The sequence below is a fragment of the Comamonas koreensis genome, from assembly GCF_014076495.1.
In the GTDB taxonomy this organism is placed as follows: Bacteria; Pseudomonadota; Gammaproteobacteria; order Burkholderiales; family Burkholderiaceae_C; genus Comamonas; species Comamonas squillarum.
Map to the genome: position 1 here is coordinate 3,056,581 of NZ_CP043575.1, position 113,162 is coordinate 3,169,742.

Sequence of the window (113,162 nt, forward strand, 5' to 3'; positions counted from 1 at the left end):
CGTCATTGCGCACAACCTGATCGGCTACCTGGGTGGCTACTGGGGCGGTCGCCTGCTGGGCTTTGACAAATCGGTCTGCCGTACCCTGGCCATTGAGGTGGGCATGCAGAACTCGGGCCTGGCAGCCAGCCTGGGCGCCAAGTTCTTCAGCCCCATGGCCGCGCTGCCGGGCGCCATTTTCTCGGTCTGGCACAACATCTCTGGCTCGCTGCTGGCCGGTTACTGGTCCAGCCGCCCCACGGGCACGGCCAATGACCATGTGCGCCGCGAAGACGTTTCGCTGCACTGATCTTGCAGATCCGCAGGGCTGATCAGGCGCGCTCCGCTGCTGGTTGCGCCGCCAGCATCAGCCCGGTGCGGCTGCGTGCGCCTGCGACCAGGCCGCTGATCAGCTGCGTCTCGGGCAGGTTCTTCCAGTAGCGGCGCGGCATTTCGCGCAGCATGGCCTGCTCCTTGAGCCGCGCCGGGTTGAAGGTCGATTGGTAATAGGCCAACCACAGCGCCTCGCCCGCATCGGGGCCCGGTGCCTGGGCTTGCGTGGCGCCAGGCCCCCATTGCAGGCATTCCTGGTCCCAGAGCACGCTGCAGCCTGGCGTCAGAATCGCCCAGCGCATATTGCTAAAGCGCTCCCTAAAAAAGCCCGAGGCCGCGCGCACGATGTGGTGCTCGGGCTCGAACCAGGCCACATGCAACGGTGCGCCCTTCTCGTCCTGCGCGGGCCGAAAGCGCACAAAGGCATGCATCTTGTGGATCTCTCGCCCCACCGCACGGGCCAGGCGTTCGATCTCGCGCCAATCGGCATCGAGCGCATCGCCTGCCAGGCTGGGCATGCACTGCAGCCGCCACAACCAGCGGTAGCACAGCATAAAGCGGCCCGGGTTGCGGTGGCAGCAGGCATGGCGCAGCACAGCCAGCTGGGGTTTGCGGATATGCACCGGCTGGCCGGGTGCAATGGTCAAACGGTCCAACGCATCGGGGGTAATAACGCGGGCCGGCGCATCGGCAACCCAAGCACCGGCAGCCGCAGCATGGGCTGCCCCAGCGTCGGCTGCCCCAGCATCCGCAAACAAATCACCATCCTCGGCCTGGGTGGACAGTTCATCCGTCCAGCGCCAATGCACCACCTCGGGCGCTGCGCCCAGGGCCAGCAATACCCGCGCCGCTTGGCGAAAGCCGGCAAAGTCGTCCGGTGCTTCCAACATTACGGTCAAGCTGTCGTTCTCTGCCTGCATGCCGGGCCTCCTCAAAACAGCGCCATCTGCGCGGCAGCCGCCAACTGCATACCGCTGTGCCGGCGCTGCACCGCGCCCTGCCCCATCTGGGCCAGCAGCTGTTGGCGCAAGCTGAGACTGTCGAGCATGGCCAGCGGCGGGTGGTAGTCATCCAACTCGACAAAAGGCAGCACCTTGCTGGTGGCAACGCGCAGCTGCTGCAGATCGGCCAGCCGCAGCCGGCGCACCCGGCGGGCAGCGAGCAGGCGCTCGACACTGCCTACGCCCAAGCCCGGCACCCGCAGCAGCCATGCCTTGGCCGCACGGTTCAGGTCCACCGGGAAATGCTGGCGCTGCGACAGCGCCCAGGCGAGCTTGGGGTCCAGCTCCAGATCGAGCATGCCGCCGGCGGCTGGCGCAGTGATCTCGGCAGGGCTGAAACCGTAGAAGCGCATCAGCCAATCGGCCTGGTAGAGCCGGTGCTCGCGGATCAGCGGCGGCGCCTGCAGCGGCAGATCGGACGATGCATCGGGGATGGGGCTGAAGGCCGAGTAGTAGACGCGGCGCAGGCGCTGGCCGGTGTAGAGCGCGCTGCTGGTGCGCAAGATGGTGGCGTCATTGGCACTGTCGGCGCCCACTATCATCTGTGTGCTTTGGCCAGCGGGCGCATAGCTGGGCGCTGCGGCCCGGGCTGCCTGGCGCTGGCGGGGCAGCGATACCAGCTTGCTGCCCTGCTGGTCTTGCGTCTGCTGCCGGGCCAGCTCGATATGTTCGGCCACCTGGTGCATGGCCGCGGCAATACCTACGGCATCCTTCTCGGGCGCCAACTGCTGCAGGCCCTGCTGGGTGGGCAGCTCGATATTGATGCTGAGCCGGTCGGCATAGCGGCCTGCCATGGCGAGCAACTCAGGGGCAGCATCCGGAATCGTCTTCAGGTGGATATAGCCGCGAAAATCATGGTCCTCGCGCAGGCTGCGCGCCACCTCCACCAATTGCTCCATCGTGTAGTCCGACGACTGGATGATGCCGCTGGACAAAAACAGGCCCTCTATGCAGTTACGGCGGTAAAAGTCCAAGGTCAGGCCCACCACCTCTGCCGCGCTAAAGCGGGCACGCTGCACATTGGAGCTTTTGCGGTTGATGCAGTAGCGGCAGTCGTAGATGCAGAAATTGGTCAGCAGAATCTTGAGCAGTGACACGCAGCGGCCATCGGGCGTATAGCTGTGGCAGATGCCCATGCCCTCGGTCGAGCCCATCCCCTTGCGGCCCAGGGAGTTGCGGGGCTTGCTGCCGCTCGACGCGCAGCTGGCATCGTATTTGGCGGCATCGGCCAGGATCTGGAGTTTGGTGAGGGTTTGCATAAATACTGTGTATATGTACAGTATTCTAGCAAAATCTCCTCGCGTTCACCAAGATGGGAGTGATCCTCCTTGGGAGCGCGCCCCTCCGGGACGCATGGCGGCGCTATTCAGACCGGAGTAGTTTTCTGCAAATACTGTATATAAATACAGCTTTCAGGAAAACTGCCCCCAGACAGCCATCACAGCCCCATCAAGCCTGCGGCCCCAGCTTGGCCAGAACGGCCTTTTCCTTGACGGTGGACTCGGCGGCAAACTTTTTGTAGTCGGCGCTGTTCATGTAGATGGGCAGCATCTCAAAGCGCTGCAGCATGGCCTGGTAGCTTTCCATCTCCATCGCTTCCTTGAAGGCCTTGTGCAAGGCCGCTTGCACATCGGCGGGCATGCCCTTGGGGCCCACCAGGCCAAAGGGCGAGTACTGCGTGGTCGGCAGGCCCAGCTCGATCAAGGTGGGGGTGTTGGGCAAGGTCGGCAGGCGCTTTTCGGTCCAGACGTTCAAGGCGACCATGCGGCCCTGGTCCACATAGGGGATCACGGCGCTGGTGTCGGCCGCGACCATCACCTCACCCGCCATCGTGGCGCGCATCAGCTCCGACGAGCCCTTGTACGGTACATGCACGACATCCAGGCCCAGCTGCTGCGCAATGATGGCCGAGGTGACATGGGGCGAGGTGTAGGTGCCGGTATTGCCCAGCGTGAGCTTGCCAGGATTGGCCTTGGCCCAGGCCACCACGTCCTGCCAGCTCTTGAGCCCGGACTGGGTGCTGGCCACCATGCAGAACGCATAGCCGGTGACATTGATGATGTAGCTCAGGTCCTCCACCGGGTTCCATTTGAGGCCGGTGGTAAAGGGCAGGCGCATCACGCTCATCGGCAGCTGGGCGATGGTGTAGCCGTCCGCTGCGGTGTTCTGCAACTGGGTAGCGGGCAGAGATCCTGCCGCACCCGGGCGGTTTTCCACGACAATCGGCTGGCCCAGCACCTTGGCGGCGTTCTCAGCGAGCTGGCGCATCGTCAGATCCGTGGGGCCGCCGGCCGGAAAAGCCACCACCAGCTTGATCGCCCGGGTGGGAAAGGTCTTGCTGGCATGGGCCAGCGATGCGCCCGCCCCCATCCATGCACCAGCTGCCGTGGCAGCCCCCGCTTGCAGCATGCTTCTGCGCGTCAACACCATCTCTTTGTCTCCATTTCAGTCTATAGGCGACAAAGAGTGTAGAAAAGCGCTCCCAGGCACGGGGACGCATGGGTGACATGGTCGGCAGCCCGTAAGGATTCTGACTGCGAACCGGCCTGCACTGGCCGGCGAGGCCGATGGCGACGCCCTACTCTACGGTCGCGCCCGACTGCTTGACCGCTTTGCCCCATTCGGCAATTTCGCTGGCGACAAAGCGGTCCATCTCCGGGCCACTGGTCGGCGCGGGCTCGGAGCCCCGGTCGAGAATGAACTTCTGCATCTCGGGGCTGTTGAGGATGGCCACCGTCTCTTGGTTCAGCTTGTCGACGATGGCTTTGGGCGTGTCCTTGGGGGCCATCAGGCCCAGCCAACCGACCGCCTCAAAGCCCTTGAACTCCGGCAGGCCGGATTCAGCAATCGTTGGCACCTGGGGCAACTGGCTGGAGCGTGTGGCTGACGTCATCCCCAGCGGCACGGCCTTGCCAGCCTGGATATTGGCCAGCGCGGCTGTGACTGAGTCGACCATCAACGGCACCTGGTTGCCCAGAAAATCCGCCTGGGCCGGGCCGCTGCCCTTGTAGGGAATATGTTCGATCTGCAGCGAAGCACGGGCCTTGACCATCTCCGCGCTCAAGTGCTGGGTGCCGCCAATACCGGCGCTGGCATAGCTCAGCTTGCCCGGCTCGGCCCGCGCCCTGGCCACCAGGTCGTTCATGCTCTTGATGCCGCTGGCCGGGTTGGCCAGAAAGACAAGCGGCACCTTGGCGATCAAGCTGATGCCGACCAGGTCCACTCGGGGGTCAAAGTTCACCTTTTTGTAGAGCGTCTGGTTGACTGCCATTGCACTGCCCGCGACCAACAAGGTATAGCCGTCGGCGGCGCTGCGGACGACCTGCTCGGAGCCAATATTGCTGCCCGCGCCGGCCTTGTTCTCTACCACCAGCGGCTGGCCCAGCTTTTGGCCCAGTTTCTCGGCGAGCGCGCGGGCAAAGATATCGGTGGCCTGACCCGGTGGGAACGGAACGATCAGTTTGATGGGCTTGTCCGGGTAGGCAGCGGCTGCTGGCATGGCAGCGGCGGCCAAGCTGGCGGCAATGGCCAATGCGGCGGTAGTGGCAAACGCATGGGGGGTCATGGGGTGGGTCTCCTCAAGAGCAGCAGGCGCTGTGGCAGAAAGTGCCGATGCGCTGCGCAGGCTTTTTCTAGCCGGGAATCTTCGCCCATCCTGACTCGCCTTGGCCGCCTCGCCTGTCACCAAGACAACTGCGAGTGGGTGGCGCCTCGCATGTACGCATCGATCAGTTCTGATCGATACGGCACGCAGGCCGCTATCATCGGCGCTCTTATTGTTCACAGCGTATGCCATGTTTTTTGGAATCAGCCACCTTGTCCTTCCCTGCAGCGATCTGGAAAAGGCCACGCATCTCTGGCGCGATGTGATCGGCTTTGCCGCTGCGCGCAGCGGCGAGGGCTATGTCGATATCGACACCGGCAGCGCTCTGCTGCGGTTGCTGCAGGTGCCCAAGGTGGAGTCGCAGACGAGCCTGCGCCTGCAGGTGGCCGATGTGGCCCAGGCCTACCAAAGCCTGCTGGCGGCAGGCAGCACCTCACGCTATGCGCCGATGCGCACCCCTGAACTCGAAGAAATGGCCTGCGTGAGCGATGCCGATGGCCATGCCATCGTGCTGTGGCGCGCCTTGACAGAAGACGAATGGGGCTTTGTGCCCGAGCTGCCCAAGCAAGGCGAATGGACCGCCGATGCCGAGGACCTGCTCCAGCGCCTGCTCGCCCATGTACCGGCGTTCTTTCGCATGCTGGCCCGGCGCAAGACCACGCGCATCATCGAACAGCTGGCCCAGGAGGCGCGCAGCCCTGTCACCCGCGAGTGGGTCATCAAAGGCTATATCACCGCATCGGCCAAGGTCACGCGCTTTCGCCTGGTGGAGCCGCTGCGCGCCGAAGGCATCAACCCGGATGAGTACCGGGCGGAGTTTGACTATGAGTAAACCCATGCCGTGGTCTGCACGGCATTGAACACTGGGCGCACAGGCAAAAAAAGACAGCCCGTAGGCTGTCTTTTGCGGATTAGATCAAGACCGGCTGGTCTTACTTGCGCGCTGGCGGCACATCGGTGCAGGTGCCATGGGCCACTTCGGCCGCCATCCCAATGCTCTCGCCCAAGGTCGGGTGCGGGTGGATGGTCTTGCCGATGTCCACAGTGTCTGCACCCATCTCGATGGCCAGTGCTATCTCGCCGATCATGTCGCCGGCGTGCGTGCCAACCATGCCGCCGCCCAGGATCTTGCCGTGACCATGGGCTTCGGGCGAGTCGTCGAACAGCAGCTTGGTAAAGCCTTCGTCGCGGCCATTGGCAATGGCGCGGCCCGAGGCAGCCCAGGGGAACAGGCCCTTCTTGACCTTGATGCCTTGGGCCTTGGCCTGGTCTTCGGTCAGACCCACCCATGCCACTTCAGGATCGGTATAGGCCACCGATGGAATCACGCGGGCATTGAAAGCGGCAGCGGCCAGCTCCTTGTTGCCTTGCAGCTCACCGGCGATGACTTCGGCGGCCACATGCGCTTCGTGCACAGCCTTGTGTGCCAGCATTGGCTGGCCCACGATGTCGCCGATCGCGAAGATGTTGGGCACATTGGTGCGCATCTGGATGTCGACATTGATAAAGCCACGGTCCGTCACGGACACGCCTGCAGCCTCTGCGCCGATCTTCTTGCCATTGGGCGTGCGGCCCACGGCTTGCAGCACCAGGTCGTACACCTGGGGTTCGGGCACGGTGATGCCCTCCTTGGCTGGCTCGAACGAGACCTTGATGCCTTCGGGCGTTGCTTCGGCGGCCACGGTCTTGGTGTTGACCATGATGTTGTCAAAGCGCGGCGCGTTCATCTTCTGCCAGACCTTGACCAGGTCGCGGTCAGCGCCTTGCATCAGGCCATCCATCATCTCGACCACATCCAGGCGTGCGCCCAGCGTGCTGTAGACGGTGCCCATTTCCAGGCCGATGATGCCGCCGCCCAGGATCAGCATGCGCTTGGGCACGGCCTTCAGGTCCAGCGCACCCGTGGAATCGACCACGCGCTCGTCCTTGGGCATGAAGGGCAGATGCACGGCTTGCGAGCCTGCAGCAATGATGGCCTTCTTGAACTGCACCACCTTCTTGGCGCCGGTCTGCTCCTGGCCATCGCCCGAGGTTTCCTGCACTTCGATGTGGTTGGCGCTGACGAAATTGCCATAGCCGCGCACGATCGTGACCTTGCGCATCTTGGCCATTTGGCCCAGACCGCCGGTCAGCTTGCCGATGACCTTATCCTTGTGGGCGCGCAGCTGGTCGATATTGACCTCGGGCGCGGCGAACTTGATACCGGCCACGTCCAGGTGCTTGACCTCGTCCATCACGGCAGCCACATGCAACAAAGCCTTTGAGGGGATGCAACCCACGTTCAGGCAGACACCGCCCAGCGTCTTGTAGCGCTCGACCAGCACCACTTTGAGGCCCAGGTCAGCGGCGCGGAAGGCGGCCGAGTAGCCGCCTGGGCCGCCACCGAGCACGACCACGTCACAGTCTTCATCGACCTGGCCGCTGTAGTTGCTGGCCACCGGGGACGGCGCTGCAGCTGGTGCGGACTGCGCTGCGGGAGCAGGCGCCGCTGCTGCAGGGGCCGGAGCGGGCGACGAGGCTGCAGGTGCAGCAGCAGGTGCGGGGGCAGCAGCTGCGCCTTCTGCGGCTTCCAGCGATAGGATCACTGAGCCTTCAGCGACCTTGTCACCGATCTTGATCTTGAGCTCCTTGACCACGCCGGCATGGCTCGACGGGATCTCCATCGAGGCCTTGTCCGACTCGACGGTGATCAGCGACTGGTCCTTGGCGACGGTGTCGCCAGGCTGCACCAGCAGCTCGATCACGCCCACTTCAGCGAAATCACCAATGTCGGGGACTTTGATATCTACGATTGCCATAGTGTGCGTCTCCGATTACAGGATGATGCGGCGGTAGTCCGCCAGCACCTGGCCCAGGTAGGCATTGAAGCGTGCGGCCGAGGCGCCATCGATGACGCGGTGGTCGTACGACAGGCTCAGTGGCAGCATCAGGCGTGGCACAAACTGCTTGCCGTCCCACACCGGCTTGATCGCCGACTTGGACAGGCCCAGGATGGCAACTTCAGGGGCATTCACGATAGGCGTGAAGTGCGTGCCACCAATGCCGCCCAGCGACGAGATGGAGATGCAGCCGCCTTGCATGTCGGCCGCGCCCAGCTTGCCATCGCGTGCCTTCTTGGCCAGCTCACCCATTTCTGCGCTGATCTGGATGATGCCCTTCTTGTCGGCATCCTTGAGCACCGGCACCACCAGGCCATTGGGCGTGTCAGCGGCAAAGCCGATGTTGAAATACTGCTTGTAGACCAGGGTGTCGCCATCGAGGCTGGTGTTGAACTCAGGGAACTTCTTGAGTGCAGAGACCAGGGCCTTGATCACAAAGGCCAGCATGGTGACCTTGACGCCGCTCTTCTCGTTTTCCTTGTTCGTGGAGACGCGGAAGGCTTCGAGCTCGGTGATGTCGGCTTCGTCATTGTTGGTGACGTGGGGGATCATCACCCAATTGCGGTGCAGGTTGGCGCCCGAGATCTTCTTGATGCGCGACAGGTCCTTGCGCTCGACAGCGCCGAACTTGCTGAAATCGACCTTGGGCCATGGCAGCAGATCCAGACCTGCGCCAGAGCCGCCACCGGCAGGCGCCTTGGCAGCCTGTGCCTTCGTCTGCACGGCACCAGCCATCACCTGCTTGGTGAAGGCTTGCACGTCATCGGCGGTGATACGGCCCTTGTTGCCCGAGCCCTTGACCTCGTCCAGCGGCACACCCAGCTCACGCGCAAACTTGCGCACCGATGGCGATGCATAGGGCATCGCGCCCGAGGGCGGCACGGTGGGGTTGTGGGCGGGAACAGCTGCAGCCGGTGCGGTGACAGGTGCTGCAGCAGGGACAGGTGCGCTGGCAGCGGGAGCCGGCGCAGCTGCCGCCGGTGCTTGCGTAGCCGGTGCGGACGCTGGAGCAGCAGCGGCGCTGCCTTCCAGAATGGCGACCAGATCACCAACATTGATGGTGTCGCCAATCTTGACCTTGAGCTCCTTGACCACACCAGCGGCGGGCGATGGGATCTCCATCGAGGCCTTGTCGGACTCGACGGTGAACAGCGACTGCTCTTCGGTGACGGTATCGCCCACCTTGACCAGCAGCTCGATCACGGCCACATCCTTGAAGTCACCGATATCGGGGACCTTCACTTCGACCGGGCCCGAGGCCGCAGGCGCAGCAGCAGCCTGGGGTGCTGGCGTAGGTGCAGCTGCAGGAGCGGTTGCCGCAGCGGCGGGGGCTGGTGCCGGCGCAGCGGGTGCGGCAGCAGCGGCATCGGCCGCATCGGCCGCATCGGCCGCTTCGAGCTTGATGATGACCGAGCCTTCGGCCACCTTGTCGCCAATCTTGACGACGATTTCCTTGACCACGCCAGCGTGGCTGGACGGGATCTCCATCGAGGCCTTGTCGGACTCGACAGTGATCAGCGACTGGTCCTTGGCGACGGTGTCACCGGGCTTGACGAGCAACTCGATCACGCCCACTTCTGCGAAGTCGCCAATATCGGGGACTTGAATGTCAATCAATGCCATTGTGGTGTCTCCTGGTGCAATTTAGGCGTACAGCGGGTTGATCTTGTCGGCGTTGATGCCGTACTTGGCAATCGCATCGGCGACCTTTTGCGCGGGCAGCTTGCCGTCTTCGGCCAGCGCCTTCAAGGCGGCTACCACGATGTAGTGGCGGTCGATCTCGAAGTGCTCGCGCAGCTTGCGGCGGAAGTCCGAGCGGCCAAAGCCGTCCGTGCCCAGCACCTTGTAGGTGCGGCCCGCGGGGATGAAGGGGCGAATCTGCTCGGCGTAGGACTTCATGTAATCGGTCGAGGCGATCACCGGGCCGGTGCTGTTGCCCAGCTCGGCGGTCACAAACGGCACCTTGGCGGTTTCCAGCGGGTGCAGCAGGTTCCAGCGGTCTGCATCCTGGCCGTCGCGGGTCAGTTCGTTGAACGATGGGCAGCTCCAGACGTCGGCAGCCACGCCCCAGTCGGCAGCCAGCAGCTCTTGCGCAAAGAAGGATTCGCGCAGGATGGTGCCCGAGCCCAGCAGTTGCACGCGCAGGTCGCCGGCGCCACCGGCCTTGCACAGGTACATGCCCTTGAGGATCTTCTCCTCGGTGCCGGGCGTGAGGCCTGGCATCGCATAGTTTTCGTTGAGCAGCGTCAGGTAGTAGAAGATGTTTTCCTGGTTCTGCACCATGCGGCGCAGGCCTTCGTGCATGATCACGGCCACTTCGTGCGAGAAGGTCGGGTCGTAGCTGATGCAGTTGGGGATGGTGCCCGCCAGGATGTGGCTGTGGCCGTCTTCGTGCTGCAGACCTTCGCCATTCAAGGTGGTACGGCCCGAGGTGCCGCCCAGCAAGAAGCCGCGTGCCTGCAGGTCGCCAGCGGCCCAGGCCAGATCGCCAATGCGCTGGAATCCGAACATCGAGTAGTAGATGTAGAACGGAATCATGATGCGGTTGCTGTGGCTGTAGCTGGTTGCCGCAGCAATCCAGCTGGACATGCCGCCCGCTTCGTTGATGCCTTCCTGCAGGATCTGGCCCTTGGTGTCTTCCTTGTAGTACATCACCTGGTCTTTGTCGACCGGGGTGTACTGCTGGCCATGCGGGTTGTAGATACCGATCTGGCGGAACAGGCCTTCCATACCGAAGGTACGGGCCTCGTCCACCAGGATGGGCACCACGCGGGGGCCGATTTCCTTGTCGCGCAGCAGCTGGGTCAAGAAACGCACATAGGCTTGCGTGGTCGAGATCTCACGGCCTTCGGGCGTGGCTTCGAGCACGGCCTTGAAGGTGTCCAGCGGAGGCACGGTGAACTGCTCGTCGGCCTTTTCGCGGCGCTTGGGCAGGTAACCGCCCAAGGCCTTGCGGCGCTCGTGCAGGTACTTCATCTCCGGGGTGTCGTCGGCTGGCTTGTAGAAAGGCAGCTCGGCAATCTGGCTGTCCGGGATCGGGATGTTGAAACGGTCGCGGAAGGCCTTGATGTCCTCATCGGCCAGCTTCTTGGTCTGGTGGACATTGTTCTTGCCCTCACCGACCTTGCCCATGCCAAAGCCCTTGACGGTCTTGACCAGCAAGACGGTGGGCTGGCCCTGGTGGTTTTGCGCTGCGTGGAAGGCAGCGTAGACCTTTTGCGAGTCGTGGCCGCCGCGCTGCAGGTTCCAGATCTCGTCGTCGCTCAGGTGCTCGACCATCTTCAGGGTGCGTGGATCGCGGCCAAAGAAGTTCTTGCGCACATAGGCGCCGTCATTGGCCTTGAACGCCTGGTAGTCGCCGTCGTTGCACTCCATCATGATCTTGCGCAGCGCGCCGTCATGGTCCTTGGCCAGCAAGGCATCCCAGCCCTTGCCCCAAATCAGCTTGATCACGTTCCAGCCGGAACCGCGGAACTCGCCTTCGAGCTCCTGGATGATCTTGCCGTTGCCACGCACCGGGCCATCGAGGCGCTGGAGGTTGCAGTTGATCACGAAGATCAGGTTGTCGAGGTTTTCACGCGCGGCCAGGCCGATCGCGCCCAAGGATTCGACCTCGTCCATTTCACCGTCGCCACAGAACACCCAGACCTTGCGGTTTTCGGTGTTGGCAATGCCGCGGGCGTGCAGGTACTTCAAAAAGCGCGCCTGGTAGATCGCCATGATGGGGCCCAGGCCCATCGAGACGGTGGGGAACTGCCAGAAATCGGGCATCAGCTTGGGGTGCGGGTAGCTCGACAGACCTTTGCCGTCCACTTCCTGGCGGAAGTTGAGCAGCTGCTCTTCGCTGATGCGGCCTTCGAGATAGGCGCGGGCATAGATGCCGGGCGATACGTGGCCTTGGATGTAGAGGCAGTCGCCGCCGTGGTTGTCGCTCTCGGCATGCCAGAAATGGTTGAAGCCGGCGCCAAACATGCTGGCCAGCGAGGCAAAGGAGCCGATGTGGCCGCCCAGGTCACCGCCTTCTGGTGGGTGCAGGCGGTTGGCCTTGACCACCATGGCCATGGCGTTCCAGCGCATGTAGGCGCGCAGGCGTTGTTCGATCTCGAGGTTGCCGGGGCTGCGCGCTTCCTGCTCGGTCTCGATGGTGTTGACGTAGCCGGTCTTGGCGGAGAAAGGCAGATCGACGCTGTTCTGGCGCGCGTGCTCGAGCAATTGCTCGATCAGCGAGTGGGCGTAATCTGCGCCCTCACGGTCGATCACAGCGGACAGCGCGTCCATCCATTCTCGGGTTTCTTGGTCGTCGGTGCGGGTGGGGCCGTTGACGGCTTTTTGTTCGGATGGTTCGGACATGCTCGCGTCTCCTTCAAGTGATCTGCTATGAATGACTGTGCCAGAGTTTCTCACATTTTTTGAAGATTTCAAATAGCGGTCTTCATTTTCATATTATGGGAAATTGCTGCAAACGCACAATCCATGGGCGCTGCAGCAGGATGCATCGGGGACCAGATCAACGATTTGCCCGGCATCAGGGCATGGCCGCCCTGCCCTGGACTACACTCACCCTCCATGAATTCGACCGAGCGCCCCGCCACCCCATCCCCAAACAGCCGTCCTCGTTTGGTGCAGATGTGGCAGACCTGGTGGCGAGGATTGTCACCTTCGAGACAAGATCGCTATGCGGCCATTGCGCCCTTGGTGGCCGTGGTGATGTTTTTCATCGCCATCGTGGCCGCTTTTTGGTACCTGCGCAGCGAAGAGCTCGAGCGTGAGCGTGAGGCCATGCGCCGCGATGTGGAATATGCCCAGCAGCGCATTCGGCTGCGCCTGTCCGAGCGCCAGGAGCAACTGATGCGCCTGGCCCGCGACGTGGGCAACCAGGACGTGGACAAGAATGGCTTCAACGACCGGGCTGACACGCTGATCAGCCAGTACGCCGAGCTGCAGGCCCTGACCTGGATTGATACCGGCCGCCAGGTGCGCGCCACCCAGTTTGGCCCCAGCGTGGCCGCAGAGAACCTGCTCACCGTGGACGAGGTGATCCAGAAAAAGGAGCTGCTCGAGCTCTTTGAGATGGCGCGCGATCTGCAGCAGCCTGTGTTCTCGCAGCCACTGGCCACCAGCGAGACAGCGCCCATGCTGCTGCTGGAGGTCCCCATCAGCCAGAAGGGCCGCTTTGGCGGCGTGCTGCTGGCCGAGTTCTCGATCGACAACCTGCTGCGTTACGGCACGCCCACCGAGATCCTGGCCCGCTACGCGGTGACCCTGCAGGACGGCAAGGGAACCACGCTGGCCGGCACTCCGCTCACCCCACGTGTCGCCGCCCAGCGGCTGCTGCCCTGGCGCGCGGCGCCCAATGAATTCGAGATGCCAGTCGCTCCCGTGGGTAACAGTTTGAAGCTGCGCGCCCAGGGCTACCACACCTCGCTCGGCCTGGTCAGCAACGGCCTGTTCTGGCTGGTCTGTGTGCTGAGCTTTATGACCGCCTGGCTGCTGGTGGCGACCTGGCGCCACACCCGCAAGCGCATACGCGCGCAAGAAGCCCTGCAGGGTGAGACCAATTTCCGCCGAGCGATGGAAAACAGCGTGCTCACGGGCATGCGCGCATTGGATCTGCAAGGCCGCATCTCTTATGTGAATGCCGCCTTTTGCCAGATGACCGGCTGGAGCGAGGAAGAGCTGGTGGGCAAGCTGCCGCCCTACCCGTACTGGCCCGAGGGCGACCAGAGCACCTACCACGACATGCTGATCGACGAGATGAGCGGCAAGGTGTTTCCCGGTGGTTTCCAGATGCGGGTCAAGCGCAAGAACGGCACGATGTTCGAGGCCCGGCTCTATGTCTCGCCGCTGATTGACGGCCACGGCCGCCAGACCGGCTGGATGACCTCGATGACCGATATCACCGAGCCCAACCGCATCCGCGAGCAGCTCTCGGCGTCGTATGAGCGCTTCACCATCGTGCTCGAGGCACTGGACGCCTCGGTGTCGGTCGCGCCGCTGGGCAGTGCCGAGTTGCTGTTCGCCAACAAGCTCTACCGGCAGTGGTTTGGCTCGCAAACCGTGGGCCATTTGCAATTGGTGGCCCAGGCCGGCGTGTTGCCCAGCAACAGCAATGCCAACACCAGCATGGACGATGAAGATGGGCTCATGGGCCTGCCCAGTGACGAGATCACCACTGCTGTCAGCGGCAATGCCGAGATCTATATCGCCGAGCTGGGCAAATGGCTGGAAGTGCGCTCGCGCTACCTCAACTGGGTGGACGGGCGCCTGGCGCAGATGGTGATCGCCACTGACATCACGCCACGACGCCAGGCCGAGGAGCAGTCCGCGCGCCAGGCCGAGAAGGCCGCCACCGTGAGCCGCCTGGTGACCATGGGCGAGATGGCGTCGAGCGTGGCCCATGAGCTGAACCAGCCACTGTCGGCGATCAGCAACTACTGCTCGGGCATGATCACCCGCGTCAAGAACGGGAGCCTGAGCGAAGAAGCGCTGCTAGGGGCCTTGGAGAAAACCGCCCACCAGGCCCAGCGCGCCGGCCAGGTGATCCACCGCATCCGCTCCTTTGTCAAACGCAGCGAGCCCAACCGGGCACTGGCCGATGTCAGCGACATCGTCAGCGAAGCGGTGGAGCTGGGCTCGATCGAGCTCAAGCGCCACAATGTGCGGCTTTCGCACCACGTTGCCGCACGTCTGCCCAAGGTCAAGGTCGACAGCATCCTGATCGAGCAGGTGCTCATCAACCTGATGAAGAACGGCGCCGAATCCATTGCCAATGCCGAGCGCCCGGCCCACCAGCGCATGGTGGAACTGCGCGTCGTGCCTCGCAAGATCGACGCCACGGATGTGATAGAGTTTTCCGTTCAAGATACGGGGCGCGGTCTGTCACCCGAGGCTTTGGAGCGCCTGTTCCAGGCCTTCTTCTCTACCAAGAGTGAAGGCATGGGAATCGGGCTCAATCTCTGCCGCAGCATTGTCGAATCTCACCATGGCCGGATGCAGGCAGAGAACCTCTACAATGGGCCGGAGGTGACAGGTTGTAATTTCAGCTTTTGGATTCCGGTGGCCAGCCCCGCGGAGTCGGCTGAATAGCCAGCGCTATACCAATACTGATAGAAGGAATTGTGCATGAGCTTGATCCCCAAAAAGGGCACGGTCTACGTAGTCGATGACGATGAGGCGGTGCGTGACTCGCTTCAATGGTTGCTGGAGGGCAAGGATTACCGGGTGCGCTGCTTTGACTCAGCCGAGTCCTTCTTGGCACGCTACGATGCCCGCGAGGTCGCCTGTCTGATTGTCGATATCCGCATGGGTGGCATGAGCGGCCTGGAACTGCAGGACCGCCTGATCGAGAACAAGTCGCCGCTGCCCATCGTCTTCATCACCGGCCACGGCGACGTGCCCATGGCGGTGGACACGATGAAAAAAGGCGCCATGGATTTCATCCAGAAGCCTTTTGACGAAGCCCAGCTCGATGCCTTGGTCGAGCGCATGCTGGACCAGGCACGCGATGCCTTCGCAGGCCACCAGCAAGCGGCTAGCCGCGATGCGCTGCTGGCCAAGCTGACGGGCCGCGAGTCGCAGGTGCTCGAACGCATTGTGGCCGGTCGCCTGAACAAGCAGATCGCCGATGACCTGGGCATCAGCATCAAGACCGTCGAAGCGCACCGCGCCAACATCATGGAAAAGCTCGGCGCCAATACCGTCGCTGATCTGCTCAAGATTGCGCTGGGCTCCAATGCAGCGGCCAAGGCAACGTGATAAATTAGCGGCCTTCGCGCCCTAAGGACAACGTTCCAACAACGCTTCTCAAAGCGCAATGCGCCGGTACCGGCTTCGGTACGGCGCATTTTTCAATTCCGCGCGCCATGCTGGGGGCTCGCCCGGCTGCTGGACCACGCGCAACCCTTTTTGGATGACCACATGACTGCTCAATTGATCGATGGCAAGGCCCTCTCCCAGCAACTGCGCTCCGATGTCAAGGCGCGTGCCGACCAGCTCAAGGCCAAGGGCATCGTTCCGGGTCTGGCCGTCATCCTGGTCGGTGACAACCAGGCCAGCCAGGTCTATGTGCGCAACAAGGTCAAGTCCTGCGAGGAGTGCGGCTTCCATTCGGTGCTGGAGAAGTACGACGCGAGCATGACCGAGGCGGAGTTGCTGGCCCGGGTCGAGGCGCTCAACAACGACCCGAGCATCCACGGCATCCTGGTGCAGCTGCCGCTGCCCAAGCACATCGACGACCACAAGGTCATCGAAGCCATCTCGCCCAAGAAGGACGTGGACGGCTTCCATGTGGCCAGCGCCGGCGCGCTGATGGTGGGAGAAGTGGGCTTCAAGGCCTGCACGCCCTACGGCTGCATGAAGATGCTCGAATCGATCGGCATGAAGGACCTGCGCGGCAAGCATGCGGTGGTGATCGGCCGCTCCAACATCGTGGGCAAGCCCATGGCGATGATGCTGCTGGCGGCCAACGCCACCGTCACCATCACCCACAGCGGCACAGCCGACCTGGCTGCGATGACCCGCCAGGCCGACATCATTGTGGCGGCCGTGGGTAAGGTCAATGTGCTGACCGCCGACATGGTCAAGCCCGGCGCCGTGGTGATCGATGTGGGCATGAACCGCAATGCCGAAGGCAAGCTCTGCGGCGATGTGGATTTTGACGGCGTCAAGGAAGTGGCCGGCTACATCACCCCCGTGCCCGGCGGCGTAGGCCCGATGACCATCACGATGCTGATGGTCAACACGCTGGAGTCGGCCGAGCGCGCCTGATCTGCCCAAAACCGCCTCGATTCCGCCGCGATTTATCGCGGCGGTAAAACTATGAAAACGATAGCTGTTGGCATCCGCCTTGCCGGTGCCAGCAGCTTTTTTTTGTGCTTAAATGACAGGCAATGATCTCCGGATCGCGATTACGTTCCAAGTGCCAACATGGCATTGATTGCAGGGCGCCAGGCCCCATATACAGCACCATGACCAATCCATTGCTCGATTTCAGCGGCCTGCCCCGCTTTGACCAGGTCCAACCTGAACACATCGCCCCCGCCATCGACCAGCTTCTGGCCGAGAGTGAAGCGGCCCTCAAGACGGTCACAGCGCCCGAGTTCCCGGCGCAATGGAACGAGATCGCCAAGGTGCTCGATGTCAGCACCGAAAAGCTGGGCCGCGCCTGGGGCATGGTCGGTCACCTCAACTCCGTGGCCGATACGCCTGCGCTACGCGCAGCCTACAACGCCGAGATGCCCAAGGTCACCGCCTTTTGGACGCAACTGGGCGCGGACGAGGCGCTGTATGCCAAATACAAGGCCATTGACCCGGCTACGCTGAACAGCGAGCAAAAGCAGGCCTGGGACAACGCGATGCGCAACTTTGTGCTCGGTGGTGCCGAGCTGCAGGGCCAGGCGCGCGAGACCTATGCGCAGCTGCAAGAAAAAAGCGCCATCGCCTGCCAGAAGTACAGCGAAAACGCGATGGATGCGACCGACCAGTTTGCCTACTATGCGGAGCTGGACGAGCTGGCTGGCGTGCCGCAAGACGTGATCCAGGCTGCCCGCGCTGCAGCCGAAGCCGAAGGCAAGCCCGGCTACAAGCTGACCCTGAAGATCCCCAGCTACCTGCCGGTGATGCAGTTTGCCAAGAGCAGCGCCTTGCGCGAGAAGCTCTACCGCGCCTACACCACGCGGGCCAGCGAGTTTGGCGATACCAAGCTCGACAACACGCCGTTGATGGTCGAGATTTTGAAGATGCGCGAGCAAGAAGCGAATCTGCTGGGCTACCCCAGCTTTGGCGAGTTGTCGGTCGCGCCCAAGATGGCCCAGTCCTCCGCCCAGGTGCTGGAATTTTTGCAGGAGCTAGCCAGCAAGGCCAAGCCCTATGGCCAAAAGGATGTGCAAGACCTGCGCGACTATGCCCGCACCGAGCTGGGCCTGGACAACCCGCAGGCCTGGGACTGGGGCTACATTGGCGAGCACCTTAAAGAAGCGCGCTACGCGTTCAGCGAGCAGGAGCTCAAGCAGTACTTTCCGGCGCCCAAGGTGCTGGCCGGGCTCTTTCGCATTGTCGAGACCTTGTTCGGCGTGCAGATCAAGGGCGACCTGGCTCCCGTGTGGAACCAGGACGTGGCCTTCTACCGCATCGAGCGCGATGGCGTGCTGGTCGGCCAGTTCTACCTGGACCCCCCAGCGCGCAATGGCAAGCGCGGCGGCGCCTGGATGGACGATGTGCGCACCCGCTGGCTGCGCCCGGACAACGGCGAGCTGCAAACCCCGATCGCACACCTGGTCTGCAACTTTGCCGCTGGCGTCGATGGCAAGCCGCCGCTGCTGACCCATGACGACGTGATCACCCTCTTCCACGAAACCGGCCACGGCCTGCACCATATGCTCACGCAGGTCAACGAGCGCGATGTCTCCGGCATCGGTGGTGTGGAATGGGATGCGGTCGAGCTGCCCAGCCAGTTCATGGAAAACTTCTGCTGGGAGTGGGAGGTGCTGCGCCATATGACGGCCCATGTCGACACCGGCGAGCCGCTGCCCCGCGCGCTCTACGACAAGATGATTGCGGCCAAGAACTTCCAATCGGGCATGCAGACCTTGCGCCAGATCGAGTTCTCGCTGTTTGACATGCGCATCCACACCGAGCTGTCGGGTGAAGGCATCAATGCGGACGCCATCTATGGCGTGATGCGCGATGTGCGCCGCCAGGTGGCGGTGCTCGATCAGCCAGACTTCAACCGCATGCCCAACACCTTCACCCACATCTTTGCCGGTGGTTATGCCGCTGGTTACTACAGCTACAAGTGGGCTGAGGTGCTGTCGGCCGACGCCTTTGCCAGCTTTGAAGAAGCAGCGCAAAAGCGCGGCAGCAGCGATGTGGTGGACCGCGAGGTGGGCCAGCGCTACCTGCATGCGATTTTGGAAGCCGGTGGCAGCCGCCCGGCCATGGAATCGTTCAAGGCCTTCCGGGGCCGTGAGCCGCAGCTCGACGCACTGCTGCGCCACCAGGGCATGGCCGAGCCGCTGGCGGCCTGACCGGCTCCGGCTGCCGGTCACCCCTTCAGTGCCCGGCAGCCCACAGCCAGCTGCAGTGCTGCGCAGGCATAATGGCGCTACAACAGCTATAGAGAGGGATAGGCATGAAGAAAAAGGCTTTGGGCAGCATGCTCGTTGGCACCGCCATCGCTTGCGCTGCAGGCTTGGCAGGCGCGCAAACGGTGTACCGCATTGTGGGCCCCGATGGCCGGGTCACTTTCTCGGACCGTGCACCCACGTCCGACACCCCGAGTCAATCGGTCACCACCGGCGCCGTCACCGAGCCTGCGGGCACCCGCACCAGTGACCTGCCGCTGGAAGTCAAGCAAGCAGCCACCAAGTACCCGCTGACCTTCTACACCAGCAAGGACTGCGGTGCCTGTGATGTGGCTCGCCGCTATCTGCTGACCCGGGGTGTGCCTTTTGCAGAAAAGACGGTAACCTCCAACGCCGAAATCCAGGCGCTGCGCAAGCTCAACCCCGATGGCACCATCCCCTTTGCCACGCTGGGAAGCCAGCATTTGAGTGGCTTTAATGAAAACGACTGGAGCGCATACCTGGACGCAGCCGGCTACCCAGCCCAGTCCAAGTTGCCCTCCAGCTACCGCCCCGCACCTGCACAGCCTTTGATTCCCAAGGTGATTGCCCCGGCCGCTCCTGCCGCCGCGCAGCCGGCAGACGGCAGTGCCGAGCCAGCGTCGGGTAACCAGAGCGTCGAGCCCGATCGCGTTACGCCCAGCAATCCCACCGGGATTGTGTTCTAAGCAAACGCCATCCGTTTACAAAAAAATGGCCCGACCCGGCATTAGCTGGATCGGGCCATTGCTTTAAGGCGTGGAGGGCTTGGCGGTTTTAGAACTCCAGCGTTTCCACGCCTTGCTCGGTGCCCAGCAGGCAGACAGCCGCTTTTTGGTGCGCAAACACGCCGACGGTGATCACGCCTGGCCACTGGTTCACTTCGGATTCAAAAGCGGCAGGGTCGGCAATCGCCAAACCGGTGACATCGAGGATGTGCTGGCCGTTGTCGGTGACCAGCGGCTGGCCATCCTTGAGGCGGACGGTCGCATGGCCACCCTTGGCAGCAAAGCGGCGGGCGATCTGGGCCGCAGCCATGGGGATGACTTCCACCGGCAGCGGGAAAGCGCCCAAGGTCTGCACCTGCTTGGAGGCGTCCGCAATGCAGATAAAGCGGTCGGCAAGCGCCGCCACAATCTTCTCGCGCGTCAAGGCCGCGCCGCCGCCCTTGACCATGAAACCCTGGTGGTCGATTTCATCGGCGCCATCGATATAGACCGCGAGGCGCTCGACGTCGTTGGCATCCAGCACCGGGATGCCCAGCGCGCGCAGACGCTCGGTGCTGGCCACGGAGCTGGAGACAGCGCCCGGGATCTGGTCCTTGATGGATGCCAGCGCATCAATGAACTTGTTCACGGTGGAGCCCGTGCCCACGCCTACGATTTCTCCGGCAACCACATATTGCAGTGCTGCGCGGCCAACCTCGGCCTTTAATTCGTCTTGTGTCATGGTAGTGCGATCAGATCAGCGAAAATACAGATAACGCCTTGATTATCCCATCCCATGTCCCTGATCCCCTATTCCCTCTCCCGCGCCGTTCTGTTTGGCATGCAGCCCGAAGCTGCCCACGACTTCACGATGGACATGCTGGCCAAGGGCCAGAACACGCCGCTGGCCTGCGCCTGGCGCCAAAGCCGGGTGAGCGACCCCATCACGTTGGCGGGGATGCAGTTTCCCAACCGGGTGGGCATGGCAGCGGGCCTGGACAAGAACGCCCGCGCCATCGATGGCCTGGGCGCCATGGGCTTTGGCTTTGTCGAGGTGGGCACGGTCACGCCGCTGGCGCAGCCGGGCAACCCCAAGCCGCGCATGTTCCGCATCCCCGAGCGCGACGCGCTGATCAACCGCCTGGGCTTCAACAATGAAGGCCTGGCCGCTTTTGTCGCGAATGTGAAGAAGGCACAGTTCCGCAAGCAGGCATCACCGCTGCTGCTGGGCCTCAACATTGGCAAGAATGCGGCCACGCCGATCGAAAACGCCACCAGCGACTACCTGCAGTGCCTCGATGGAGTCTACCCCCATGCCGACTACATCACGGTCAACATCAGCTCGCCCAACACCAAGAACCTGCGCGCACTGCAAAGCGATGAGGCGCTCGATGCACTGCTGAGCGCGCTCGTGCAGCGCCGCGAGCAGCTGGCACGCGAGCATGGCAAGCACAAGCCGGTGTTCTTGAAGATTGCCCCCGATCTGAGCGAAGAGCAGGTCATCGTGATTGCCAACAGCCTCAAGGCCCATGGTATGGATGGCGTGATTGCCACCAACACCACCATCAGCCGCGATGCGGTGCAAGGCCTGCAGCATGCAGAAGAAACCGGTGGCCTATCGGGCCGCCCGGTGTTCGAGGCCAGCAATGCCGTGGTGCGCCAGTTGCGCGCAGCGCTGGGTCCGCAGTTCCCGATCATTGGCGTGGGCGGCATCTTGAGCGGAGCCGACGCGGTCGAGAAGATCAAGGCCGGCGCCGATGTGGTACAGATCTACACGGGCCTGATCTACCGCGGCCCAGGCCTGGTCACCGAGATTGCGCAGGCGCTGAAAGCGCAAGGCGGCCGGCGCTGATTCAGCCATCGGAACCCGCAACAGGCCAGCGCATGCGCTGGCCTTTTTTGCGCTCACCTGCTGCGCCGATGCGTCCAAGCGCCTCGCTCAGGCCGCAGTTTTCAAGCTCGCCAAGCCCAGCTTGGCCAGCAGCTTGGCGTCGCTGTCCGCCTCCGGGTTGCCAGTGACCAGCAGCTTGTCACCATAGAAAATCGAATTGGCGCCCGCCATAAAGCACAGCGTCTGCACCGCCTCGCCCAGTTGCTGGCGGCCGGCGGACAGGCGGATGCGGGCCTGGGGCATCACAATGCGCGCCACGGCAATCACGCGTACAAAATCCAGCGGGTCCAACGGCTCGCTGTCAGCCAGTGGCGTGCCGGGCACGCGCACCAGGCTGTTGATGGGCACGGACTCGGGGTAAGGCTGCATATTGGCCAGTTGGGCCAGCAGCGCGGCACGGTCCACCGGCGTCTCGCCCATGCCGACAATACCGCCGCAGCACACGCGTATGCCTGCGGCACGGACATGGCTCAGCGTATCGAGCCGCTCCTCGTATTGGCGGGTACTGACGACATCGCGGTAGTAGTCCGGTCCTGTGTCCAGGTTGTGGTTGTAGTAGTCCAGTCCGGCATCGCTCAGCGCCTGCGCCTGGTGGGGTGCCAACATGCCCAAGGTGGCGCAGCTCTCCAGGCCCAGCGCCTTCACCGCCGCAATCATCGCGCTGACCTGGGCAATATCCCGGTCCTTGGGCGCACGCCAGGCCGCGCCCATGCAAAAGCGGCTGGCACCTGCCTCCTTGGCTGCTTGCGCCGCGCGGGTGACCTCGGCAAGGTCCATCAGCTTGCCCGCCTGGACGCCAGTGTCGTATGCCGCAGATTGTGGGCAGTAGCCGCAGTTTTCGGGACAACCGCCCGTCTTGACCGAGAGCAAGGTGGCCAGTTCGATATCGCCGGCCGGCCAGTGCGCGTGGTGCACCGTTTGTGCATGAAGCATCAGCGCCATAAACGGCATCTCAAACAGGGCCTGTACCTGCGCTACGGGCCAGGGATCTGCTGCTGTCGCTTGTGGGATCGCAGCCGCCTGGGGGTGCCAATGCAAAGCCGACGTGGTATCGGATGTGTAGGGTGTGTAGGGTCCGGACATGGGAAAGCTCCTCAATCACTACCCGGTGCGGTATGCCTGGGTATGGCACTTATTGTGTCCAATGCCAGGCCGCATCGGCCCCATGCATAACCGCCTGTTCCGGCCCTGCGTGGCAGATTTGCTGCGCCGTTAACTTAAGGCGCTGTTGCAGGTGCATTGCCAGCATGAAGCACACAGATTACCGCAATGTCTGCCAATATGCAGTCAACTGCTCGTATTGTACGTTGACCAGAAGGCTACGCCGCCGCAACAAGGCATGCAGATAGCTGCAGATAAGGTGCCAGGAAGGCTGGCAGATGCCCCTCTGGGCCCTAGCCGTCCTCCCTTGGCCCCATTCGCCAAATACCACTGGCAGAATTTGGGAGCTTATTGACGCGGGAGCCGTGTTTGCATCCCAGCGCCTTTGAGGGTCTTTGCAAAAATCGCGCATAAAAAAAGCCGCAACGCAGTGCGGCAGTTGTGGGGGTCAGCTAGGTCTCTCAGGCAGCGGTGCCTTCTGGCGCCGCTGGCAGCTCCTCAAAGAACACCAGGTGATTGCCAAACGGATCTGCAATGCGCATCTCGAGCATGCCCCAGGGCATGCGCTCCAGCCCCGGTTTGGCATGGCGGTAATTTTTGGCTAGCAGGCTTTGCTGGAAGGCCTCGAGTTGCGGCCAGGCAATGCGTACCGTACTGCCGGGGCAGGCATCGCCATGGTGTTCACTCAGATGCAGCAGGCAGGCCAGGCCCGCAGCGCTGTGCAGGCTCAGCTGCTGGTAGAGCGGAAAGTCGTCGCCAAAGCGGTGTGTCCAGTCCTGCACAAAGCCCAGAAACTCCTGGTAGAACTGCGCCGCCCTTTGGGCATCGAAGCTGCGCAGCACGGGAATCACGCAGGGTTGAAAACGCGGGGTGTCGGTCATGGCAGCCAGCCTCCTCAACCCAGCGCCGCAATGACATCGGCGGGCGCCTGCACCAGCTCGATCAACACGCCCTCGCCAGCGATGGGGAATTCGTCATTGCTCTTGGGGTGCAGAAAACAGATGTCATGGCCCGCAGCGCCAGGGCGGATGCCGCCAGGCGCAAAACGCACGCCCTGGGCAGTCAGCCATGCCACGGCCTTGGGCAGGTCGTCAATCCACAGACCGATGTGGTTGAGCGGCGTGGCGTGTACGGCAGGCTTCTTGTCGATGTCCAGCGGCTGCATGATGTCGACCTCGACTGCAAAGGCCCCTTTGCCTATCGCCAGGATATCCTCGTCGACATTCTCACGCTCGCTGCGGAAGCTGCCCGTTTGCGACAGGCCCAGCATGTTCACCCAGAGTTTTTTCATGCGCTCTTTATCGGTGCCGCCTATCGCTACTTGCTGGATTCCCAAAACCTTGAACGGACGCTGTGCTGACATGCTGTATGGCTCCTTGTGTAGATGTGTGGCGCTTGTGCCGCAGTTGCCATTGTGCCAAGGCTTGGCAGCAATGGCGGTAGTGCGTGCGACGCAAACAATGCCATGATCGCTCTTGCGCATCTTTGCGAAATGGTCAACATTGCTTACATATTGCCGCCAACACCATCGGAGAAAAACTCCCCGTATTTACCCCAAATAACTACAATTTAAAGAACTCAATCACCAAATAGCATATTACTATGCTTGAATGATTTTTTAGAGATCCATTTGTCTCGCCGTCCCCGCATTGCGTCCACCATGTTTGCCGACCTGTCCTGCCCCCTACCCAGATCGCCTCTTCAGCCTGAAGTGGGGTTGGCATACCTCAGATCCCTACCGGGACAACCATGCCCCGTCTAAGCCCGCCGATACCCACAGCGACGCATAGCGACGCAACGCCTGTGCAACGCTATGCCCTGCCCAAGCGCAAGCGCAGCTTGCTGTTGAGCATCTGGCCCTTTGTGGCTTTGGCGATCGTACAGACGGTCTTGGCCATCTCCAGTTTGCACATACTGGGGGCCATGCGGGCTTTCAGCTCCGGCGAGAGCCAGTGGAGCAAGGGCCAGAAAGACGCGACCTATGCGTTGGCACGCTATGCGGTGAGCGGCGACCCTGCCGCCTATGATCAGTTCCACCAAGGCCTGCATATCCCCATGAGCGACATGCGGGCGCGCCTGATGCTGGAAGACCAGGGCTATGCTGCCAGGCCCCAGGCAGCCCTGCTGCTGCTGCAAGGCCACAACGAGCCCGAAGAGATCAATGCGCTGATCTGGTTGACCGTCTATTTCAAAAACACCGAGTCGATTGGTCAGTTGCTGGCCCGCTGGCAAGACGCCGATGAGCCCTTGCAGGAACTCCAGACGCTGGCGGGCGATATCTATGCCAGCATGCAGCTGGCTCCCCCGACCCCGGTACAAAAGCAAAGCTGGCTGGCCCAGATCAATGCGCTGCAGATACAGCTGTCCGAGGCCGAGCGCGCCTTCAACAAGGTGCTGGGCGATACATCACGGGCGATGAACAAATGGCTGTGGTCGATCAACATCGGCATCGCGCTGGCCATGCTGAGCCTGCTGATGGGCCATACCTGGCGACTGCAGCGCAAGACGGCCCGCGCCGAGGATGCACTGGATCTGGTCAGCGAGCGCGCCTCCACCACGCTGGCTGCCATTGGCGAAGCGGTCATCACCACCGATGCCGCCGGACATGTGATGTACATGAACCGCGCGGCCGAGGAGCTGCTGGGCGTGAGCCTGGAGCAGCTGGTGACCAGTGAACTGGTGCAGCACATGCATGCGTCGCCCTCCTCTGCCGGCAGCGACAAAGACGGCGCCTCTGCATGGGTACAAACGGCCATCGCCGATGCCCTGCAAGGGCGCGAGCACCCGCGTGAGACGATTTTCCGCCTTTGCGATGCGCAGCACCATGTGCGCGAGGTCAAACTCGCTTTTACCCCGATCGGGGACGACATCGGCACGACCGAAGCGGTGTTTGTGTTGCACGATGTGAGCCAGGAGCAACGCTATATCCGCGAGCTGGCCTGGCAGGCCACCCATGACCAGTTGACCGGCCTGGTCAACCGCTATGAGTTTGAGCGCCTGCTCGGTGTGCTCCTGGAGCAGACCAAGCAGGAGGACACAGCGCCCGGCGACCATGCCATCATGTACCTGGACCTGGACCAGTTCAAGGTCATCAACGACACGGCAGGCCACATTGCCGGGGACGCCATGCTGCGCGCGATGAGCGCCATGCTGCAGCGCTGCCTGCGGGCCGGGGACACGCTGGCCCGTGTCGGCGGCGACGAATTTGCCATTTTGCTCAAGCACTGCACCTTTGAAGATGCCAAGCGCATTGCCGAGCAGATCCGCGATGCCGCACAGAATGTGCGCATTCAATGGGGTGAGCGCAGTCTGAGTGCAGGCATCAGCATCGGCCTGGTCAAGCTCGCCGCGCCCCTCACCTCGGTGGAAGAAGTGCTGCGTGTCGCCGACATGGCCAGCTACGGCGCCAAGCAGCGCGGCCGCAACAATGTGTATGCCTACGACCCGGGTGTGGACCAGGAGATCGCCCGTTATGTGGGAGAGATGGAATGGGTCGAGCGCATCAAGGCAGCGCTGGAAGGTGGGCATTTCTGCCTGTATGCCCAAGCCATTGAAGCACTCAGCACAGACGCCGACGAGATCGCCGGGGGCGGCCTGCACATTGAGGTGCAAATACGCATGCGCCTGCCCGATGGCAACATCATCAGCCCCGTGCTGTTCATTCCTGCAGCTGAGCGCTACGGGCTGATGCCGATGGTCGACCGCTGGGTGGTCAAGCAAACCTTGCAGACCCTGGCCCACCTGCAAAAAACCGCGCAAAGCCCTGCCATCTCCTGCTGCGCCATCAACCTGTCAGGCACCTCTCTGGGTGACGAGCGTCTGCTGGATTTTTTGCAAGATCAGATCGCACGCCATGGCGTGGACCCGCGCACGCTGTGTTTCGAGATCACCGAGACCGCTGCCATCACACATCTGCCCAACGCCATCCGCCTGGTCAAGGCCTTGAAGGCACTGGGGTGTCGCTTCTCAATGGACGACTTTGGCGCGGGCGTCTCGTCCTTTGGCTCGCTCAAAAATCTGCCTGTGGACTTTCTCAAGATCGATGGCACCATCGTCGCCGATATGCTCAATGAGCCTGCCCACCGCGCCATGGTGGATGCCATCAACCACCTGGGCCACGCGCTGGACATGAAGACCATTGCCGAGTTCGCATCTACGCCTGAGATTGTGGAGTCCTTGCGCGGCATGGGTATCGACTATGCGCAGGGCTATGCGGTGGGCCGCCCTCAGCCTTTCTCCAACACGATCGCGGCACCATCTTCCAACTGCGTGCATTAGCCGCTGCAGTCCTGGCTGCCTCCTAGCTTCAACTGCTGGCACCGCATCGCCTGGCCTCGGGCGGCTTGCTTGTCACCGTGTTTGAGGCAGTCAGGAAATCAGACCATTGCAGCTATCGCTCTGGCACGGGCTTGGACCTGCGCGTTTGTGGGCAAGAGACTTGCCGTCTCCCCCGCTGCGTTGGGCCAGCAGTGTCTAATTGCCAACAATCTTAATCCCCTGAATCAGCAAGCATTTTTCTCGAACTTATGATTTACATTAATATAATTAATTAATTTCATAATTTCAATCGTGTTAGTCAATTTGAAAGGATGTCTGCGCTGGGCCAGTGCCCTTGCGCTGTGCTGCGCTTGGTGCGCGGCCCAGGCTACACCGCTGGCCTATGTGGTCAACCGGGATGACAGCAACGTGTCCGTGGTCGATGTGGTCAACAAGCGCACCGTCACCACCATTCCTGCCGGTATGGCCATGCCCCAAGAGATTGCCATCAGCCCGGACGGATGCCTTGCCTATCTCTCCAGCGTCTGGTCCGCCACCATTGCGGTCCTCGATCTGGGCAAGCACCAGCTGCTCGCTGGCATCCCTTTGAACCAGGTCAGCAACGGTGTTGTTTTCAGCCCTTCCGGAGCGCTGGCCTATATCGATACCAACACCCCTGGCGGCGGCGCGATTGCTGTCATTGACACGGCCACCCACCAACTCGTGCGCACCTTTCCCGTCAGCCCCCACAACACCCGTGGCATGGCCATCCACCCCGATGGTTCACGCCTGTATGCGCTCGAACAACACCGCGACCCCGATGTCGGGCAAGTCGCGGTGATCGACCCCAGCAGTGGCACGGTGCTCGAACGCATCGGCGTTGGCACGGATGCCAGCGATATCCAGGTTCACCCGGCTGGCACCCTGGCCTATGTGGTCAACCGCGAGTCTCGCCAGGCCCATGGCACTGTCACCGTGATCAATACGCGAACCCACACCGTCGCCGCCACGGTCGCTGTCGGCAAGCACCCCAGTCGCGTCGCCTTTCACCCCGCAGGCAACCAGGCATATGTCACCAACAGCGGCGACGGCACGGTCTCAGTCATCGACACCGCCAGCCACGCGGTGGTCGGTGTGATCGAGGTGGACCAGACACCGCAGCATGTCGTCTTCCATCCTGCAGGAACGCATGCCTATGTGAGCAATCCGCAGCGCAATAGCCTGTCTATTATTGATACCGCTACCCAGGAAATGCATGGCGCCGTGACGGTGGGCAGTGCTCCTTGGGGGGTTGCGTTGGCCAGCAATGGGCGCGAGACCGCCACCCCACAGGGTACCAATGGCCTGGAAGCGGGCAGCGTCGTGGCAGGCAAACCCATTCCAATCAGCGGCGTATGGGCCGGCTTGTTGCTGCTGGTCGTGAGCATGACGGCACTGCACCGCCATGGGCAGAAGCTGATGGGCTAAGCACCCGCTGCAAAAACCCCTGCTTTGGCCGTCCCATGGAGCAAGGGTTGTGCAGACCATCGCTCCAGCAGGCTGGCTGGTGGCGGCCTCCGCCCCAGCCGGCCAAAAACAAAGGCGCCAAGCCTTCGCTTGGCGCCTTTGCGGCGATCTGAGTGCAACAACGCCGCAGTCTTAGCGGCTGCCCTTGCGCGCGGGGCCTGACTTCTTGGCCTGCCCAGGCTTGCCTGCGCCGGCGCGCACGCCAGCCCTTGGCGGCAAGCCGCTGTGCTGGGTCAACAGTTGGCCGGGCTTGGGCTGCGCAGTGCGAAAGCGCACATCGCCCTTGGGCTCCTGCTGCTCTTGCGGGCGGCGCGGCGCCATCGCTACGGCCTTGCCGTCTTTGTTGGTGGTGTAGCCCAGGCCGGTGCCACCCTTGGAGGCAGTGCTGTTCTTTTTGCGCGCGCTCTGGTAGCTGCCATCGACGAGCGGCTGGAAGGTCGGGATCAGGTGCTGCTTGCCATTGCCGATCAGGTCCGAGCGCCCCATGGTCTTGAGTGCTTCGCGCAGCAGCGGCCAGTTGTTGGGATCGTGGTAGCGCAAGAACGCCTTGTGCAGACGGCGGCGCTTTTCACCGCGCACGATATCGACGCGCTCTTCGGCCTCGTCCCGCATCTGGCGGCGCACCTTGGTGAGCGTATTGCGGCCGCTATGGTACATCGCGGTGGCGGTAGCCATCGGGCTGGGGTAGAAGGTCTGCACCTGGTCGGCGCGGAAGCCATTCTTCTTGAGCCAGATCGCCAGGTTCATCATGTCCTCATCGCTAGTGCCCGGGTGGGCCGCAATGAAGTAGGGAATCAGAAACTGCTTCTTGCCCGCCTCTTCGCTGAACTTTTCAAACAGCTGCTTGAAGCGGTCATAGCTGCCAATGCCGGGCTTCATCATCTTGCCCAGCGGTCCTGCCTCGGTGTGCTCGGGGGCGATCTTCAGGTAGCCGCCCACATGGTGCTGCACCAGCTCCTTGATGTACTCGGGCGACTTGACCGCCAGGTCATAGCGCAGGCCCGAGCCGATCAGGATCTTCTTGATGCCAGGGAGCTTGCGCGCGCGGCGGTAGATCTTGATCAGTGGACCGTGGTCGGTGTGCAGGTTCGGGCAGATGCCAGGGAACACGCAGCTGGGCTTGCGGCAGGCCGCCTCGATCTGCGGGCTCTTGCAGCCCAGGCGGTACATGTTGGCCGTGGGACCGCCCAGATCCGAGATGGTGCCGGTGAAACCCTTGACCTTGTCGCGGATGTCTTCGAGCTCCTGGATGATGGAGTCTTCCGAGCGGCTCTGGATGATGCGGCCTTCGTGCTCGGTGATCGAGCAGAAGGTGCAGCCGCCAAAGCAGCCGCGCATGATGTTGACCGAGGTGCGGATCATCTCCCAGGCGGGGATCTTGGTCGCGCCTTCGTGGCTGCCGTTCTCGTCGGCATAGGCCGGGTGCGGGCTGCGGGCATACGGCAGACCGAACACCCAGTCCATTTCGGCGGTGGTGAGCGGAATGGGCGGCGGGTTCATCCACACATCGCGGGCCGTGGCTCCTTCGCCATGGGCCTGTACCAGCGCACGGGCATTGCCGGGGTTGGTTTCCAGGTGCAGCACGCGGTTGGCATGGGCGTACAAAATTGGGTCGCTCTTGACCTCTTCAAAGCTGGGCAGGCGCAGCACGGTGCGGTCGCGCGCCGGCATCTTGGATTTGTGGCGCAGCGACAGATTGGGCACAAACTGCAGCGGCTGCACATTCGACAGCGTGGGCGCGCTTGCGCTGGCAGCAGCCGAGCCACAGGCGGCGGCGGGAGCCGCAGCGGACGCATTGGCGCCCTGCTTTTCTGCATCTTCCTTGGCGCAGCTTTGGCCCTGGGCTTCTGCCTGCTCGCTGGTCGTCATGTAAGGGTTGATGTGGGGCTCGACCTCACCGGGCTCATCGACCGTCGTGGAGTCCACCTCGAACCAGCCCTCCTCCGATGCACGGCGGAAAAACGAGGTGCCGCGCACATCGGTGATGTTCTCCACCGGCTCGCGCGCGGCAATGCGGTGGGCCACTTCGACCAGCGCACGCTCGGCATTGCCGTAGAGCAGGATGTCGCACTTGCTGTCCACCACAATCGAGCGACGTACCTTGTCGCTCCAGTAGTCGTAGTGGGCAATGCGGCGCAGCGAGCCTTCGATGCCGCCCAGCACAATGGGCACATCCTTGTAGGCTTCACGGCAGCGCTGGCTGTAGACGATGGCCGCGCGGTCCGGGCGCTTGCCGCCCACATCGCCCGGCGTATAGGCGTCGTCCGAGCGGATCTTGCGGTCAGCCGTGTAGCGGTTGATCATCGAATCCATATTGCCCGCCGTCACGCCCCAGAACAGGTTGGGCTTGCCCAGCGCCTTGAAGGCCTCGGCACTTTGCCAGTCCGGCTGCGCAATGATGCCCACGCGAAAGCCCTGGGCCTCCAGCACGCGGCCAATCACGGCCATGCCAAAGCTGGGATGGTCCACATAGGCGTCACCGGTGACCAGGATGATGTCGCAGCTGTCCCAGCCCAGCTGGTCCATCTCGGCTCGGCTCATCGGCAGAAATGGCGCAGCACCAAAGCGCTTGGCCCAGTACGGCTTGTAGCTGGTCAGCGGCTTGGCAGCACGTTCAAAAAAAGAAACATCAATCGGGGCAGACATGGGCAACAACAGTCGTGGAGTAATGCACGCGGGGCTCGGCGCCAGGGTGGCGGGGTCCGATATTCTAAAAAAATAGCCCGTAGCGCGCACTTGTACGGGTATTGATGCTATGTATTTGGAAGCATCTGCGGGGGCAAGGCCCCAGTTCAGACCAGGGCGGTCAAGGCATTGCAGCGCGGCGCCAGGCTGGGATAATCACCGGCCCCTGGCTGGCGGGGGCTATGGCCACCAGCATGGGGTATTAAACCCGCATTTTTTGCGCTGCATCAAATAGCTTGCCATTGTCGCATGGCTAAGCGCTGCACCGCAAATAAAAAAGGCAGCCCAAGCTGCCTATGGCGGTCACGCGATACGAGTGATGTTTCTTAACCGGTACCCAATCCTGGCGCTCTTGCTCAGCGCCTTACCACTCACCGCCTTCGCGCACGCGTTGGGCCAGGTCCACATAGCTGCCATCGTCATTGGCACTGGGAGTCGTTGGCAGGGCTGCCAGTACTTCAGTCACATAGGCGGGCGTCTCCAAACCTGCACGTCCGAACCCATGGTTGTTCAAGGAATCCAAATTGGTTTGCAGTTGGTGTTGCATGGTCGCTCCCGGGTAATGTGTCAGTCGGTGGTATGGAATGGTTCTTGGAAAAATCGGGGTAGACTCGCGCCTGGCTGCGCCTGAGGTCTCCGCTGCGGCAAGCCACTCCATCACTGGAGCGCTCCCGTCATTGAAACAATGATATGTGTCTAACGCATGACATCTAGGCGACGTTGACGCATGACAGTGTAAGCAAACGTCTTCTCCCCGCAACGCATGCCCTACACCCTGGCCCAGCCCGTTCACAGCGAACTGATCATCAAGAAAAGCCGTTTCATCGGCTGTGTTCAGCCGGTGCAGGACCGTGCACAGGCCTTGGTCATTGTTCAAAGCCTGCGCGAGCAACACCCCGGCGCCAACCATGTGTGCTGGGCGCTGATGGCGGGCGGGCAGTCTGCCGCCGTCGATGATGGCGAGCCCAGCGGCACAGCGGGGCGCCCGATGCTCGATGTGCTGCGCCACCAGCAGATCGAAGGCGCCCTGGCAACGGTGGTGCGCTATTTTGGCGGTGTCAAGCTGGGCGCCGGCGGTCTGGTGCGGGCCTACACCGACGCCATTGCCCAGGCGATGCTGAAAGCAGAAAAAATCGAGCGCCAGGCGATGACCCGCCTGCAATGCCGCCTGCCCTACGCGCTCGAAGGGGGCATGCGGCGCGAGGTTGCCAGCGCCAACGCGCAGTTGCTGCACGTGAGCCACGGCGATGATGTGCTCGCCGAGATCGAGTTGGTCGCGTCGCACGCCCCTGACTTTGTCGCCCGGATGAATGAACTTGGCCAGGGCCGCATCCTCTGGCTTGATGATCCTGCTTGAATCTGGCCGGCTGCCGCGTGTGCGCTCGCGTCCATGTAAAAGAGTAATTCAGTCCTGCGGCGAGACATGCGCGTGCTTTTCAGTGCCGTTATCATCAAACGCGCACGGGTATGCGCTAGCGGGTAGCGCATGGAAATAGCGAGAGTAACTATGGCGATTCATTTATGGGATTACGCACCTGACGCACTGGAAGTATCGATGAGCGAGCTGTTGGTGGCCACCGCCGAAGGCTCCGACGACCTGATTGACCAGAACGTCAAAGAGGTGTTGCACGGACTGCGCGAGCATCTAAAAATGGATGTGATCTTTGTCTCGGAGATCCGCAATGGCCAGCGCACCTTCAAGCATGTGGACCACAGCGCCGGCAAGGCCTTGATTGAAACCGGAGGCGGCTCCTCGCTGGAGCAATCCTTTTGCCAATGCGTGCTCGACGGCCGCCTGCCGCCGCTGGTGCATGACGCGGCAGAGCACATCGAGTCGGCCAAACTCCCTGCCACCCCTTTCCGCGTTGGCGCCCACCTGAGCACCCCCATTGTGCTGGCCAATGGTGAGATCTACGGCACCCTGTGCTGCTTCAGCACCGAGCCCGACCCGAGTCTGCGCGATACCGATCTGCAAAAACTCGCCGTCGTTGCCAAGCACACGGCACGCCGCATCGATGTGCGCCGCGAGACCGCGCGCGACGCCGAGCTCGAGAAATGGAAGCTGCAGCCAATCGATGAGAAAAAGCAGGCTTGGGCGTTCCCTGGCAAGAAGGGAAACTGAGTTGCAAAAGCTGCTGTAGCAATGGAGCAGCACCGAGACAAGAACGGGGGCTTCTAGCGCTACAATGGGCCGGTTCGCGGGTGTCGTTCAATGGTAGGACTCTTGCTTCCCAAGCAAATAACGTGGGTTCGATTCCCATCACCCGCTCCAGATAAAACAAAACGCGCCTTGCTAGGCGCGTTTTTCATGGGCTGCGGCCGGATGATCAATGCGTGTGCAAACCACCATTGACCGAGAACTCCGCGCCAGTCGCATAGCCGCCATCTTCCGATGCCAGCCAGGCGATGATCGCCGCGATCTCGGTGGGCTCACCCAGGCGCTTCATCGGGATGGTGCCAACGATTTTCTCCAGCACATCGGGACGGATGGCCTTGACCATGTCGGTGCCGATATAGCCGGGGCTCACGGTGTTCACGGTCACGCCCTTGCCGGCCATCTCCTGGGCCAGGGCCATCGAGAAGCCATGCATGCCTGCCTTGGCGGCAGAGTAGTTGGTCTGACCCGCCTGGCCCTTTGCGCCGTTGACGGAGCTGATATTGACGATGCGGCCCCAGCCTTTTTCCACCATATCGGCGACGACCTGCTTGGTCACATTGAACATGGAGTTGAGGTTCGTTTCGATCACCGCTTGCCAGTCATCGGGTGTCATCTTGATGAACATGCGGTCCCGGGTGATACCGGCATTGTTCACCAACACATCGATGCTGCCGTGCTCCGCCTTGGTCTTGGCGAAGGCTTCCACGGTGGATTCCCAGTTGCCGACATTGCCGACCGAAGCGTGGAACTCATAGCCAAGCGCCTTTTGCTCGCCCAACCATTTTTGGAAATCGCGCGTGGGCCCGCAGCCCGCAATCACCTTGAATCCATCTTTGTGCAAACGCTGGCAAATGGCCGTCCCAATGCCTCCCATACCGCCGGTTACGTAGGCCACTTTTTGACTCATCACATCTCCTTGGTTTTGCATGAAATGCTTGTGCACTACCACTGTAACCAAGAAACGAGGTGTGCAAACGCTCGTTTACGCCAAGCGTACAAATTCTTGCAGTACCTCTCAATTTCGGCGATTTTGACCGGGTATTGCAACAGAAACGCGCCAGATTAACGCGCGGTTTTGATCGTTTTCGCGCCGCATCAGCGCAAACCCTATCACGAAGCAGACAGCCATAGTCAGGTATTTTTATGACAGACCAACGGCGATCGATTCCAGCAAAGGAATGCGTCTGCCTGCGCCATGCAACGCTTTTGAGCGGCTACGGGAACGCATCAAAAAACCGCCTCGGGAGGCGGTTTGTGCGCACGCGGGGCGGTGAACGCTCAGGCGCGTTCCACCGCCAGTGCCACGCCCATGCCGCCGCCGATACACAGGCCGGCAATACCGCGCTTGGAGCCACGGCGTTTCATCTCGTGCAGCAGTGTCACGAGGATGCGCGCACCGGATGCACCAATGGGGTGGCCAATCGCAATCGCGCCACCGTTGACATTGACCTTGCTGGTGTCCAGACCCAGCTCCTGGTTCACGGCGCAGGCCTGGGCCGCAAAGGCTTCATTGAGCTCGAACAAATCGACCTCCTCGGCCTTCCAACCGGTCTTGGCCAGCACCTTGCGCACGGCATGCATGGGGCCCATGCCCATGATCTTGGGGTCCAGGCCCACGGTGGCGAAGCCGACAATGCGTGCCAGCGGCTCAGCACCCAGCTCCTTGGCCTTTTTGGCGCTGGCAATCACCAGGGCGGCGGCACCGTCATTGAGGCCCGAGGCATTGCCGGCAGTCACCGAGCCAGCCTTGTCAAAAGCGGGCTTCAAGCTGGCCAGTGCTTCGCCATTGGTCTTGCGGTTGATGTATTCATCTGCCTTGAAGGCGACCGGGTCACCCTTGCGCTGCGGGATATGCACGGTGACGATTTCTTCGTCAAACTTGCCGGCATCCTGCGCAGCGGCTGCCTTTTGCTGGCTGGCCAGCGCAAAGGCGTCCTGCTTGTCGCGATCAATCTGAAATTCCTTGGCGACGTTCTCTGCCGTGATACCCATGTGGTACTGGTTGTACACATCCCAGAGGCCGTCGACGATCATCGTGTCGGTCATCTTCCAGTCGCCCATGCGCTGGCCGTCCCGCGAGCCGTTGAGCACATGGGGCGAGAGGCTCATGTTTTCCTGGCCGCCGGCCACCACGATCTCGGCATCGCCCTGGCCAACAGCCTGCGCTGCCAGCATGACTGCCTTGAGGCCCGAGCCGCAGACGGCGTTGATGGTCAGCGCCGGCGTCTTCTTGTCCACACCGGCCTTGATCATCGCCTGGCGTGCGGGGTTTTGGCCCACACCCGCGGCCAGCACCTGCCCCATGATGACCTCATCGACCTGGTCGGCGCCCACATTGGCACGGGCCAGCGCCTCCTCGATGACGGTGGCACCCAGGTCCGTCGCGGGCACTTTGGCCAGCGAGCCGCCAAACTTACCAACTGCCGTGCGCACGGCGGAGATGATGACGATGTCTTCCATGATTCTTCCTTTTAAAAAATGGGCACGGATGCCGTTGTCTCTGACGGCCATGCGATGCTAATTATTGCACCGCAGCATTTGAATTGCGATGCAGAAATTGCAACCAGACTGCTAGAACCTGTTCTAGGGGCTTACCAATCATGCTTTGGCTTGCACATAGCTGCCAGGCGCAGGCTCGAGCTCCCGGTAGTCGGTGCGCGCACGGCCATAGCTTTTGGGCGCTGCCACCTTTTTGCCGGCATGCTGGGCCAGCCACTGGCTCCAGTCTGTCCACCAACTGCCCGGCAGTTCGTCGGCGCCGTCGATCCAGGCGTCGATGTCGGCAGGCAATTGGCCATCCTCGCGCAGCCAGTGGCTGCGCTTATTTTTGGCGGGTGGGTTGATGACGCCGGCAATATGGCCCGAGGCACCCATGACAAAGCGCTTGTCGCCTCCCAGCACCTGGGTGGACGCGTAGGCCGCGCCAATGGGCACAATATGGTCTTCGCGCGAGCCATAGATGTACAGGGGCATATCGATCTTGCCGACATCGAGCTTTTCCCCGCAGACGCTGAGCGCGCCAGGCTGCACCAGCTTGTTTTCCAGGTAGAAGTTGCGCAGGTACCAGGCGTAATAAGGCCCGGGGAGGTTGGTGCAATCGCTGTTCCAGTACAGCAGATCAAAAGGCGGCGGCGTCTCGCCCTTGAGGTAGTTGCCCACCACATAGTTCCACACCAGATCGACCGGGCGCAGAAAGCTGAACGTGGAGGCCAGTTCCTGGCCAGGCATCAGGCCGTTCTGGCCCATGGTCAGCTCGCGGAACTTGACGAAGTTCTCGTCAATGAAGACATCGAGAATGCCGGTGTCCTGGAAGTCCACCAGGGTGGTGAGCAAGGTCGCGCTGGCCACCGAGTCATCGCCGCGCGCGGCCAGCACCGCCAGCGCATTGACCAGCATCGTGCCGCCCACGCAAAAGCCCAAAGCATTGATCTGGGGTTTGCCGGAGATGGCCTTGACCACCTCGATCGCCTCGAGCACCGCGCCGCCGATATAGTCGTCCCAGCCCTTGCCCCCCAGACTGGCATCCGGGTTGCGCCAACTGACGACAAAGGTGCGGTGGCCCTGGGCCACGCTGTAGCGGATCAGCGAGTTGTCGGGCTGCAAGTCCAGGATGTAGTACTTGTTGATGCACGGGGGCACAAACAGCATGGGGCGCTCATAGACCTGGGTGGTCAGCGGCTTGTATTCGATGAGCTGGAACAGCTCATTTTGGAAGACCACGGCCCCTTCGCTGGTGGCCACATTGCGCCCTACTTCAAACAGCGACTCATCGGTCATCGAGACATGGCCCTGGCGCATGTCGGCCAGCATGTTCTGCAAGCCCTGCGCAATGCTCTGGCCCTGGGTGTCAAGCGCCTTTTTCTGCGCCTCGGCATTGAAGGCCAGGAAATTGCTGGGCGCCGTGGCTGCCAGCCACTGCTCCACGCCGAAGCGGACGCGGGCGCGGGTTTTCTCGTCGCCTTGCACGGCGTCCGCCATGTCCATCATGGTTTTGGCATGCAGCGCGTAGCTGGCGGCGGTGAAGGTCGACACAGGGTTGTGCTGCCAGGCGTCGCCGGCAAAGCGCCGGTCCTTGGGCAGGGACACCTCGCCCTTGGCACCTTCGGTCCACAGCGCCAAGGCCGCTTGCGCGTACTGCGCCTGAATGGCCTGCAGCTTTTCCATATCAAAGCTGACGGGGGGCGCGCCCGCTGGCAGGGCCCCCAGACCGGCGGTGAAGCCCTGAGGTGCGCCTACCGCATTGAAAGGAGATGCCATGGTCTGCATGGACTGCATGCGCTCCATCCATTGCTGGGTCATCTGGCTGAGTTGCTGGAACTGGTCGCTGCCCAGTCCCCAATACGGTTGCTGCGTCATCGTCGTCTCCCTGAACAGGCTCCATGCCGGGCATGGGCTTGTGTGCATCTTAGGCGCAAAAAATGGCAGCCGTGTGCTGGCGTGCTGCAAGTTCGGGTAAATTCCAGGGCATGTACCTGATAGCGATAGCCTGGCTTTATGTGGTGGTGTTGATGGCGGTGGTCGAGGCCGCCAGCCCCCAGGGCAGCCTGCTGGGCGCCTTTTTCACCCTGATGCTCTACGGCGCGCTGCCGCTGGGTCTGCTGCTGTTCATTGCCGGCACGCCAGCGCGGCGCCGGATGCGCCACCGGGCCGAAGCCGAGGCGCAACAGGCCCCTGCCCCACCGCCGCCCGATAGCCATTAATGCGCTGAATGCCGCAGTCGCAGGCTGCTGAACACACCCGACATCGCGGCAAAGCCGGCTGCCAGATACAGCGCCACCGTCGTGCCATGGCCGCTGGCCACTGGCCACAAGGTGAAGATGATGGCCACCAGCACAGCGCCCAGCGATTGCCCAGTCAGCCGCGCCGTGCCCAGCATGCCGCTGGCAGCGCCTGCGCGGGCCAGCGGCGCCGAGGTCACGATGGTGTGGTTGTTGGGCGACTGGAACAGCCCAAATCCCAGGCCGCACAAGGCCATGCGCCAGCCGATGTTGAGATCGCTCGGGTCCACCGGCAGCAGCGCCAGGCTCAAGAGGCCCATCGCCAAAATCGCCATGCCGATGCCGCCCAGCAGGCCGTCTTCCACCCGGCCAATCAGCCGGCCCGCCAGCGGGGCCACCATCACGATGGCCACCGACCAGGCCGTCATTAGCATGCCGGCGGCAAAATGGCTGCGCTGCAGCGCATCGAGCAGCAAGAAAGGCAGCGCAATAAAGGACAGCATCTGCGCTGCAAAGGCCCCAATCGACGCCCCCATGGACAGCGCAAAAACGGGAATACGCAGCAAGTCCAGCGGCAGCAAAGGCAGGCTCAGTTTGCGTTGGCGCAGCACATACCAGGCGCCCAGCAGCAGGCCCAGGCCCAGCATCAGCCAGCCTGAGGCGGACGCGCCGCCCGACTCCATGCCATGGCGCGCGCCGATGCGCTCGGCACCCAGAAACACCAGCGAGAACATCGCAAAGTTCAGCGCCACATCGATGGGGGTCAGCTTGGCATGCGGTGCATCCAGCAGCTGCTGCGGGTTGCGCGGCAAGGCCTTGCGGCCCAGCCACAAGGTCAGAATGCCCAGCGGCACATTGATGGCAAACAGCCAGGGCCAGCTGGCCACCGACAAAATCAATGCCGCCACACCAGGGCCGGCCACCGACGAGATGGCCACCACCAGCGAGTTAAGCGCCATGCCCTTGCCCAGCTTGGCCGCCGGGTAGGTCAGGCGCACCAGTGCGGCATTGACGGCCATCACCCCGGCCGCGCCCATGCCCTGCAGGCCGCGCGCTGCAATCAGCAGCCACAGCGACTGGGCCAGCATGGCCACGGCCGATGCCAGCGTAAAACACACGAGACCCACCAGGTAGACCTTGCGGTAGCCAATGCGCTCGCCCAGTGCGGCCAAGGGCAGCAGCAGGCCCAAGGTGCCCAGCTGGTAGGCATTGATGACCCAGATCGCCTCGGCAGGCGATGCCTGCAGTTCCTTGGCCACCGTGGGCAAGGCCAGGTTCATGATGCTGCCATCGAGCACGGCCACGATCAGGCCCAGCACAATGACCAGCATCGCCAGGCGCCGCTCGGGCATGGGCAGACCCTCGCTCAGCGAGGCCGGTTGCATGCGTGCCTCAGCCACGGCAGATCACCGGCATCTGTGGATGGGCAGTTTTCATATGGCGACGCTTTCCACCACCTGGGGCTTGCCCGGGTAGAGCATGGTTAGGTGGGGAATGCCATCTTCCAGATAGGGCTCGGAGACAACGTCGAATCCGCAGCCTTCGTAGAATTTTTGCAAATAGGCCTGCGCGCCAATGCGAATGGCGGTGCCTGGCCACAGGCGGTCGGTCTCGGCCATTGCGTGGCGCATCAGCTCCCAGCCAGCCCCCGTGCCGCGCATCGCCTGCATGACGGCCACGCGGCCAATCGACGGCTCTGGATAGGCCAGTCCCGGCGGCAGCACCCGCACATAGGCTTGGAGCACGCCTTGCGCATCACGCCCCAGCAGGTGCCAGGCGTCCTGGTCTTTGTAGTCCAGGTCCTGGAAGGCGACCTGCTCGGCAATAAAGACCTGGCAGCGCACATGCAGCAGGTCATAGAGTTGCTGCAGATTGAGTGCCGAGAAGGGCTGGAAGGACCAGCTCAGCTGGTCCACTGTTGAAGAAGGCTTTGGCATGTTCTGTCCATCTATCGAGGGCCTGGGGACAGTGGCCACAGGCCCAGCTGCGCGCTCGCGCACCATTGCGCGAGCGTGGAAATCAGTCGGTCTTGATCTGCTTTTTGGCGGCCTGCAAAGACTGCACGACCTCGGGCATCACGTACTTGAACGTGCCCGTTGCATGGCTGCACAAGGCACCCTGCTCGTCATAGAGCCAGGCCTCGCAAAACGCCATGCGGCTGCTGCGCGAGAGCAGCTTGCCCTTGGCCACCAAGGCGCCTTTGGCCGGCGCCATGAAGCTGGTTTTCATCTCAATCGTCACCGCGCCACTGCCGGGGATGGCACTGCGCGCCGCATGGGCCATCGTCACATCAAGCAAGGTCATCGATGCACCGCCATGGGTGACTTCGTAGCTATTGAGGTGTTCGGGCCGGGCCCGGTAATGCAGCTCCGCCTCGCCGTTTTCCCAGCGGTGCAAGCGAAAGCCCAGGTGGCTGACAAAGGGGATTTCAACTTCAAAGGGCAGCACAGCACAGGCTCCAGCAACAGGCAAGCATGGAGCATACCGCCTTTGGGCGCTGCCCTGGGGCAAACCCTGACATACAAGCGACAGCCAGTCGGGCAATACGCTGGCGAGCGCCATCTGAACCGATTCTTACAGCGTGGCGATGGCCACGCCCCCGCGCAAACGCTGCTGCACCACGGTCGCCATGCCGGCAGGCGCTTGGGCCAGCAAGGCGGGCCAGGCGCTCTGCGCCTGCCGCACCATGTCCTTGAGCAGGCTGATATGGCGCGGCACGCGCAGCAGACCGGCGGCCTTCAGAAGGGCCGCCACATCGTCCCAGCTGAGCGCCCGCATACTACTGTCAATGGCCTTGTTGACGGCATACTGCTGCGGGGCCGAACCGTCGATGAAGGCCGCGACGCAGACACAGTCGTAGACGGGGGCCAGGCGCGGCTGGCGCCCATCGGGGTAGACCAGCGCCCAGTTCTTCAGGTGCGCATCGGTATTGCCCATCAGGATCGCGGCCACGGTACGTGCCAGAAACTCCCGGGTATCGGCCACAGGCTGCGGGCTCAAGCGGTCGAGCACGCGCAGCATCGTCGGCCAGTCCTGCTGCAGGCCCTTGCCGTACTTGTGGCGCGGCGCATAGCCCAGCGCCTGGTTGAACTCTTCCATGTGCACGCGTGTGCCATCGGGCAGGTGGTCAAAGCGTTGCACGGCCAATATCTCGTCAAACGGCAGCTGCTCGGGCAGATCGGCCTGGGCGCGGCTGATGATCTGCGCATCGGCCGTCGTCAGCCCCAAGGACTGGCACAGCTGGTAGCAGCTGAACTCGTTGGCCACCAAGTCCGGGTGCTGGGTGCTGGGCAGCTTCAGGATCACGCTGCCCGCCGCGCCCCGGCGGCGCACGGTGTAGCGCCGGCCATCCTGCACCGCGCTGAACTTGGTGACGATGCCCGGCAGCGACGCGGCATCGGCCACCGGAAACTCGACAAAACCGGGCTCGAGCACATCGAGGCCTTGCGAGGTATGCCAATGGCGCACCACGTCGGGAATGGCTTCGTCGCGGGGCACCGGCTCCACCTCCAGCGCGCCCATCAGGTCGTGTCCGGCAGCGGCCAGCAGCTCAAACTCGTCATCGGGGGAGCAGCCCCGCTCAGCGGCCAGGCGCTGGCGGTTGTGGCCTTCGGGCAGCAGATTCTGGAAATAGACCGGCCAGCGCCCATCGGTGCGCACCAGCCGGGCATCGCGCGCGGCATGCAAGATGCGCTGGGTGTCGGCCTCCGTCGCGCCCTGGTAGCTGAGCGAGAGCACAGGCCGCTCCGGATCCGCGATATAGCTGTCCTCGAACGAGACGCGCAGGATATCGCCGTACTGCGACAGGTAGCCGATGGCGCGCCGCCCCCCGCCCATGCTGCCAGGCAAGTGCATATAAAGACGCAGGTAGCGGATGGAGGTGCTCATTCAGTGCATGGCTTGCCCAAAGCCATCCTTCAGGGCTGGCGACCGGCCAGGCTGTCCACGACCGAAGGTGGCGCCTCCGCACCGGTTGGCTGGCCTAAAAACTTGCCGCCCGACTGGATAAAGGCCTGCAGCGCGGGCAAAAGATCTGCCGGCACTGCCACAAGCTGCATGCCCAGCACCCGGGCCATTTCGGCCACGGTCGAGTAGCGCGGGTCGACATCGCCGGTTTCAGTGCGCTGCACCGCCATGCGCGAGAGCCCCGCCTGCTCGGCCAATTGGGCCTGGGTCAGTTGCTGGGCTTTGCGGGCTGCCACCAAGGTGGCCATCAAGGGGGTAGTCATGCTGCACATTCTACTCTTTATTGATTAAATGAGTAGATTAAATGGCACACTTAGCATTACAAAAGATTCACAAATTACTCATTTTGAGATAAATGAGTACTTTGAGAGCAAAGCTTGAGCGATGACGAAGCCCCTAGGCCACCCAGATGCAAGCGGCAAAGCGCCCGGTGCCCCCACCGGGTGAGCCATCTCGCCGGTGCGAGAAAAACCGCTCTTTGTTGGCCACGGTGCACCAGTCCTGGCTGCCGTCATTGCCAAACAACTGCGCAAGGCCCAAGCGCTGCAAGCGGTAGCGGGCCAGCCCGCTCAGGTTGGCAAAATACTTGCCCGGCGCGCCGGGTTCGAACAGCGGCGCGCAATCCGGATCCGGCCCGACAAAGGCGGCCTGCACCTCGGCACCCACTTCAAACGCGGGCTGGCTGATGCATGGACCCAGCCAGGCCATGGTCTGCGTGGCAATCTGGTTATCGCTCAGGCCAGCCTGGCCCGCCTGCCGGCGCACCCGATCGGCATAGGCCGCAAAGCAGTTCTCCAGCACCCCTAACCCGTCCTGTCCCAGCAAACCCCGCCAACCGGCGTGGGCGGCGCCTACCACCGGCAGCTGCTGGTGACAGAACAAGACCGGCAGACAGTCGGCTGCCATGACGGTGCAGCCCAGCCCTGGCACATCACTGACGCTGGCATCGGCCGGCTGCTCCTCGCCGCCGCCTTCACCCAGCACCTGCACATGCCTGCCATGCACCTGGCGCACAAATACCGGCTGACGGGGGCGGGCCTGGTCGGCACCGTAGCCGGCCTGCTGCTCCAGCGCCTGCATGGCCTGGGCGAGCAGCTGACGGTTGCTTTGCACATGGCCGGGAACATCGCCCACGTTAAAGCTCAGGTTGGTGGTGCCAAACAGGCCTTCGCTGGCGCCGCCAGCGCGCGTGGTGCAGAGCGCAAACACACCCGGTGGCGTGGGCCACTCGGGCAGCAGCCAGTCGGCGGGAAAGTGGTTGGACGCAGCGCTACTCATGGCTGGGCATCCGGGCAGGCGGCAGGCTGGGCCTTTTGCACCGCATCCGTCGCCATGGCGGCCTCATAGGCGGCCATGGTCAGCGGCAGACCGTCAAGGCTGACCTTGAAGCGCTGGGCATTGAAGATTTGCGGCACCAGCGCGCAGTCGGCCATCGTCAGGCTATCGCCCCAGCAAAAACGCGATGGCGCCAAGCCTTGCGCCTGGCGCTCGGCCGCCAGCAGCACCAATTGGCGCTCAAAGGCCTCCAGCCCGGTACGGCACCAGTGCTGGTACCACTGGGTTTTTTCAGCATCGCTGTGGCCCAGCTCGCCGGTCAGGTAGGCCAGCACCCGCAGGTTGTTGATCGGGTGGATCTCGCAGGCCACCTGCAGGGCCAGCGCGCGGATGCGGGCACGGGCCAGCGCATTGCCCGGCAGCATCGAAGACGTCTGCGGGTAGGCCTCGTCCAGCCACTCGATCACGGCCAGCGACTGGTTCAGCCACAGGCCGTCATCGGTCTCCAGCGCGGGCACCAGCGCGTCGCCCACATGGCTGGCAAAGGCGGGTTCGCGGTGCTCGGCCTTGACCAGGTGCACCGGCAGATAGTCATAGGCCAGGCCCTTGGCCTGCATCGCAATGCGCACCCGGTAGGACGCGGACGAGCGGAAATAGTTGTGCAGCTTCATGGCAACCGAGCATAACGCAGGGCGCTGCAGCAGCCGGTCATCCAGTCACCCGCATGACAGCTGGCGTTGCCTGGCATGCCAGGGCCAGCATGGGCGCAGACCGCGATCCTGCAAAGCGGTTTGTTTTGCCGCATAATTTTTGGCACCGCTTCAACCGGGCGGTTTCCTCCCGCCTCCAACCAAAGTCCAGCATGAGCCAATACGTCATCCCTCCAGCCTCGCCAACCGGCGTACCTGTTCAAGGCAGCGACCAGCTGTTCCCCGTGCGCCGCGTCTACTGCGTGGGCCGCAACTACGAAGATCATGCCAAGGAAATGGGCTTTACCGGCCGCGAGGCGCCCTTCTTCTTCATGAAGCCCGCTGATGCGGTGGTGCCCGTGGCCACAGGTAGCAGCGGCCAGATCGCCTACCCAACGCTCACCAGCAACCTGCACCACGAGATCGAGCTGGTGGTGGCCATTGGCAAGGGCGGCAAGAACATTGCTGCAGCGGACGCCGCCGCGCACATCTGGGGCTATGGCGTGGGGCTGGACATGACGCGCCGCGACCTGCAAAACGACATGAAAAAGCAAGGCCGCCCCTGGGAGATCGGCAAGGCCTTTGAAGGCAGCGCACCCATCGCAGCCCTGGTGCCCGCCGCCCAGGCCGGTGATGTCAACAACGCCGAGATCTGGCTCAAGGTCAACGGTGCCGAACGCCAGCACAGCAATGTGCAAAAGCTGATCTGGAACATTGCCGAGACCATTGAAGTGATCTCGCAAGCCTGGGAGCTGCAAGCCGGTGACCTGATCTTCACCGGCACGCCCGAAGGCGTGGCCGCAGTCGTCAAGGGCGATGTGCTCGAAGGCGGCGTGACGGGCCTGCCCCCATTGAAAATCGAGCTGGTGTAAGGCCAGGACAACGCGCCACCCGCTGCGGTGGCGCTTTTTTTCGTCCCTGGCCGCGAGCAGCGCGACCTTGACGCACAATAGACCGCATGACCTCACGCGCCCCCGTTGATTTTTGCCGCCGCTGCGGCACCCACGTTGAGCACCGACTGCCCGATGACGGCGACACCAAGATCCGCGCGATCTGCCCGGCCTGCCATACCGTGCACTACGAGAACCCGCTGAACGTGGTGGGCACCGTCCCCTATATGGGCGACAAGGTGCTGCTGTGCCTGCGCAATATCGAGCCACGCAAAGGTTACTGGACCTTGCCGGCCGGCTTCATGGAGCTCGATGAGACCACCGGCCAGGGCGCCGAGCGCGAGACCGATGAGGAAGCGGGCGCCGACATCGCGATGGGCCCGCTGTTTTCGCTGGTCAATGTGCCGCATGTCGGCCAGGTACACCTGTTCTACCTGGCCCAGCTGCAAAGCACCGAATTCAAGCCCGGCTGGGAGACCATCGAAGCGCGGCTCTTCAGCGAGGCCGAGATTCCTTGGGACCAGATCGCCTTTCGCACCGTCAAGGTCACGTTGCAGCGCTATTTTGAAGACCGCAAGCGCGGCGCATTCGGCATCCATGTGATCGATCTGGAGACACCCGCCGGCCCCTTGGTTCCCCCCAAGGCTACCGAAGCGTCCACCACCTCGGCCGCTTCCTGACCAGTGTGCAAGCCATGACTTCTACCTTCACCCCGACCACCTCCTCCATCCGCCGCCGCCTGCTGGGCAGCTTGGTACTGCCCGCCGTGGCGGCCAGCAGCGCCTGGCTGCCAGGCCTCGCCCATGCCGCCAAGCTGCAGGACATGGCGCTGGCCCTGGTCGAGAAATACAAGCTTGGCCACAGCCTGCCCCAGGTGGGTTTGCAGATTGCGGCCAAATCGCCCGAGTACCAGGCCTTGATCGACAAGATGGGCCAGCAGCAAGCCGGCCAGGCGATGATTGCAGCGACACGCTCGGTCGCAGCCGACTACCAAAAGCGCTGGAACACGCAGCTGGCTGCCGCCTACGCACAGAATTTCAACGAGGCCCAGCTGCAGTCCTTGCTCGACCAGGGCCCGCAATCGCCGCATGCGCAGCTGATGCAAAGCAAGCAGGCCGATATCAACCGCATGATGCAGCAGTCGAGCTCGGGCCTGCTGCGCGAGATGATGGCCAAGGCCTATACCAAGGCGCAGCAACCGTCCCCAGCACCCAGCCCTGCGGCCAAAAAGCCTAAGCCCTGAGTCGCAGGGGAACCACACCTGCTTTGCGCGTGATTCTGCAACGCGCGCTGACACGACAATGCCGTACCCACTGCCAAGTGGCTACGGCATTTTGATGGGCTGCTTATTTAGCGGCTGTCGCGCTTGGCCTGTGCCGCCCGGGTTTTGGACTGGCCGCTGGCCTTGATTTTCTTGTTCACCGGCTGGGCCTTGATGGGGTTGCCCCGGCTGGCCGCGGCCGGCTGGCGGGTAGGCACCGCGCCGCGCGCAGCAGCGGCTGCGTTACCGCCGACCTCGGCATTGGCAGCGGTGGTTTTGCGTGCTTTGGCCGGTGCCGCTGCCGCTTTCTTCGCAGGGGCCTTGGTGGACTTGGCTGCTGGTTTTTTGACCGCAGCGGCCTTCTTGGCTGCGGGCACCTTCACAGCCGTCTTGGCTGCTTTGCGCGGCGCGGCAGCAGGCGTTGCGGACGCCGTCTTGGTCGCAGGCTTTTTCACCGCGCTCTTGGCTGCAGACTTGGTCGCGGTCTTGCTTGCTGTTTTTGTAGCAGTTTTTTTTACCGCCTTCGCAGGGGCAGCTGCACGTTGGGTCGCTGCGCCTGCCGTACTCTTGGCAGCAGTAGCCTGGAGCTTGGCCAGCCGCTCTTCAAAGCGGCCGAGCACGTCCTGCATCACATCGGCTTTGAGTTCGGTGCGGCTGTTCTCATTGCCAGTGGGCCTGCTGGCGGCGGCCGGGCCCTTTTGGGTTTTCACCGACTGGCGTTGGTAGAGATCGCGGTACTTGGCGCGCAAGGTACGGCTGCGGGTGATCTTGCTGCTGAGCTGACGCTCGGTCAGATCCTTGATCGCATTGGCACGGCTGGCTTGGAACAATTCCAATTCAGGCTTGGTCAGCAAGGTCTGAACTTGTCTCAGGGTATAGCTCACGGCATCTCCTCTGCATAAAAAAGCAGGGCCGCCGGATAGCGGCCACTGGCGTTTTTCATCGTATTGACATCTGGTGCGTGGCGATGTCAGAGAAAGCCCCCTTATCCCTATGGCCCCATCCGCTGCCATGCAGTGCTGAAGGACCAGCCTTTTGGGTCAGATCAAGGCGCGCCGTTTTGCAGCAGCCGCAGCATCGCCGCCTCGTTCAGCACCGTCACGCCCAGCTCCTGGGCCTTGGTCAGTTTGCTGCCGGCGTCCGCGCCGGCCACCAGGTAATGGGTCTTCTTGCTCACCGAGCTGGAGACCTTGGCGCCTGCCGCTTCCAGCAGGTCCTTGGCTTCATCGCGGCCCATGGTGGGCAAGGTGCCGGTCAGCACCACGGTCATGCCGGCCAGAATCTGCGCGGGCTTTTCGGCAGGCACCGCTTCGTCCCAGTGCACGCCGGCTGCACGCAGTTGCTCGACCACCTCGCGGTTGTGCGGCTGCGCAAAAAAGGTGTGCAGGCTATGGGCCACCACCGGCCCCACGTCGTTCACCTGCAGCAGATCGTCGACCGAGGCATCCATGATGGCATCGAGCACTCCAAAGTGCTTGGCCAGGTCCTTGGCGGTGGATTCGCCCACATGGCGAATGCCCAGGCCAAACACAAAGCGAGCCAGCGTGGTTTTCTTCGAGGACTCCAGCGCCGCGAGCACATTCTGTGCGGATTTCTCTGCCATGCGCTCGAGGCCCGACAAGGTCGCAATGCCCAGTTTGTAGAGGTCGGGCAGGCTGCGGATCACGCCGCTGTCGACCAGCTGGTCGACCAGCTTGTCACCCAGACCTTCGATGTCCATCGCGCGGCGGTGCGCATAGTGCAGGATGGCCTCCTTGCGCTGGGCCACGCAGAACAGGCCGCCGGTGCAGCGGTGGTTGGCCTCGCCTTTTTCACGCACCACATCGCTGCCGCAGACCGGGCATTGGCTAGGCATCGAGAAGTTGGGCACATACTGCGAGCGCAGGCCAGGCACCCGACCCGCCACCTCGGGGATCACGTCGCCCGCGCGGCGCACGATGACATCGTCCCCCACCCGTACCCCCTTTTTGCGGATGTCGAACACATTGGACAGGGTGGCATTGGTGACAGTGACGCCACCGACAAACACCGGTGCCAGACGCGCCACCGGCGTCAGCTTGCCGGTGCGGCCCACCTGCACCTCGATGCCTTCAAGCCGCGTCACCATCTCCTGGGCCGGGTACTTGTGGGCCACGGCCCAGCGCGGCTCGCGGCTGACAAAGCCCAGCTCCAGCTGCAGCGCGCGGCTGTTGACCTTGTAGACCACGCCATCGATCTCGTAACCCAGGTTGGCGCGCTCAGCGCCCATGCGCTGGTGAAAGGCCACCAGCGCATCGGCACCCTGGGCCACGCAGACCTGCGGCGCCACTGGAAAGCCCCAGGCGCGCAGCTGCATCAGCATTGCGTAGTGGCTGTCCCACTGCATGCCGCCTTGGGCCACCGGCGTCACCTCACCCAGGCCATAGGCGAAAAACGACAGCGGGCGCCGGGCGGTGACGTTGGAGTCAAGCTGGCGCACTGCGCCGGCTGCCGCATTGCGCGGATTGACAAAGGTCTTGCCGCCCGCAGCTTCTTGCTTGCGGTTGAGCGCGTCAAAATCATCGCGGCGCATATAGACTTCGCCGCGCACCTCCAGCACCGGTGGCACGGCGGCATCCTGGCGCAGCTGCAGCGGTATCTGGCGGATGGTGCGGATATTGTGGGTAACATCCTCTCCCACTTCGCCGTCGCCGCGCGTCGTGGCCTGCACCAGGCGCCCGCCCTCGTAGCGCAGGTTCATCGCCAGGCCGTCGAATTTGGGCTCAGCCACATACTCGACCGGCGGGTCACTGGGATCAAGGCCCAGCTCCTTGCGGATGCGCGCATCAAAGGCCTGCGCGCCGCTGGCTTCGTTGTCGGTCTCGGTGCGGATGCTGAGCATCGGCACGGCATGGCGCACGGGGGTCAGGCCTTCCAGAATCGCGCCGATCACGCGCTGGGTCGGCGAGTCCGGGCTCAGCAGCTCGGGGTGGGCTTTTTCCAGCGCTTCGAGCTGCTGGTAGACGCGGTCGTACTCACCATCGGGCACTGTGGGCGCGTCTTGCACATAGTATTCATGCGCCCACTGCACCAGCTGCGCACGCAAGGCCTGCACCTGGGCGGCAGCATCCTGTGGGGCGTCACCAGCGGGCGACGCGAAAAGATCAATATTCTCAGCCATGCGGCTTGACTCCGAAAATCTGGCAAAGCGCGGGGCTCTGCGTGGTCTGATGCCTGCGACTATACGGCCAAAGCCGCGCATTCATTGCGTAAACAGCGGCGCCCAGAACGCAAAAAAGGCTGCACAGGCAGCCTTTGGCAAAACGGGTGCGGCTTAGCTGAACAAACGCCGTGCAGCCAGCGAGCCCGCTGCCAGGTCGCGCTGCTCGAGCTGGTCGTACAAGTTTTCCAGATCCTGGGCGATGGGGTCCACCACCATGATCGGCAGGGGCGTGCCATTTTGGTCGCAGATGACGCCGTCCATCTCGGCGCACAGCGCCTCGGCGGCAGTGCGCATCTTGTCGAAGGGCTTTTCGCTGCGTGCCACATGGGGCACATCCAGGCTCAGCAGCACATCGCGCAAGGCGCTGGCTTCCGGATCGTCGGCCAGTGCAGCCTGCGCGTCATAGGTCAGCGCCAATATGGCAGGCATTTGCTCGATGCCCGAAGGCATCACCATGCGGCCAGGGCCAGCCGGCACAAAGCCATGCTTGGCCGCAACCTGGGCCACATAGCCGGGGCTCCAGGAGGCGCGCTTGGCACGCAGCATAAAGGCCAGCTGCGCATCATGCTCGCTGGCAAAGGCGTCAAGTTCGCGAGCACGGGCCACTTCCTGCAGCATGTCAGGCGTGTCGTGCGCCGCGCCGATGCTGTCGGCAAACTGCTGGACCTTGGTGACGAACTCGGAAAACTCGATCTCGTTCATCGGGCCATGGCGGTTGGCCAGCTGCACGCCGGCCTGAAATCCGGTGTAGCGGGCGCCGGCGCGTGGCAGCTCCCAGGTCTGGCTGGTCTCGTTCAGGCCTTCGATGTTGAAGGCCTTGTTGCCGGCGCGAAAGCTGCTGGGCATGGCTGCGATGGCCGCATTGCCGGAGACGATGCCGTCGGTGTGGATGGTGGCAATCGCATCGGTGAGCGGGTCGAGAATCTGCTGGCGGTCACCCAGGTAGGTGCCGGGGTTGCCGCTGCGTGCCACCGCGCCTGCACCAAAGGCATCGGCACTGTGGCCGCTCAGGCGGGGGCCCTGGCCGCCCAGTTGGGCATCGAGCACCGGGTCACCGGTGGCTGACGATGCCGCGCGGCCATCAAAGCCGGGCTCGTAGCGCAGCTCGGAGTCGCCGCTCTGGCCTGGCTCCTCGGGCCGGGGTTTCTTGGGCTCGTTGCGGCGTGCCGACCAGGTGTTGTAGGCGATGTACAAAACCAGAATGACACCAAAGGTGATCACCAACGCCAGTTGAAAATTACTCATACGACTTCGTTTTTAAAAATCTTTCACGCCGAATCGGCCATCGACAAGGCAGATTCCATATCCACGGCCACAATGCGCGAGACGCCCTGCTCCTGCATTGTCACACCAATCAGCTGCTGGGCGATCTCCATCGCGATCTTGTTGTGGCTGATGAAGAGGAACTGCGTGCTGCGGCTCATCGAGGCCACCAGCTTGGCATAGCGCTCGGTATTGGCATCGTCGAGCGGCGCGTCCACCTCATCGAGCAGACAGAACGGCGCCGGGTTCAGCTGGAAGATCGCAAACACCAGCGCAATCGCGGTCAGCGCTTTCTCGCCGCCCGACAGCAGATGGATGGTCTGGTTCTTCTTGCCCGGCGGCTGGGCCATCACCTGCACGCCCGAGTCCAGAATCTCGTCGCCGGTGATGATCAGCTTGGCCTGGCCGCCGCCAAAGAGCTCGGGGAACATGCGGCCAAAATGGCTGTTGACGGTGTCAAACGTGCCCGAGAGCAGCTGCCGGGTTTCGGCATCGATCTTCTTGATCGCGTCTTCCAGGGTTGTCATGGCCTGGGTCAGGTCGTCCATCTGCGAGTCGAGGAAGGTCTTGCGCTCGCGGGCGTGGTTGAGCTCATCGAGCGCGGCCAGATTGACGGCGCCCAGCGCTTCAATCTCGCGGTGCAGGCGGTCAATCTCGCCTTGCAGACCGGTCAGGCGCACCTGGCCGTCCTTGACCGAGGCGGCAATGACCTCCAGATCGGCCTGGGCTTCCTGCAGCAAGGTTGTGTACTGCTCCAGGCCCAGTTGCGCGGCCTGCTCCTTGAGCTTGAACTCGGTGATGCGGTCGCGCAGCGGCTGCAGCTCGCGCTCAAACTGCTGGCGGCGCTCATCGCTGCTGCGCAGCCGGGCGGTCAGGTCGTCGTACTCGCTGCGGCGCGCGGCCAGGTCCTTCTCGCGCTCCATCTTCAGGTTCAGCGCATCTTGCAGGCCGCCTTGCGCGGCCGCGTCGTTGAGGCGCTTTTGCTCCTCCTGCGCGCGCAGCTGTTCATCGCCCAGGGCCTTGGCCTGCTGTAACGCCGTCTCCATCGTGCGGTTGAGCTCGGCGCGGCGCGCTTCCATGCTGCGCTGGCCAAACACCGCTTCCTGCGACTGGCGCTCCAGTGCACGCAACTGCTCGCGGGCGCTGGCCAGCTTGCGCTCGGACTCATACACGGTCTCATCGAGCTGGGCATGGCGCTCCTGGCTGTCGGCCAGCTGCATGTCCAGCTCTTCAAAGCGGGCCTCGGCCGCAATCCGGCGCTCCTGGATCTCTTCGAGCTGCTGCACCACTTCGCCCAGGTCGGTGTCGATCTGCGCGGTGCGGGCCCGGGCCTGCTCGGCCAACTGGGTCAGGCGCAAGGTCTCGACCTGCAGCTCATGGGCGCGGTTGCGGGTTTGCGCAGCCTCGGCGCGCACGGCCACCAGGCGCTGCGAGGCATCAGCGTAGGCGCTCTCGGCACGCACCAGCGCATTGCGCGCCTCTTCGCCAATCAGCGATTGGGCGCGCAGCTCCTTTTCCAGGTGTTCGATTTCCTGGGCCCGGGCCAGCATGCCCGACTGCTCGGAGTCCTGCGCATAAAAGCTCACGCTGTGCAGGCTCACCGAATGGCCGGTCGGCACAAAAATGGTTTCGCCCGCCTGCAGGCGGCTGCGCTGGGCCAGCGCCTCGTCCAGGCTCGGGCAGGTGTAGCAGCCGCTCAGCCAATCGACCAGCACGGCGCGCAGGCCGGCATCGTGCACGCGCAGCAAATCAGACAGCTGCGCGAGTTTGCCAGCAGGAGCTGCGGCCGGTGCTTGGGGCACGCTGTAGAAAGCCAGGCGGGCGGGGGGTGCATCCTGGGCACCTGCGCCCAAAAAGCCGCGCACCATATCGAGGCGGCTGACTTCCAGTGCAGCCAGGCGCTCGCGCAATGCCGCTTCGAGGGCGTTTTCCCAGCCGGGCTCGACCTGGATGCGGCTCCACAGGCCTTGGAGGCCATCGAGCCCATGCTTGGCCAGCCAGGGCTGCAGCTTGCCATCGGTCTTGACCTTTTCCTGCAAGGCCTTGAGGGCCTCGAGCCGTGCCGACAGATCGGCCTGCTTGGCGCCTTCCTGGTTGACCTGTTGCTGCTTGCTACGCCGCGCCTCATCGAGCTGGGGGACGCTGTCTTGCAGCTCCAGCAGGCGCCCTTCGGCAATCTCGGCGGCCTCGGCTGCTTCCTCGTTTTGCTGCTGCAGGTTGGCCAGGCGGGTCTCGTCGGGCGCGGCCATCGCATTGCGGTCGCTGCGCAATCGCTCGCTGCGCACTTCCAGGCCTCGGCTTTGTTCGTTCAGGCTGCGCTGCTCGGCGGCCAGCACCTGGATCTGCTGCTGCACCTGGGTGACGGAGCTGCGCTGCTCATTGGCGCGCTGCTGGGCCAGGCGCAGCGCCTCTTCCATATCGGGCAGCTGCAGGTTTTGCTCTTCGAGCTGGGCGGCCAGCATCTCGGCGCGCTCTTCGGCATCCATGCCCTGGCCGGCCAGGTTCTCCAGCTCGGCCTCGGATTCGTCCTTGCGAACGGTCCACTGCGCAATCTGCTCGGCCAGTTGCACCAGTCGGTTTTCCACGCGCTGGCGGCCTTCGACCACATAGCGGATCTCCGCTTCGAGCCGGCCCACTTCGGCCGTGGCCTCGTAAAGCTTGCCCTGCGCCTGGTTGACGATGTCGCCCGCGGCATAGTGCGACTGGCGAATGGTCTCGAGGTCCGCCTCGACATGGCGCAGATCGGCCAGGCGCGACTCCAGGTCATTAACGGCCTTGAGGCCATCGATGCGCACCTTCTCCTGCTCCTGCTCGGCATCACTGCGTTTCAGGAACCACAGCTGGTGCTGCTTCAAGGTGGCGCTGGCATTGAGCGCGTTGTACTTGGCCGCCACCTCGGCCTGCTTCTCCAGCTTGTCGAGGTTGGCGTTGAGCTCGCGCAGGATGTCCTCGACCCGGGTCAGGTTCTCGCGTGTGTCGTTGAGGCGGTTCTCGGTCTCGCGGCGGCGCTCCTTGTACTTGGAGACGCCAGCGGCCTCTTCCAGAAACAGGCGCAGCTCTTCGGGGCGCGACTCGATGATGCGGCTGATGGTGCCCTGGCCGATGATGGCGTAGGCGCGCGGGCCCAGGCCCGTGCCCAGAAACACGTCCTGCACATCGCGCCGGCGCACCGGCATGTTGTTGATGAAGTAGCTGCTGCTGCCGTCGCGCGTGAGCACGCGTTTGACCGCAATTTCGGTGTACTGGCTCCACTGGCCGCCGGCGCGGTGGTCGCTGTTGTCAAACACCAGCTCCACGCTGGAGCGGCTGGCCGGCTTGCGGTGCGTGGTGCCATTGAAGATCACATCCTGCATGGATTCGCCGCGCAGCTCGCTCGCCTTGGACTCGCCCAGCACCCAGCGCACCGCATCCATGATGTTGGACTTGCCGCAGCCATTGGGGCCGACCACGCCCACCAGTTGCCCTGGCAGCATGAAATTGGTGGGCTCCGCAAACGATTTGAAGCCAGCAAGCTTGATGGAATTGAGGCGCACAGTGCTCGTTTTCTCTTGGATGGGCGGCGATCACCTGCCTGGCGTTGTCGCAAGCGGGCCGGGCCACGCAAGGTGGAGCTGGCCCGGCATGGCCGGCAGGTGCCTGAGGTCCCAGGGATCTCTTCTGATGAAGCAAGCGGTAGAACTCAGGCCGACATAATAACCGGCCCTCCTGGCCCACCAGGGACAAAAGCGCCTGCTGCTGCGGTTTTGCGCCCTGGGCAGGGTCAAATAATGTTGCGCCGCCGCTGCGCTGCGCCCTGCAGGGGCCAGGCTTGCTTTATAGACACAGGGCCACGCAGGGAAAGCCGCAAGGCAGACAATGGCTGCATGGATTCAAGCATGTCTACGCGCCCGGCGGCTGCCGCGGTCACCGCATCCACCCCGAGCACAGCAGTGTCTGCACTGCAGCCCGGTGCCCAGTGGCACAACGGTTTTGCCAGCCTGCCGCCGGTCTTCTACACCCGCCTGCAACCCACCCCCATGCCGCAGCTGGCGATGCCGGCGCGCAATGACGCGCTGGCCCAGGACATGGGGCTGTGCCCCGAATGGCTGGCCAGCAGCGAGGCCACCCAGGTGCTGGGCGGCAATGCGCTGCTGCCGGGCATGGACGCCCTGGCCAGCGTCTACAGCGGCCACCAGTTTGGCCACTGGGCTGGCCAGTTGGGCGACGGCCGGGCCATTTTGCTCGGCGAGATCCGCTCGGCGAGCGCCCCCGAGGGCCTGGAGCTGCAGCTCAAAGGCGCGGGCAAGACGCCCTATTCCCGCATGGGCGATGGGCGCGCGGTGCTGCGCTCGTCCATCCGCGAATACCTGTGCAGCGAGGCCATGCACGGCCTGGGCGTGCCCACCACGCGTGCGCTGTCGCTCGTCACCTCGCCCCAGCCCATCTACCGCGAGACGGTGGAGACCGCTGCCGTCGTCGCCCGCGTGGCGCCCAGCTTTGTGCGCTTTGGCCATTTTGAGCATTTCGCGGCCCGCGATGACCAGGACAGCCTGCGCAAGCTCGCGGACTATGTCGCCGAGCGCTACATGCCAGGTGTTGCCCAGCACGCCAGCGGCAGCACCGAGCGTTATGCCGCGCTGCTGGCCGAGGTGGCCGAGCGCACTGCGCGCATGATGGCGCTGTGGCAGGCCCATGGCTTTTGCCATGGCGTGATGAACACCGACAACATGAGCATTCTGGGCCTGACCATCGACTACGGCCCCTTCCAGTTTCTCGACCACTACGACGCCAACCATATCTGCAACCACAGCGATACCGGTGGCCGCTACGCCTTTGCCCGCCAGCCGCAGGTGGCCTACTGGAACCTGTTTTGCCTGGGCCAGGCGCTGCTGCCCTTGATTGAGGACGAAGCGACCACGCTGGCGGCGCTGGAGCGCTACAAGACCGCGCTGGAGCCTGCGATGCAGCGCGCACTGGGCGCCAAGCTGGGCCTCGATCCCGCCCGCAGCACCGCGCCCGAAGCGGTGGCCGCTGTGGTCAACCCCTTGCTCGCCCTGATGCAGCAGCACCGCACCGATTACAGCCTGTTCTGGCGCGCGCTGTCGCAAGCAGTGGCCGATGACAGCCTGCCTTCGCTGGCCCCATGGTTCAATGGCGATGCGGCGTTTGAGACCTGGCGCGAGCAGTACCAGGCGCTGCTTGCGCCCGGCGACGCAGCGGCCACTGGCGCGCGCATGTTGGCGGCCAATCCGCGTTATGTGCTGCGCAACCACCTGGGCCAGCAAGCCATCACTGCTGCCCAGCGGGGCGACTGGACCCCGTTTGCCCGCTTGCAAACCGTGCTGGCGACACCATATGCAGAGCATCCCGGCTGCGAAGACCTGGCCGCCCTCCCGCCCGACTGGGCGCAACATATTGAAATCAGCTGTTCATCATGAGCTTTCCCGTCCAAAAATCGGATGCCCAATGGCAGGCCGAACTCGCATCCAAGCAAGCCGAATCGGTGGCCTACCAGGTCACCCGGCATGCCGCCACCGAACGCCCTTTTACCGGCAAGTACGAGGCCCACTGGGCCGATGGCAGCTACCACTGCATCTGCTGCGGCGCCAAGCTGTTTGACAGCGACACCAAGTTTGACGCGGGCTGCGGCTGGCCCAGCTTCTCCGAAGCCATTCCCGGAGCGATCCAGGAGAACGTGGACCGCAGCCATGGCATGGTGCGGGTGGAGACGGTCTGCGCCCAGTGCGGCGCCCACCTGGGCCATGTGTTCCCGGACGGCCCCCAGCCCACCGGCCTGCGCTACTGCATGAACTCGGCTGCGCTGGACTTTGAAAAGCAGGACTAAGAACCTGTTCTAAGCCTGGCTTGCCGCTGCCATGACAGGCCGGTGGCAGGCGCGGCACGGAACTTTGGCTGCCGCCAGCGCTCTGACACCCCGGCAAGCCGAGGCGAGCACTTCAGCCCGGCTTAAGCTGGCAGCAAAATAGCTCGCGTATCATTGGACGCTTGCCTGCAGACGCGCCCTTCAAACAAACACAAGCACCCAAAGCCCTGCTCTCTTGTCCGCACTGCGCTCCGGCTTTTGAGCCATGCCGTGCACAGCCCGCATCGCCTGATATGAAATTTTTGATTGATTTTTTCCCCATCCTGCTGTTTTTCGCAGCGTTCAAGGTCTGGGGGGTGTTTGTGGCCACCGGGGTGGCCATCGTGGCGACCATTGCGCAAATCGCCTACCTGCGCTTCAAGGTCGGCAAGGTAGAACCCATGCAGTGGATCAGCCTGGGCGTGATCGTGGTGTTTGGTGGCGCCACCCTGCTTTTTCACGACGAGTCTTTCATCAAGTGGAAGCCGACCGTGCTGTATTGGGTGATGGCGGCCGTGTTGCTGGGCGGCCAGTGGTTCTTCAACAAGAACCTGATGCAAAAGCTGATGTCGGCGCAGGTGCAGCTGCCCCAGCCCGTCTGGAACACGGTCAATTACAGCTGGGCCATCTTTTTTACCCTTATGGGCATTGTCAACATCTGGGTCGCCTACCAGTTTGACCTCGATACCTGGGTCACCTTCAAGATGTTCGGCGGCCTGGGCCTGATGCTGGTCTTTGTGCTGGGCCAGGCCATGTACCTCAGCCGCCACATCCAGCACAACCCGGAAGACCAACCCTGAGCAGGCGCCTGAGCCTGAGGTGCCGATAGCAGCGCTTCGCCAAGGCTCCCAGCCCGCCCGCATTCACTCCTTTTTTATGCAAGCCCAGGACATTACCGCCACCGCCATTGAAGCGGTGCTGCGCGACAAACTCTCGCCCACCCAGTTGGAAGTGATCGATGAAAGCGGTCTGCACGCCGGCCATGTGGGCGCCAATGACAGCGGATTTGGCACCCATTTCCGGCTGCGCATCGCTTCACCCTTATTTACTGGCACATCACGCATAGCCCAGCATCGGCTTGTGTATGATGCGCTCCAAGCATTCATTGACGCGGGTTTACATGCCCTTGCCATTGAAGTCCTGCATACACCAAAACAATGAAATCACTGGTGTATATTTCCTTCATAGATAAACAATTTGGATTTCGCATGAAAAAACAGCTCTTGTCCGGTCTGGTTGCAGCTGCCCTGCTTGGTTCAGCCGCGCTGCCTGCAGTGGCCCAAAACATTGGCATCGTCAATGGCAAGCCAGTGCCCTCATCCCTGCTGCAGACCTTCAAGGAACAAATGGAGCGCAGCGGTCGCCCGGTGAGCGCCGAGCAAGAAGGCCAGATCAAGGAAGCCATCATTGAGCGCGAAATCTATGCCCAGGCTGCCAAGGCCCAAGGCCTGGACGCGACCGAGTCCTTCAAGGGCCAGGTCGAGCTGGCGCGCCAAGGCATCCTGACCCAGGAGCTGTTTGCTGCCTACGAAAAGGCGCATCCTATCTCTGACGCCGCTGCCAAGGCCGAGTACGACAAGTTTGTTGCGACCAACCAAGGCAAGGAATACCACGCCTTCCACATCCTGGTGGACAGCGAAGACAAGGCCAAGGCCCTGATCGCCCAAATCAAGAAGGGTGCCAAGTTCGAAGACCTGGCCAAGAAGGAGTCCAAGGATCCTGGATCGGGCCAGCGCGGTGGTGATCTGGACTGGGGCAATGCCGCCAACTACGTCCCTGAGTTCTCCGAAGCGATGACCAAGCTGAAGAAGGGCCAGATGACCGATACCCCGGTCAAGACCCAGTTCGGCTACCACATCATCCGTGTGGACGATGTGCGCGAAGCGCAACTGCCCAAGTTCGAGGAAGTCAAGCCCCAGATCGAGCAGCAACTGCGCCAGCAACAAATCCAGAAGTACCAGCAAGAGCTGCGTGAAAAGGCCAAGGTCGAGTAATTCTCGCCACTTCGCTTCTACTTGCAACCCCTGCCCCGTGCAGGGGTTGTGCTTTGTGGGCTGCGGCCTGCCACTGTGCGGCGCTACACTCGGATGGCTCTGGCTGGCCCCTGAAGGTCAGCCTTCTTCCTTGCGGCAGCCCTGTGCTGCTGCTGCCTTTACAAGAAAGAAAACCCCATGCGTCTTTTGCACACCATGCTGCGCGTTGGCAATCTCCAGCGCTCCATCGATTTCTACACCCAGGTGCTGGGTATGCGCCTGCTGCGCACCTCGGAAAACCCCGAGTACAAGTATTCGCTCGCCTTTGTCGGCTACGAAGGCGGCAACCCTGGCCAGGCCGAGATCGAGCTGACCTACAACTGGGGCACCGAGAGCTATGACCTGGGCACGGCCTATGGCCATATTGCGCTAGGCGTGCCCGATGCCTATGCCGCTTGCGAGAAGATCAAGGCCAATGGCGGCAACGTCACCCGCGAAGCCGGCCCTGTGAAGGGCGGCACCACGGTGATCGCTTTTGTGACCGATCCTGATGGCTATAAAATTGAGCTCATCCAACGCGATGAAAGCGGCGCTGGCGGCGGTCTGCGCTAAGGCCAGCCCGGGGCGCGTCTTTCAATCACGCCCCACCTCAGCCAAAGCCAGGCCCATACCTGGCTTTTTGCATTCCAGCCACCAAGGGCCATCGGCGCTGGTCAGCGGCTATGGCCGTTGTGCTGCTTGTTTTTGTACATGTCCAGATCGGCGTGCTTGAGCAGGCTTTGTGGGTCGGCACCATCGATCGGATAGATGGCCTGCCCGATGGAAGCACCCAGATGAACCACCTCGCCCTCAGGCAAGCCCTTGAGCGTCTGCAGCGCAGGGGCGAGAACCTCCAGGATCTTGGTTTTCACCACCTGGATCTGCTCGTCGCTGTGGATGCCCTGCAGCACAGCCACAAACTCATCCCCTCCCAGGCGAATCAGTACGTCGTTGCTGCGCAGCACTTCCTTGAGGCGCTGCACTACCTCGATCAGGGCCAAATCGCCGTTTTCATGCCCCCAACGGTCATTGAGCGGCTTGAACTGGTTGAGGTCGATAAAGAGAATGGCAAACACCGCCTGCTTGGGCGCGTTCGGCCGGGTCAGGGTCTCCAGAATATGGTTCAGCGCGCTGCGATTGGCAGCGCCAGTCAGCGCATCGGTGAACAAGCGATGCCGCATATGGTGGACATTGCTGGCCAGTTCACCAATCTCATCATTGCGCTCCACACCAATGGGCACATCGATCTCGCCCTGCCCGACGCGGCGCACCGCATAGGTGAGTGAGCGCATGTCCTTGGCCAAGCCGCCAAAAATGCGCAAACCCAGCGCCAATGCAATACCCAGGGCCAGCAGGCCCAAGGCCACCACCAGCACCACATGGGCGCGGATGCCTGCCAGCATCTGCTGGTGCGGCACAGCGACCACAGCGAGCCAGTTGAGGCCCGCCTCATCGGTCACGCGGCGGTAGGCTACCTCGATCGCATGGTCCTTGGCATCAAAGATCAGCGCCGTGCGCGCCACCTCATTGGACTGCGAGAACTCATGCACCAGCTGCCGGTACACCACTTTGAGCAAGGGATTGCCGGCGCTGGCGGCGTTGACCCGGCTGGGCGGCTGCTCGCCGTTCTCGCGGATATTGTCCATGCGCGTGCCAGCAATCAGGTCCCCATTGGGCTCCATGATGAAAGCCTGCGCGCCCTCGGACAAATGCAGGCCGTCGACGAAAAGCCGCAGCTCGCTCAAAGAGACATCGGTGGCAACCACACCGCTGGGCTGGCCGTCAGGGCCGAACACCCTGCGCGCCCGCGTCATCACCAGGTCCTTGGCATTGAAATCGATATAGACCGGCGTCCAAATATGGCCGACGACGCCCTGCGCGAGCCGGTACCAGGGACGCGTGCGCGGATCGAACAAATTGGATTCTTTTGACAAGAAGATGGGCTCGGCCTGGATCCCTGGCAACAGGTAGCGGCTGCGCACCTCCTGCGCATGCAACTTGATGCGCAGCTCTGCCTGGGTGTCGTTGCTGCGCAGCAGGCCTATGCCCTGCCCATGGCGATTGCCGTAATAGACATAGTCGCCCTGGTGCTGAGTGAGTGACGTGGCGGCCCACAGGCGGGTGCGCAGCGCCGGCATGTCGTTCTCAATCCTGTCGGGGGCCTGCAGGCCCGCTGGAAAGCTTGCCTCGATGATGGAGCCCGAGCTGAAGATGTGCCGGTCCACCGCCTGGCTGATGCGCTCGGCCATCTCCACCATCAGCTGCTGCGACAGCATCGATACCGTCTTGCTGCCCGTCCAGTACCACAGCACGCCGAGCACCCCGGTCAGCAATGCAATCAGCATCACAAACGGCAAAATCAGGGTGATCGTCAACGACGAAGCTTTACGGACGGGCATAACCAGAGATGGGGAAGGCTTGGATGGCGCGGTGGGCAGGTATTGGTATAGATACTGTCAGTTAATTCTTACTTTAACCGTTTGTATGAATTACATCGCACGATAGACCTGCGTAATAACTCAACTTGGCAGCGCCATGTTGCCACGGCAACCCCAGGCCATCGCTGGAATTTTTCTGGCGCGCAAGCGACAGATCCATCGATTACCCTCAGCCTGGTAAAAAGATAGTTGCTCTGGAGATTCTTTTTTTGGGTGGAGAATAGAGGCCGGAAGAAATGCCGCTGATTCCCTTGCCGGGCGGCCTCAGTATAACCAATCAAATACATTTAATTACATTAATTCGGCATAAATCAATCTCGGATCAGCGGAAATCACCCATCATTGAGTTACAAATTAGCTATAAGCTGATAGAATCAATGAATAACAAAATGCGATTTAGCATGATTTGTATCCACTCCTGTCCTCATTGCCGAGGGCTCGGGCATAGCAACTCCCGCTGAATTGGTGGTGCTTGGCCTCAGTCTTCAGTCCAACGATGGACGTTGCCGCTTTGTTTATAGATTGATGATCCCATGGCTACTGAACTGCTTCTGAACAAAAGGCTCTCTCGCAGAACCCTCAACAGCTTGGGGCGACATGCGATCACCACGGTGGATCAGGTCGTCGAAGCATATCCCGAGCGCTTGCTCAAGCTCAATGGCGTGGGGATGACGGTGCTGCGCGACATCGAGCGGACGCTGTTTCCCGGACAGCAGTTCCAGCCGCACTCGGGCCGCTACAAGGCCTGGACGGAAGACGCAGCCAACCAGCCGCATGCTGAGCAGGCGCAGTCCAAGGACTAAAGGTGCGCCCCCGGGGCACCGCCCTGCTCCTCTGCCCAATTCCCTGCTTTTAGCGGACACCATGCAGGCCTGCACTGCACGCCTGCTGGCATGTACACGCAAGGTCTGTGGCCCGGCCACGGGGCAGAAACGCCATGCCGGGCGCTGTGCGCTAGCGCCCGGGTGCAGCGCAGCGGCATGGCCTATGGATCAATGTTCATCCCGCTTGTGGGGATGGGGTATGGAACGCAGCCACTTGGCGGCTTGCATGGCCGCCCGGAATTGCTCTGATGGCTGTGGTATCAGGCCTTGCGTGGCAAGGCGGCAGCCTCACGGGCCAGCAAGGTGATGTGCTCCCAGTCACCGCGCTCCAAGGTGTCGGTGGGCACCAGCCAGGATCCGCCCACGCAGACGACATTCTTCAGCGCCAGAAACTCCGCCGCATTCGCCGTCGTGATACCCCCGGTGGGGCAAAAGCGCACTTCGGCAAAGGGGCCTTGCCAGGCCTTGAGCATGTTGATGCCGCCCGCCTGCAGCGCGGGGAAGAACTTCAGCTCATTGAAGCCGTCTTGCTGGGCCTGCATGATTTCGCTGCTGGTGGCCACGCCGGGCAGCAGCGCCAGGCGCGCGTCGCGGCAGGCGTCACCCACGCTCGTGGTGTAGCCGGGGCTGACCGCAAAGCGGGCCCCAGCCGCCGCAGCGGCACGCGCATCGGCAGCATTGCGCACGGTGCCCGCGCCCACAATCGCCTCAGGCACAGACTTGGCAATCGCCTCGATCGCGGCCAGGCCTTGTGGCGTGCGCAAGGTCACCTCGAGCACCCGGATGCCGCCAGCAACCAGGGCCTTGGCCATGGACACAGCGTGGTTGACGTCGCGCAGCACGATCACCGGGATCACCGGTGCGTCTTGCATGATCGATAAAGCGGTCAGTTGCTCAGCCATGTGCAGGCTCCTTCTTCTGCGCTCAGCGCATTGCGCCGGAATCCGGCAAACAGTTCTCGGCCCAGTCCGCGGCCATTGGCGCGCAGCTGCTCGGCCGGTATCGTGGCCAGTGGGCGTGCCTCCCAGATGGCGGCATCCACTTCGGCCTGCATGATACCGGTTTCAGCATCCAGCAGCACCATATCGCCGCTCTCAATTTTGGCCAAGGGGCCGCCTGCCAGTGCTTCAGGTGACACATGGATGGCAGCGGGCACCTTGCCCGAGGCACCGCTCATGCGGCCGTCGGTCACCAGCGCCACCTGGTAGCCCTTGCCTTGCAGCACGGCCAAGGGCGGCGTGAGCTTGTGCAGCTCGGGCATGCCGTTGGCCTGCGGGCCCTGCCAGCGCACCACGCAGACGACGCCGTTGTGCCCATTGGTCTGGCAGGCCTGCTCCAGCGCGCCCGATTTGAAGGCCTCCTGCAGCGCATCCTGCGAGTCAAACACCCAGGCCGGCGCGCGCAGCACATGGCGGTCGAGCGGCACGGCGCTGACCTTGATCACGCTGCGGCCCAGGTTGCCGGTCAGCAGCTTGAGGCCACCGGTAGCACTGAAAGGGGCGCTCACCGGGCGCAGCACGCTGTCGTCACCGGATTCGGTGGCCGCCTGCCAGACCAGTTGGCCCGCTTCGACGCGCGGGACAGTCGCGTAAGCCGCCAGGCCCTCGGGGCGCACCGTGAGCACGTCGCCGTGCATCAGGCCGGCCGCCAGCAACTGGCCAATCACATAGCCCGGGCCGCCCGCTGCCTGGAACTGGTTCACGTCTGCCGCCCCATTGGGGTAGACGCGTGCCAGCAAGGGCACGACCGAGGACAGCTGCTCAAAATCATTCCAGTCGATGACGATGCCGGCAGCACGCGCCACCGCCACCCAGTGGATCAAATGGTTGGTCGAGCCGCCCGTTGCCAGCAGTGCCACCATGGCATTGACAATGCAGCGCTCGTCAACCACGCGGCCAATGGGCGCAAAGCGCTTGCCAGCGGTGATGCCCAGCACGGTACGCATGGCCTCGCGGGTGAGCAGCTCACGCGCGCCATCACCCGGGTTGATAAAGGCATTGCCCGGCACATGCAGGCCCATCGCTTCGAGCAGCATCTGGTTGCTGTTGGCGGTGCCGTAGAAGGTGCAGGTGCCCGCGTCATGGTAGGCGGCCATCTCGGCTTCGAGCAGCTTCTCGCGTCCCACCAGGCCTTGCGCGGCCAGCTCGCGCACCTTGGCCTTGTCGTTGTTGGACAGGCCCGAGGTCATGGGCCCTGCAGGCACAAACACCATCGGCAGATGGCCAAAATGCAGCGCGCCAATCAAGAGGCCCGGCACGATCTTGTCGCAGACGCCCAGCATCAGCGCCGCATCAAAGGTGTCATGGGTCAGCGCCACGGCGGTGCCCATCGCAATCGCATCGCGGCTGAACAGGCTCAGTTCCATGCCCGGCATGCCCTGGGTCACGCCATCGCACATGGCGGGCACACCACCTGCCACCTGCGCGGTGGCGCCATGCTTGCGCGCCTCGTCCTTCAGGATATCGGGGTAGCGCTGCAGCGGCGCATGGGCCGAGAGCACATCGTTGTAGGCCGTGACAATGCCCACGTTCGGGCCCTTGACCTCGACAATGCGCAGCTTGTCGTTGACCGGTACACCGGCCACGGCATGCGCGACATTGGCGCAGCCCATCGAGCGCATCTGCGGCGGGCGCTGGGCCATGGCGTCAACCTGGGCCAGATAGTCGCTGCGCGTGGCAGCGCTCTTGGCACGGATGCGGTCAGTGACAGCTTGAAGAACCGGGTGGATCTGCATCATGGGGAATCCTTTGCATCACAGGGGCACGCAGACAAGGCTGCCCCCTTTATTTATGTAATTTTTATAGCACAGCAGCCGCATACAGCGCTGGCACTAGGCTTTGTAGGCTCTTAAGGCTGCTGAGCATCCAGCCACTGCTGCACTTGACGGGCAATGCGGTCCAGCGGGGTATCGGCATCCACGGTCAGCACCTGCGCCTCATCGCGCGGGTCTTCCAAGGTGGCAAACTGGTTGGCCACCAGCTCGGGCGAGAAAAAATGCCCCGCGCGCTGCTGCACCCGCGCCAAGGCTGTGTCGTAGCTGAGATCCAGAAACACAAAGCCGAGCCGGCTTTGGGAGGCACGCAGGAGCTCACGGTACTGGCGCTTGAGCGCCGAGCAGGTCAGCACCACCCCTTGGCCATCGTCCGCCTCAGCCAGCAACTGCGCCAGGCGCTGCAGCCAACCGGCGCGGTCGGCATCGGTCAGCGCAATGCCCGCCTGCATCTTGGCCACGCTTTCAGCGGCATGGTAGCTGTCGCCTTCAACCAGGTGCCAACCCAGGTGCAGCGCAATGGCTTCACCGGCGCTGGATTTGCCACACCCCGACACCCCCATCACCACCAGAGCTACGGGACGCCGATGCGGAGATTCAACAGAGGACTTGGTCATTGGGTTAGCGCTATCCAATACAGGTAAAAAAACAAGCACTGCCTTTGGACCACGTCGTTTGCGCAAACCGTTTCAAACCATCGGTCTTGATCTTGCGACGTCTGCGGGCATTGCCTTCCTTCCCCATTTAATGTGGGATAGCGCTATCATACTGGATATTGCTTGCTAAGCCGACCGGAGATGCGCTTGCCCCTGCCCCCTTCCCCGCTTTTGCCCGCGCCGACTGCCGAGCCCAACAGCCGCCGCTCGCGTGCCAGCGGGCGTGTCACCTTGCAGGATGTGGCCGATGCCGCAGGCGTCAGCCCCATGACGGTATCCCGCGCGCTGCGCGGTGAGCGCCGGGTGGCGCCAGCACTGGCCGACAAGGTGCGCGAGACGGCGATGCGCCTGGGCTACGTGCCCGACCCGGCCGCGCGCGCGCTGGCCTCGCAAAAAAGCAACCAGGTGCTGGTCATCGTGCCGCTGCTGACCAACACCTTGTTTGTCGATCTGATCGAAGCGGCCCACAAGGTGCTGTTTGCCGCCGGCTACCACCTGCTCATTGGCGTGTCGCACTACAGCGCGGCCGAAGAAGAGCAGCTGCTGCGCGCCTACCTGCCGATGCGGCCAGCGGGCCTGATGCTGACCGGTTATGAGCGCAGCGCCGGCAGCGCCCAGCTGCTGGCCGCCAGTGCCACGGCCTGCGTGCATTTGATGGAGCTCCCCCCTGCCAGCGCTACCACTGCGCTGCACAGCGTGGGGTTTTCGCAGGTCGATGCCGGGGCGGCGATGACGGAACACCTGCTGGCCCAGGGCTACCGCCGCGTCGCCTTTTGCGGCGCCCAGCTCGATGCCCGCGTCATGCAGCGCCTGCAGGGCTACCGCCAGGCCTTGCAGCGGGCGGGCCTGGCAGAGCCGGGCCTGGAGATTCTGAGCCCCGAGCGCTCATCGCTGGCCCTGGGCGCGCAGTTGCTCGATCAGGTGCTCCAGCTCGGTGGTGGCGTGGATGCGGTATTTTTCTGCAACGATGACCTGGCCCAGGGCGCACTGCTGGCCGCCAACCGCCTGGGGCTGGCCGTGCCAACGCAAATCGCCATTGCCGGCTTCAACGACCTGCCAGGCAGCGCGCAAATGGTGCCGCCGCTCACCACCATCCACACGCCCCGCAGCGCCATCGGTGCCCAGGCGGCCACGATGCTGCTGCAGCTGGTGCAAGGCCAGCCGGTGGCGCAGAACCGGCTGGATCTGGGCTACCACCTGGTGCGGCGCGCCAGCACCTGACCGGGGCGTTCAAACCCGCTACCACTCGCCCAAGGCCCAGCTGCTGGCGACAGCAAAATACTCACGCAGCCAAACGTTGAAACGGGTCAGCAGCGGTGTGGGGGCTGCCACGCCAATGGGCTGCCCAAAGCCCTGGCTGCGGGCGATATGCAGCGCACGCCAGAGGTGAAAATCACTGCTGACAATGGCAATGGGCTGGGCCAGGTCCACACCGCGCTGCTGCAGCATGGGGCCGGTCCATTCCAGGTTCAGCACGGTGCTGGTGCTGCGCTCTTCCACCACCATCGTGGCAGGATCGAGCCCATGGACTTGCGCCAGGTAACGCGCCATGATGGCGCCCTCGCTCTCGTCCTGCCCAAAGTCCACCCCACCGGTGACCGCCAGCACCGCCTGCGGCTGCAATTTGGCAAGCTGCGCAGCGGTATCGAGCCGCATGGCCAGCGCCGGGCGCGGCTTGCCGTCTTGCGTGCCGCTGCCCAGCACCACAATGGCGGCCACCGGTGGCGTTGTCGCTGGCGTCTGCCCCAGCCCCGCAATCCCATGCCAGAGCCAGCCTACGCTGACCACCCACAAGGCCAAGCCCCACCAGGCCGCATGCCACAGCGCGCGGCGCCAGGGCGCAGCAGCACGCCAGGCGCGCACCGCCGACCAGCGCCAGACCACATAGCCACCCGCCAGGCCCAGCCCCACAGGCACCAGCACCCCCAGGTGCAAGTGCCCAGCCGCCAAGGGCACGATGCCCAGTCCCAGCAGCACCAGGGCGGCCGCCGCCAATAAACCTCGTTGCATTCCCATTCCTCTAGTCGCACCCAAGCCATCACAAAAAAACCCGCTGCGGGGCAGCGGGTCTGCGTCGTGGCCAAGCACTCAGATCATTCAAATTCCAGAATGATATCGTCCAACGCAAGCGAATTACCCTTCGCGGCGCTCACCTTGCTCACCACACCGTCTTGCGTGGCAAACAGGATGTTTTCCATCTTCATCGCTTCGATGACCGCCAGCTTCTCGCCCGCCTGCACTTTCTGACCGGGCTGCACCGCCACATCGACCAGCAGGCCGGGCATCGGCGAGAGCAGGAACTTGGACAGATCAGGCGGTGCCTTGTAGGGCATCAGCTGGTAGAGCTCGGCGCCGCGCTGCGACAGCACCAGGATGTCACGCTGCGTGCCATTGTGGATCACCCGCAAGGCCAGCGGGTTCTTGGCCGTGCCGCGCTCGATCTGTGCGGTGAAGGGCTGGCCGTTGCAAGTGCCGTGGGTGACGACATCGCGCAGCACCGCTTCACTGCTGAACTGGTAGGTCTTGTCGCCAATGCTGACCTTGCAGACGCGGGCCTCGTCGTCAAAATCGGTCACCTCCGCCGAGACAAAGCTGTGCTCGCCTTCGGCGCCCAGCACCACCGCCGTGTAGCTGTGGCCCACGCGCACCTGGTGGCCCAGCATCTGGCCGCTGATGGTGGAGGCCCGCGCGCGGTAGCGGCGGTTGCGGAACATCGCCAGTGCCACCAGAAAATCGGTGTCCTCGTGGGGCACATCCTCGGCATGGAAGCCCTGGCCATAGTGCTCGGCAATGAAGCCGGTGTTGAACTGGCCCGAGACGAACTTGGGATGGGCCAGCAGCGCCGCCTGGAAAGGAATGTTCGAGCTGATGCCCCGGATCGCAAAGCCGTTGAGCGCCTCGCGCATCTTGGCAATCGCCTCGTTGCGGTCCTTGCCATGCACGATCAGCTTGGCAATCATCGAGTCATAGTACATGGGGATCTCGCCGCCCTCGTACACGCCGGTGTCCACACGCACGCCTTGCAAATGGGCGGTATCGGCCTGCCACATGGTCTGCTTGGGCGGCTCAAAGCGCACCAGGCGGCCGGTCGATGGCAGGAAGTTGCGGAACGGGTCTTCGGCATTGATGCGGCATTCGATCGCCCAGCCATCGCGCTTGACATCGGCCTGGCTGAATGAGAGCTGCTCGCCCGCGGCCACACGGATCATCTGCTCGACCAGATCAAGGCCGGTGATGCACTCGGTCACCGGGTGCTCGACCTGCAGGCGGGTGTTCATTTCCAGAAAGTAGAAGTCCTGGTCCTTGCCGACGACAAACTCCACCGTGCCAGCGCTCTGGTACTGCACGGCCTTGGCCAGGGCCACGGCCTGCTCGCCCATCGCCTTGCGGGTGGCATCGCTGATGAAGGGCGATGGCGCCTCTTCGATCACCTTCTGGTGGCGGCGCTGGATCGAGCATTCGCGCTCATTGAGGTAGACCACATTGCCGTGGCTGTCGCCCAGAATCTGGATCTCGATATGGCGCGGCTCCTGCACGAACTTTTCGATAAAGATCCGGTCATCGCCAAAGCTGTTGCGCGCCTCGTTCTGGCAGGCGGTAAAGCCCTCCAGCGCCTCCTTGTCGTTGTAGGCCACGCGCAGGCCCTTGCCGCCGCCGCCGGCCGATGCCTTGATCATCACCGGGTAGCCAATGCCCTGCGCAATGCCAACGGCTTTTTCCGCGTTCTCGATGGCATCGTTGTAGCCGGGGATGGTGTTGACCTTGGCCTCGTTCGCCAGTTTCTTGGAGGCGATCTTGTCGCCCATCGCAGCAATCGAATGCGCCTTGGGGCCGATGAAGGCGATGCCCTCGTCCTCGCAGCGCTTGGCAAAGGCTTCGTTCTCGGACAAGAAGCCGTAGCCCGGATGGATGGCCTGCGCGCCGGTCTTGCGCGCTGCATCGATGATGCGGTCGGCCAGCAGGTAGGACTCGCGGCTGGGGGCCGCACCGATATGCACGGCCTCATCGGCCAGCTTCACATGGCGCGCTTCCTTGTCCGCATCGGAGTAGACCGCAACGGTCTGGATGCCCATGGTTCGGGCCGTAGCGATCACGCGGCATGCAATCTCGCCGCGATTGGCAATCAGGATTTTGCTGAACATGGTTGTCGTCTCTTGGTTGAATCTCTCGGTTGGCCACCATGCTGCCGTGCTTACGGCAGCGCCTTGTCATGCGCCCATTGCCCGCCGGGCATGAGCAAATAGTCTTCGCAATCGATCTCGCTGCAGCGCACACTGCCGAGCAATTGCAGCATCACCTGGTCCTGGGTGCGCACATCGGTCGAGCGCCCCTGCACTTTCACCGCCAGCAGGCGGCTGTCCTTGCCCCAGCGGGCGATCTCATGGCCTTCGACCACGGCTGCCGTGCTGTCCCAGCCTTCGCGGTGCGCGGTGCGCACCGTTGCCAGCCGGCGCGAGAGGATGCGCTCGGGCCGCACGCCCACCAGCACCACCTGTCCGCGCAAGCCCGCCAGGTTTTTGTCCAAGGTCGGCAGGTCCACCACACGCCGGGCCTGGTACTGGCGCACCATCGCCTGCAGACGCTGGGCATTGGCGCTGTACTCGCGGCGCTGCTCGGGCTGGCCGGCATTGTGCTGCTGCTGGGCCGCTGCATTGTTGCTGTACTGCTGAAACAGCAGCTCGCGCCCCTGCAGCGAGGCCGTGGCCCGCACCACCGGCGCGGGCAAATGGCCATCGGCGTCTGCCGCCAGCTCAAAGCCCTGGTAGAGCATCAGCCGCACCAGGCTCTGCGCCGCAGCAGGGCAGGCACGCTGCCAATGCTGCAAGGCCGCCTGCAGCCATTGCCGCGCCACCTGCTCGGAGCCCAGCGGTGAATGGATATCGACCAGCACATGCAGCGCCATCGGCGCGCAGGCATCGGCTGGCGTGTTGCCGTCCAATGCCGCCTGCACCCACAGGCGCCCGCCCTTGCCTTCGCTGTCCGCCAAGGGGCCCAGATCGAGCAGCACCTGGCTATCGGCCAAGGGCCTGGCAGCGCGCATGGCCGGTCGGCTGAGGAAAATGCCCCGGTCAAAGCGGCCCTGCCAGACAATCGGCGCCGCGCCCGTATCGCTGCGCGGCAGCCACTGCGCCCGGCCCTCACCTTGGGCCAGGCCGTTTTCACAGCCACCCTGGTACGAGAACACGTATTGCCAGGACTGGGCCAGTGGCGCGCCGCTGCGGGCGACGCAGCTGCTGCCCGGCGCTGCCGGCATGCCCGGCTGGGTTTGCGCGCCCGCAGCCACACCCGCGCCGAGCACGGCTGCGCACAGCAGGCGCTGAGCCAGCCAGCGCTGCGCCAGCCGCGTTGCGGCCATGCGGGAGTTGGCGGGGGTGGAACGCATCCGGGCCTGCAGTGCTTAGAGCGGAATATTGCCGTGCTTGCGCCAGGGGTTCTCAAGCTGCTTGTTCTTGAGCATCTCCAGGCTGCGGCAGATGCGCTTGCGCGTCTCGTGCGGCAGGATCACATCGTCGATAAAGCCCCGGGCGCCTGCGACAAAGGGGTTGGCAAAACGGGTCTTGTATTCGGCCTCGCGCTTGGAGAGCTTATCCGGGTCGTTCTTGTCTTCGCGGAAGATGATCTCGACGGCGCCCTTGGCGCCCATCACCGCGATTTCCGCCTGCGGCCAAGCCAGGTTCACATCGCCGCGCAGGTGCTTGGAAGCCATCACGTCATAGGCACCGCCATAGGCCTTTCGCGTGATGACGGTGATTTTGGGCACCGTGCACTCCGCGTACGCGTAGAGCAGCTTGGCGCCGTGCTTGATGATGCCGCCGTACTCCTGGCTGGTGCCGGGCATGAAGCCGGGCACATCGACAAAGGTGACCACGGGGATGTTGAAAGCATCGCAAAAGCGCACAAAGCGCGCGGCCTTGATGGAGCTCTTGATATCCAGGCAACCGGCCAGCACCAGTGGCTGGTTGGCCACAATGCCCACCGTTTGGCCGGCCATGCGGGCAAAGCCGATCAGGATGTTCTTCGCGTACTCGGGCTGCAGCTCAAAGAAATCGCCGTCATCCACGGTTTTGATGATCAGCTCCTTCATGTCATAGGGCTTGTTCGGGTTCTCGGGCACCAGGGTGTCGAGCGACATATCGGCGCGGCTGACCGGGTCGGTGGTGGCACGAACCGGCGCCTTTTCGCGGTTGTTGAGCGGCAGGTAGTTGTAGAGGCGGCGCAGCATCATCAGCGCCTCGACATCGTTGTCAAAGGCCATGTCGGCCACACCGCTCTTGCTGGTGTGGGTGACGGCGCCGCCCAGCTCTTCTGCGGTGACCTGCTCATGGGTCACCGTTTTGACCACTTCGGGGCCGGTGACGAACATGTAGCTCGAATCCTTGACCATGAAGATGAAGTCGGTCATCGCCGGCGAGTAGACCGCGCCACCGGCGCAAGGGCCCATGATCATCGAGATCTGCGGCACCACGCCCGAGGCCAGCACATTCTTCTGGAACACATCGGCGTAGCCGCCCAGCGACGCCACGCCTTCCTGGATCCGGGCGCCGCCCGAATCGTTGAGGCCGATGACCGGCGCGCCCACCTTCATCGCCTGGTCCATCACCTTGCAGATCTTCTCGGCATGGGTCTCGGACAGCGCGCCACCGAACACGGTGAAATCCTGGCTGAAGACAAAGACCAGGCGGCCATTGATCATGCCGTAGCCGGTGACCACGCCGTCGCCCGGGATCTTGGTCTCTTCCATGCCAAAGTCGGTGCAGCGGTGCTCGACAAACATGTCCCACTCTTCGAAGGTGCCGTCGTCAAGCAGCAGCTCGATGCGCTCACGCGCCGTGAGCTTGCCCTTTTTGTGCTGCGCATCGATGCGCTTTTGCCCGCCGCCCAGGCGGGCGAGTTCACGCTTTTTCTCCAGTTGTTCCAAGATATCTTGCATGTTCCATCCTTGAAGCTTGCTAGGTTGTCTCTCTGTCTTGATCGGGGCTTGCTGCCCGGCTCAATCCGCTTTGTGAATCATCGCTGCACTGCTTTGCGCCTGCAGCAGGTTTCTGGCCGCTGTCGACGCCGCCAACTGGCCTGACGCCACTTGCTGCTGCACAGCAGGCAGCATATCGCGCACGGCAGGGTGGCTGCGAAACGCCAGCTTGAGCCCATGGTCAATGCGCTCCCACATCCAGGCGAGCGACTGCTTCTCGCGCCGCTGTGCCAGGCAGCCATTGCGGGTCTGCATCTGGCGGTAGCTGCTGACCGCGTCCCAGAACGCCTCAACGCCATCGCCCAGCAGCGCGCTGATCTGTATCACCCGGGGCTGCCAGAGCGCGCCGCGCGCCGCATGGTCATGGCTGCCATGCATGCCCAGCAGGCGCAGGCTGGAGGTGATCTGTGCCTGCGCACGGGTGGCGGCATTCGGGTCGATGTCGGCCTTGTTGATGACCACCAGGTCGGCGAGCTCCATCACGCCTTTTTTGATGGCCTGCAGGTCATCGCCGGCATTGGGCAGCTGCAGCACGCAGAACATGTCGGTCATGCCATGCACCGCTATCTCGCTTTGGCCGACACCGACGGTCTCGACCATCACCACGTCGTAGCCCGCTGCCTCGCAGACCAGCACCGCCTCGCGCGTTTTCTCGGCCACGCCGCCCAGCGTGCCGCTCGACGGGCTGGGCCGGATATAAGCTTCGCTGCGCATCGACAGCTGCTCCATGCGCGTCTTGTCGCCCAGGATGGAGCCGCCTGACACCGTCGACGACGGGTCAATCGCCAGCACGGCCACGCGCAAGCCCTTGCCGATCAAATACAGCCCCAGGGTTTCAATAAAGGTCGATTTGCCCACGCCGGGCACACCGCTGATGCCCAGGCGAAAAGACTTGCCAGTATGCGGCAACAGCGCCGTCAGCAGTGCATCGCCCAGCGCGCGGTGGTCGGCGCGGGTCGACTCCAGCAAGGTGATGGCCTTGGCCATCGCGCGCCGCTGCAGCGCCGGGTTGCTCCGTTGCGTAATGGCGGCAACGCGCTCGGCAACATCGGTATTCATGCCGCCGCCCTGTCAAAACACTGCCGCAGCGCCCCTGCCACAGGGGCGCCTGCCGCCATCATTTGTATCGCCAACACCATATCCACTACCTCTATGCCGGGGTCCACTGGTACAACAGGTCAATCGGATCGCCGCCCGTGTGCACAAAGCCATGGCGCTCGTAAAACCGGATCGCGTCGCTGTGGTTCAACACCTCCAGCCACACCGCCCGGCCCTCCTGCCGCGCTTGGGCTAGCACCTGCTGCATGGCCCAGTCGCCAATGCGGCGGTTATGCCAGGCCGGCAGCAGATAGAGGTGCTGCAATTTCAGCCGGCCATCTTCATGGGGCACTACCGTCAGCAGCCCGGCGTGCTGCGGGCCTGCGCCCTCGTCCACACAGATATGCCGCATGTACTGCGGCGCAAACTGGCCTTGAAACCGCTTGCGCGCATGGTCCAGGTTAAAGATGCCCAGCCGCTCCAGGCTCGGGCGCATCGCGGCCACGCGCAGCGCAAACAGCGCTTCAAAATCACTTTCGGCAACCGGGGCGAAGGAGAGATTCATGCTTTCTCCAAGCCTTTCTTCGTCTTTTGGTGTAGCCAGTAGGCACCATAACCCAGTGCAACCCACACGCCCAGCCCGACGACAACCTGGCCCCAAGCAGGCAAAGTGAGCACCCGGTACAACATGTATAGATACAGAATGCCAAGGGCAGGCTCGATGAACATCATGACAAGAGCCTTCACATAGTCTTGCCAGAAAGGCGCTTGGTTGCCCTTGCCCATACCGATTTAGACAGCAACCGCTTTCTTGATCTGCTCGAGCACATCCTTGGCGCTGGCCGGGATCGGGGTGCCCGGGCCGTACACGCCTTTGACGCCTGCGTTGTAGAGGTAGTCGTAATCCTGCGCCGGGATCACGCCGCCCACAAACACAATGATGTCGTCCGCGCCCTGCTTCTTGAGCTCTTCGATGATCGCGGGCACGAGGGTCTTGTGGCCGGCGGCCAGAGTCGAGACACCGACGGCATGCACATCGTTCTCAATCGCCTGACGGGCGCATTCCTCGGGCGTCTGAAAGAGTGGGCCCATGTCCACGTCATAGCCCAGGTCGGCAAAGGCGGTCGCCACCACCTTGGCGCCCCGGTCATGCCCGTCCTGGCCGAGCTTGGCAATCATCACGCGCGGGCGGCGGCCCTGGGCTTCGGCAAAGGCTGCGATCTCGTCCTTGAGCTTGTCCCAACCTTCGGCCGAGTCATAGGCGGCGGCGTAGACACCGGTCACCTTTTGCGTATCGGCGCGGTGGCGGCCAAAGGACTTCTCCAGCGCGTCAGAGACTTCACCGACGGTGGCACGCAGCCGCACCGCCTGGATGGCCAGGTCCAGCAGGTTGCCCTCGCCCGACTCGGCAGCGGCGCTGAGCGCCTGCAGGGCCTTGCCCACGGCAGCGGCATCGCGCGTAGCCTTGATCTGGTTCAGGCGCGCAATCTGGCTGTCGCGCACCTTGACGTTGTCCACCTCAAGGATGTCAACCGGTTCTTCCTTGGCCAGCTTGTACTTGTTGACCCCGACAATCACTTCCTTGCCCGAGTCGATGCGGGCCTGCTTCTCGGCAGCCGCCGCCTCGATCTTGAGCTTGGCCCAGCCGCTGTCCACCGCCTGGGTCATGCCGCCCATCGCGTCGACCTCTTCGATGATCTTCCAGGCCGCGTCCGCCATGTCCTGGGTCAGCTTTTCCATCATGTAGCTGCCGGCCCAGGGGTCGATCACATGGGTGATGTGGGTCTCTTCCTGGATGATGAGCTGGGTGTTGCGCGCAATGCGGGCACTGAACTCGGTGGGCAGTGCGATCGCTTCGTCAAGCGCATTGGTGTGCAGCGATTGCGTGCCACCAAACACGGCGGCCATCGCCTCGATGGTGGTGCGCACCACATTGTTGTAGGGGTCCTGCTCGGTCAGGCTCCAGCCGCTGGTCTGGCTGTGGGTGCGCAGCATCAGGCTCTTGGGGTTCTTGGCTTCAAAGCCGGTCATGATGCGGCACCACAGCAGGCGGGCGGCGCGCATCTTGGCGATTTCCAGGTAGAAGTTCATACCTACCGCCCAGAAAAAGGACAGGCGCCCGGCAAACGCATCCACATCCATGCCCTTGGCGATGGCGGTTTTCACATATTCCTTGCCGTCGGCCAGGGTGAAGGCCAGCTCCAGCGCCTGGTTGGCGCCGGCTTCCTGCATGTGGTAGCCGCTGATCGAGATCGAGTTGAACTTGGGCATGTTCTGGCTCGTGTACTCGATGATGTCGCCGATGATGCGCATGCTCGGCTTGGGCGGGTAGATGTAGGTGTTGCGCACCATGAACTCTTTGAGAATGTCGTTCTGGATCGTGCCCGAGAGCTGGTCCTGCGCCACGCCCTGCTCTTCGGCAGCTACCACATAGCCGGCCAGCACCGGCAGCACCGCGCCATTCATCGTCATCGAGACCGAGACCTTGTCCAACGGAATGCTGTTGAAGAGGATCTTCATGTCTTCGACCGAGTCGATCGCCACCCCGGCCTTGCCGACGTCGCCGGTCACGCGCGGGTGGTCACTGTCATAGCCCCGGTGCGTGGCCAGGTCAAATGCGACCGACACACCTTGGCCGCCCGCGGCCAGCGCCTTGCGGTAGAAGGCATTGGATTCTTCGGCGGTCGAAAAGCCGGCGTACTGGCGAATGGTCCAGGGCCGCACTGCGTACATCGTGGCCTGCGGGCCGCGCAGGTACGGCGCAAAACCCGGCAAGGTATCAGCAAAAGGCAGGTCGGCGGTATCGGCAGCAGTGTAGAGCGGCTTGACCGTGATTCCATCGGGCGTCAGCCAATCGAGGCTGCCGACATCGCCACCAGGGGCAGATTTGCTGGCGGCCTTGTCCCAGGCGGCGCGGTCGGCCTTGGGAAACTCGGATGCAGTGTTGTGCTTCGCGGAATCAGTCATGTCTCAAGCTCGGGATACGTTATAGACAGTGCATATTGGCCTACCCACGGCCGCCAGGCAAGTGTACATTATTCATAATTATGAATGCAGAATTTTGAATTTCAGTCGCCTTCTGTACAATGGCGCCACCGATGAGCCTTCCCACATTTGCGCCGCGCGCGCTGTACCAGGACGTTGCCGAGCTACTGCGGCAACGCATTTTTGCGCACCAACTCCCGCCTGGCAGCTGGATCGATGAGTTGAAGATTGCCGAAGAAATAGGCATCAGCCGCACGCCTTTGCGCGAGGCCTTGAAGGTGCTGGCCACCGAGGGCCTGGTCACGATGAAGCTGCGCCGTGGCGCCTATGTGACTGAGGTTTCGCAAAAAGACCTGCTCCAGGTCTACCACCTGCTGGCCTTGCTCGAGAGCGATGCCTCCGCCGAGCTGGCCCGCTGCGCCAGCGCCGAACAGATTGCCGAGCTACAAGGCCTGCATGAGGCGCTGGAAGCCGCTGTCGATGAGCGCGATGCCTTTTTTATTGCCAATGAGCGCTTTCACATGCGCGTGCTGGAGATGCTGGACAACAAATGGCTCAGCCAGATGGTGGCCGACCTGCGCAAGGTGATGAAGCTCAACCGCCACAACTCCCTGTTCAAATCCGGCCGCATCGAGGAATCGCTGCAGGAGCACCGCGCGCTGATGCGGGCGCTGGCCGCACACGACAGCAGCGCTGCACGCGCCTGCGTCATGCTGCACTTCAAGAACGGCCTGGCAGCGGCGTCTTAGCGCCGTTAACACAACCCTTGATACGTCGTTGCCTAGCTGGCCGCCTCAAGCCTTGTCGTACGTCTGTACTGTCTGCGGCTTGATGCCTCGTCTCAACCGCAAACCTTCGGTTTGCGGGGTCGTCCTAGCGACTCCTAGCCTTGACGCAGCGCTGCTCTGGCTGCCTCAGCCCTTGAGAAAATGCGCAGCGCCCTGCGCTGCCCGCACGCCGCTCGACAAGGCCGCCGTCAGCAAATAGCCGCCCGTCGGCGCTTCCCAGTCCAGCATTTCCCCCGCGCAAAACAGCCCTGGCCGGGCATGACACATCAGGTCATGCGACAGCGCGGTAAAGGCCACGCCACCGGCAGTGCTGATCGCCTCATCGATGGGGCGCGTAGCGGCCACGGTGATCGGCGCTGCCTTGATGGTGCGGGCCAGCAGCTCGGCATCCTGCATCCCCGCCTTGCCCAGCACTTCAAACAGCAAGGCAGCCTTGATGCCCTCCAAGCCCAGCCGGCTCTTGAGGTGGCTGGCCAGGCTGCGCGAGCCGCGCGGGTGGCGCACTTCGGCCAGCACGCGCTCGGCGCTGTGGTCAGGCAGCAGATCAACCAAGAAGGTGGCGCTGCCCTGGGCCTGGATCGCGTCGCGCAGCAGCGCAGACACGGCATAGACCAGGCTGCCTTCAACGCCAGCATCGGTGGCGACAAACTCGCCACGGCGTGCAAAACCCGCCTCGCTGCCGTCCTCAAAGCGAATGGCCACCGATTTGAAAGGCTGGCCGGCAAACTTGCTGGCAAAAAACGGCGACCAGCCGGGTGCCTTCTCGCCATTGGCGGCCGGCAGCATGCGCACATCAAAGCCGCAGTTGGCCGGTGCAAGCGGGGCAGTTTCCACCCCTGCCTGCTCAAGCAGCGGCACCCAGGCGCCGTCCGAGCCAAGCCGCGCCCAGCTGCCGCCGCCCAGCGCCAACACCGTGGCGCGCGCTTGCACGGCAGTCTCGCCATCGGGGGCAGCAAAGCGCAATGCGCCTGCCGCGTCCCAGCCCAGCCAGCGGTGGCGCATCGCAAAACGCACGCCAGCGGCCCGCATAGCCACCAGCCAGGCGCGCAGCAAGGGTGCGGCCTTCATGTCCTTGGGAAACACCCGGCCCGAGGTGCCAACAAAGGTCTCGATGCCCAGATCCTGGGCCCAGGCCTGCACTTCCGCCGCACCAAAATACTGCAGCCAGGAGGCGACGACAGCCTGCTGGCGGCCGTAACGCCCGACGAACGGCGCCATGGGCTCGGAGTGGGTCAGGTTGAGGCCGCCGCGCCCGGCGAGCAAAAACTTGCGCCCTACCGAAGGCATCGCGTCATAGACCGTCACCTGCAAACCGGCCTGCGCCAGGCGGTGCGCCGCCATCAGGCCCGCCGGGCCGCCGCCAATGACCGCCACATCTACAGGGGCGGGCGAAGAAGAGGAGTGGCTGGGCAAGGTCATGGCAAAAGCAACGCAAAAGAGAACAAGGGGGCGAACCATACACCAAGTCCAGCCCCTGGTGGACAAGGATTGGTACTTTTCACGAAGGGCTGATGCAGCGCATACCCGCAAGGCCGCATCGTCGGGCGCTCTCTAGTACTATGGAGTAATGGATCGTCCTGTCATTTCCCTGGTGGACCTGCGTCTGCACGATGCAGGCCTAGCCATGCCCGCACCGGCCGGCACTGCGCAGCCCCACATCGGCGCTGTACATGACCGGCGCCATCGGCCACTGCGGGATCTGCGCATCAGCGTGACGGACCGCTGCAACTTCCGCTGCAGCTACTGCATGCCCAAGGACGTGTTCGACAAGGACCACCAGTACCTGCCGCACCGCGATTTGCTCAGCTTTGAGGAAATCACCCGCACAGCGCGCCTGTTTGCGCAGCTGGGCGTCGGCAAGCTGCGCATCACCGGTGGCGAGCCGCTGCTGCGCAAGAACCTGGAAACCCTGATCGCCCAACTGGCCCAGCTCGAGACGCTCAACGGCACGCCAATGGACCTGACCTTGACGACCAATGGCTCCATTCTGGCACGCAAGGCGCGCGCCCTCAAAGACGCCGGGCTCAAGCGCTTGACGGTCAGCCTCGACAGCCTGAGCGACCCGCTGTTCCGCCAGATGAACGACATGGACTTCCCGGTCGCCACGGTGCTGCAAGGCATTGAGACCGCGCAGGCGGTGGGCTTTGGCAACATCAAGGTCAACATGGTCGTCAAGCGCGGCGTCAATGACCACGAGGTCGTCGCGATGGCGCGCCACTTTCGCGGCAGCGGCGTGACCCTGCGCTTTATCGAATTCATGGATGTGGGCGCCACCAACGGCTGGCGGCTCGAAGAGGTACTGCCCTCGGACGCCGTGCTGGAGCGCCTGCAGTCCGCCTTTGCACTCACCCCGCTGTCAGCGACTGCGCCTGGCGAGACTGCCGTGCGCTGGGGCTATGTCGGCGCCAACGGCCAGCATGACCCCAGCCTCGGCGAAATTGGCCTGATCAGCAGTGTCACCCACGCCTTTTGCCAGGACTGCAACCGCGCGCGCCTCTCGACCGAGGGCAAGCTGTTCTTGTGCCTGTTTGCCAGCGAGGGCTGGGACTTGCGTGCCATGCTGCGCAACGGCGCCAGCGATAGCGATATTCGCCAGGCCCTTGCCCAGGTCTGGGGCCAGCGCAGCGACAACTACAGCGAGCAGCGCAGCCTGCATCCCGAGATCGCCCTGCAACGCCAGCGGGTGGAGATGAGTTATATCGGCGGCTGATTCGGCCCGGCCCTCCTGTGATGGGCGCATCTGCCCGATGGCCTCAACCCCCTGCTCCGTTGCACCATGTCCTCTTGCGCACCAACCATCCCGCCCGAACACATCACCGGCCTGGTGTTGGCAGGCGGCCAGGGCACGCGCATGGGGGGTGCTGACAAAGGCCTGCAGCTGCTCGGTGGCCAGGCGCTGGCCTGGCACTGCGCCCAGCGGCTGCAGCCCCAGGTGGGGCCACTGCTGATCAATGCCAACAGGCACTTGGAGGCCTACCGCGCGCTGGGCTACCCAGTGGTGCCAGACCTCAGCCTGCCAGACACCGAAGCTTTCCCGGGCCCATTGGCAGGCTTCGCCGCCGGCCTGGCAGCTTGCCAGACGCCGTGGCTGGTGACGGTGGCCTGCGACACGCCGCATTTTCCGCTGGACCTGGCGCAGCGACTGGCGCAAGCTGCGGCCGCCCAGGGCTGCCCCATCGCGATGGCCTGTACACCATCTGAAGAGACTGGCAGCGACCGCCCGGTACTGCAACCCACGTTTTGCCTGATCCATGCCAGCCTGGCAGCCAGTGTTCGGCAATTTGTCGCCGGCGGCGGGCGCAAGCTGCGGCAGTGGGCGGCGCAACACGGAAACTGCCTGGTGCTTTTTGGCGATGCCCAGGCGTTCTACAACGCCAATACGCCTGAAGAATTGGCCCGGCTGCAGGACATGCCAGCGCCGCACAAGTGACTGGCGCTGACGAATCAACGCCGGGCCGGTGCTATAACGGTCCACACGACCACCGCACATTTGGAGCCGCCTTTTGACCTACTCGGCACAGCACCTCAGCCAGGAGCCCCAGCGCTCCGACATCGACACCCAGCCCGGCTTGACCGTCCTGGAATTTGGCACGCCCTGGTGCCCGCATTGCCTGGGCGCGCAAGGCCTGATCGAGCAGGTGCTGGGCCCGCGCGCCGATATTAAGCATCTGAAAGTGGAAGATGGCCCCGGCCGCCCCTTGGGCCGCAGCTACCGCATCAAGCTCTGGCCCACCTTGGTGGTGCTGCGCGATGGCCAGGAAGTGGCACGCGTGGTGCGCCCGACCGATGCGGCCAGCATCAACACGGCACTGGCAGCGCTGCAAACGCCATAAATTGAAGGGGCTCGGCGCATGCATGCCGAGCCTGCCATGCGTGCCTAGACCGGTGTGACCGAAAACGCCGTGCTGGGCGCCGTGGGGTCTTCGGGCGACACGCCAAAGTACATCACACCCACGCCATGCAATTGCACCGATTCGCGGCGCACGGCAGTGGCGGGGTTGGCACCAAAGCTCACCCAGGTGCCATAGCGGCTCAGATCGGTGTAGATCACATTGCCGCTGCGCCAGTCGATGCGGCCATGCTGGCGGGAGACGCGCCGGTCCAGCACCACCCATTCCGAATCCGATGAGCGGCCGACAAAAATCGGCATCTCCTGGGTGCTGAAAAAACGCTCCACCCCGCCCGATGCCAGCCGCAGCCGCATCTGCACCACGGCCTCGGGCTTCATCGGCAGGACAGAGTCGTACGCGGTCACGACCTCCTGGGCTTCGGGCTCGATCCACTGCACCTGGTAGAGCATTTGCTGCTCGGCCTTACCGCGCACATCCATCCAGCCCATCGGCACAAACACGGTATCGGCGCGGGCGCCGGACTCCATCGTCGAGGCGGCAGCCCAGACCTCGCGGTGACCGGCCTTTTCGCACAGGCGCGCGGCCATGTTGACCGAGTCGCCATAGCAGTCGCCCTCCATCAGCACCACTTCACCGGTGCTCATGCCCACACGTACATGGAATTTTTGCGATGCAGGCAGGGAGTCCCATTGCCCGTAGTGGCGGCGCATCAGCATGGTCATGGCGCTCACGGCCAAGGCACTGCTGTTGAAGATGGCCAGCACACCATCACCCAGGGTCTTGATCACCCGCCCCCCCGCTTGCACGACGACTTGCTTGAAAGCGTCCGTCATGCCCGCGACTGCTCGCGCAGCACGCTCATTGCCCAAGGTTTCGAACAATGCGGTACTGCCCGAGATATCGATGAATACCACGGTGGCGACAGTTGTCATGGATTTTCTTGTTACGGCAGGGGCTGCCTCCTCCCCAGGAGCAACGCCAGCCTATGCATCAATAGCGACCATGCATATTACACTGCAAACCGGCGCCCGCGGCCAGTCTGGCCCCGTCGTCGAACTTACGAATTGTTTAGATTCCAACAGCCAGGGGTCTACCCTGGCTTGTCACAAGCCCCAGTCCAACGCGCATGGTAGATGGCTGGGCAGGCTGTGAACCCAGGCCCAGCCCACGCTTTGCGTTATTGGTGGCCCCAATAAATCAGTGCGTCACGGCCTTCAACGCTCAGCGATACCTGGGCGCCCACCGGTAGCAGCACCTTGGTGGGCACATGGCCAAAAGGCAGGTTGGTAAAGACAGGGGCCTCGATCTGCGTGCGCAGCCACTGCACGACGCTGGCCAGCTTGAAGCCCTTGTCATGCGCGTTCAGCTGGTAGTCGCTGAACTGGCCAAACACCACGGCCTTTTGCTGGGCAAGCACGCCGGCGTGCAGCAGGGTCGTCAGCAGGCGCTCGATCTTGTAGGGCGTCTCGCCCACATCCTCGATGAACAGCACGCCGCCTTTGACCTTGGGCAGGTAAGGCGTGCCTACCAGCGACGCGATCATCGCCAGGTTGCCACCCCACAGCGTGGCCTTGGGGATGTAGACATCGGCCGAGGCCGAGGCGCCGGTCACCGTGCCGGTTTTTTCAGCCGTCAGCCGCCAGCCGGCGCCCTCGCCCGCGCCGCTCAGCAGGTCTTCAAAGCAGTCCTGCATGATGTCGTCGACACCATATTTTGCGCCAAAATCTCCCACCAGCGCCGGGCCGGCCCAGGTCATGGCACGGGTCTTGGCATACAGCGCCAGCTGGAACGCCGTGAAATCGCTCAGGCCGACAAAGCGCGTACCCGAAGCCACGGCCTTGGCGATCTGTTCATAGTCCAGGCGGTGCAACAGGCGCGAGAGCCCATAGCCGCCCCGGCTGATCATCGCCACATCGGCGCCGCTCTCGCAGGCCCGGGCGATGGCCGCCAGGCGCGTGTCGTCGTCACCGGCAAAGCGGGTGCTGGATGCGAGCGCGTCCTGGTCCACCTCGACCTGGTGGCCCATGGCCTCCAGGCGCTTCACTGCACGTTGGAATGCCTTTTTATCGCGCACAGCGCCCGAGGGTGAATACACATAAATATGCTTGGGGCCGTGGGCATGGTGGTGCTGGCAATGCGCGTGGTCGCAGTGACCCTGGTCGTGGTCATGGGAGTGGTCGTGCTGGTGCATGGCGGCAAACAAAGGTAGAGAAAGGCAGGCACGGGGCCGCCCAATAAGAGGAGCGGTGCCCGGTTCTGCGCGCAAAACCGGCACCTTCGGTGTTGGGCGGCATTATGCGGCCAAGCGCGTTGGCGGCCGGTCACAAGGGGACTAAGGCCATGGGTCAGAGAGGGGCTGCGGACCCAGCGTGCCACTCAACCCAGCGCCTGCGGGCGCACCTGGATCAGGCTGAACACGCCCTGTACGCCAATGGCACCGTTGGCCAGCGCCACCGCCCGGTCCAACAAGGGCCTGGATGACACCGTGCCGCGCAAGGTGACCATCGCGTGCGAGGTCTCCACCTGCAGCGCAGCGAGCTCATCGCTTTGCGAGGCGGCCAGCGCATCGCTCACCTGCGAGGTGATCGCATCATCGTCGGCGCGCCGGCGGTTGGCCTGCGCTGCGCGCTCCACCGCCTCGCTGGCCCGCTGGCCCGAGGCATCGAGTGTCTGCCCCAGCCCCTGGCTCCAGCGCCAGGCCTGCTGCAAGGCCCCGCCTTGCCAGAGGACGACAGAGCCGGCGCCCAGGGCCGCGAGCACCAAGGCCCAGACAGCAATCGATTTGGCAGTGGAGGAGCGACGGATCAAGTGCATGGGAAGCGGGCGCAAAAGCAGACACAAAGGCAGGCACAGGAAAGGGCAAGACCCGGCCAGCATGGCACTGGCCGTGCCATCCATTGTGACGGCAGCCAGGCCGCCTGCCAAGGCTTTGCGACAAGCGGCAGCAAGCTATACCGGCAAGACACGCGGCCTTGGCAGTTCTTCACGGGCGGGGCTGGGCGCTGCGGCTGCAGTCACCGTTGCGCAAGCGCCTGGCTGCAAGTGCGCGTCGATGCGGCGACAATGCTGCCATGCAGCCCTCCCTGATTTACCGCATTTTCCCCTTCCTGCGCTGGCCCAAGCCCACCCAACAACTCTTGCGCGGTGAATTCATGGCGGGGATGACGGTGGGGCTGATGCTGGTGCCCCAGGGCGTGGCTTATGCGCATCTGGCCGGCATGCCGCTGATCACCGGCATCTATGCCTCGATCATTCCCGCAGCCGTGGCCATCCTCTTTAGCCCCTCGCCTCGGCTGGGCGTCGGGCCCACGGCGCTGAGCGCCTTGCTCATTGGCGCCTCGCTCACCGGCATGGCCGAGCCCGGCTCGGCCCAGTGGGTCATTCTGGCAGCGTGGATGGCCATCATGGCCGGCCTGGTCCAGCTGAGCCTGGGCCTGGTGCGCGCCGGCTGGCTGCTGAACCTGGTGACCTCACCCGTGCTGGCCGGCTTCACGCAGGCCGCTGCGCTGCTCATTCTGGCCTCGCAGTTGCCCAGTTTGCTGGGCATGCGCAGCGACTGGGCCACGGTTTGGGACAACCCCTCGCTGGGCCTCTTCGACTGGCGCTCCATCCTGCTGGGCCTGGCGAGCATCGCCATCCTGGTGGTGGGCAAAAAGTGGCGCCCCGCCTTTCCGTCTGCTGTTTTTGTCATCGGCTGCACCGGGCTTATCAGTTGGGCCACCGATTTTGCCGACAAGGGCGGCGCCGTGGTCGGCCACTTGCCCACGGGCCTGCCGCAGCTGGTCTGGCCGGGCATGCTGGACTGGTCGCAGTTTGGCCTGCTCGTCATGCCGGTGCTGGTGATCTCGCTCGTCAGTGCGCTGGAGACCGCCTCCAGCGCCCAGGTCGAGCACCAACAGGCGGGCACGCGCTGGGACAGCAGCCAGGAGCTGGTCGCGCAAGGCCTGTCCAAGATGAGTGCCGGCCTGTTTGGCAGCTTTGCCACCAGTGCCTCGTTCTCGCGCTCGGCCGTCAATCTGCTGGCCGGCGCCAAGACGGGCTACGCCAATGTCTTTTCCATCTTGCTGGTCGTGGCCGTCGTGCTGTGGTTCATCCCGGCGCTCTACCATGTACCGCAGGCCGCGCTCGCTGCCATCGTGATGACGGCTGTCGCCAACCTGGTCAAGCCCCGTGTCCTGGTCTACCTGTTCAAGATCTCACGCATCGAAGGCAGCATTGCAGTGGCCACCTTTGGCGTCACCTTGCTGACGGCGCCACGCATCTACTGGGGCGTGCTGTCGGGCATCTTGCTCAGCTCCTGCTACTTTCTCTACAACCGCCTGCACCCGCGCATTGTCGAAGTAGGCCTGCACCCCGATGGCAGCCTGCGCGACCGCCATCTGTGGCAACTGCCCCCCTTGGCCCCGGATCTGCTGGCCCTGCGCATGGATTCGGAGCTGGACTTTGCATCGGCTGCCGCGCTGGAGGAGCGCGCCGCCAATGTCTGGACCCAGCACACGCACTACCGGCAGCTCGCCCTGTTGGCCCAGCCGATGAACCAGATCGACATCACCGGCGTCGAAGCCTTTGTGCGGCTCGAGCGCATGGCTGCCAAGCGCGGCGGCATGCTGCACATCGTTGGCATGAAGCTGCCCGTGGAAGCCCGCCTCAAACGCGCCGGCCTCTTGCAGGACAACCCGCATCTGCGCATGTACCGCACCGATGCCGAGTTTCTGCAGGCGATGCGCCGCGCGCACAGCGATGACGGCATCGAGTATTCCATCTAGCGACCTCGGTCCGGCACTGCGGGTGTCCGGGGGACCAGCGCGGCCCTGGCTACAATAGCCGCCCGCGATGCGCTGCGCTGCGCCGCAGGCCGCTCTCTCCCACCCGACGCTTTGCCAGATAACCACCGTGCCTTCGATTCTCAACATCTCCTGCTACAAGTTTGTCAGCCTGACCGACTGTGAGGCGCAGCGCGAGCTGCTGGCCCAGCGCGCGGCCGATCTGGCGCTCAAGGGTACCGTGCTGCTGGCCGAGGAAGGCATCAATTTCTTTCTGGCCGGGCCCGCTGAGGCCGTGCATGCCTGGGTGGATGCGCTGCGCGGGGACCCGCGTTTTGCCGATGTGCAGCCCAAGGAAAGCTGGTCGCAGACGGTGCCGTTTCGCAAGATGCTGGTCAAGGTCAAGCCCGAGATCATCCGCATGGACCACCCGGCGATACGCCCTGCCAACGGCCGGGCGCCTTCGGTCAGCCCCCGCGATCTGCAGCGCTGGCTGCAGCAAGGCCATGATGACCAGGGCCGCCCGGTGGTGACGCTGGACACGCGCAATGACTATGAGGTCGATGAAGGCGCTTTTGTCGGCGCGATCGACTGGCGCCTGCGCAAGTTCACCGAGTTCCCCGCGCAGTTGCGCGCGCACCGCCAGGACTTGGAAGGCAAGACCGTGGTGAGCTACTGCACCGGCGGCATCCGCTGCGAAAAGGCCGCCATCCTGATGCAGGAAGAAGGCCTAACGCATGTCTACCAGCTCGAAGGCGGGATCCTCAAGTACTTTGAAGAAACCGATGGCAGCGGCTACCAGGGCAGCTGCTTTGTGTTTGACGAGCGCCGCGCCGTCGATGATGGCCTGCGCAAGACGGCGCTCAAGACCGAGTCCTGAGCGGCTAAGCGCTCAGGCCCCGTCTCGCCACCTCTCAGGCAGCGCGGCGCTTGGCGTCCAGGCTCCAGGCACCGGCCCCAAAGGCAGCGAAGGCCAGCAGCCCGCCCACGATGGCGATGTTCTTGTTGAACAGCAGCTTGGTGACCATCACGGCCTCGGCGGGAACCGACCAGTAGGCATGGAAAATCACCGTCGCGGCCAAGGTAAAGATGGCCAAAATGGCGGCGGCATAGCGCGTGCCCAGGCCCAGCAGAAGGGCCAGGCCGCCCAGGATCTCAATGGCCAGGCCCACGGCCACCCCCACCTCGGGCATCGGCATGCCCGCCGACTGGGCGTAACCCACGGCCCCGGCAAAGCCGGTCAACTTGCCCCAGCCCGGAATGACAAAGAACCAGGCAATCAGAATGCGGCCCAACAGAGCCAAAGGATTTTGCAATGCGTTCATATTTTTCTCCTTGAAATAACACCACCACTACTCACACCTACCCCACACGGGGCGCTGTCCTCAAGGGCGGCGCCCCGTGAACATCAAGCCGCCAGGTCAAACACCAGTACTTCGGCATCGCGCGCTTGCGCCAATCGCAGCGATGTCTCCTGGTCCAGATAGGCCGCATCACCGGTGTGCAGCGCCTGGTCGTTGACCGACACCTCGCCCCGCACCACATAGACATAGGACTTGCGTCCGGGCGACAGGCGCAGGCTCGCCTCCTCATCGCCATCGAACAAACCGGCATACATGCGCGCATCGGCATTCATCGTCAGTGAGCCTTGCGCCCCATCGGGCGACACCACCAGGCGCAGCTGGCCACGCTTGTCCGCGTCCGAAAACGTCTTTTGCGCATAGCTGGGCGCAACGCCCTTGCGATCGGGCTCAATCCAGATCTGCAGAAAATGCGTCTCCTGACCGCTGGCATGGTTGAACTCGCTGTGCTGCACGCCGGTGCCCGCGCTCATGCGCTGCACATCGCCCGGTGGCAGGCCTTCGATATGGCCCATGCTGTCCTTGTGCGCCAAATTGCCCTCCAGCACGTAGCTGATGATTTCCATGTCGCGGTGGCCATGGGTACCAAAGCCCTTGCCCGGGGCCACGCGGTCCTCATTGATCACACGCAGATTGCCCCAGCCCATGAAGCGGGGGTCGTAGTAGCCGGCAAACGAGAAACTGTGGTTGGAGCGCAGCCAGCCATGGTCGGCATGGCCACGATCAGCAGATTTACGAACCATCAACATTTTTGATCTCCTGTCTGGCAAACGGCGCACATTGCGCTGTTCAACACCATGTCCATGACTGTAAAACCGTAGCTTCTGCCTGCGGGGCAACGGTTTTGATGGCATCATTCAAAAAATCTGATGGTCTTATACAAGAGCGTATCAACGATCTTCTCGCGCCGCGTAGAGATCGCAAATACCTTCTCAGGCCTGAACCCAACCGGTCTCAGCAGCGAAGATTTACCGATCTGCCCGATGCCGCATGTAGGAAAGAACCGTCAAAATGGCCTTGTTGCGTGATCGCGATGTCCTCACCCCCGATACCCTGGCCCTGCTGCAGCTGGTGGCCGACACCGGCAGCTTTGCCGCTGCGGCGCGCCAGCTGGGTCTGGTGCCCAGCGCCCTGACCTACCGCATCCGCCAGGTCGAAGATGCGCTGGATGTGCTGCTGTTTGACCGCAGTGCGCGCCAGGCGAGGCCCACCGAAGCGGGTCAGGAGCTGCTGCGCGAAGGCGCACGCCTGCTGGCCGAAGTCGATGCGGTGGCCAACCGGGTGCGCCGCGTGGCGACCGGCTGGGAGCCTGAGCTGCGCATTGCCGTCGATGGCGTGGTCTCGCGCACCACCTTGCTGGAGCTGGTCGAGGCCTTCTACACCATTGCACCGCCCACGCGGCTCAAGATCACCGACTCCATCCTGGCCGGCACGCTGGAAGCGCTCAGCTCGGGCCGCGCCGACCTGGCCATTGGCATTGCCGTCGATGCCTCCCACGTCGCAGGCCTGCAGCAGCTGGACTTGGGCGAGATCACCTTCCGCTATGTCGTCGCGCCCCACCACCGCCTGGCCGACGAGATGCAACCCATCAGCGACGAGGTGCTGCGCCAGCACCGCATCATCGCCGTGGCCGATTCCTCGCGCAGCGGCCAAGGCCAGACCATTGGCGTGATCAACGGTCAGGATGTGCTCACGGTGGACACCATGCAGGCCAAGCTCCAGGCGCAGCTGCGCGGGATTGGTGGCGGCTTTTTGCCCGACAACATGACCATGCCCTATCTGCGCAGCGGCCAGTTGGTGGAGCGCGAATTGATGCGGCCGCCCCGCAAGATCAAGCTGCGCTACGCCTGGCGCGGCACCAACCCGGGCAAGGCCTTGCAGTGGTGGCTGGACCAGCTGCAGTCCGAGGCCACACGCACTTCTTTACTGAGCAATCACTATGTGGGATAAATCCTGAGCAAAATGGGCCTGCACACCGTGTAGAGTGGCTCTTCAGATGCCGCTGCACCCGCAGCCATCCATGACGCCTTATCGTTTGCCGAAACAGTACAGAAAGTCTTTCATGTCTTCTCGCATTCCCCCCAAACCCAAACGATCAGCCTCCTCTTCCAACATTGTTCTGGCCAGCCGCAAGCACTATGCGGTGATTGGCGCCGGAATGGCTGGCGTGGTCTGCGCGCGCACCTTGCAGCAAGCGGGCCACCAGGTCACCGTGATCGAAGCACAACCCCAGGTGGGCGGCCGCATGGCCAGCCGCCACAGCGCGCATGGCAGCTTTGATGTGGGCGCCCAGTTCTTCACGGTGCGCGACCCGCGCTTTCAGTTGGCGCTGGACAGCACACCCAGCGTCACCCGCCACTGGAGCGTCAACGCCATCCGCACCTTGGATGCCACCGGCAAGGTCGCTGTGACCACGCAGCGCGGCATGGAAGCCCATCTGGTGGGCGTGCCCACGATGGACAGCCTGCTCGCCTCCTGGGCCGCGCCGCTCGATGTGCGCCTCAACGAATACGCGCTGGCCTTTGAGCGCGATGCCCTCAACCCCAGCCAGTGGCAACTGCGCACCGAAGATGTGGACGGCGGCGTGCATGTCTATGCGGGCCTCGATGGCGTGGTGCTGGCCATCCCCTCGCCCGAAGCCCAGGAGCTGCTGGCCGACAGCGAAACCGACGTGCCCGCTGATTGGCAGCTGTCCGATGTCTATATCGCCCCGAGCTGGACCTTGCTGCTGACCTTTGCCCACGCAGTGGACCCGAGCATCACCAATATGGGCCCGCAGTGGAATGCCGCCCGCACCGAACACCCCCGTATCACCTGGCTCTCGCGCGAGTCGTCCAAGCCCGGTCGCGGCAAGGTCGAGCGCTGGACCGTGCAGGCCAGCCCCGACTGGGCGCGCAAGCATGAGAACGACGAGCCCCAGCGCGTCGCCGCCAAGATGCTGCAGGCCTTCTCCGAGCTGACCCGCATCCGCGCCACCCCCAGCGACATCCGCGTGGTGCAGTGGGGCTACGCCAAGACCATCAACCCGCTGCCCAAGGATGCCAAGGGCCAGGCCCGCAGCCACCTGTGGAATGCCAAGAGTGCCATCGGCCTGTGCGGTGACTGGTGCCTGGGCTACCGCGTGGAAGATGCCTTTGTCTCCGGCCTGGAACTCGCGCTGGCCGTGCTCGGCGAATAAGCGCGGCGCGCCCGGCAGGCCTGCCGGGCGCTTTTCCTTTTCAACTTCTTGAGCCCATTGAGCGCCGGGCAGCCGTGCTTTTGCCCGCTTGCCTGCGGCATTACACTTGCTCTCCCATGAGCTCTCGCGTTTATACCGGCCGTTTTGCCCCCTCGCCCACCGGCCCGCTGCATGCGGGCTCGCTGGTGGCGGCCCTGGCATCCTGGCTCGATGCCCGCGCCCATGGCGGCACCTGGTTGCTGCGTATCGAAGATATCGACCCACCGCGCTGCCCGCCAGGCATGGACCAGGAAATCCTGCGCCAGCTCAATGCGCTGCAGCTGATCCCCGATGCGCCCCCGCAGTGGCAGTCAGCTCGCCATGGCCTCTATGCCCAGGCCCTGGCGCAGCTGCAGGCCGCTGGCTGGGCCTACCCCTGCGCCTGCACGCGCCGCGATATGGACGCCGCGCTCGCCGCGCAAGGCCATGTGCACGAGCGCCATGGCGAGCGCCCCTACCCGGGCACCTGCCGCGATGGCCTGCATGGCAAGACCGGTCGCAGCTGGCGCTTCCATACCCTGCACTACCAGCAGCATGCCAGCGCGCTGGCGGCCGAAGACGGCCAGTTGCCGACAGCCGATCACCCGGTGCTGCACAGCGACCAGCAGCTGCTGTGGCAAGACCGCTGGCTGGGCCCCCTGCAGCAGGACGTGGCCGCCAGCGTGGGTGATTTTCTGGTCCAGCGCGCCGATGGCCTCTGGGCCTACCAACTGGCTGTGGTGGTCGATGACGCCGCGCAAGGCATCAGCGATGTGGTGCGCGGCGCCGACCTGGCCGACAACACCCCGCGCCAGCTGCTGCTGCAGCGCGCGCTGGGCCTGCCAGCGCCCCGCTATATGCACACGCCCTTGGTGCTGCAGGCCGATGGCGAAAAGCTCTCCAAGCAATACGGCGCGCCAGCCGTCGTGGTCGACAGTGCCGAGCAGCGCATCGCCGTGCTGCGCCAGTCCGCCCAGCACCTGGGGCTGGAGGCGGGCGAGGCTAGCTCCATCCCCGATGCGCTGGCCGACTGGACGGCGCAATGGGCACGCCGCCACCTGGCCGCTACATGAAGTTGCGCGTGTGCAAGGAGGCCAGCTCCTGCGCATGGCCACGCTCAAAGCCCAGCCGCACCAGCTTGGTGTAGCGGCCATCGGCCATGTCCTGCATCAGCTGCTGCACGCGCTGGCTGCCCAGCGCCAGCGCATCGGCCGACATGGCGCCCGCGCCCACGAGGATCAACGCATCAAACACCTCTTCGTTCAGGCCTGATGTCCCAGCCAGCGCGTCATGGCGCGCCTCCACCGCCTGGGCCAGCCGGTGGCGATAATCGGGCTCCTGCTTCAAACGGTGCAGCAGGTGCGACATGCCCAGCGCCACATGGCGCGCCTCATCGCGGGCGGCCAGGCGGCAGATCTGGCGCGTCAATGGATCGGGCGCATAGGTCTGCAAGAACTGCAGCAGGTTGACAAAGCTGCCCTCGCCCAGCACCGAGAGCAAAAAGCCCGCGACCGAAAAATCCTTTTCCGCAAGCAGGCTGTGCAGCGAGGCCTGGCCGCCTGCGGTGGATAGTGCCGGCTCCCGCCCGTGGCGGCGAATGCGGCGGGTAAACACATCGATATGGCGCGCCTCATCGGCCACCTGGATCGCCAGCGCCGCCTGCAGCTCGCGGTAGTGCGGGTGCAGCTCACCCAGAAAGCGCGCCGGCACAATCAGCGCCGCATTCTCGTTCTCGACCATATAGGTCATCACCTGCACGATGGCGTCCTCGATCACCGCAGGTGGCTCAGGTGCCTGGTCCCAGTCGATGTCGGTGTCGGCATTCCATTGCGCAGCCACCGCCTGCGCGTACAGGTCCCCGGCCTGGTCGGACCAGAACTCGGCCTTGTCCTGCAGGCGAAAGGCAAAGGCCGGCGCGCCCGCCTCGACCGCGGCACCGCGCGCCGCCAGGCCCCAGGCCGGGTCGGCCTGTGCGGCCACCGCGCCGGGTTGGCTGGCATCGCTGTGGCCGGCCACGGCGGCATGGCGCCAGCGGCCCGCCTGCGCGCTGCCCCGCCGCACCAGCAAGGCCGGCTGCCGCAGCCAACCGGTCGGCGTTTGCAGCGCATGGCCCTGGGCCTGGCACCAGGCCGCCAGCTGCGCTTGCCAGCCCGGCGCCTGGCCGCTGACACGGATCGACTCGCCCACGGCCACGGCCGCCAGGCCGTGCTTGACCAGCAGGTGCGCACCGGCATCAAAGCCCAGCCGGCCCAAATCCACCAGTGGCATGCTGGCAAGGTCGGCCTGGCCTGGGATTGCAGGACCCGTACTGCTGGAGGGGGCTGGCGGTTTTTCCATGGGCCTCAGTACCGGTAGTCCGCCGCCAGGATACGGCCCGCCTCATCATAAAAGCGCTCATCGCGCACTGCACGGGACAAGGGTTCATAGCCCGAAGCGCGGCCGGGGTGCCAGACCTTGAGGCCTTCCAACTCCAGCAAGGGGCGAATCAGCGGGTCGTCCCAGGACATGGCCAGCAAGATCTCGGTAAAGCGCGCCGCATCGGCAGCGCTGAGACTGGGCCCGGCGGTCATATTGCAGTGGTCAAAAGGCTGCGAGGTGTCGAGCACGCGCGTGGTGCCTGCAGGCAGGGTCCCTTCGGCGGCAAAGGCCAGGTAGTTCTTGGCAACCATCCAGGACGCCGCAATCTCACCGGTCACCATGGCCTTGGCCGCCAGGCGCTCGCCACCAATATGGTCGCCATGCTTGCCGCCCAGCACATCAAAGCGGCGCACCTGAAAATCCTGACCCGCCAGCAGGCCGTGCTGGCGCAGGTGGTCCAGCGGGATCAAGGTGGCCTGGGGCGAATCAATGGCGCCAAAGCCCAGCGTCTGGCCGCGCAGGTCCGCCAGGGCCTGGGCGGGGCTGTCTGCGCGTACCACCAGCAGCGACTGCACATCCATGTCGGTGTCACGCATCGCGATCGATCGCACCTGCTGGCCAGCGGCCCGCGCCATCAGCTCGGCGCGCACAAAGGCGAGCGGCGAGTTCCAGGCCAGTTGCACCGTGCCATCCATCAGCGCCTCTGTGAGCGACTCATAGTTGGAATACAGCACATAGTCAAAGTACAGACCTTGCTCGATGAAATGGGCCTTGAAGCCCTCCCAGATGGTGATGACCTTGGGCGCGTAGGCCACGGCGCCCATCTTGAGGGTGGTGTAGGAAACGGTCATGGATAGATGTCTCTCCGGTTGGTTGGGTCACGGGGTCTCAGGCTGCGGCGTCGCACAGCGCCTTGCCCAGCAGGTCATAGATCACATCGGTGGTGGGGGCCATCACGGAGGCCGCGCGGGCATCGCGGAACAGCCGCTCAATGCCCAGGTCCTTGCGGAAGGCTGCGCCGCCGCAGACGCGCATCGCCGTATCGCTCACCTCCAGGGCCGCCTCGGCCGCAGCGGCCTTGCATTGCAAGAGCCGGGTTTTGGCATCGGGGCGCCCCGCCAGCACCGCCTGCACGGCGTCATCGCGCAGCAAGCGGGCCTGGTCGGCCTTGAGCTGGGCCTTGGCGAGGTAAGCCCGGATGGTCGGCAGGTCGGCCAGGCCGCTGCCATTTTCGGCAAAGCGGGTGTTGGCCACATGCTGCACAGCGCGGCGCAGCACGCCTTGCATCAGGCCCACCGACGTGGTGGCAATCAAGGTGGGGAAATACGGCATCAGGTAGCGGGCCTTGACGTCCTCGCCCTGGCCGTCGTCTCCCAAGCGGCAGGCCAGCGGCACGGCTACATCCCGCGCAATGATCGGCGATGAGGCATTGCCGCGCAGTCCCATGCCATCAAAGCGCGATGGGATCTGCAGCCCGGGCAGGCGGCTGTCGACCAGCCACAGCGTATTGCCCTCCCCCGTGCTAGCCCGCGAGATCCAGACATAGGAGTCGGCCTCGCCCGCCGAGGTGATCATGCTTTTGTGGGCATTGAGCAGCACCGCGTCCTGGCCCTGCGCAGCGGCGGTACCGGTGGGTGCCCAGATATGGCTGCGCGAGCCGGTCTCGGACACCGCCAGGGTGGTGATATGGCGGCCCTGCGCAATGGCGCGCCGGGTGTCTTGTGCCGCAAAAGGCTCGATCAGTGCCACGCCGCAGTAGTGCATGGTCAGCACCATGGCCGTGCAGGGGCAGTCCTGGGCAATGCGCTCGACCACTTGTACCGCTTCAGGCAGGCCCGCGCCCATGCCGCCTACTTCGGGCGCGCTGATCAGGCCCAGCAGGCCCTGGCTGCCCAAGGCCTGCAGCGCCTGGCGCGGGTAGACCGCCTGGCTATCGGTATGCGCGGCCGCCGGCGCAATGAGGTCGCGCACGATCGGCTCCAACGACGAAAGAATGTCCATGCTGCTCCAGATGCTGGCGCAAAGGCAGGCCCATACCGGAACCCATGGGGCAGAAAGCGGCCAGGCGCATGCTGCGCTCCCGAGCCCCTACCCCGTGTTTCCTGTCGCACACAGACCTGCAATCACGACAGACGTCACTTTGAAAAAGGCATTATAGGCAGCGACTTTGCAGCCAGATGGCAGTGGGCGCACACGGCGATTGCCCAGCGTTTCGTCATTGCAGACTGGAAAAATCTACAATAGCCCCTTTTTTGACGCGGCCCAGCGCCCCTTGCCGGGCAAGCGCCACCTTGCCGCCTGTGCTGAGCGGCACCTCCATGACCATGCAATCTTCTTCGACGCCTGCTGCTGGCCCCGTGCCCGAGCCCATCATCACCAACGCACGCGATGCCAGCAGTGCCCCCGGCCATGCGCCTGCGGATGTGGCCCATCCCAAGACCATCCGCTCCTACGTGCGCCGCGCCGGCCGCACCACCACCGGCCAGGCCAAGGCCTTTGAAACGCTGGGCGCGCGCTATGTGCTGCCTTACACCGGCGAGGCCTTCAATGCCGAGGCCGCCTTTGGCCGCCAGGCCAAGGTGATTTTGGAAATCGGCTTTGGCATGGGCGAGGCCACGGCGCACATCGCCCGCGTTCGCCCGGACGACAATTTCCTGTGCTGCGAAGTGCATGAGCCGGGCGTGGGCGCGCTGCTCAAGCGCATCGGCGAGCAGGACATCACCAATATCCGCATCTTCCAGCACGACGCCGTGGAAGTGCTGGAGAACATGCTGCAGCCGGGCTCGCTCGACGGCATCCATGTGTTCTTCCCCGATCCCTGGCACAAGAAAAAGCACAACAAGCGCCGCCTGATCCAGGCGCCGTTTGTGGCCCAGCTCGTCGCCCATTTGAGGCCCGGTGGCTATATCCACTGCGCCACCGACTGGCAGCCCTATGCCGAGCAGATGCTCGAGGTGCTCTCGGCCAACCCGGACCTGAAGAACACGGCCGACGGCTACGCGCCGCAGCCCGAGTACCGCCCGCTGACCAAGTTCGAAAACCGCGGTCTGCGTCTGGGCCATGGTGTCTGGGACCTGGTGTTCACGCGCGCTGCATAAGCGCGCTGGGCCTAGATGCCCGCTTTGCTGAAAAAGGCTGCTTGGGCAGTCTTTTTTGCTTTTTGCAGAGTGCGGCGCACCCCAGGGGCCAGGTAACCGTTGCTTTGCGTATCAAAATTGATAGCAGAATCGGCCGCCTGCAGCGCCCGATGCGGTAGGATGGCTGCTGGCACCCAGACGCTGGGGCCAATGGCACATGCCGCCCCCTGCCCCACGGTTGTGGGTATAAACCTTGCGCCCTGCTCTGGTGCGACAGTCCCTGGCGGGATGCAAGGCTTGTGACGCAGCGGCCCGGGCTGGCAGGCCATCACACCGGAAAACTGCAATGACCGTCTCTCGCTTCCATATCCCGCAACAGGACCACAGCCCTTCTGCCGAGCAACCTGCTGCGCTGCGCAGCTACGGCTGGGCGTCCGCCGTGCCGGGCCCGTCGCTGCTGATCTTTGGCGCCGTGCATGGCAATGAGCAAAGTGGCACGCATGCGATCCGCCGCTGGATCGAGCGCTTTGAATCGGGCCAGGTGCGCCTCAAGCGCGGCCGCCTGACGATGGTGCCCGTGGCCAACCCCAAGGCCTTTATCAAGAACGAGCGCGAAGGCGACCGCAACCTCAACCGCAACTTTGTGCCCCAGGCCCAGCCGCAGAACTTTGAAGACCATATGGTCAATGCACTGGCCCCGCTGCTCGAGAGCCATGATGCGCTGCTCGATCTGCACTCCTACAGCGGCGAAGGCCGGGCCTTTGCGATGACCGGCCCGCTCAACAACACCGGCACGCTCGAGCCCTTTGCCCGCCAGCAAGAGGAAGAGGCCTTTGCCAAGGCCGTGGGCCTGCCCATCATCGTGCAAGGCTGGCTGGAGGTGTATGAACAGGCAGTGAAGGCCAGCGGCGGCGCCCTTCGCCCCGAGCACGGCATCGGCACCAATGAGTTCATGCGCAGCCGCGGGGGCTACGCGATCACCGTGGAGTCGGGCTCGCACGAAGAGCCCCAGGCCATCGAGGTGGCCGACCGCTGTATCGCTGGCGTACTGGCCCTGCTGGAGATGGCCGATGTGACCGTCGAGCCCGTCGCCCAGTACACCACCCACCATATGCGCCAGGTGTTCATGCGCCAAAGCGCCGATGACCGCATGCAAAAGGAGTGGCAGAACTTTGACCCGTTCCGCCAGGGTGACCTGCTCGCCACCCGCGCCGATGGCAGCCAGATTCTGGCGCCCTTCGATGGCTGCGTGATCTTCCCCCAGCCCGATGCCGCCGTGAACCGCGAGTGGTTCTACCTGGCGCAGACGGACCGCAGCTGATGCAGGGGGGCTGCCCTTTGCGGGAGGCCCATCGAAGTACCCGGCCAGCCTGACCGGTTAAGGCTCCCCGCATCAACCCGCAGTGACAATGCTGACGCCGCCATCAACGGCCAGGCATTGGCCGGTGATGTGTTTGCCCGCATCGCTGGCCAGCAGCACCGCAGAACCTTTCAAATCATCATCCCCGCCCAAGCGGCCCAGCGGCACGCCGGCCGTCATCGCATCCTCGCCGATCTGGTCAATCAGGCCATTGGCCATCTTGGTGCGGAAAAAACCCGGTGCGATGGCATTGACGCGGATGCCGTAGTGCCCCCATTCGGCAGCGAGCGCGCGGGTGAAGTTGATGACCGCGCCCTTGCTGGTGTTGTAGGCGATGGTCTTCATGCCCACCGGGTTGCCGCCCAGCCCGGCAATCGATGCCAGGTTGATGATGGCGCCCTGCCGGCGCGCAATCATGCAGCGCTTGGCCAGCTGCTGCGACAGCAGAAAATAGCCGCGTACATTCAGGTTCATCACCTTGTCCCAAGCGGCGGCCGGGTGGTCTTCGGCCGGCGCCCCCCAGCTGGCACCGGCGTTGTTGACCAGAATGTCCACATCGCCCACGCGCCCCAGCACCTCGATGGCCAGGCGCTCGATCTCGCTGTCGACCGCGCAGTCGGCAGCAATCCAGCGCGCATCAATGCCTGCGCCTCCCAGCTCGGCCACCGCCGCTTCCAGCTCGCTGGCCTTGCGGCTGGTCACCACCACCTTGGCGCCAGCCTCGCCCAGCGCATGGGCCAGCTGCAGCCCCAGGCCGCGCGAGCCGCCCGTCACCAGCGCCGTCTTGCCGGTCAGATCCAATAATTGCCCAATCTTGCGCGTCATGCAAAGGCCTCCTGGTAGGGCTGAAAAGGTCGTTCAGCGAGTCATTCAAAATGCAGCCATCAGGCTGGCAGCACATAGTCCTTGAACTGCTCACGCAGCCGGGTCTTGAGCATCTTGCCGGTGGCACCCAGCGGAATGGCCTCCACAAAAATCACGGCATCGGGGATCTGCCACTTGGCCATCTTGCCCTGGTAGAAGGCGAGCAAGTCCTCCTCGCTCACGGCAGCGCCCTTCTTGAGCGCTACAAAAACCACCGGCCGTTCGTCCCACTTGGGATGGGGCATGCCCACGCAGGCAGCCATCGCGACGGCCGGGTGGGCCATCGCAATGTTCTCGATATCGATGGAGCTGATCCATTCGCCCCCGGACTTGATCACATCCTTGCTGCGGTCAGTGATCTGCATAAAGCCATCGGCATCGATGGTGGCCACATCGCCGGTGGGAAACCAATCGCGCCCCTGCGCATCAGTGACCAGCGGCGAGGCGCCCTCGCTGCGGTAGTAGTCCGCCACCACCCAGGGGCCGCGCACCAGCAGGTCGCCATAGGTCTTGCCATCCCAGGGCTGGTCCTGGCCGTCGTCACCGACGATCTTCATGTCCACGCCAAAGATGACCCGGCCCTGTTTGGCCAGCAGCTGCGCCTGGGTGTCGGCCGGCAGGTCCAGGTGCTTGTGCTTCAAGGTGCAGACGGTGCCCAGCGGGCTGAGTTCGGTCATACCCCAGGCATGCAGCACGGTGACGCCATAGTCCTCCTGGAAGGTCTTGATCATCGCCGGCGGGCAGGCCGAGCCGCCAATGATGGTGCGCTGCAGGCTGCCAAAGCGCAGGCCCTGGCTTTGCACATGGCTCAGCAGCATCTGCCAGACCGTGGGCACGCCAGCGGCAAAGGTTACCTTCTCGGCCTCCATCAGCGCGTAGACCGAGGGGCCATCGAGCGCCGGGCCGGGAAACACCAGCTTGGCGCCATTGAGCGGCCCGGAAAACGGCAGGCCCCAGGCGTTGACATGGAACATCGGCACGACCGGCAGCACCACATCGCGCGAGGAGATGTCCATCACATCGGGCAGCGAAGCGCCATAGGCATGCAAGACGGTGCTGCGGTGCGAGTACAGCACGGCCTTGGGATTGCCCGTGGTGCCGCTGGTGTAGCACATGCCGCAGGCGGTATTTTCGTCAAACTCGGGCCACTGGTAGGCGCCGTCGGCAGCCGCAATCCAGGCCTCGTAGGCCACCAGGCCGGGGATGCCGGCATCGGCAGGCAGTTGGTCAGCATCACACAGCGCCACCCATTGGCGTACCGTCGGGCAGCGCGCGTGGATGGCCTGCACGATGGGCAGGAAGCAGCTGTCAAAACACAGCACCTCGTCCTCGGCATGGTTGACGATCCAGACCACCTGGTCGGGGTGCAGCCGGGGGTTCAAGGTATGGATGACCCGGCCCGAGCCGCCCACGCCGTAGTACAGCTCCATATGGCGGTAGCCATTCCAGGCCAGACTCGCCACGCGCGCGCCCGCGGCCAGCCCCATGCCATCCAGGGCCTGCGCCAGCTGGCGGGCGCGCTGCGCAAAGTCGCCATAGGTGTAGCGGTGGATATCACCTTCCACGCGGCGCGAGACGATTTCGGTATCGCGGTGGTAACGCTCCGCAAACTCCAGCAGGTTGGAGGTCAGCAGTTGCTGCTTTTGCATCAGGCCTAGCATTGGGTCTCCTTGTGGTATGGCCAGTGGCGGCGCGTTGCCCCCACCGGCATGCATCTGTTTTTATAGCGCGTGCGCGCAGCAAAGGGCATCGTAGCAACCCGCACTGCCAGCGGGTTGCATGAGCAAATGCCTGCAGCATATGACGAGGCATACAGTACAGGCAGGCGCGCGCAGTGCGCAGCGCGCGCTGTCACCTAGGCTGCAGCACTTAGAATCAGGCGCTGCTTTCGTCTCACACCGCCCCATGCTGATCCCCGACTACATCGACGAACACCTGCTGGTGCTGAACAAGCCATCGGGCCTGTTGTGCGTGCCCGGCCGGGGAGAAGACAAGCAGGATTGCCTCAGCGCCCGGGCCCGCCAGCAATGGCCCGATGCGCTGGTGGTGCACCGGCTGGACCAGCCCACCTCGGGCCTCGTCGTGATGGCGCGCAGCCTGTCCGTGCAGCGTGCGCTGGGCGATGCCTTTGCGGCCCGCGCCGTGCGCAAGCGCTATACCGCCGTGGTCTACGGCAATCCAGTTGCACAGCCTCTGGCACCTGAGCATGTGCTGCATGCCGCGATGCCGCAGGATGGCCATACCTGGAGCCTGGTGGATCTGCCGCTGATCGCCGACTGGGAGCGCCGACCTTTGCAGCGGGTGGATGGGGAGATGGGCAAGCCCAGCCAGACCTGGTGGCGGGCGATGAATGCGGAGGAAGCGGCCGCGCTGCCCGCCATCCCTGCCGGCAGCACGCGCCTGTGGCTGGAGCCGCTGACCGGCCGCACCCACCAGCTGCGCCTGCATATGCAGGCCATCGGCCATGCGATGCTGGGCGACGGCCTGTATGCCAGCGCCGCAGTGCAGGCGATGGCGCCACGCCTGCTGCTGCAGGCGCAGCAGCTGGGCTTTGCCCACCCGGTGACCGGCCAGTGGCTGGACTGCCGGCTGGCGGCCGATTTCTAAAGGCCGTGCTAGAACGGCCGGGTCGTATTAGACGTGGCGCATCAGGCCGCCATCCACGCGGATGTTCTGGCCGGTGATATAGGCCGCACCATCGGAGGCCAAAAAGGCCACCGTCGCGCCAATCTCGTCGGCCTTGCCGTAGCGCTGCAGTGGCACCGCTGCCTGGCGCTCGTCCTTCTTGGGCAGGCTGTCAATCCAGCCGGGCAGCACATTGTTCATGCGGATGTTGTGCTTGCCGTATTCGTCGCAGAAGATCTTGGTAAAGGCCGCCAGGCCGGAGCGCGCCATGGCCGAGGTGGGGAACAGCGCTGCCGGCTCAAACGCCCAGGCCGATGAGATATTGATGATGGCGCCGCCGCCCTGCTTTTGCATGATGGGCGCAACCAGGCGCGTGGCGCGCACCACGTTCAGAAAGTAGACCTCCAGGCCCTTGATCCAGTCCTCATCGCTGATCGACAGCAGGTCACCCTTGGGGCCGTGGCCGGCGCCATTGACCAGCACATCGATGCGGTCATAGCGCGCCATCACCGCATCCACCAGCTTTTGCATATCGGCCACAGACTGGTTGGAGCCCGTCACGCCCACACCGCCCAGCTCCTGGGCCAGCGCCTCGCCCTTGCCCGAGGACGACAAGATGCCCAGCGCATAACCGGCCTGGTGCAACTGGCGTGCCGCCGCTGCGCCCATGCCGGATCCACCGGCGATCACGATGGCTACTTTGGATTGGTCCATGCTGTGCTTCCTTTTTCTTTGTGATTCCAAAGCTGCCCATCCTAACCAAGCCGCCGCACTTGTGCAGGCCACCGGGAAAAACGCCGTCGCGCTCAGCGCCATCTGCCGTTACGATAAGCAGTTATGACCACCAAACACCTCACCATCCTGACCGGCGGCTCGCGCGGTATGGGCCTGGCCATGGGCCAGCAACTTCTGGCCAAGGGCCACACCGTGCTGAGCATTGCGCGCCGCAGCTCCAGCGCGCTGGCCGCTGCCGCTCCATCGCCTGACCAACTCATCCAGTGGGAGCAGGACCTGGGCGACACCGATGCCGCCGCCCAGCGCCTGGGCGACTGGCTGCGCAGCCTCCAGGCCAGCGACTGGGCCAGCATCACCCTGATCAACAACGCCGGCGTGATTCCGCAGATCGCCCCGCTGTCCGACCTGGCCACGCCCGACCTGCGCAATGCGCTGCGCGTGGGGCTGGAGGCGCCGATGGCCCTGACCGGCGTGTTTCTGGGCGCGACCGAAGCCTGGACTGTGCCGAAAAAAGTGCTCAATGTTTCATCCGGCCTGGGCCGCCGCCCCATGGCATCGCAGGCCGCCTACTGCACGGCCAAGGCCGGCATGGATGCCTACGCCCGCTGCGTAGCGCTGGAAGAGGCGCACAAGCCCCATGGCGCCAAGATCGTCTCGCTCGCGCCCGGCGTGATCGATACTGACATGCAGGTGCAGCTGCGCAATGCCGATGCGGGCGCCTTCCCCGATGTGGGCAACTTCAAGGGCCTGCATGAGGGCGGCAAACTCAGCAGCCCGGCAGAAGCCGGTGCCAAGGTGCTGGGCTGGCTGGACCGCGCCGACTTTGGCCAGCATGTGATTGCCGACGTGCGCGAGCCTTGAACCACGGCGCGCAGCGCAGGGTCCATGCCCGCCATGGACTGTCACCAAGGTGCGCGCTGGCCGCCTGCGGTTTGCACATGGGCCGCCTGGCTGGCAATAATGCTGCAGGGCAACATCTGCATGCCCATTCCAACGTAAACAGGAGACCTTTCCATGTCCCGTGAAGTACTTGTCTGCAGCGCCGTGCGCACTGCCATCGGCACCTTTGGCGGCAGCCTCAAGGATGTTCCACCGACCGAGCTGGGCGCACTGGTGGTCAAGGAGTCGCTGGCCCGCGCCGGCATTGCAGGCAAGGATGTGGGCCATGTGGTCTTCGGCCACGTGGTCAACACGGAGCCCAAGGACATGTACCTGAGCCGCGTGGCGGCCATCCAGGGTGGCTGCCCGCAGGAGACACCGGCGATGAACGTCAACCGCCTCTGCGGCTCGGGCCTGCAGGCAATTGTGACGGCCAGCCAGGGCATTTTGCTCGGTGACTATGACGTGGCCATTGGCGCCGGCGCCGAGAACATGAGCCGCGCGCCCTACGCCAGCACCACCAGCCGCTGGGGCGCACGCATGGGCGATTTCAAGATGATCGACATGATGACCGGCGCGCTACATGACCCGTTCCACAACATCCACATGGGTGTGACCGCCGAGAACGTGGCCAAGGAATTTGGCATCAGCCGCGATGACCAGGACCAATTGGCACTGAGCAGCCACCAGCGTGCCGAGCAGGCCTGGGCCGAGAACCGCTTTGCCGGCCAGATCGTGCCCGTGGTGCTCAAAAGCAAGAAGGGCGATATCAGCTTTGACAAGGACGAGCACTTCCGCGCCGGCGCCAAGATCGAGGACTTCCAGAAGATGAAGCCCGTCTTCATCAAGGAAGACGGCACGGTCACCGCCGCCAACGCCTCGGGTATCAATGACGCCGCAGCCGCCGTGGTGCTGATGGAAGCCGCCGCCGCCAAGGCGCGCGGCGCCAAGCCGCTGGCCCGTTTGGTGGGCTATGCCCATGCAGGGGTCGATCCCAAGATCATGGGCATTGGCCCCGTGCCCGCGTCCAAGGCCGTGCTGGCCAAGACCGGCCTCAAGCTGGACCATATGGATGTCATCGAAGCCAACGAAGCCTTTGCCGCACAAGCCTGCGCAGTGACCAAGGGCCTGGGCGCCGACCCGGCCAAGGTCAACCCCAATGGTTCGGGCATCTCGCTGGGCCACCCGATTGGAGCCACCGGCGCGATCATCACCGTCAAGGCGATCCATGAGCTGCACCGCACCGGCGGCCGCTATGCACTCGTCACCATGTGCATTGGCGGCGGCCAGGGCATTGCCGCCATCTTCGAACGCGTCTAACCAAGCCTTAAAGCGCCAGCGCAGTCCCCACGGGCAAGTCTTCCACCGGCTTGCCCGCTGCAAAGCGCTTGGCCGCAAACTGCCCTGCGACCTGGGCCTGGCCACCGCGCACGTGCAGCCAGCTGCCCTCGGGCAGAGCGACCACCTGCTTGTCCGGGTTGGCGACCAGGAACTCCGCCAGGCGCTGGTCGCGCGTCTCGCCCTGGTGGCCAGGCGGCAGGCTGTTGTGGTAGTGGGGGTTGATGCAAAACGGCACCAGGCCCAACGCGCCAAAGCCCTGCGGGTCGACGATGGGCATGTCATTGGTGGTGTTGATCGTCAGGCCCGCCAGATTGGCGCCGGCACTCCAGCCGGTGTAGGACATGCGGCCCGAACGTGCCGCGTCGCCGATGCGCACCAGCCAGCCTCGCTTGCGGCATTGGGCCAGCAGCTGGAAGGTATTGCCGCCGCCGACGATGATGGCCTGGATATCCCCGGCCAAAAACGGCTCCAGCGCATCCGTCTGGTGCGCGCCCACCAGCTGCACGCCGGTGTGGGCGATGGCCGCTTGCACCTGCGCTGTGTAGTCGTCCCAGCTGAGCGAGACCCCGGCAAAGGGCACAAACAGCGCCTTTTGCACGCCTTGCAGCTGGGCTGCCAGCGCCTCGCGGCAAAAAGTCAGGTAGCCGCCATCGGGCGCGCGGGAGTTGCTCAACAACAGTAACTGCATAACACCTCTTTGAATGAGGCAGCCAGCATAGCAGCCCCTGCACTGCGGCGGCGTCACCCAAGCACAGAAGGTCGGCGCCGACAAAGGAGCCGAGCGCAAAAAAAGGACTGGCGCGGCGGCATGCCCCGCGCCAGTCCCTTCTTGTCTATCGACTGCTTACTTGCCGCTGTCCAGCCGTGCCTGCATCGCCTTGGCGCGGGCGTCCGACGGTGGGTGCGAATCCATCAGCGAGTTGCCGCCACCGCCGCTCAGCTTGGCGAGCTTCTGGAAAGCGGTGACGAGGCCCTTGCGCTCCATCTTTTGCTTGGTGAGCAGGTCAAAGGAGTAGTTGTCGGCCGCAGACTCGTTGGCCTGCGAGAACTGCGCATGGATGAACTTTTCACCCAGCTCGCCCGCTTGCGAGCTCGACAGCGATGCCAAGGTGGCATTGCCGCTATTGGCGGCAATCTGGCGTGCGGCCGAGGTGGCATAGGCCGTCTGCATGCGGCGCTTGCTGTGGCCCAGCGCCACGTGGCCGATTTCATGGCCGATCACGCCGCGCAGCTCGTCGTCGTTCATCAGGTCCATCAGGCCGCTGTAGACGCGGATGCAGCCATTGGCCATCGCCCAGGCGTTCACATCACTGGTCAGGTAGACCTTGTAGTCGGCCTTCTTGCCTTCCACTTCTTGGGGCATGTTGGCGACGACCTTGGCCAGGCGCTGGCTGTACTTGTTGTTCGCAGGCGCGAGCTTGTTTTGCTGGTCCAGCGCGGCGCAGGATTCATTGGACAAGGCCACGACATCGCCGTCGGTCAATGTCATGGCCTTCATCGCCGTCGAGCCGGACTCCATCAGTCCGCCCAGGTTGCCCGTATCCATGGTCTTGCAGCCGGCCAGGGCCAAAGCAGCCACCAGGCCCGTCACCATCATCGTTTTGCGCATCCGCTATCTCCTCATCTGCACGTTGAAAACGTTCATCATAGCGTGCGATTATCGAAATGATAGTTTTTATACCCCAGAGATCGCTCAGGCAGCTTTTTGCGTGGCGGCCTGCGCCGATGCGTCATCCGGTGCCGTCGCCGACACGGCCTGCAGCACCACCTCGCGCTTCAAGGTCGGCACAAAGCTCTCGATGAACTGCAGCGCATAGGCGCGCAGCCACACGCCCTTGCGCAGTGCAATGCGGGTGGTGTTGACCTTGAACAAATGGCCCGCGTCGATGGCGCGCAGGTTGCGGTCGCGCTCCTCATCAAAGGCGATGGAGGCGACGATGCCGATGCCCATGCCCAGCTCGACATAGGTCTTGATCACGTCAGCATCCATGGCGGTCAGCACCACATTGGGCGTGACCTCGGCGGCGGCAAACGACTCATCAATGTGCGAGCGGCCGGTGTAACCCTGCTCATAGGTGATGATCGGAAAGCGCACCAGCGATTGCAAGGTCAGCGGCCTTCCAGCCTCTTGCTGGGCCAGCAAGGGGTGGCCTGGGGGCACGACCACCGAGTGGGTCCAGCGGTAACCCGGCAGGGTCGCCAAGCTCGCATAGCCGGTGAGCGCTTCGGTGGCCACGCCGATATCGGCCGCGCCACTCAGCAGCATCTCAGCGACCTGCCGGGGCGAGCCCTGGTGCAGGTGCAGGGCCACATCGGGAAACTGCTCACGAAAATCGCGCACCACCAGCGGCAGCGCGTAGCGCGCCTGCGAGTGAGTGGCGGCAATGCTCAGTTGGCCGCTGCGGCTGGCATGAAAATCGGCACCAGCGCGGCGCAGGTTTTCGGACTCCAGCAGCAGGCGGTCCACGATCGGCAAAATGGCCTCACCCGGTGGGGTCAGCCCGGTCAGGCGCTTGCCGGCGCGGATAAAGATGTCCACACCCAGCTCGTCTTCCAACTCGCGGATCTGGCGGCTCACGCCTGGCTGCGAGGTGTAGAGCACATGCGCCACCTCGGTCAGGTTGTAGCCATTGCGGGCGGCTTCGCGCACGGCCCGCAGTTGCTGAAAATTCATAACATTCACCTTTGTGGACCCAGCCGCCAGGGGTCCCCGGCGGCTGGTTCAGCGTCCTTGCTTATTTCTTGGTGTAGATCTGGTCAAAGCTGCCGCCATCGGCAAAGTGCGCAGCGTCGGCCTTGGTCCAGCCGCCAAAGGCCTCATCGATGGTGAAGAGCTTGAGCGTCGCGAACTGGCTGGCGTATTTGGCTTTGGCCGCTTCGGCGGTGGGGCGGTAGAAGTTGCGGCCGGCAATGTCCTGGCCTTCGTCCGAGTACAGGTACTGCAGGTAGGCATCGGCAATCTTGCGCGTGCCGCGCTTGTCCACCACCTTGTCGACGACGGTCACCGTGGGCTCGGCCAGGATCGACAGCGAGGGGGTGACGATCTCGAACTTCTCGGGGCCAAACTCCTTCAATGCCAGGTAGGCCTCGTTTTCCCAGGCCAGCAGCACATCGCCCTGGCCGCGCTGCACAAAGGTCACGGTCGAGCCACGCGCGCCGGTGTCGAGAATCGGCACATTCTTGAACAGCTTGGTGATGTAGTCCTTGGCACCGGCCTCACCGCCATAGTTGCGTTTGCCAAACTCCCAGGCGGCCAGGTAGTTCCAGCGCGCGCCGCCGCTGGTCTTGGGGTTGGGCGTGATCACCTTGACATCGGGCTTGATCAGATCGCCCCAGTCCTTGATGCCCTTGGGATTGCCCTTTTTGACCAGGAACACAATGGTCGAGGTGTAAGGCGCGCTGTTGAGCGGCAGGCGCTTTTGCCAATCGGCCGGCACCAGCTGGCCGTATTTGTTCAGTGCATCAATGTCACCGGCCAAGGCCAAGGTGGCCACATCGGCCTCGATGCCATCGATGATGGCCCGCGCCTGCTTGCCCGAGCCGCCATGCGACTGCTTGATCGTCACGGTCTGGCCGGTCGTGTCCTTCCAGTGCTTGGCAAAGGCCTGGTTGAACTGGTTGTACAGCTCACGGGTCGGGTCGTAGGACACGTTGAGCAAGGTCACTGGTGCTGGTGCCTGGGCATGGGCTGCGCCGCTAAAAACAGCGGGCGCCAGCGCCATCAGAGACGCGACTGCGGCTGCGGCTATCGGAAACTTGATAAAGTGGCGGCGTTGTTGCATGGAACACTTTCAGAATGGCAAAAGTCGTAGGGCTTGTTAGGCTTGAACACATTCTGAAACGCGGCCATAAAAACTCAAACTACTATTAATTCAGTTTTTTATGACTGAAACTTATTAACAAGACGCGAAAACGCATCTGCCAGGCCCGGTTTCGGGACTGGCAAGGCAGGAAGCTCGCCAATGCCCCAACTCTGGTTGGCAGTGTGGGCAAAGCAGGCCATGCTGGGCAACCGCCCGCAGACTGCGGCAGCATCGGGCAAGCACCCTGCCAGTGCAACAGCGTCAACCCAACGAAGGAAGCATCTCCCATGGCACGTATGGTCAACTGCGTCAAACTGCACAAAGAAGCCGAGGGCCTCGACTTTCCCCCCTACCCTGGTGAGCTGGGCAAGCGCCTGTGGGAAAACGTCAGCAAGGAAGCCTGGGCTGGCTGGCTCAAGCACCAGACCATGCTGGTCAACGAAAACCGCCTGAACCTGGCCGACCAGCGCGCTCGCCAGTACCTGGCTCGCCAAATGGAAAACCATTTCTTTGGCGAAGGCGCTGATGCAGCCGTCGGCTACGTGCCGCCCACTGCAGACTGATACGGCACTCGTACAAGTGCAGGCCAGGGACAACTCTCCCCGGCCTGAAAAATGGCAGCCTCAGCTGCCATTTTTTATGGGTGTACGGTCCACTAACGGGCGATACAGCCAGGGTCCCTCGGCCCTGCAGACATCTGGTTTCGAAACCCTGGCCTGCACGGCATCTACCCAGCCCGCATGGGCAGGACTTGGCGCCCGCAGCCTTGGTTGGGACCTGCCTTGCTGCGACACCAAGCGACATGGTGCTTCATGGTGTGCTACCGGGCCAATGGCATGGATACACGACACAGCCCCCAAAAAGCAGCCTCGAAAGCGCCCCGACTGGTTGCAAATAGAAATCAATCGCCCCAATCGCAGTGATAGCATCTGCACACCCCTTTGCTACCGGCTTGCCCTCCGCCCTGGTTCCATGTTCAAGATTTCTGCCCTCTGCCTTGCACTGGCGCTGTCCGCATCGGTGCGAGCGGCCGACCGGGCCGCCTTCTGGACCACCACACAACGCGGGGGCAACAGCTTTAACCGCTTGCCGCCGGATACCCGCTATTACCAGGACTTGCGCGGCTATGGCGCCAGCTGGGTGCGGCTGTCCTACGACAAATGGAAGCCCGAGCAGCGCGATTTTTTGATGGGCAATGCGGATGACTACCAGCAGCTGATGGCATCGGACCTTGCCACGCTCAAGGCGTCGGTGGCCAAGGCCCATGCGGCGGGGCTCAAAGTGGTGATTGCGCCGCTGTCCCTGCCGCTGTCACGCTGGTCGCAAAACAATCAGGGTAAGTTTGATGACCGCATCTGGCAGGACAAGGCGCACTGGAAGGCCGCCGGCCAGTTTTGGCAGGACCTGGCGCGCGCCTTGAAGGACACGCCCGGCATAGCGGCCTATAACCTGATCAACGAGCCCGCGCCCGAAAAACAAGGCGGCCTGGCCGAGCATGCCAGTGCACCAGACATGCAGGCCTGGTATGCCAATGCCCAGGGCGGATCGCATGATCTACCCGCCTTCTACCAGTACCTGATTGCCCAGATCCGCGCGGTCGACCCGGACACACCCGTCATGGTCGATGCCGGTTGGTATGGCGCGGCGGACGCCTTCGTCTATTGGCCCGAGGCGCTGCAGGACAAAAGGGTGCTCTACAGCTTTCACATGTACGAGCCCTACCAGGCGACCAGCGGCCCCAACTTGAAGCGCAAGCAGCCCTACCGCTACCCGGGAGAGATGCCCTTTGCCGGCAAGACCCAGCTGTGGAACCAGCAGCGCGTGGCCCAGTACCTGGATGCCGTCAACGGCTGGGCACGCTCCTTGGCGATTGCGCCCGAACAGATCGTCATGGGCGAGTTTGGCTGTGTGCGCATGCTCGACAGCTGCAGCCAGTACCTGGACGATGTTCTGTCCTATGCCGAGGACAAGCGCTACCACTGGGCCTTTTACAGCTTTCGGGAAGATGCCTGGGATGCGATGGACTACGAACTGGGCCAGGCCAAGGTGGACTGGCGCTACTGGGAGGCGATGGAAAAAGGCCTGCCCGATCCGGTCAAGCGCAGCGCGACCCCCGAGTTCGAGCCCATCCGCAAGCGCTTGCAACAGCGCTGAAAGCTGCCGATTAGCGCGCGCTCAGCAGCGTAGTGCTGGCTGGGCGCCCTGGCACATTCAACGTGGCCACCGGTGCCGGCGTGCTGGCAATGCGCTGGCCACGGCGCCATACGCCCAGGCGCGTGGCCTTCAGGCGCAGCGCCTCGACCGGGTCCTTGGCATGCAGCAGCACAAAGTCGGCATTTGCACCTTGCTCGATGCCATAGCCTTGGAGGCCCAGCAAGCGTGCGGGGTTCAGGGTGATGGCATCAAAGCATTGCTGCATGCCCGCGCGGCTGGTCATCTGCGCCACATGCAGGCCCATGCTGGCCACCTCTAGCGCGTCGCCCGAACCCAGGCTATACCAGGGGTCCATCACGCAGTCATGGCCAAATGCCACCGTGAGGCCCGCGGCCATCAGCTCGGGCACGCGCGTCATGCCCCGGCGCTTGGGGTAGCTGTCATGGCGGCCCTGGATCGTGATATTGATCAAGGGGTTGCTGACAACGCCCAGCTGCGCCTCGGCCATCAGTGCCATCAGCTTGCTGACGTAGTAGTTGTCCATGCTGTGCATGGAGGTGAGGTGCGAGCCGGTCACGCGGCCCTGCAGGCCCAGGCGCTGGGTGTGGTAGGCCAGGGTCTCCACATGGCGTGACATCGGGTCATCCGACTCGTCGCAGTGCATGTCCACCCGCTTGCCGCGCTCGGCGGCCAGCTCGCAGAGAATGCGCACGCTCTCGGCGCCATCGACCATGGTGCGCTCAAAGTGCGGAATGCCGCCGACGACATCGACGCCCAGGTCCAGCGCGCGCTTGAGGTTGTCCAGCCCGCCCGGTGTGCGCAGCACGCCGTCTTGCGGAAAGGCCACCAGCTGCAGGTCGATATAGGGCGCCACGCGCTTTTGCACATCGAGCATCGCTTCGACCGGCAGCAGGCTCGGATCGCTGGTGTCCACATGGCTGCGGATGGCCAGGAGGCCGCGCGCCACCGCCCAGTCGCAGTAGGCCAAGGCACGCTCGACCAGCGCCTCATGCGTCAGCTGGGGTTTGAGCTCGCCCCAGAGCGCAATGCCTTCGAGCAAGGTGCCGCTTTCGTTGACACGCGGCATGCCGTAGCTCAGGGTCGCATCCATGTGGAAATGCGGGTCCACAAAGGGTGGGCTCAGCAGCAGGCCCTGGGCGTCCACCACCTCGGCAGCGGGCGCCTGCAGGCCCTCGCTCACCTCGGCAATCTTGCCGTCCTGCACAGCCACCGACATGTTCTTGCGGCCATCGGGCAAGCTGGCATTGTGAATCAATAAATCAAGCATTTTTTATCCTTGTAGGCAGACCAGGGTCTGCATCGTGGAGCGCAAAGCGCGGCTCAGCGCTCACCTTTGCGGTAGGGTTTCATCAAAGCCTGTGGGTAGGCGGCTTTGCGGGCCACCAGCACCAGCGCCAGGATCGACAGCAGGTATGGCAGCATCAGATAGAACTGGTAGGGCACGAGGCCATTGCCCGACTGCTGCAGCCGCAGCTGCAGTGCGTCGAAGAACGCAAACAGCAGCGCGCCGAGCAAAGCCTTGCCTGGCCGCCAGGAGGCAAACACCACCAGCGCCACGCAGATCCAGCCCCGGCCGTTGACCATGTTGAAGAAAAACGCGTTGAAGGCCGACAGCGTCAAAAACGCACCCGCCACGCCCATCAGCGCCGAGCCTGCAATGATCGCACCGCTGCGCACCGCCATCACGGCCACGCCCTGGCCTTCTGCGGCCTGCGGGTTCTCGCCCACCATGCGCACCGCCAAACCCAAAGGCGTGCGAAACAGCACCCAGGCCAAGAGCGGCACCAGCAACAGCGCCAGCAAGGTCAAGGCCGTCTGGTCGCCCAGAATCGGAATCGGCAGCCAGTCCATCGCCTCAAACGGCGTGATCGTGGGCGGCGTGTTCACCTTGGGAAAGCTCACGCGGTAGCCGTAGTACGACAAGGCCGTCGCCAGCATCGTGATGCCCAGGCCCGAGACATGCTGCGACAGCGCCAGGCCCACCGTCAGCCAGGCATGCAGGCTGCCCAGCACCGCGCCGGTGAGTGCCGCGACCAGCACGCCCGTCCACAGGCCGTGGCCGGCATACACGGTCAGCCAACCGGTAAAGGCACCGGCCACCATGATGCCCTCGATGCCCAGGTTCAGCACGCCAGCGCGCTCGCACAGCAGCACCCCCAGCGTGCCCAGCAGCAGCGGCGTAGCGGTGCGCAGCACGGCCACCCAAAAAGACGCATTGGCCAAAATATCCATCACATCGCTCATGATGCACCTCGCACTGCCGTTTGTTTTAGGGGTTTCAACATCACAGCGCTCACTTTCTGCGCAGGCGGTATTGGGTCATCAGGCTGGCCACCAGTACCGACAAGAGCGAGGCGGCCACGATCACATCGGCAATCGCATTGGGCACGCCGACGGCGCGGCTCATGCTGTCGGCGCCCACGAGCATGCCGGCGACAAATACGGCCGAGGCCACCACACCCAGCGGGTGCAGGCCGGCCAGCATCGCAATCACGATGCCGCTGTAGCCATAGCCGGGTGACATGTCCAGTGTCAGGTAGCTGGTGCGGCCCGCCACCTCGATGGCGCCAGCCAGGCCCGCGAGCCCGCCCGACAGCAGCGCGACCAGTACGACCGTGCGGGTCACCGGCACGCCGGCAAAGGCTGCCGCGCGGGGGTTGGCGCCGGCTGCGCGGATGTCAAAACCCGGCACCGCCCGCTGCAGCAGCAGCCACAGCGCGACCGCCAGGCCCACCGCCATCAGCAAGCCGTTATGCAAACGGGTCTGCACAATCAGCTTGCCCAGCTCCAGGTCGCCCTGCAGCGCGACGCTCTGCGGCCAGCCCATCGCCATCGGGTCTTTCATCGGGCCATCGAGCAGGTAGGACACGGCCAGCAGCATGACAAAGTTCAGCAGCAAGGTGGTCACCACCTCGTCAACACCCAGCTTGGTCTTCATCAAGGCCGGGCCCAGCAGCAAGGCCACGCCAGCCAGTGCGGCAGCCAGCAGCATCAGCGGAAACAGCAGATAAATGGGCAGCTCAAAGCCCGTGCCGCCATGCATGCCGCCTACGGCCACGGCAGCCACTGCGCCGGCATAGAGCTGGCCTTCGGCACCGATATTGAACAGCCGCGCCCGGAAAGCCACCGCTGCAGCCAGACCGGTCAGGATCAGCGGCACGGCGCGCGTCAAGGTCTCAGACAGCGCAAACAGCGAGCCAAAGGCCCCTTTGAACAGCGCCACATAGGTAGCACCAACGGGCGCGCCCGCCCACAGCACCAGCAAGCCGCTGATGGCCAAGGTAAACACCACCGCACCCAGGGGCGCAGCCACCATGGCCAGCGTCGAGGGGGTTGCTCTTTTTTCTATACGCATTGCAGTCTCTCAGCCCTGGCGCGCAGGCGCTGTCATAGGAGATCCGGCCATGGCCAGACCGATGGTCTCGCGGCTCCAGTCCGCAAAAGGCAGCACGGGTGACAGATGCCCCTCGTGCATCACGCCGATGCGGTCTCCGAGGGCCAGCACCTCGTCCAGGTCGTCCGAGATCAGCAGCACCGCGGCGCCGGCATCGCGCGCGGCCAGCAGTTGCTGGTGCACAAAGCGCACCGCGCCAATATCGAGGCCCCAGGTGGGCTGGTGCGCCACGATCAGGCGCGGCGCCATGCCCTCGGCGCCCTGGGGTGCCAACAGTGCCCGGCCCAGAATCAGCTTTTGCATATTGCCGCCCGACAGCGAACGGGCCGGTGCATCGAGACCGCCGCCGCGCACATCGAACTGCTTCGACACATGCTGGGCCTGGCTGCGCGCCTGTGCACGGCGCACCCAGCCCCAGCGCGAAAACCAGGGGCTGCGCAGCCGCTCGGACACGGCGTTTTCCCACACCGGCAAGTCACCGACCACGCCGGTGCCATGGCGGTCTTCCGGGATGCGCGCCACGCCCTGGGCGACCAGGGCCACGGCCGATGCCGGCATCGGCGCGCCCAGGTACTGCACCGTGCCCTGGCCCGGTCGGCGCATGCCGCAGAGCA

At 63.7% G+C, this 113,162-nt stretch carries 99 protein-coding genes and 1 tRNA gene (2 of these 100 only partly in view); 41 read left to right on the plus strand and 59 right to left on the minus strand.

What is annotated here, in order from left to right:
* Positions 1-289: the 3' end of a ketopantoate/pantoate/pantothenate transporter PanS gene (panS, locus tag F0Q04_RS13850; RefSeq protein WP_116925686.1), read on the plus strand. 665 nt of this gene lie to the left of the window's left edge; the window shows 289 of its 954 coding nt (coding positions 666-954); the start codon falls outside the window, past its left edge; the stop codon is at positions 287-289.
* Positions 290-311: 22 nt separating this feature from the next.
* On the opposite strand, the gene F0Q04_RS13855 is transcribed toward panS, so the two are convergent.
* From F0Q04_RS13855 to F0Q04_RS13870, 4 genes are all read right to left on the minus strand, one after another.
* Positions 312-1,232, minus strand: a complete 921-nt coding sequence (locus tag F0Q04_RS13855; protein WP_182341387.1) for a TIGR03915 family putative DNA repair protein — start codon at positions 1,230-1,232, stop codon at positions 312-314.
* Between the two features lie 11 nt (positions 1,233-1,243).
* Positions 1,244-2,572, minus strand: coding sequence for a putative DNA modification/repair radical SAM protein (locus F0Q04_RS13860; RefSeq protein ID WP_182341389.1), 1,329 nt, complete (start codon positions 2,570-2,572; stop codon positions 1,244-1,246).
* A gap of 190 nt (positions 2,573-2,762) precedes the next feature.
* Positions 2,763-3,743: a tripartite tricarboxylate transporter substrate binding protein gene (locus tag F0Q04_RS13865; protein WP_313900082.1), complete on the minus strand. Its 981-nt coding sequence runs from the start codon at positions 3,741-3,743 to the stop codon at positions 2,763-2,765.
* 148 nt (positions 3,744-3,891) lie between these two features.
* A complete protein-coding gene (locus F0Q04_RS13870) occupies positions 3,892-4,812 on the minus strand; it encodes a tripartite tricarboxylate transporter substrate binding protein (protein WP_232539677.1) in 921 nt (306 codons plus the stop codon).
* A gap of 295 nt (positions 4,813-5,107) precedes the next feature.
* On the opposite strand from F0Q04_RS13870, the gene F0Q04_RS13875 reads away from it, so the two are divergent.
* Positions 5,108-5,749: a VOC family protein gene (locus F0Q04_RS13875; RefSeq protein ID WP_182341396.1), complete on the plus strand. Its 642-nt coding sequence runs from the start codon at positions 5,108-5,110 to the stop codon at positions 5,747-5,749.
* 100 nt (positions 5,750-5,849) lie between these two features.
* On the opposite strand, the gene lpdA is transcribed toward F0Q04_RS13875, so the two are convergent.
* The 3 genes from lpdA to aceE are packed head-to-tail and all read right to left on the minus strand — an operon-like array spanning position 5,850 to position 12,146.
* Positions 5,850-7,715, minus strand: coding sequence for a dihydrolipoyl dehydrogenase (gene lpdA, locus F0Q04_RS13880; protein ID WP_182341398.1), 1,866 nt, complete (start codon positions 7,713-7,715; stop codon positions 5,850-5,852).
* Between the two features lie 15 nt (positions 7,716-7,730).
* Positions 7,731-9,419: a dihydrolipoyllysine-residue acetyltransferase gene (aceF, locus tag F0Q04_RS13885; RefSeq protein ID WP_182341401.1), complete on the minus strand. Its 1,689-nt coding sequence runs from the start codon at positions 9,417-9,419 to the stop codon at positions 7,731-7,733.
* Positions 9,420-9,440: 21 nt separating this feature from the next.
* Entirely contained in the window at positions 9,441-12,146 is a 2,706-nt protein-coding gene (aceE, locus tag F0Q04_RS13890; RefSeq protein ID WP_182341404.1) for a pyruvate dehydrogenase (acetyl-transferring), homodimeric type, read from the minus strand.
* Positions 12,147-12,362: 216 nt separating this feature from the next.
* Here aceE and F0Q04_RS13895 point away from each other — a divergent pair, with 216 nt between their 5' ends.
* The 5 genes from F0Q04_RS13895 to F0Q04_RS13915 all read left to right on the plus strand — a co-directional run bounded on the left by F0Q04_RS13895 (position 12,363) and on the right by F0Q04_RS13915 (position 19,584).
* On the plus strand, positions 12,363-14,882 hold the full coding sequence (locus F0Q04_RS13895) for a PAS domain S-box protein (protein WP_116925694.1): 2,520 nt from the start codon (positions 12,363-12,365) through the stop codon (positions 14,880-14,882).
* 36 nt (positions 14,883-14,918) lie between these two features.
* Positions 14,919-15,551, plus strand: coding sequence for a response regulator transcription factor (locus tag F0Q04_RS13900; RefSeq protein WP_021028067.1), 633 nt, complete (start codon positions 14,919-14,921; stop codon positions 15,549-15,551).
* Positions 15,552-15,713: 162 nt separating this feature from the next.
* A complete protein-coding gene (gene folD, locus F0Q04_RS13905; RefSeq protein ID WP_116925696.1) occupies positions 15,714-16,562 on the plus strand; it encodes a bifunctional methylenetetrahydrofolate dehydrogenase/methenyltetrahydrofolate cyclohydrolase FolD in 849 nt (282 codons plus the stop codon).
* A gap of 200 nt (positions 16,563-16,762) precedes the next feature.
* Positions 16,763-18,820: a M3 family metallopeptidase gene (locus tag F0Q04_RS13910; RefSeq protein WP_182341407.1), complete on the plus strand. Its 2,058-nt coding sequence runs from the start codon at positions 16,763-16,765 to the stop codon at positions 18,818-18,820.
* Positions 18,821-18,924: 104 nt separating this feature from the next.
* Positions 18,925-19,584 (plus strand): glutaredoxin family protein, encoded by a 660-nt coding sequence (locus F0Q04_RS13915; protein WP_232539344.1) that lies wholly within the window; start codon positions 18,925-18,927, stop codon positions 19,582-19,584.
* Between the two features lie 88 nt (positions 19,585-19,672).
* On the opposite strand, the gene rpiA is transcribed toward F0Q04_RS13915, so the two are convergent.
* Complete coding sequence (gene rpiA, locus F0Q04_RS13920) at positions 19,673-20,344, minus strand: ribose-5-phosphate isomerase RpiA (RefSeq protein WP_182341410.1); 672 nt, start codon at positions 20,342-20,344, stop codon at positions 19,673-19,675.
* A gap of 54 nt (positions 20,345-20,398) precedes the next feature.
* Here rpiA and F0Q04_RS13925 point away from each other — a divergent pair, with 54 nt between their 5' ends.
* Positions 20,399-21,454, plus strand: coding sequence for a quinone-dependent dihydroorotate dehydrogenase (locus F0Q04_RS13925; protein ID WP_182341413.1), 1,056 nt, complete (start codon positions 20,399-20,401; stop codon positions 21,452-21,454).
* Positions 21,455-21,541: 87 nt separating this feature from the next.
* Here F0Q04_RS13925 and bioB read toward each other — a convergent pair whose 3' ends face one another.
* From bioB to F0Q04_RS13940, 3 genes are all read right to left on the minus strand, one after another.
* Positions 21,542-22,576 (minus strand): biotin synthase BioB, encoded by a 1,035-nt coding sequence (bioB, locus tag F0Q04_RS13930; protein WP_182341416.1) that lies wholly within the window; start codon positions 22,574-22,576, stop codon positions 21,542-21,544.
* Positions 22,577-23,055: 479 nt separating this feature from the next.
* On the minus strand, positions 23,056-23,475 hold the full coding sequence (locus tag F0Q04_RS13935) for a glyoxalase superfamily protein (protein ID WP_116925701.1): 420 nt from the start codon (positions 23,473-23,475) through the stop codon (positions 23,056-23,058).
* Positions 23,476-23,489: 14 nt separating this feature from the next.
* Positions 23,490-23,957, minus strand: coding sequence for a VOC family protein (locus tag F0Q04_RS13940; protein WP_116925774.1), 468 nt, complete (start codon positions 23,955-23,957; stop codon positions 23,490-23,492).
* 386 nt (positions 23,958-24,343) lie between these two features.
* Between F0Q04_RS13940 and F0Q04_RS13945 the strand changes: the two genes are divergently transcribed.
* Both F0Q04_RS13945 and F0Q04_RS13950 read left to right on the plus strand, forming a co-directional pair.
* Entirely contained in the window at positions 24,344-26,872 is a 2,529-nt protein-coding gene (locus tag F0Q04_RS13945; RefSeq protein WP_182341419.1) for an EAL domain-containing protein, read from the plus strand.
* 291 nt (positions 26,873-27,163) lie between these two features.
* A complete protein-coding gene (locus F0Q04_RS13950) occupies positions 27,164-28,318 on the plus strand; it encodes a YncE family protein (protein WP_182341423.1) in 1,155 nt (384 codons plus the stop codon).
* 171 nt (positions 28,319-28,489) lie between these two features.
* Here F0Q04_RS13950 and F0Q04_RS13955 read toward each other — a convergent pair whose 3' ends face one another.
* Positions 28,490-31,003, minus strand: a complete 2,514-nt coding sequence (locus tag F0Q04_RS13955) for a YgiQ family radical SAM protein (RefSeq protein WP_116925704.1) — start codon at positions 31,001-31,003, stop codon at positions 28,490-28,492.
* Between the two features lie 403 nt (positions 31,004-31,406).
* Entirely contained in the window at positions 31,407-31,589 is a 183-nt protein-coding gene (locus F0Q04_RS13960; RefSeq protein WP_021028080.1) for a hypothetical protein, read from the minus strand.
* A gap of 216 nt (positions 31,590-31,805) precedes the next feature.
* On the opposite strand from F0Q04_RS13960, the gene F0Q04_RS13965 reads away from it, so the two are divergent.
* From F0Q04_RS13965 to F0Q04_RS13975, 3 genes are all read left to right on the plus strand, one after another.
* Positions 31,806-32,399, plus strand: a complete 594-nt coding sequence (locus F0Q04_RS13965) for an IMPACT family protein (RefSeq protein WP_116925705.1) — start codon at positions 31,806-31,808, stop codon at positions 32,397-32,399.
* Between the two features lie 198 nt (positions 32,400-32,597).
* Positions 32,598-33,164, plus strand: a complete 567-nt coding sequence (locus F0Q04_RS13970) for a GAF domain-containing protein (protein WP_232539345.1) — start codon at positions 32,598-32,600, stop codon at positions 33,162-33,164.
* A 76-nt stretch (positions 33,165-33,240) separates the two neighbouring features.
* Positions 33,241-33,314: transfer RNA gene (locus tag F0Q04_RS13975), tRNA-Gly, on the plus strand.
* A 55-nt stretch (positions 33,315-33,369) separates the two neighbouring features.
* Here the strand turns inward: F0Q04_RS13975 and phbB are convergent.
* The 3 genes from phbB to F0Q04_RS13990 form a co-directional block, all read right to left on the minus strand.
* Positions 33,370-34,107, minus strand: coding sequence for an acetoacetyl-CoA reductase (gene phbB / locus F0Q04_RS13980; protein WP_182341426.1), 738 nt, complete (start codon positions 34,105-34,107; stop codon positions 33,370-33,372).
* Positions 34,108-34,478: 371 nt separating this feature from the next.
* On the minus strand, positions 34,479-35,660 hold the full coding sequence (locus tag F0Q04_RS13985; RefSeq protein WP_182341430.1) for an acetyl-CoA C-acetyltransferase: 1,182 nt from the start codon (positions 35,658-35,660) through the stop codon (positions 34,479-34,481).
* 138 nt (positions 35,661-35,798) lie between these two features.
* Complete coding sequence (locus F0Q04_RS13990) at positions 35,799-37,556, minus strand: PHA/PHB synthase family protein (RefSeq protein WP_182341433.1); 1,758 nt, start codon at positions 37,554-37,556, stop codon at positions 35,799-35,801.
* A gap of 62 nt (positions 37,557-37,618) precedes the next feature.
* Here F0Q04_RS13990 and F0Q04_RS13995 point away from each other — a divergent pair, with 62 nt between their 5' ends.
* A complete protein-coding gene (locus tag F0Q04_RS13995) occupies positions 37,619-37,900 on the plus strand; it encodes a hypothetical protein (RefSeq protein ID WP_232539346.1) in 282 nt (93 codons plus the stop codon).
* On the opposite strand, the gene F0Q04_RS14000 is transcribed toward F0Q04_RS13995, so the two are convergent.
* From F0Q04_RS14000 to maiA, 7 genes are all read right to left on the minus strand, one after another.
* Positions 37,897-39,303 (minus strand): MFS transporter, encoded by a 1,407-nt coding sequence (locus F0Q04_RS14000; RefSeq protein ID WP_182341436.1) that lies wholly within the window; start codon positions 39,301-39,303, stop codon positions 37,897-37,899. The two genes, F0Q04_RS13995 and F0Q04_RS14000, sit on opposite strands and share 4 nt — an antisense overlap.
* A 48-nt stretch (positions 39,304-39,351) precedes the next feature.
* Positions 39,352-39,855 carry a GNAT family N-acetyltransferase gene (locus F0Q04_RS14005; RefSeq protein ID WP_182341440.1) on the minus strand — a complete coding sequence of 168 codons (504 nt, stop codon included), beginning with the start codon at positions 39,853-39,855 and terminating at the stop codon, positions 39,352-39,354.
* A gap of 82 nt (positions 39,856-39,937) precedes the next feature.
* Entirely contained in the window at positions 39,938-40,366 is a 429-nt protein-coding gene (locus F0Q04_RS14010; protein ID WP_116925711.1) for a PaaI family thioesterase, read from the minus strand.
* A 126-nt stretch (positions 40,367-40,492) separates the two neighbouring features.
* Positions 40,493-41,806 (minus strand): type II toxin-antitoxin system HipA family toxin, encoded by a 1,314-nt coding sequence (locus F0Q04_RS14015; RefSeq protein WP_182341443.1) that lies wholly within the window; start codon positions 41,804-41,806, stop codon positions 40,493-40,495.
* Positions 41,807-41,835: 29 nt separating this feature from the next.
* The gene (locus F0Q04_RS14020; RefSeq protein ID WP_182341446.1) at positions 41,836-42,147 is read right to left on the minus strand and encodes a helix-turn-helix transcriptional regulator; all 312 of its coding nucleotides are present in this window, start codon (positions 42,145-42,147) and stop codon (positions 41,836-41,838) included.
* Between the two features lie 133 nt (positions 42,148-42,280).
* A complete protein-coding gene (locus F0Q04_RS14025; RefSeq protein ID WP_182341449.1) occupies positions 42,281-43,162 on the minus strand; it encodes a polyphenol oxidase family protein in 882 nt (293 codons plus the stop codon).
* Positions 43,159-43,830: a maleylacetoacetate isomerase gene (maiA, locus tag F0Q04_RS14030; RefSeq protein ID WP_182341452.1), complete on the minus strand. Its 672-nt coding sequence runs from the start codon at positions 43,828-43,830 to the stop codon at positions 43,159-43,161. The genes F0Q04_RS14025 and maiA overlap by 4 nt, the downstream gene beginning before the upstream one ends.
* A gap of 191 nt (positions 43,831-44,021) precedes the next feature.
* Between maiA and F0Q04_RS14035 the strand changes: the two genes are divergently transcribed.
* From F0Q04_RS14035 to F0Q04_RS14045, 3 genes are all read left to right on the plus strand, one after another.
* Entirely contained in the window at positions 44,022-44,720 is a 699-nt protein-coding gene (locus F0Q04_RS14035; RefSeq protein WP_116925715.1) for a fumarylacetoacetate hydrolase family protein, read from the plus strand.
* An 86-nt stretch (positions 44,721-44,806) separates the two neighbouring features.
* Positions 44,807-45,418, plus strand: coding sequence for an NUDIX hydrolase (locus F0Q04_RS14040; protein WP_182341455.1), 612 nt, complete (start codon positions 44,807-44,809; stop codon positions 45,416-45,418).
* Between the two features lie 14 nt (positions 45,419-45,432).
* Entirely contained in the window at positions 45,433-45,981 is a 549-nt protein-coding gene (locus F0Q04_RS14045; RefSeq protein WP_182341458.1) for a hypothetical protein, read from the plus strand.
* A gap of 107 nt (positions 45,982-46,088) precedes the next feature.
* On the opposite strand, the gene F0Q04_RS14050 is transcribed toward F0Q04_RS14045, so the two are convergent.
* The 4 genes from F0Q04_RS14050 to smc form a co-directional block, all read right to left on the minus strand.
* Positions 46,089-46,883: a hypothetical protein gene (locus F0Q04_RS14050; RefSeq protein ID WP_182341461.1), complete on the minus strand. Its 795-nt coding sequence runs from the start codon at positions 46,881-46,883 to the stop codon at positions 46,089-46,091.
* Between the two features lie 161 nt (positions 46,884-47,044).
* Positions 47,045-49,138, minus strand: coding sequence for an NAD-dependent DNA ligase LigA (ligA, locus tag F0Q04_RS14055; RefSeq protein ID WP_182341464.1), 2,094 nt, complete (start codon positions 49,136-49,138; stop codon positions 47,045-47,047).
* Between the two features lie 153 nt (positions 49,139-49,291).
* Positions 49,292-50,425: a cell division protein ZipA C-terminal FtsZ-binding domain-containing protein gene (locus F0Q04_RS14060; protein WP_182341468.1), complete on the minus strand. Its 1,134-nt coding sequence runs from the start codon at positions 50,423-50,425 to the stop codon at positions 49,292-49,294.
* Between the two features lie 23 nt (positions 50,426-50,448).
* On the minus strand, positions 50,449-53,976 hold the full coding sequence (gene smc / locus F0Q04_RS14065; protein ID WP_182341471.1) for a chromosome segregation protein SMC: 3,528 nt from the start codon (positions 53,974-53,976) through the stop codon (positions 50,449-50,451).
* A gap of 342 nt (positions 53,977-54,318) precedes the next feature.
* On the opposite strand from smc, the gene F0Q04_RS14070 reads away from it, so the two are divergent.
* From F0Q04_RS14070 to gloA, 6 genes are all read left to right on the plus strand, one after another.
* A complete protein-coding gene (locus tag F0Q04_RS14070; RefSeq protein WP_182341474.1) occupies positions 54,319-55,860 on the plus strand; it encodes a protein adenylyltransferase SelO in 1,542 nt (513 codons plus the stop codon).
* The gene (gene msrB, locus F0Q04_RS14075) at positions 55,857-56,267 is read left to right on the plus strand and encodes a peptide-methionine (R)-S-oxide reductase MsrB (RefSeq protein WP_021028109.1); all 411 of its coding nucleotides are present in this window, start codon (positions 55,857-55,859) and stop codon (positions 56,265-56,267) included. The genes F0Q04_RS14070 and msrB overlap by 4 nt, the downstream gene beginning before the upstream one ends.
* A 272-nt stretch (positions 56,268-56,539) precedes the next feature.
* The gene (locus tag F0Q04_RS14080) at positions 56,540-57,085 is read left to right on the plus strand and encodes a septation protein A (RefSeq protein ID WP_182341477.1); all 546 of its coding nucleotides are present in this window, start codon (positions 56,540-56,542) and stop codon (positions 57,083-57,085) included.
* 76 nt (positions 57,086-57,161) lie between these two features.
* Complete coding sequence (locus F0Q04_RS14085) at positions 57,162-57,446, plus strand: BolA family protein (protein ID WP_182341480.1); 285 nt, start codon at positions 57,162-57,164, stop codon at positions 57,444-57,446.
* A gap of 47 nt (positions 57,447-57,493) precedes the next feature.
* Positions 57,494-58,279 (plus strand): peptidylprolyl isomerase, encoded by a 786-nt coding sequence (locus F0Q04_RS14090; RefSeq protein WP_116925724.1) that lies wholly within the window; start codon positions 57,494-57,496, stop codon positions 58,277-58,279.
* 177 nt (positions 58,280-58,456) lie between these two features.
* Positions 58,457-58,870, plus strand: coding sequence for a lactoylglutathione lyase (gloA, locus tag F0Q04_RS14095; protein WP_182341483.1), 414 nt, complete (start codon positions 58,457-58,459; stop codon positions 58,868-58,870).
* A gap of 101 nt (positions 58,871-58,971) precedes the next feature.
* On the opposite strand, the gene F0Q04_RS14100 is transcribed toward gloA, so the two are convergent.
* Positions 58,972-60,696, minus strand: a complete 1,725-nt coding sequence (locus tag F0Q04_RS14100) for a diguanylate cyclase domain-containing protein (protein WP_116925726.1) — start codon at positions 60,694-60,696, stop codon at positions 58,972-58,974.
* Between the two features lie 572 nt (positions 60,697-61,268).
* Here F0Q04_RS14100 and F0Q04_RS14105 point away from each other — a divergent pair.
* Positions 61,269-61,538 (plus strand): DNA-directed RNA polymerase subunit alpha C-terminal domain-containing protein, encoded by a 270-nt coding sequence (locus tag F0Q04_RS14105; protein WP_021028115.1) that lies wholly within the window; start codon positions 61,269-61,271, stop codon positions 61,536-61,538.
* A gap of 281 nt (positions 61,539-61,819) precedes the next feature.
* On the opposite strand, the gene eda is transcribed toward F0Q04_RS14105, so the two are convergent.
* The 3 genes from eda to F0Q04_RS14120 all read right to left on the minus strand — a co-directional run bounded on the left by eda (position 61,820) and on the right by F0Q04_RS14120 (position 64,946).
* Positions 61,820-62,461, minus strand: coding sequence for a bifunctional 4-hydroxy-2-oxoglutarate aldolase/2-dehydro-3-deoxy-phosphogluconate aldolase (eda, locus tag F0Q04_RS14110; RefSeq protein ID WP_182341486.1), 642 nt, complete (start codon positions 62,459-62,461; stop codon positions 61,820-61,822).
* Complete coding sequence (edd, locus tag F0Q04_RS14115) at positions 62,446-64,293, minus strand: phosphogluconate dehydratase (RefSeq protein ID WP_182345695.1); 1,848 nt, start codon at positions 64,291-64,293, stop codon at positions 62,446-62,448. The genes eda and edd overlap by 16 nt, the downstream gene beginning before the upstream one ends.
* A 113-nt stretch (positions 64,294-64,406) precedes the next feature.
* Positions 64,407-64,946, minus strand: a complete 540-nt coding sequence (locus F0Q04_RS14120) for a gluconokinase (protein ID WP_232539347.1) — start codon at positions 64,944-64,946, stop codon at positions 64,407-64,409.
* A 180-nt stretch (positions 64,947-65,126) separates the two neighbouring features.
* On the opposite strand from F0Q04_RS14120, the gene F0Q04_RS14125 reads away from it, so the two are divergent.
* The gene (locus tag F0Q04_RS14125; protein WP_116925728.1) at positions 65,127-66,206 is read left to right on the plus strand and encodes a LacI family DNA-binding transcriptional regulator; all 1,080 of its coding nucleotides are present in this window, start codon (positions 65,127-65,129) and stop codon (positions 66,204-66,206) included.
* 18 nt (positions 66,207-66,224) lie between these two features.
* Here F0Q04_RS14125 and F0Q04_RS14130 read toward each other — a convergent pair whose 3' ends face one another.
* The 8 genes from F0Q04_RS14130 to scpA form a co-directional block, all read right to left on the minus strand.
* Complete coding sequence (locus F0Q04_RS14130) at positions 66,225-66,995, minus strand: YdcF family protein (protein ID WP_182341489.1); 771 nt, start codon at positions 66,993-66,995, stop codon at positions 66,225-66,227.
* Between the two features lie 83 nt (positions 66,996-67,078).
* Complete coding sequence (locus F0Q04_RS14135; RefSeq protein ID WP_182341492.1) at positions 67,079-69,127, minus strand: acetyl-CoA carboxylase biotin carboxylase subunit; 2,049 nt, start codon at positions 69,125-69,127, stop codon at positions 67,079-67,081.
* Positions 69,128-69,177: 50 nt separating this feature from the next.
* Positions 69,178-70,368, minus strand: a complete 1,191-nt coding sequence (locus tag F0Q04_RS14140) for a hypothetical protein (RefSeq protein WP_116925731.1) — start codon at positions 70,366-70,368, stop codon at positions 69,178-69,180.
* 15 nt (positions 70,369-70,383) lie between these two features.
* Positions 70,384-71,916: an acyl-CoA carboxylase subunit beta gene (locus F0Q04_RS14145; protein WP_021026063.1), complete on the minus strand. Its 1,533-nt coding sequence runs from the start codon at positions 71,914-71,916 to the stop codon at positions 70,384-70,386.
* Between the two features lie 60 nt (positions 71,917-71,976).
* On the minus strand, positions 71,977-73,014 hold the full coding sequence (gene meaB / locus F0Q04_RS14150; RefSeq protein WP_182341495.1) for a methylmalonyl Co-A mutase-associated GTPase MeaB: 1,038 nt from the start codon (positions 73,012-73,014) through the stop codon (positions 71,977-71,979).
* A gap of 91 nt (positions 73,015-73,105) precedes the next feature.
* Positions 73,106-73,558: a GNAT family N-acetyltransferase gene (locus F0Q04_RS14155; RefSeq protein WP_182341498.1), complete on the minus strand. Its 453-nt coding sequence runs from the start codon at positions 73,556-73,558 to the stop codon at positions 73,106-73,108.
* Positions 73,555-73,779: a hypothetical protein gene (locus F0Q04_RS14160; protein WP_182341501.1), complete on the minus strand. Its 225-nt coding sequence runs from the start codon at positions 73,777-73,779 to the stop codon at positions 73,555-73,557. The genes F0Q04_RS14155 and F0Q04_RS14160 overlap by 4 nt, the downstream gene beginning before the upstream one ends.
* Positions 73,780-73,785: 6 nt before the next feature.
* Positions 73,786-75,960 carry a methylmalonyl-CoA mutase gene (gene scpA / locus F0Q04_RS14165; protein ID WP_182341504.1) on the minus strand — a complete coding sequence of 725 codons (2,175 nt, stop codon included), beginning with the start codon at positions 75,958-75,960 and terminating at the stop codon, positions 73,786-73,788.
* 131 nt (positions 75,961-76,091) lie between these two features.
* Between scpA and F0Q04_RS14170 the strand changes: the two genes are divergently transcribed.
* Complete coding sequence (locus F0Q04_RS14170; protein ID WP_116925737.1) at positions 76,092-76,727, plus strand: GntR family transcriptional regulator; 636 nt, start codon at positions 76,092-76,094, stop codon at positions 76,725-76,727.
* A gap of 165 nt (positions 76,728-76,892) precedes the next feature.
* Here the strand turns inward: F0Q04_RS14170 and F0Q04_RS14175 are convergent, their stop codons facing one another.
* A complete protein-coding gene (locus tag F0Q04_RS14175) occupies positions 76,893-78,185 on the minus strand; it encodes a TIGR03862 family flavoprotein (RefSeq protein WP_182341507.1) in 1,293 nt (430 codons plus the stop codon).
* Between the two features lie 148 nt (positions 78,186-78,333).
* Here F0Q04_RS14175 and moaA point away from each other — a divergent pair, with 148 nt between their 5' ends.
* The 3 genes from moaA (at position 78,334) to F0Q04_RS14190 (ending at position 80,599) form a co-directional block, all read left to right on the plus strand.
* Positions 78,334-79,476, plus strand: coding sequence for a GTP 3',8-cyclase MoaA (gene moaA / locus F0Q04_RS14180; protein WP_182341510.1), 1,143 nt, complete (start codon positions 78,334-78,336; stop codon positions 79,474-79,476).
* Between the two features lie 66 nt (positions 79,477-79,542).
* Positions 79,543-80,196 carry a molybdenum cofactor guanylyltransferase MobA gene (gene mobA / locus F0Q04_RS14185; RefSeq protein ID WP_182341513.1) on the plus strand — a complete coding sequence of 218 codons (654 nt, stop codon included), beginning with the start codon at positions 79,543-79,545 and terminating at the stop codon, positions 80,194-80,196.
* A 73-nt stretch (positions 80,197-80,269) separates the two neighbouring features.
* Positions 80,270-80,599: a thioredoxin family protein gene (locus tag F0Q04_RS14190; protein ID WP_116925741.1), complete on the plus strand. Its 330-nt coding sequence runs from the start codon at positions 80,270-80,272 to the stop codon at positions 80,597-80,599.
* Between the two features lie 44 nt (positions 80,600-80,643).
* On the opposite strand, the gene F0Q04_RS14195 is transcribed toward F0Q04_RS14190, so the two are convergent.
* The 3 genes from F0Q04_RS14195 to F0Q04_RS14205 form a co-directional block, all read right to left on the minus strand.
* Complete coding sequence (locus F0Q04_RS14195) at positions 80,644-81,549, minus strand: adenylate/guanylate cyclase domain-containing protein (protein ID WP_021026052.1); 906 nt, start codon at positions 81,547-81,549, stop codon at positions 80,644-80,646.
* A gap of 245 nt (positions 81,550-81,794) precedes the next feature.
* Positions 81,795-82,808, minus strand: a complete 1,014-nt coding sequence (locus F0Q04_RS14200) for an LD-carboxypeptidase (protein WP_182341516.1) — start codon at positions 82,806-82,808, stop codon at positions 81,795-81,797.
* Positions 82,809-82,993: 185 nt separating this feature from the next.
* Positions 82,994-83,431 (minus strand): BON domain-containing protein, encoded by a 438-nt coding sequence (locus tag F0Q04_RS14205; protein ID WP_116925742.1) that lies wholly within the window; start codon positions 83,429-83,431, stop codon positions 82,994-82,996.
* 257 nt (positions 83,432-83,688) lie between these two features.
* Between F0Q04_RS14205 and F0Q04_RS14210 the strand changes: the two genes are divergently transcribed.
* Complete coding sequence (locus F0Q04_RS14210) at positions 83,689-85,383, plus strand: SulP family inorganic anion transporter (RefSeq protein WP_182341519.1); 1,695 nt, start codon at positions 83,689-83,691, stop codon at positions 85,381-85,383.
* 127 nt (positions 85,384-85,510) lie between these two features.
* Positions 85,511-86,260 (plus strand): sulfurtransferase, encoded by a 750-nt coding sequence (locus F0Q04_RS14215; RefSeq protein WP_182341522.1) that lies wholly within the window; start codon positions 85,511-85,513, stop codon positions 86,258-86,260.
* A gap of 34 nt (positions 86,261-86,294) precedes the next feature.
* On the opposite strand, the gene F0Q04_RS14220 is transcribed toward F0Q04_RS14215, so the two are convergent.
* The gene (locus F0Q04_RS14220; RefSeq protein ID WP_116925744.1) at positions 86,295-86,705 is read right to left on the minus strand and encodes a DoxX family protein; all 411 of its coding nucleotides are present in this window, start codon (positions 86,703-86,705) and stop codon (positions 86,295-86,297) included.
* Between the two features lie 83 nt (positions 86,706-86,788).
* On the minus strand, positions 86,789-87,490 hold the full coding sequence (locus F0Q04_RS14225; protein WP_116925745.1) for a pirin family protein: 702 nt from the start codon (positions 87,488-87,490) through the stop codon (positions 86,789-86,791).
* A 268-nt stretch (positions 87,491-87,758) separates the two neighbouring features.
* Here F0Q04_RS14225 and F0Q04_RS14230 point away from each other — a divergent pair, with 268 nt between their 5' ends.
* The 3 genes from F0Q04_RS14230 to gluQRS all read left to right on the plus strand — a co-directional run bounded on the left by F0Q04_RS14230 (position 87,759) and on the right by gluQRS (position 91,010).
* The gene (locus F0Q04_RS14230; protein ID WP_116925781.1) at positions 87,759-88,691 is read left to right on the plus strand and encodes a LysR family transcriptional regulator; all 933 of its coding nucleotides are present in this window, start codon (positions 87,759-87,761) and stop codon (positions 88,689-88,691) included.
* Positions 88,692-88,803: 112 nt separating this feature from the next.
* Positions 88,804-89,919, plus strand: a complete 1,116-nt coding sequence (locus tag F0Q04_RS14235) for an NAD(P)/FAD-dependent oxidoreductase (RefSeq protein WP_116925746.1) — start codon at positions 88,804-88,806, stop codon at positions 89,917-89,919.
* Positions 89,920-90,035: 116 nt separating this feature from the next.
* Positions 90,036-91,010 (plus strand): tRNA glutamyl-Q(34) synthetase GluQRS, encoded by a 975-nt coding sequence (gene gluQRS, locus F0Q04_RS14240; protein WP_182341525.1) that lies wholly within the window; start codon positions 90,036-90,038, stop codon positions 91,008-91,010.
* On the opposite strand, the gene F0Q04_RS14245 is transcribed toward gluQRS, so the two are convergent.
* From F0Q04_RS14245 to F0Q04_RS14255, 3 genes are all read right to left on the minus strand, one after another.
* Entirely contained in the window at positions 91,003-92,205 is a 1,203-nt protein-coding gene (locus tag F0Q04_RS14245; protein WP_182341528.1) for a ferritin-like domain-containing protein, read from the minus strand. The two genes, gluQRS and F0Q04_RS14245, sit on opposite strands and share 8 nt — an antisense overlap.
* Before the next feature lie 74 nt (positions 92,206-92,279).
* Positions 92,280-93,146 carry a phosphate/phosphite/phosphonate ABC transporter substrate-binding protein gene (locus F0Q04_RS14250; RefSeq protein WP_232539348.1) on the minus strand — a complete coding sequence of 289 codons (867 nt, stop codon included), beginning with the start codon at positions 93,144-93,146 and terminating at the stop codon, positions 92,280-92,282.
* Positions 93,147-93,183: 37 nt separating this feature from the next.
* The gene (locus F0Q04_RS14255) at positions 93,184-94,296 is read right to left on the minus strand and encodes an acyl-CoA dehydrogenase family protein (RefSeq protein WP_182341531.1); all 1,113 of its coding nucleotides are present in this window, start codon (positions 94,294-94,296) and stop codon (positions 93,184-93,186) included.
* 323 nt (positions 94,297-94,619) lie between these two features.
* On the opposite strand from F0Q04_RS14255, the gene trmB reads away from it, so the two are divergent.
* Positions 94,620-95,393 carry a tRNA (guanosine(46)-N7)-methyltransferase TrmB gene (gene trmB / locus F0Q04_RS14260; RefSeq protein WP_409935157.1) on the plus strand — a complete coding sequence of 258 codons (774 nt, stop codon included), beginning with the start codon at positions 94,620-94,622 and terminating at the stop codon, positions 95,391-95,393.
* Between the two features lie 325 nt (positions 95,394-95,718).
* Positions 95,719-96,693, plus strand: coding sequence for a succinylglutamate desuccinylase/aspartoacylase family protein (locus F0Q04_RS14265; protein WP_182341537.1), 975 nt, complete (start codon positions 95,719-95,721; stop codon positions 96,691-96,693).
* A 72-nt stretch (positions 96,694-96,765) separates the two neighbouring features.
* Here F0Q04_RS14265 and F0Q04_RS14270 read toward each other — a convergent pair whose 3' ends face one another.
* Both F0Q04_RS14270 and F0Q04_RS14275 read right to left on the minus strand, forming a co-directional pair.
* Positions 96,766-97,557: an SDR family oxidoreductase gene (locus F0Q04_RS14270; protein ID WP_182341540.1), complete on the minus strand. Its 792-nt coding sequence runs from the start codon at positions 97,555-97,557 to the stop codon at positions 96,766-96,768.
* A 59-nt stretch (positions 97,558-97,616) separates the two neighbouring features.
* Positions 97,617-99,257 (minus strand): 3-(methylthio)propionyl-CoA ligase, encoded by a 1,641-nt coding sequence (locus F0Q04_RS14275; protein ID WP_182341543.1) that lies wholly within the window; start codon positions 99,255-99,257, stop codon positions 97,617-97,619.
* Positions 99,258-99,501: 244 nt separating this feature from the next.
* Between F0Q04_RS14275 and F0Q04_RS14280 the strand changes: the two genes are divergently transcribed.
* Positions 99,502-100,203, plus strand: a complete 702-nt coding sequence (locus F0Q04_RS14280; RefSeq protein ID WP_182341546.1) for an RluA family pseudouridine synthase — start codon at positions 99,502-99,504, stop codon at positions 100,201-100,203.
* Between the two features lie 27 nt (positions 100,204-100,230).
* Here F0Q04_RS14280 and F0Q04_RS14285 read toward each other — a convergent pair whose 3' ends face one another.
* Positions 100,231-100,935 (minus strand): SDR family oxidoreductase, encoded by a 705-nt coding sequence (locus F0Q04_RS14285; protein WP_182341549.1) that lies wholly within the window; start codon positions 100,933-100,935, stop codon positions 100,231-100,233.
* 123 nt (positions 100,936-101,058) lie between these two features.
* Here F0Q04_RS14285 and F0Q04_RS14290 point away from each other — a divergent pair, with 123 nt between their 5' ends.
* Positions 101,059-101,817, plus strand: coding sequence for an SDR family NAD(P)-dependent oxidoreductase (locus F0Q04_RS14290; protein WP_182341552.1), 759 nt, complete (start codon positions 101,059-101,061; stop codon positions 101,815-101,817).
* 153 nt (positions 101,818-101,970) lie between these two features.
* Entirely contained in the window at positions 101,971-103,155 is a 1,185-nt protein-coding gene (gene bktB / locus F0Q04_RS14295) for a beta-ketothiolase BktB (RefSeq protein WP_182341555.1), read from the plus strand.
* A gap of 7 nt (positions 103,156-103,162) precedes the next feature.
* On the opposite strand, the gene pepE is transcribed toward bktB, so the two are convergent.
* From pepE to F0Q04_RS14315, 4 genes are all read right to left on the minus strand, one after another.
* Positions 103,163-103,864 carry a dipeptidase PepE gene (pepE, locus tag F0Q04_RS14300; RefSeq protein ID WP_182341558.1) on the minus strand — a complete coding sequence of 234 codons (702 nt, stop codon included), beginning with the start codon at positions 103,862-103,864 and terminating at the stop codon, positions 103,163-103,165.
* Positions 103,865-104,020: 156 nt separating this feature from the next.
* Complete coding sequence (locus F0Q04_RS14305) at positions 104,021-104,785, minus strand: M48 family metallopeptidase (RefSeq protein ID WP_232539349.1); 765 nt, start codon at positions 104,783-104,785, stop codon at positions 104,021-104,023.
* Between the two features lie 84 nt (positions 104,786-104,869).
* Positions 104,870-105,850 (minus strand): CysB family HTH-type transcriptional regulator, encoded by a 981-nt coding sequence (locus tag F0Q04_RS14310; protein WP_182341561.1) that lies wholly within the window; start codon positions 105,848-105,850, stop codon positions 104,870-104,872.
* 61 nt (positions 105,851-105,911) lie between these two features.
* Positions 105,912-106,958 carry a sulfate ABC transporter substrate-binding protein gene (locus F0Q04_RS14315; RefSeq protein WP_116927695.1) on the minus strand — a complete coding sequence of 349 codons (1,047 nt, stop codon included), beginning with the start codon at positions 106,956-106,958 and terminating at the stop codon, positions 105,912-105,914.
* A gap of 308 nt (positions 106,959-107,266) precedes the next feature.
* Between F0Q04_RS14315 and F0Q04_RS14320 the strand changes: the two genes are divergently transcribed.
* A complete protein-coding gene (locus tag F0Q04_RS14320; RefSeq protein ID WP_027010457.1) occupies positions 107,267-107,542 on the plus strand; it encodes an oxidative damage protection protein in 276 nt (91 codons plus the stop codon).
* Between the two features lie 409 nt (positions 107,543-107,951).
* Entirely contained in the window at positions 107,952-109,133 is a 1,182-nt protein-coding gene (locus tag F0Q04_RS14325; protein WP_182341564.1) for a glycoside hydrolase family 5 protein, read from the plus strand.
* 10 nt (positions 109,134-109,143) lie between these two features.
* On the opposite strand, the gene F0Q04_RS14330 is transcribed toward F0Q04_RS14325, so the two are convergent.
* The 4 genes in view from F0Q04_RS14330 to F0Q04_RS14345 are tightly spaced (at most 53 nt apart) and all read right to left on the minus strand, a layout consistent with a single transcriptional unit that may run on beyond the window.
* A complete protein-coding gene (locus tag F0Q04_RS14330; protein ID WP_182341567.1) occupies positions 109,144-110,421 on the minus strand; it encodes an amidohydrolase family protein in 1,278 nt (425 codons plus the stop codon).
* Between the two features lie 53 nt (positions 110,422-110,474).
* The gene (locus F0Q04_RS14335; RefSeq protein WP_182341569.1) at positions 110,475-111,398 is read right to left on the minus strand and encodes an ABC transporter permease; all 924 of its coding nucleotides are present in this window, start codon (positions 111,396-111,398) and stop codon (positions 110,475-110,477) included.
* 49 nt (positions 111,399-111,447) lie between these two features.
* On the minus strand, positions 111,448-112,509 hold the full coding sequence (locus F0Q04_RS14340) for an ABC transporter permease (RefSeq protein ID WP_182341571.1): 1,062 nt from the start codon (positions 112,507-112,509) through the stop codon (positions 111,448-111,450).
* 9 nt (positions 112,510-112,518) lie between these two features.
* A protein-coding gene (locus tag F0Q04_RS14345) for an ABC transporter ATP-binding protein (protein ID WP_182341573.1) crosses the window boundary here: on the minus strand, positions 112,519-113,162 show its final stretch. The gene runs 931 nt beyond the window's last position; 644 of the gene's 1,575 nt are visible here — the last part of the coding sequence; its start codon lies off the right edge, out of view; its stop codon occupies positions 112,519-112,521.

Excerpts from the sequence above, each read along its gene's own strand:
- F0Q04_RS14020 (WP_182341446.1), bottom strand. The coding sequence starts at position 42,147 with ATGACTACCCCCTTGATGGCCACCTTGGTGGCAGCCCGCAAAGCCCAG.
- F0Q04_RS13865 (WP_313900082.1), bottom strand. The coding sequence starts at position 3,743 with ATGGTGTTGACGCGCAGAAGCATGCTGCAAGCGGGGGCTGCCACGGCA.
- F0Q04_RS14220 (WP_116925744.1), bottom strand. The coding sequence starts at position 86,705 with ATGAACGCATTGCAAAATCCTTTGGCTCTGTTGGGCCGCATTCTGATT.
- F0Q04_RS14120 (WP_232539347.1), bottom strand. The coding sequence starts at position 64,946 with ATGACCAAGTCCTCTGTTGAATCTCCGCATCGGCGTCCCGTAGCTCTG.
- F0Q04_RS14235 (WP_116925746.1), top strand. The coding sequence starts at position 88,804 with ATGTCTTCTCGCATTCCCCCCAAACCCAAACGATCAGCCTCCTCTTCC.
- trmB (WP_409935157.1), top strand. The coding sequence starts at position 94,620 with ATGCAATCTTCTTCGACGCCTGCTGCTGGCCCCGTGCCCGAGCCCATC.
- F0Q04_RS14305 (WP_232539349.1), bottom strand. The coding sequence starts at position 104,785 with ATGCGCAAAACGATGATGGTGACGGGCCTGGTGGCTGCTTTGGCCCTG.
- F0Q04_RS14000 (WP_182341436.1), bottom strand. The coding sequence starts at position 39,303 with ATGCAACCGGCCTCGCTGAGCGAGGGTCTGCCCATGCCCGAGCGGCGC.
- F0Q04_RS14285 (WP_182341549.1), bottom strand. The coding sequence starts at position 100,935 with ATGGACCAATCCAAAGTAGCCATCGTGATCGCCGGTGGATCCGGCATG.
- msrB (WP_021028109.1), top strand. The coding sequence starts at position 55,857 with ATGAGCTTTCCCGTCCAAAAATCGGATGCCCAATGGCAGGCCGAACTC.
- F0Q04_RS13870 (WP_232539677.1), bottom strand. The coding sequence starts at position 4,812 with ATGCCAGCAGCCGCTGCCTACCCGGACAAGCCCATCAAACTGATCGTT.
- F0Q04_RS14085 (WP_182341480.1), top strand. The coding sequence starts at position 57,162 with ATGCAAGCCCAGGACATTACCGCCACCGCCATTGAAGCGGTGCTGCGC.
- aceF (WP_182341401.1), bottom strand. The coding sequence starts at position 9,419 with ATGGCATTGATTGACATTCAAGTCCCCGATATTGGCGACTTCGCAGAA.
- F0Q04_RS14205 (WP_116925742.1), bottom strand. The coding sequence starts at position 83,431 with ATGCACTTGATCCGTCGCTCCTCCACTGCCAAATCGATTGCTGTCTGG.
- F0Q04_RS14325 (WP_182341564.1), top strand. The coding sequence starts at position 107,952 with ATGTTCAAGATTTCTGCCCTCTGCCTTGCACTGGCGCTGTCCGCATCG.
- F0Q04_RS14130 (WP_182341489.1), bottom strand. The coding sequence starts at position 66,995 with ATGCAACGAGGTTTATTGGCGGCGGCCGCCCTGGTGCTGCTGGGACTG.
- F0Q04_RS13925 (WP_182341413.1), top strand. The coding sequence starts at position 20,399 with ATGTCCCTGATCCCCTATTCCCTCTCCCGCGCCGTTCTGTTTGGCATG.
- F0Q04_RS14090 (WP_116925724.1), top strand. The coding sequence starts at position 57,494 with ATGAAAAAACAGCTCTTGTCCGGTCTGGTTGCAGCTGCCCTGCTTGGT.
- edd (WP_182345695.1), bottom strand. The coding sequence starts at position 64,293 with ATGCAGATCCACCCGGTTCTTCAAGCTGTCACTGACCGCATCCGTGCC.
- F0Q04_RS14170 (WP_116925737.1), top strand. The coding sequence starts at position 76,092 with ATGAGCCTTCCCACATTTGCGCCGCGCGCGCTGTACCAGGACGTTGCC.
- F0Q04_RS14125 (WP_116925728.1), top strand. The coding sequence starts at position 65,127 with ATGCGCTTGCCCCTGCCCCCTTCCCCGCTTTTGCCCGCGCCGACTGCC.
- F0Q04_RS13895 (WP_116925694.1), top strand. The coding sequence starts at position 12,363 with ATGAATTCGACCGAGCGCCCCGCCACCCCATCCCCAAACAGCCGTCCT.
- gloA (WP_182341483.1), top strand. The coding sequence starts at position 58,457 with ATGCGTCTTTTGCACACCATGCTGCGCGTTGGCAATCTCCAGCGCTCC.
- gluQRS (WP_182341525.1), top strand. The coding sequence starts at position 90,036 with ATGAGCTCTCGCGTTTATACCGGCCGTTTTGCCCCCTCGCCCACCGGC.
- F0Q04_RS13860 (WP_182341389.1), bottom strand. The coding sequence starts at position 2,572 with ATGCAAACCCTCACCAAACTCCAGATCCTGGCCGATGCCGCCAAATAC.
- F0Q04_RS14005 (WP_182341440.1), bottom strand. The coding sequence starts at position 39,855 with ATGCCAAAGCCTTCTTCAACAGTGGACCAGCTGAGCTGGTCCTTCCAG.
- bioB (WP_182341416.1), bottom strand. The coding sequence starts at position 22,576 with ATGTCCGGACCCTACACACCCTACACATCCGATACCACGTCGGCTTTG.
- F0Q04_RS14335 (WP_182341569.1), bottom strand. The coding sequence starts at position 111,398 with ATGAGCGATGTGATGGATATTTTGGCCAATGCGTCTTTTTGGGTGGCC.
- F0Q04_RS14330 (WP_182341567.1), bottom strand. The coding sequence starts at position 110,421 with ATGCTTGATTTATTGATTCACAATGCCAGCTTGCCCGATGGCCGCAAG.
- F0Q04_RS14100 (WP_116925726.1), bottom strand. The coding sequence starts at position 60,696 with ATGCCCGTCCGTAAAGCTTCGTCGTTGACGATCACCCTGATTTTGCCG.
- F0Q04_RS14080 (WP_182341477.1), top strand. The coding sequence starts at position 56,540 with ATGAAATTTTTGATTGATTTTTTCCCCATCCTGCTGTTTTTCGCAGCG.
- maiA (WP_182341452.1), bottom strand. The coding sequence starts at position 43,830 with ATGAAGCTGCACAACTATTTCCGCTCGTCCGCGTCCTACCGGGTGCGC.
- F0Q04_RS14175 (WP_182341507.1), bottom strand. The coding sequence starts at position 78,185 with ATGACCTTGCCCAGCCACTCCTCTTCTTCGCCCGCCCCTGTAGATGTG.
- F0Q04_RS13940 (WP_116925774.1), bottom strand. The coding sequence starts at position 23,957 with ATGTCAGCACAGCGTCCGTTCAAGGTTTTGGGAATCCAGCAAGTAGCG.
- rpiA (WP_182341410.1), bottom strand. The coding sequence starts at position 20,344 with ATGACACAAGACGAATTAAAGGCCGAGGTTGGCCGCGCAGCACTGCAA.
- F0Q04_RS14070 (WP_182341474.1), top strand. The coding sequence starts at position 54,319 with ATGTCTACGCGCCCGGCGGCTGCCGCGGTCACCGCATCCACCCCGAGC.
- F0Q04_RS14025 (WP_182341449.1), bottom strand. The coding sequence starts at position 43,162 with ATGAGTAGCGCTGCGTCCAACCACTTTCCCGCCGACTGGCTGCTGCCC.
- F0Q04_RS14290 (WP_182341552.1), top strand. The coding sequence starts at position 101,059 with ATGACCACCAAACACCTCACCATCCTGACCGGCGGCTCGCGCGGTATG.
- F0Q04_RS14275 (WP_182341543.1), bottom strand. The coding sequence starts at position 99,257 with ATGCTAGGCCTGATGCAAAAGCAGCAACTGCTGACCTCCAACCTGCTG.
- F0Q04_RS13855 (WP_182341387.1), bottom strand. The coding sequence starts at position 1,232 with ATGCAGGCAGAGAACGACAGCTTGACCGTAATGTTGGAAGCACCGGAC.
- F0Q04_RS13995 (WP_232539346.1), top strand. The coding sequence starts at position 37,619 with ATGGCAGCCGTGTGCTGGCGTGCTGCAAGTTCGGGTAAATTCCAGGGC.
- moaA (WP_182341510.1), top strand. The coding sequence starts at position 78,334 with ATGGATCGTCCTGTCATTTCCCTGGTGGACCTGCGTCTGCACGATGCA.
- F0Q04_RS13915 (WP_232539344.1), top strand. The coding sequence starts at position 18,925 with ATGAAGAAAAAGGCTTTGGGCAGCATGCTCGTTGGCACCGCCATCGCT.
- F0Q04_RS13965 (WP_116925705.1), top strand. The coding sequence starts at position 31,806 with ATGCCCTACACCCTGGCCCAGCCCGTTCACAGCGAACTGATCATCAAG.
- F0Q04_RS14320 (WP_027010457.1), top strand. The coding sequence starts at position 107,267 with ATGGCACGTATGGTCAACTGCGTCAAACTGCACAAAGAAGCCGAGGGC.
- ligA (WP_182341464.1), bottom strand. The coding sequence starts at position 49,138 with ATGGCTGAGAATATTGATCTTTTCGCGTCGCCCGCTGGTGACGCCCCA.
- F0Q04_RS14280 (WP_182341546.1), top strand. The coding sequence starts at position 99,502 with ATGCTGATCCCCGACTACATCGACGAACACCTGCTGGTGCTGAACAAG.
- F0Q04_RS14245 (WP_182341528.1), bottom strand. The coding sequence starts at position 92,205 with ATGCCACTGGTGGATTTGGGCCGGCTGGGCTTTGATGCCGGTGCGCAC.
- pepE (WP_182341558.1), bottom strand. The coding sequence starts at position 103,864 with ATGCAGTTACTGTTGTTGAGCAACTCCCGCGCGCCCGATGGCGGCTAC.
- mobA (WP_182341513.1), top strand. The coding sequence starts at position 79,543 with ATGTCCTCTTGCGCACCAACCATCCCGCCCGAACACATCACCGGCCTG.
- F0Q04_RS14340 (WP_182341571.1), bottom strand. The coding sequence starts at position 112,509 with ATGCGTATAGAAAAAAGAGCAACCCCCTCGACGCTGGCCATGGTGGCT.
- F0Q04_RS14315 (WP_116927695.1), bottom strand. The coding sequence starts at position 106,958 with ATGCAACAACGCCGCCACTTTATCAAGTTTCCGATAGCCGCAGCCGCA.
- F0Q04_RS14155 (WP_182341498.1), bottom strand. The coding sequence starts at position 73,558 with ATGAATCTCTCCTTCGCCCCGGTTGCCGAAAGTGATTTTGAAGCGCTG.
- F0Q04_RS13875 (WP_182341396.1), top strand. The coding sequence starts at position 5,108 with ATGTTTTTTGGAATCAGCCACCTTGTCCTTCCCTGCAGCGATCTGGAA.
- aceE (WP_182341404.1), bottom strand. The coding sequence starts at position 12,146 with ATGTCCGAACCATCCGAACAAAAAGCCGTCAACGGCCCCACCCGCACC.
- F0Q04_RS14250 (WP_232539348.1), bottom strand. The coding sequence starts at position 93,146 with ATGACCGTTTCCTACACCACCCTCAAGATGGGCGCCGTGGCCTACGCG.
- phbB (WP_182341426.1), bottom strand. The coding sequence starts at position 34,107 with ATGAGTCAAAAAGTGGCCTACGTAACCGGCGGTATGGGAGGCATTGGG.
- F0Q04_RS14060 (WP_182341468.1), bottom strand. The coding sequence starts at position 50,425 with ATGAGTAATTTTCAACTGGCGTTGGTGATCACCTTTGGTGTCATTCTG.
- F0Q04_RS13955 (WP_116925704.1), bottom strand. The coding sequence starts at position 31,003 with ATGTCTGCCCCGATTGATGTTTCTTTTTTTGAACGTGCTGCCAAGCCG.
- F0Q04_RS14040 (WP_182341455.1), top strand. The coding sequence starts at position 44,807 with ATGACCTCACGCGCCCCCGTTGATTTTTGCCGCCGCTGCGGCACCCAC.
- lpdA (WP_182341398.1), bottom strand. The coding sequence starts at position 7,715 with ATGGCAATCGTAGATATCAAAGTCCCCGACATTGGTGATTTCGCTGAA.
- F0Q04_RS14225 (WP_116925745.1), bottom strand. The coding sequence starts at position 87,490 with ATGTTGATGGTTCGTAAATCTGCTGATCGTGGCCATGCCGACCATGGC.
- F0Q04_RS13990 (WP_182341433.1), bottom strand. The coding sequence starts at position 37,556 with ATGACGCAGCAACCGTATTGGGGACTGGGCAGCGACCAGTTCCAGCAA.
- meaB (WP_182341495.1), bottom strand. The coding sequence starts at position 73,014 with ATGAATACCGATGTTGCCGAGCGCGTTGCCGCCATTACGCAACGGAGC.
- F0Q04_RS13900 (WP_021028067.1), top strand. The coding sequence starts at position 14,919 with ATGAGCTTGATCCCCAAAAAGGGCACGGTCTACGTAGTCGATGACGAT.
- F0Q04_RS13960 (WP_021028080.1), bottom strand. The coding sequence starts at position 31,589 with ATGCAACACCAACTGCAAACCAATTTGGATTCCTTGAACAACCATGGG.
- F0Q04_RS14035 (WP_116925715.1), top strand. The coding sequence starts at position 44,022 with ATGAGCCAATACGTCATCCCTCCAGCCTCGCCAACCGGCGTACCTGTT.
- scpA (WP_182341504.1), bottom strand. The coding sequence starts at position 75,960 with ATGACTGATTCCGCGAAGCACAACACTGCATCCGAGTTTCCCAAGGCC.
- F0Q04_RS14145 (WP_021026063.1), bottom strand. The coding sequence starts at position 71,916 with ATGCAAGATATCTTGGAACAACTGGAGAAAAAGCGTGAACTCGCCCGC.
- F0Q04_RS13970 (WP_232539345.1), top strand. The coding sequence starts at position 32,598 with ATGAGCGAGCTGTTGGTGGCCACCGCCGAAGGCTCCGACGACCTGATT.
- F0Q04_RS14135 (WP_182341492.1), bottom strand. The coding sequence starts at position 69,127 with ATGTTCAGCAAAATCCTGATTGCCAATCGCGGCGAGATTGCATGCCGC.
- F0Q04_RS13985 (WP_182341430.1), bottom strand. The coding sequence starts at position 35,660 with ATGGAAGACATCGTCATCATCTCCGCCGTGCGCACGGCAGTTGGTAAG.
- F0Q04_RS14265 (WP_182341537.1), top strand. The coding sequence starts at position 95,719 with ATGACCGTCTCTCGCTTCCATATCCCGCAACAGGACCACAGCCCTTCT.
- F0Q04_RS14045 (WP_182341458.1), top strand. The coding sequence starts at position 45,433 with ATGACTTCTACCTTCACCCCGACCACCTCCTCCATCCGCCGCCGCCTG.
- F0Q04_RS14105 (WP_021028115.1), top strand. The coding sequence starts at position 61,269 with ATGGCTACTGAACTGCTTCTGAACAAAAGGCTCTCTCGCAGAACCCTC.
- folD (WP_116925696.1), top strand. The coding sequence starts at position 15,714 with ATGACTGCTCAATTGATCGATGGCAAGGCCCTCTCCCAGCAACTGCGC.
- F0Q04_RS14015 (WP_182341443.1), bottom strand. The coding sequence starts at position 41,806 with ATGAGCACCTCCATCCGCTACCTGCGTCTTTATATGCACTTGCCTGGC.
- F0Q04_RS13945 (WP_182341419.1), top strand. The coding sequence starts at position 24,344 with ATGCCCCGTCTAAGCCCGCCGATACCCACAGCGACGCATAGCGACGCA.
- F0Q04_RS14160 (WP_182341501.1), bottom strand. The coding sequence starts at position 73,779 with ATGGGCAAGGGCAACCAAGCGCCTTTCTGGCAAGACTATGTGAAGGCT.
- F0Q04_RS14255 (WP_182341531.1), bottom strand. The coding sequence starts at position 94,296 with ATGGACATTCTTTCGTCGTTGGAGCCGATCGTGCGCGACCTCATTGCG.
- eda (WP_182341486.1), bottom strand. The coding sequence starts at position 62,461 with ATGGCTGAGCAACTGACCGCTTTATCGATCATGCAAGACGCACCGGTG.
- F0Q04_RS13935 (WP_116925701.1), bottom strand. The coding sequence starts at position 23,475 with ATGACCGACACCCCGCGTTTTCAACCCTGCGTGATTCCCGTGCTGCGC.
- F0Q04_RS14210 (WP_182341519.1), top strand. The coding sequence starts at position 83,689 with ATGCAGCCCTCCCTGATTTACCGCATTTTCCCCTTCCTGCGCTGGCCC.
- F0Q04_RS14195 (WP_021026052.1), bottom strand. The coding sequence starts at position 81,549 with ATGACAACTGTCGCCACCGTGGTATTCATCGATATCTCGGGCAGTACC.
- bktB (WP_182341555.1), top strand. The coding sequence starts at position 101,971 with ATGTCCCGTGAAGTACTTGTCTGCAGCGCCGTGCGCACTGCCATCGGC.
- F0Q04_RS14270 (WP_182341540.1), bottom strand. The coding sequence starts at position 97,557 with ATGACGCGCAAGATTGGGCAATTATTGGATCTGACCGGCAAGACGGCG.
- F0Q04_RS14200 (WP_182341516.1), bottom strand. The coding sequence starts at position 82,808 with ATGCACCAGCACGACCACTCCCATGACCACGACCAGGGTCACTGCGAC.
- F0Q04_RS13910 (WP_182341407.1), top strand. The coding sequence starts at position 16,763 with ATGACCAATCCATTGCTCGATTTCAGCGGCCTGCCCCGCTTTGACCAG.
- F0Q04_RS14140 (WP_116925731.1), bottom strand. The coding sequence starts at position 70,368 with ATGCGTTCCACCCCCGCCAACTCCCGCATGGCCGCAACGCGGCTGGCG.
- F0Q04_RS14310 (WP_182341561.1), bottom strand. The coding sequence starts at position 105,850 with ATGAATTTTCAGCAACTGCGGGCCGTGCGCGAAGCCGCCCGCAATGGC.